This window comes from Rhizobium sp. BR 315 (assembly GCF_050577975.1).
Lineage (GTDB): Bacteria > Pseudomonadota > Alphaproteobacteria > Rhizobiales > Rhizobiaceae > Rhizobium > Rhizobium miluonense.
This window is the reverse complement of sequence record NZ_JARWKZ010000006.1, coordinates 1-113,829: the sequence shown is the minus strand read 5'-3', so window position 1 is coordinate 113,829 and position 113,829 is coordinate 1. Positions and strand designations below refer to the sequence as shown.

116 protein-coding genes (1 of these 116 only partly in view) are annotated in these 113,829 nt (G+C 61.1%); 42 read left to right on the top strand and 74 right to left on the bottom strand.

Going from position 1 to position 113,829, the window contains the following annotated elements:
• The 7 genes from fdhD to QD409_RS09585 form a co-directional block, all read right to left on the bottom strand.
• Positions 1-674, bottom strand: the 5' portion of a protein-coding gene (fdhD, locus tag QD409_RS09615; RefSeq protein ID WP_092849921.1) for a formate dehydrogenase accessory sulfurtransferase FdhD. Its footprint begins 154 nt before the window's first position; the window shows 674 of its 828 coding nt (coding positions 1-674); its start codon is at positions 672-674; the stop codon falls past the left edge of the window.
• Positions 675-903: 229 nt separating this feature from the next.
• Positions 904-3,783 (bottom strand): formate dehydrogenase subunit alpha, encoded by a 2,880-nt coding sequence (gene fdhF, locus QD409_RS09610; protein WP_092849912.1) that lies wholly within the window; start codon positions 3,781-3,783, stop codon positions 904-906.
• A 5-nt stretch (positions 3,784-3,788) separates the two neighbouring features.
• Complete coding sequence (locus QD409_RS09605) at positions 3,789-5,345, bottom strand: formate dehydrogenase beta subunit (protein WP_430762540.1); 1,557 nt, start codon at positions 5,343-5,345, stop codon at positions 3,789-3,791.
• Positions 5,342-5,761, bottom strand: a complete 420-nt coding sequence (locus QD409_RS09600) for a formate dehydrogenase subunit gamma (RefSeq protein WP_430762595.1) — start codon at positions 5,759-5,761, stop codon at positions 5,342-5,344. The genes QD409_RS09605 and QD409_RS09600 overlap by 4 nt, the downstream gene beginning before the upstream one ends.
• Positions 5,762-5,983: 222 nt before the next feature.
• Positions 5,984-6,877, bottom strand: coding sequence for a LysR family transcriptional regulator (locus QD409_RS09595; protein ID WP_092849890.1), 894 nt, complete (start codon positions 6,875-6,877; stop codon positions 5,984-5,986).
• Positions 6,878-6,940: 63 nt separating this feature from the next.
• On the bottom strand, positions 6,941-7,285 hold the full coding sequence (locus tag QD409_RS09590; RefSeq protein WP_092849882.1) for an ArsR/SmtB family transcription factor: 345 nt from the start codon (positions 7,283-7,285) through the stop codon (positions 6,941-6,943).
• Between the two features lie 102 nt (positions 7,286-7,387).
• Positions 7,388-8,158, bottom strand: coding sequence for an SDR family NAD(P)-dependent oxidoreductase (locus QD409_RS09585; protein ID WP_092849876.1), 771 nt, complete (start codon positions 8,156-8,158; stop codon positions 7,388-7,390).
• 97 nt (positions 8,159-8,255) lie between these two features.
• Between QD409_RS09585 and QD409_RS09580 the strand changes: the two genes are divergently transcribed.
• Together QD409_RS09580 and glpD are read left to right on the top strand one after the other, a co-directional pair.
• Positions 8,256-9,029 (top strand): DeoR/GlpR family DNA-binding transcription regulator, encoded by a 774-nt coding sequence (locus tag QD409_RS09580; protein ID WP_430762539.1) that lies wholly within the window; start codon positions 8,256-8,258, stop codon positions 9,027-9,029.
• Between the two features lie 115 nt (positions 9,030-9,144).
• On the top strand, positions 9,145-10,656 hold the full coding sequence (gene glpD, locus QD409_RS09575) for a glycerol-3-phosphate dehydrogenase (RefSeq protein ID WP_430762538.1): 1,512 nt from the start codon (positions 9,145-9,147) through the stop codon (positions 10,654-10,656).
• 10 nt (positions 10,657-10,666) lie between these two features.
• Here glpD and soxR read toward each other — a convergent pair whose 3' ends face one another.
• Entirely contained in the window at positions 10,667-11,131 is a 465-nt protein-coding gene (soxR, locus tag QD409_RS09570; protein WP_430762537.1) for a redox-sensitive transcriptional activator SoxR, read from the bottom strand.
• 73 nt (positions 11,132-11,204) lie between these two features.
• Between soxR and QD409_RS09565 the strand changes: the two genes are divergently transcribed.
• Positions 11,205-11,780, top strand: a complete 576-nt coding sequence (locus tag QD409_RS09565; RefSeq protein WP_430762536.1) for an NADPH-dependent FMN reductase — start codon at positions 11,205-11,207, stop codon at positions 11,778-11,780.
• Between the two features lie 170 nt (positions 11,781-11,950).
• Positions 11,951-13,162: an acyltransferase family protein gene (locus QD409_RS09560; RefSeq protein WP_430762535.1), complete on the top strand. Its 1,212-nt coding sequence runs from the start codon at positions 11,951-11,953 to the stop codon at positions 13,160-13,162.
• 35 nt (positions 13,163-13,197) lie between these two features.
• Here the strand turns inward: QD409_RS09560 and QD409_RS09555 are convergent, their stop codons facing one another.
• From QD409_RS09555 to QD409_RS09545, 3 genes are all read right to left on the bottom strand, one after another.
• Positions 13,198-14,319, bottom strand: a complete 1,122-nt coding sequence (locus QD409_RS09555; RefSeq protein WP_430762534.1) for a mandelate racemase/muconate lactonizing enzyme family protein — start codon at positions 14,317-14,319, stop codon at positions 13,198-13,200.
• Between the two features lie 61 nt (positions 14,320-14,380).
• Complete coding sequence (locus QD409_RS09550; RefSeq protein ID WP_430762533.1) at positions 14,381-15,880, bottom strand: aldehyde dehydrogenase; 1,500 nt, start codon at positions 15,878-15,880, stop codon at positions 14,381-14,383.
• Between the two features lies 1 nt (position 15,881).
• The gene (locus QD409_RS09545) at positions 15,882-17,027 is read right to left on the bottom strand and encodes an iron-containing alcohol dehydrogenase (RefSeq protein ID WP_430762532.1); all 1,146 of its coding nucleotides are present in this window, start codon (positions 17,025-17,027) and stop codon (positions 15,882-15,884) included.
• Between the two features lie 117 nt (positions 17,028-17,144).
• Here QD409_RS09545 and QD409_RS09540 point away from each other — a divergent pair, with 117 nt between their 5' ends.
• A complete protein-coding gene (locus tag QD409_RS09540; RefSeq protein ID WP_430762531.1) occupies positions 17,145-18,050 on the top strand; it encodes a LysR substrate-binding domain-containing protein in 906 nt (301 codons plus the stop codon).
• Positions 18,051-18,301: 251 nt separating this feature from the next.
• Here the strand turns inward: QD409_RS09540 and QD409_RS09535 are convergent, their stop codons facing one another.
• From QD409_RS09535 to QD409_RS09490, 10 genes are all read right to left on the bottom strand, one after another.
• Positions 18,302-18,709: a F0F1 ATP synthase subunit epsilon gene (locus QD409_RS09535; RefSeq protein WP_092849805.1), complete on the bottom strand. Its 408-nt coding sequence runs from the start codon at positions 18,707-18,709 to the stop codon at positions 18,302-18,304.
• 77 nt (positions 18,710-18,786) lie between these two features.
• On the bottom strand, positions 18,787-20,217 hold the full coding sequence (gene atpD / locus QD409_RS09530) for a F0F1 ATP synthase subunit beta (protein ID WP_092849798.1): 1,431 nt from the start codon (positions 20,215-20,217) through the stop codon (positions 18,787-18,789).
• 23 nt (positions 20,218-20,240) lie between these two features.
• Entirely contained in the window at positions 20,241-21,125 is an 885-nt protein-coding gene (locus QD409_RS09525; RefSeq protein WP_430762530.1) for a F0F1 ATP synthase subunit gamma, read from the bottom strand.
• A 28-nt stretch (positions 21,126-21,153) separates the two neighbouring features.
• The gene (atpA, locus tag QD409_RS09520) at positions 21,154-22,683 is read right to left on the bottom strand and encodes a F0F1 ATP synthase subunit alpha (RefSeq protein ID WP_092849793.1); all 1,530 of its coding nucleotides are present in this window, start codon (positions 22,681-22,683) and stop codon (positions 21,154-21,156) included.
• Positions 22,683-23,249: a F0F1 ATP synthase subunit delta gene (locus QD409_RS09515; protein ID WP_430762529.1), complete on the bottom strand. Its 567-nt coding sequence runs from the start codon at positions 23,247-23,249 to the stop codon at positions 22,683-22,685. Before QD409_RS09515 ends, atpA begins: the two co-directional genes overlap by 1 nt.
• Positions 23,250-23,510: 261 nt before the next feature.
• On the bottom strand, positions 23,511-23,894 hold the full coding sequence (locus QD409_RS09510; RefSeq protein WP_430762528.1) for a DUF4345 family protein: 384 nt from the start codon (positions 23,892-23,894) through the stop codon (positions 23,511-23,513).
• A gap of 68 nt (positions 23,895-23,962) precedes the next feature.
• Complete coding sequence (locus QD409_RS09505) at positions 23,963-24,415, bottom strand: hypothetical protein (protein WP_430762527.1); 453 nt, start codon at positions 24,413-24,415, stop codon at positions 23,963-23,965.
• Positions 24,416-24,472: 57 nt separating this feature from the next.
• A complete protein-coding gene (locus QD409_RS09500) occupies positions 24,473-26,704 on the bottom strand; it encodes a primosomal protein N' (RefSeq protein ID WP_430762526.1) in 2,232 nt (743 codons plus the stop codon).
• A 57-nt stretch (positions 26,705-26,761) separates the two neighbouring features.
• Positions 26,762-27,898 (bottom strand): AAA family ATPase, encoded by a 1,137-nt coding sequence (locus tag QD409_RS09495; protein WP_430762525.1) that lies wholly within the window; start codon positions 27,896-27,898, stop codon positions 26,762-26,764.
• Between the two features lie 26 nt (positions 27,899-27,924).
• Positions 27,925-28,869 carry a GNAT family N-acetyltransferase gene (locus QD409_RS09490; protein ID WP_092849771.1) on the bottom strand — a complete coding sequence of 315 codons (945 nt, stop codon included), beginning with the start codon at positions 28,867-28,869 and terminating at the stop codon, positions 27,925-27,927.
• Between the two features lie 243 nt (positions 28,870-29,112).
• Between QD409_RS09490 and QD409_RS09485 the strand changes: the two genes are divergently transcribed.
• Both QD409_RS09485 and QD409_RS09480 read left to right on the top strand, forming a co-directional pair.
• Positions 29,113-30,048 (top strand): tyrosine recombinase XerC, encoded by a 936-nt coding sequence (locus QD409_RS09485; RefSeq protein ID WP_430762594.1) that lies wholly within the window; start codon positions 29,113-29,115, stop codon positions 30,046-30,048.
• Positions 30,049-30,178: 130 nt separating this feature from the next.
• Positions 30,179-31,360: a TraB/GumN family protein gene (locus QD409_RS09480; protein ID WP_430762524.1), complete on the top strand. Its 1,182-nt coding sequence runs from the start codon at positions 30,179-30,181 to the stop codon at positions 31,358-31,360.
• Here QD409_RS09480 and QD409_RS09475 read toward each other — a convergent pair.
• From QD409_RS09475 to sdhC, 19 genes are all read right to left on the bottom strand, one after another.
• The gene (locus tag QD409_RS09475; protein WP_430762523.1) at positions 31,338-31,850 is read right to left on the bottom strand and encodes a DUF2867 domain-containing protein; all 513 of its coding nucleotides are present in this window, start codon (positions 31,848-31,850) and stop codon (positions 31,338-31,340) included. The two genes, QD409_RS09480 and QD409_RS09475, sit on opposite strands and share 23 nt — an antisense overlap.
• Before the next feature lie 99 nt (positions 31,851-31,949).
• Complete coding sequence (locus QD409_RS09470; protein WP_430762522.1) at positions 31,950-34,811, bottom strand: M16 family metallopeptidase; 2,862 nt, start codon at positions 34,809-34,811, stop codon at positions 31,950-31,952.
• 115 nt (positions 34,812-34,926) lie between these two features.
• Positions 34,927-36,333, bottom strand: coding sequence for a dihydrolipoyl dehydrogenase (gene lpdA, locus QD409_RS09465; RefSeq protein ID WP_430762521.1), 1,407 nt, complete (start codon positions 36,331-36,333; stop codon positions 34,927-34,929).
• A gap of 28 nt (positions 36,334-36,361) precedes the next feature.
• Positions 36,362-37,000, bottom strand: a complete 639-nt coding sequence (locus QD409_RS09460) for a LysE family translocator (protein ID WP_430762520.1) — start codon at positions 36,998-37,000, stop codon at positions 36,362-36,364.
• An 18-nt stretch (positions 37,001-37,018) separates the two neighbouring features.
• Positions 37,019-37,774, bottom strand: a complete 756-nt coding sequence (locus tag QD409_RS09455; RefSeq protein WP_430762519.1) for an SDR family oxidoreductase — start codon at positions 37,772-37,774, stop codon at positions 37,019-37,021.
• Complete coding sequence (locus QD409_RS09450) at positions 37,771-38,292, bottom strand: hypothetical protein (protein WP_430762518.1); 522 nt, start codon at positions 38,290-38,292, stop codon at positions 37,771-37,773. Before QD409_RS09450 ends, QD409_RS09455 begins: the two co-directional genes overlap by 4 nt.
• 2 nt (positions 38,293-38,294) lie before the next feature.
• Positions 38,295-39,044, bottom strand: a complete 750-nt coding sequence (locus QD409_RS09445; protein WP_430762517.1) for a DUF4241 domain-containing protein — start codon at positions 39,042-39,044, stop codon at positions 38,295-38,297.
• Positions 39,045-39,059: 15 nt separating this feature from the next.
• Complete coding sequence (odhB, locus tag QD409_RS09440) at positions 39,060-40,295, bottom strand: 2-oxoglutarate dehydrogenase complex dihydrolipoyllysine-residue succinyltransferase (RefSeq protein WP_430762516.1); 1,236 nt, start codon at positions 40,293-40,295, stop codon at positions 39,060-39,062.
• A 243-nt stretch (positions 40,296-40,538) separates the two neighbouring features.
• Positions 40,539-43,523 carry a 2-oxoglutarate dehydrogenase E1 component gene (locus tag QD409_RS09435; protein WP_430762515.1) on the bottom strand — a complete coding sequence of 995 codons (2,985 nt, stop codon included), beginning with the start codon at positions 43,521-43,523 and terminating at the stop codon, positions 40,539-40,541.
• 173 nt (positions 43,524-43,696) lie between these two features.
• The gene (gene sucD / locus QD409_RS09430; RefSeq protein ID WP_075853675.1) at positions 43,697-44,599 is read right to left on the bottom strand and encodes a succinate--CoA ligase subunit alpha; all 903 of its coding nucleotides are present in this window, start codon (positions 44,597-44,599) and stop codon (positions 43,697-43,699) included.
• A 12-nt stretch (positions 44,600-44,611) separates the two neighbouring features.
• On the bottom strand, positions 44,612-45,103 hold the full coding sequence (locus QD409_RS09425; protein WP_430762514.1) for a DUF1579 family protein: 492 nt from the start codon (positions 45,101-45,103) through the stop codon (positions 44,612-44,614).
• Positions 45,104-45,108: 5 nt separating this feature from the next.
• Entirely contained in the window at positions 45,109-46,302 is a 1,194-nt protein-coding gene (sucC, locus tag QD409_RS09420) for an ADP-forming succinate--CoA ligase subunit beta (protein WP_092849724.1), read from the bottom strand.
• 27 nt (positions 46,303-46,329) lie between these two features.
• The gene (mdh, locus tag QD409_RS09415; RefSeq protein ID WP_092849721.1) at positions 46,330-47,292 is read right to left on the bottom strand and encodes a malate dehydrogenase; all 963 of its coding nucleotides are present in this window, start codon (positions 47,290-47,292) and stop codon (positions 46,330-46,332) included.
• 180 nt (positions 47,293-47,472) lie between these two features.
• Positions 47,473-48,636, bottom strand: a complete 1,164-nt coding sequence (gene zapE, locus QD409_RS09410; RefSeq protein ID WP_430762513.1) for a cell division protein ZapE — start codon at positions 48,634-48,636, stop codon at positions 47,473-47,475.
• Between the two features lie 63 nt (positions 48,637-48,699).
• Positions 48,700-49,221: a protease inhibitor Inh/omp19 family protein gene (locus tag QD409_RS09405; RefSeq protein ID WP_092849983.1), complete on the bottom strand. Its 522-nt coding sequence runs from the start codon at positions 49,219-49,221 to the stop codon at positions 48,700-48,702.
• 290 nt (positions 49,222-49,511) lie between these two features.
• Positions 49,512-50,291: a succinate dehydrogenase iron-sulfur subunit gene (locus QD409_RS09400; protein WP_092849717.1), complete on the bottom strand. Its 780-nt coding sequence runs from the start codon at positions 50,289-50,291 to the stop codon at positions 49,512-49,514.
• 17 nt (positions 50,292-50,308) lie between these two features.
• Positions 50,309-52,165, bottom strand: coding sequence for a succinate dehydrogenase flavoprotein subunit (gene sdhA / locus QD409_RS09395; RefSeq protein WP_430762512.1), 1,857 nt, complete (start codon positions 52,163-52,165; stop codon positions 50,309-50,311).
• A 7-nt stretch (positions 52,166-52,172) separates the two neighbouring features.
• Positions 52,173-52,553: a succinate dehydrogenase, hydrophobic membrane anchor protein gene (gene sdhD / locus QD409_RS09390; protein ID WP_092849709.1), complete on the bottom strand. Its 381-nt coding sequence runs from the start codon at positions 52,551-52,553 to the stop codon at positions 52,173-52,175.
• A gap of 66 nt (positions 52,554-52,619) precedes the next feature.
• Positions 52,620-53,018 (bottom strand): succinate dehydrogenase, cytochrome b556 subunit, encoded by a 399-nt coding sequence (gene sdhC, locus QD409_RS09385; protein ID WP_092849701.1) that lies wholly within the window; start codon positions 53,016-53,018, stop codon positions 52,620-52,622.
• A 302-nt stretch (positions 53,019-53,320) separates the two neighbouring features.
• On the opposite strand from sdhC, the gene QD409_RS09380 reads away from it, so the two are divergent.
• Positions 53,321-53,722: a hypothetical protein gene (locus tag QD409_RS09380; protein WP_092849698.1), complete on the top strand. Its 402-nt coding sequence runs from the start codon at positions 53,321-53,323 to the stop codon at positions 53,720-53,722.
• A gap of 84 nt (positions 53,723-53,806) precedes the next feature.
• Here the strand turns inward: QD409_RS09380 and QD409_RS09375 are convergent, their stop codons facing one another.
• From QD409_RS09375 to tsaD, 7 genes are all read right to left on the bottom strand, one after another.
• Positions 53,807-54,457 (bottom strand): class I SAM-dependent methyltransferase, encoded by a 651-nt coding sequence (locus QD409_RS09375; RefSeq protein ID WP_092849695.1) that lies wholly within the window; start codon positions 54,455-54,457, stop codon positions 53,807-53,809.
• Between the two features lie 17 nt (positions 54,458-54,474).
• Positions 54,475-54,906, bottom strand: a complete 432-nt coding sequence (locus QD409_RS09370; protein WP_092849691.1) for an EVE domain-containing protein — start codon at positions 54,904-54,906, stop codon at positions 54,475-54,477.
• 3 nt (positions 54,907-54,909) lie between these two features.
• Positions 54,910-55,203 carry a YciI-like protein gene (locus tag QD409_RS09365; protein ID WP_092849682.1) on the bottom strand — a complete coding sequence of 98 codons (294 nt, stop codon included), beginning with the start codon at positions 55,201-55,203 and terminating at the stop codon, positions 54,910-54,912.
• Positions 55,204-55,272: 69 nt separating this feature from the next.
• Positions 55,273-55,704 (bottom strand): PIN domain-containing protein, encoded by a 432-nt coding sequence (locus tag QD409_RS09360; RefSeq protein WP_092849676.1) that lies wholly within the window; start codon positions 55,702-55,704, stop codon positions 55,273-55,275.
• Entirely contained in the window at positions 55,701-56,000 is a 300-nt protein-coding gene (locus QD409_RS09355) for a hypothetical protein (protein WP_092849974.1), read from the bottom strand. Before QD409_RS09355 ends, QD409_RS09360 begins: the two co-directional genes overlap by 4 nt.
• Before the next feature lie 52 nt (positions 56,001-56,052).
• Positions 56,053-57,042, bottom strand: a complete 990-nt coding sequence (locus tag QD409_RS09350; RefSeq protein WP_092849667.1) for an NAD(P)H-dependent glycerol-3-phosphate dehydrogenase — start codon at positions 57,040-57,042, stop codon at positions 56,053-56,055.
• Positions 57,039-58,136 (bottom strand): tRNA (adenosine(37)-N6)-threonylcarbamoyltransferase complex transferase subunit TsaD, encoded by a 1,098-nt coding sequence (gene tsaD, locus QD409_RS09345; RefSeq protein ID WP_092849658.1) that lies wholly within the window; start codon positions 58,134-58,136, stop codon positions 57,039-57,041. The genes QD409_RS09350 and tsaD overlap by 4 nt, the downstream gene beginning before the upstream one ends.
• An 84-nt stretch (positions 58,137-58,220) precedes the next feature.
• Between tsaD and hemC the strand changes: the two genes are divergently transcribed.
• The 6 genes from hemC to QD409_RS09315 all read left to right on the top strand — a co-directional run bounded on the left by hemC (position 58,221) and on the right by QD409_RS09315 (position 64,113).
• Complete coding sequence (gene hemC, locus QD409_RS09340; RefSeq protein WP_092849655.1) at positions 58,221-59,150, top strand: hydroxymethylbilane synthase; 930 nt, start codon at positions 58,221-58,223, stop codon at positions 59,148-59,150.
• 6 nt (positions 59,151-59,156) lie between these two features.
• Positions 59,157-59,885 (top strand): uroporphyrinogen-III synthase, encoded by a 729-nt coding sequence (locus QD409_RS09335; protein WP_092849649.1) that lies wholly within the window; start codon positions 59,157-59,159, stop codon positions 59,883-59,885.
• A gap of 79 nt (positions 59,886-59,964) precedes the next feature.
• Entirely contained in the window at positions 59,965-61,242 is a 1,278-nt protein-coding gene (locus QD409_RS09330; RefSeq protein WP_430762511.1) for a COG4223 family protein, read from the top strand.
• 15 nt (positions 61,243-61,257) lie between these two features.
• The gene (locus QD409_RS09325) at positions 61,258-62,859 is read left to right on the top strand and encodes a heme biosynthesis protein HemY (protein ID WP_430762510.1); all 1,602 of its coding nucleotides are present in this window, start codon (positions 61,258-61,260) and stop codon (positions 62,857-62,859) included.
• Between the two features lie 50 nt (positions 62,860-62,909).
• A complete protein-coding gene (locus tag QD409_RS09320) occupies positions 62,910-63,395 on the top strand; it encodes a TerB family tellurite resistance protein (RefSeq protein WP_092849640.1) in 486 nt (161 codons plus the stop codon).
• Complete coding sequence (locus QD409_RS09315; protein WP_092849966.1) at positions 63,388-64,113, top strand: glutamine amidotransferase; 726 nt, start codon at positions 63,388-63,390, stop codon at positions 64,111-64,113. The genes QD409_RS09320 and QD409_RS09315 overlap by 8 nt, the downstream gene beginning before the upstream one ends.
• A 42-nt stretch (positions 64,114-64,155) precedes the next feature.
• Here QD409_RS09315 and QD409_RS09310 read toward each other — a convergent pair whose 3' ends face one another.
• The gene (locus tag QD409_RS09310) at positions 64,156-65,412 is read right to left on the bottom strand and encodes an MFS transporter (protein ID WP_092849632.1); all 1,257 of its coding nucleotides are present in this window, start codon (positions 65,410-65,412) and stop codon (positions 64,156-64,158) included.
• A 112-nt stretch (positions 65,413-65,524) separates the two neighbouring features.
• Here QD409_RS09310 and QD409_RS09305 point away from each other — a divergent pair, with 112 nt between their 5' ends.
• The gene (locus tag QD409_RS09305) at positions 65,525-65,848 is read left to right on the top strand and encodes a YggT family protein (RefSeq protein WP_092849629.1); all 324 of its coding nucleotides are present in this window, start codon (positions 65,525-65,527) and stop codon (positions 65,846-65,848) included.
• Entirely contained in the window at positions 65,845-66,159 is a 315-nt protein-coding gene (locus QD409_RS09300; RefSeq protein WP_092849626.1) for a DUF167 domain-containing protein, read from the top strand. Before QD409_RS09305 ends, QD409_RS09300 begins: the two co-directional genes overlap by 4 nt.
• Here the strand turns inward: QD409_RS09300 and ppa are convergent, their stop codons facing one another.
• The 5 genes from ppa to QD409_RS09275 all read right to left on the bottom strand — a co-directional run bounded on the left by ppa (position 66,160) and on the right by QD409_RS09275 (position 72,297).
• A complete protein-coding gene (gene ppa, locus QD409_RS09295; RefSeq protein ID WP_092849624.1) occupies positions 66,160-66,696 on the bottom strand; it encodes an inorganic diphosphatase in 537 nt (178 codons plus the stop codon).
• A gap of 97 nt (positions 66,697-66,793) precedes the next feature.
• Positions 66,794-67,300 carry a GNAT family N-acetyltransferase gene (locus QD409_RS09290; RefSeq protein ID WP_092849621.1) on the bottom strand — a complete coding sequence of 169 codons (507 nt, stop codon included), beginning with the start codon at positions 67,298-67,300 and terminating at the stop codon, positions 66,794-66,796.
• Positions 67,301-67,501: 201 nt separating this feature from the next.
• Positions 67,502-69,319, bottom strand: a complete 1,818-nt coding sequence (gene typA / locus QD409_RS09285; protein ID WP_092849619.1) for a translational GTPase TypA — start codon at positions 69,317-69,319, stop codon at positions 67,502-67,504.
• A 173-nt stretch (positions 69,320-69,492) separates the two neighbouring features.
• Positions 69,493-71,556, bottom strand: a complete 2,064-nt coding sequence (locus QD409_RS09280; RefSeq protein ID WP_092849611.1) for a M3 family metallopeptidase — start codon at positions 71,554-71,556, stop codon at positions 69,493-69,495.
• A 99-nt stretch (positions 71,557-71,655) separates the two neighbouring features.
• Positions 71,656-72,297: a LysE family translocator gene (locus QD409_RS09275; protein ID WP_092849604.1), complete on the bottom strand. Its 642-nt coding sequence runs from the start codon at positions 72,295-72,297 to the stop codon at positions 71,656-71,658.
• Positions 72,298-72,458: 161 nt separating this feature from the next.
• Between QD409_RS09275 and QD409_RS09270 the strand changes: the two genes are divergently transcribed.
• Entirely contained in the window at positions 72,459-72,941 is a 483-nt protein-coding gene (locus QD409_RS09270) for a MarR family winged helix-turn-helix transcriptional regulator (RefSeq protein WP_092849601.1), read from the top strand.
• A gap of 79 nt (positions 72,942-73,020) precedes the next feature.
• Here QD409_RS09270 and QD409_RS09265 read toward each other — a convergent pair whose 3' ends face one another.
• Positions 73,021-74,244, bottom strand: a complete 1,224-nt coding sequence (locus QD409_RS09265) for an argininosuccinate synthase (protein ID WP_092849592.1) — start codon at positions 74,242-74,244, stop codon at positions 73,021-73,023.
• A 180-nt stretch (positions 74,245-74,424) separates the two neighbouring features.
• On the opposite strand from QD409_RS09265, the gene QD409_RS09260 reads away from it, so the two are divergent.
• Together QD409_RS09260 and QD409_RS09255 are read left to right on the top strand one after the other, a co-directional pair.
• The gene (locus QD409_RS09260; protein WP_092849587.1) at positions 74,425-75,279 is read left to right on the top strand and encodes an SDR family NAD(P)-dependent oxidoreductase; all 855 of its coding nucleotides are present in this window, start codon (positions 74,425-74,427) and stop codon (positions 75,277-75,279) included.
• A 63-nt stretch (positions 75,280-75,342) separates the two neighbouring features.
• Positions 75,343-75,984 (top strand): LysE family translocator, encoded by a 642-nt coding sequence (locus tag QD409_RS09255; protein ID WP_430762509.1) that lies wholly within the window; start codon positions 75,343-75,345, stop codon positions 75,982-75,984.
• Here the strand turns inward: QD409_RS09255 and QD409_RS09250 are convergent.
• The 5 genes from QD409_RS09250 to QD409_RS09230 all read right to left on the bottom strand — a co-directional run bounded on the left by QD409_RS09250 (position 75,968) and on the right by QD409_RS09230 (position 79,576).
• Positions 75,968-76,396: a hypothetical protein gene (locus QD409_RS09250; RefSeq protein ID WP_092849581.1), complete on the bottom strand. Its 429-nt coding sequence runs from the start codon at positions 76,394-76,396 to the stop codon at positions 75,968-75,970. The genes QD409_RS09255 and QD409_RS09250 overlap by 17 nt on opposite strands.
• Before the next feature lie 5 nt (positions 76,397-76,401).
• Complete coding sequence (rlmN, locus tag QD409_RS09245) at positions 76,402-77,637, bottom strand: 23S rRNA (adenine(2503)-C(2))-methyltransferase RlmN (RefSeq protein ID WP_430762508.1); 1,236 nt, start codon at positions 77,635-77,637, stop codon at positions 76,402-76,404.
• A gap of 289 nt (positions 77,638-77,926) precedes the next feature.
• A complete protein-coding gene (locus QD409_RS09240; RefSeq protein ID WP_092849472.1) occupies positions 77,927-78,481 on the bottom strand; it encodes an invasion associated locus B family protein in 555 nt (184 codons plus the stop codon).
• A 333-nt stretch (positions 78,482-78,814) separates the two neighbouring features.
• Positions 78,815-79,204: a YkvA family protein gene (locus QD409_RS09235; protein ID WP_092849469.1), complete on the bottom strand. Its 390-nt coding sequence runs from the start codon at positions 79,202-79,204 to the stop codon at positions 78,815-78,817.
• Positions 79,205-79,270: 66 nt separating this feature from the next.
• The gene (locus tag QD409_RS09230) at positions 79,271-79,576 is read right to left on the bottom strand and encodes a 4a-hydroxytetrahydrobiopterin dehydratase (RefSeq protein WP_092849467.1); all 306 of its coding nucleotides are present in this window, start codon (positions 79,574-79,576) and stop codon (positions 79,271-79,273) included.
• Positions 79,577-79,611: 35 nt separating this feature from the next.
• Here QD409_RS09230 and QD409_RS09225 point away from each other — a divergent pair, with 35 nt between their 5' ends.
• A complete protein-coding gene (locus tag QD409_RS09225) occupies positions 79,612-80,094 on the top strand; it encodes a low molecular weight protein-tyrosine-phosphatase (RefSeq protein WP_092849464.1) in 483 nt (160 codons plus the stop codon).
• On the opposite strand, the gene thpR is transcribed toward QD409_RS09225, so the two are convergent.
• The gene (gene thpR / locus QD409_RS09220) at positions 80,025-80,621 is read right to left on the bottom strand and encodes an RNA 2',3'-cyclic phosphodiesterase (RefSeq protein WP_092849461.1); all 597 of its coding nucleotides are present in this window, start codon (positions 80,619-80,621) and stop codon (positions 80,025-80,027) included. The genes QD409_RS09225 and thpR overlap by 70 nt on opposite strands.
• A 68-nt stretch (positions 80,622-80,689) precedes the next feature.
• Positions 80,690-81,340 (bottom strand): arylesterase, encoded by a 651-nt coding sequence (locus tag QD409_RS09215; RefSeq protein WP_092849458.1) that lies wholly within the window; start codon positions 81,338-81,340, stop codon positions 80,690-80,692.
• A gap of 81 nt (positions 81,341-81,421) precedes the next feature.
• On the opposite strand from QD409_RS09215, the gene QD409_RS09210 reads away from it, so the two are divergent.
• The 4 genes from QD409_RS09210 (at position 81,422) to QD409_RS09195 (ending at position 86,290) form a co-directional block, all read left to right on the top strand.
• Positions 81,422-82,132, top strand: coding sequence for an ABC transporter ATP-binding protein (locus QD409_RS09210; RefSeq protein WP_092849455.1), 711 nt, complete (start codon positions 81,422-81,424; stop codon positions 82,130-82,132).
• On the top strand, positions 82,129-84,678 hold the full coding sequence (locus QD409_RS09205) for an ABC transporter permease (RefSeq protein WP_092849453.1): 2,550 nt from the start codon (positions 82,129-82,131) through the stop codon (positions 84,676-84,678). The genes QD409_RS09210 and QD409_RS09205 overlap by 4 nt, the downstream gene beginning before the upstream one ends.
• A 195-nt stretch (positions 84,679-84,873) precedes the next feature.
• Positions 84,874-85,614: a Bax inhibitor-1/YccA family protein gene (locus QD409_RS09200; protein ID WP_092849450.1), complete on the top strand. Its 741-nt coding sequence runs from the start codon at positions 84,874-84,876 to the stop codon at positions 85,612-85,614.
• Positions 85,615-85,732: 118 nt separating this feature from the next.
• The gene (locus QD409_RS09195; RefSeq protein WP_092849447.1) at positions 85,733-86,290 is read left to right on the top strand and encodes a GNAT family N-acetyltransferase; all 558 of its coding nucleotides are present in this window, start codon (positions 85,733-85,735) and stop codon (positions 86,288-86,290) included.
• Positions 86,291-86,356: 66 nt separating this feature from the next.
• On the opposite strand, the gene QD409_RS09190 is transcribed toward QD409_RS09195, so the two are convergent.
• From QD409_RS09190 to acnA, 3 genes are all read right to left on the bottom strand, one after another.
• Positions 86,357-86,758, bottom strand: a complete 402-nt coding sequence (locus QD409_RS09190) for a DUF2794 domain-containing protein (RefSeq protein ID WP_092849444.1) — start codon at positions 86,756-86,758, stop codon at positions 86,357-86,359.
• Between the two features lie 358 nt (positions 86,759-87,116).
• Positions 87,117-87,860 (bottom strand): DUF1223 domain-containing protein, encoded by a 744-nt coding sequence (locus QD409_RS09185; RefSeq protein ID WP_092849441.1) that lies wholly within the window; start codon positions 87,858-87,860, stop codon positions 87,117-87,119.
• A gap of 255 nt (positions 87,861-88,115) precedes the next feature.
• On the bottom strand, positions 88,116-90,806 hold the full coding sequence (acnA, locus tag QD409_RS09180; RefSeq protein ID WP_092849438.1) for an aconitate hydratase AcnA: 2,691 nt from the start codon (positions 90,804-90,806) through the stop codon (positions 88,116-88,118).
• Between the two features lie 263 nt (positions 90,807-91,069).
• Between acnA and ccmA the strand changes: the two genes are divergently transcribed.
• The 5 genes from ccmA (at position 91,070) to QD409_RS09155 (ending at position 94,362) form a co-directional block, all read left to right on the top strand.
• The gene (gene ccmA, locus QD409_RS09175) at positions 91,070-91,717 is read left to right on the top strand and encodes a heme ABC exporter ATP-binding protein CcmA (protein ID WP_092849434.1); all 648 of its coding nucleotides are present in this window, start codon (positions 91,070-91,072) and stop codon (positions 91,715-91,717) included.
• Positions 91,718-92,078: 361 nt separating this feature from the next.
• The gene (gene ccmB, locus QD409_RS09170; RefSeq protein WP_092849431.1) at positions 92,079-92,738 is read left to right on the top strand and encodes a heme exporter protein CcmB; all 660 of its coding nucleotides are present in this window, start codon (positions 92,079-92,081) and stop codon (positions 92,736-92,738) included.
• A 79-nt stretch (positions 92,739-92,817) separates the two neighbouring features.
• Positions 92,818-93,579, top strand: a complete 762-nt coding sequence (locus QD409_RS09165) for a heme ABC transporter permease (RefSeq protein ID WP_092849429.1) — start codon at positions 92,818-92,820, stop codon at positions 93,577-93,579.
• Between the two features lies 1 nt (position 93,580).
• On the top strand, positions 93,581-93,754 hold the full coding sequence (ccmD, locus tag QD409_RS09160; RefSeq protein WP_092849426.1) for a heme exporter protein CcmD: 174 nt from the start codon (positions 93,581-93,583) through the stop codon (positions 93,752-93,754).
• A complete protein-coding gene (locus QD409_RS09155; protein WP_092849423.1) occupies positions 93,751-94,362 on the top strand; it encodes a DsbE family thiol:disulfide interchange protein in 612 nt (203 codons plus the stop codon). Before ccmD ends, QD409_RS09155 begins: the two co-directional genes overlap by 4 nt.
• A 40-nt stretch (positions 94,363-94,402) precedes the next feature.
• On the opposite strand, the gene QD409_RS09150 is transcribed toward QD409_RS09155, so the two are convergent.
• The 7 genes from QD409_RS09150 to QD409_RS09120 form a co-directional block, all read right to left on the bottom strand.
• Positions 94,403-94,798, bottom strand: a complete 396-nt coding sequence (locus QD409_RS09150) for a Rap1a/Tai family immunity protein (protein ID WP_092849420.1) — start codon at positions 94,796-94,798, stop codon at positions 94,403-94,405.
• Positions 94,799-94,923: 125 nt separating this feature from the next.
• A complete protein-coding gene (locus QD409_RS09145; protein WP_092849417.1) occupies positions 94,924-95,514 on the bottom strand; it encodes a DUF2585 domain-containing protein in 591 nt (196 codons plus the stop codon).
• Complete coding sequence (locus tag QD409_RS09140) at positions 95,511-96,230, bottom strand: septation protein A (RefSeq protein WP_092849414.1); 720 nt, start codon at positions 96,228-96,230, stop codon at positions 95,511-95,513. Before QD409_RS09140 ends, QD409_RS09145 begins: the two co-directional genes overlap by 4 nt.
• Positions 96,227-97,711, bottom strand: a complete 1,485-nt coding sequence (gene ftsY, locus QD409_RS09135) for a signal recognition particle-docking protein FtsY (protein WP_092849411.1) — start codon at positions 97,709-97,711, stop codon at positions 96,227-96,229. Before ftsY ends, QD409_RS09140 begins: the two co-directional genes overlap by 4 nt.
• 18 nt (positions 97,712-97,729) lie before the next feature.
• Complete coding sequence (gene mtaB, locus QD409_RS09130; protein ID WP_092849408.1) at positions 97,730-99,004, bottom strand: tRNA (N(6)-L-threonylcarbamoyladenosine(37)-C(2))-methylthiotransferase MtaB; 1,275 nt, start codon at positions 99,002-99,004, stop codon at positions 97,730-97,732.
• Positions 99,001-99,906, bottom strand: coding sequence for a diaminopimelate epimerase (dapF, locus tag QD409_RS09125; RefSeq protein WP_092849405.1), 906 nt, complete (start codon positions 99,904-99,906; stop codon positions 99,001-99,003). The genes mtaB and dapF overlap by 4 nt, the downstream gene beginning before the upstream one ends.
• 216 nt (positions 99,907-100,122) lie before the next feature.
• Positions 100,123-100,575, bottom strand: a complete 453-nt coding sequence (locus QD409_RS09120; RefSeq protein WP_092849402.1) for a PACE efflux transporter — start codon at positions 100,573-100,575, stop codon at positions 100,123-100,125.
• Positions 100,576-100,662: 87 nt separating this feature from the next.
• Here QD409_RS09120 and QD409_RS09115 point away from each other — a divergent pair, with 87 nt between their 5' ends.
• Both QD409_RS09115 and QD409_RS09110 read left to right on the top strand, forming a co-directional pair.
• Positions 100,663-101,577 carry a LysR family transcriptional regulator gene (locus QD409_RS09115; RefSeq protein WP_430762507.1) on the top strand — a complete coding sequence of 305 codons (915 nt, stop codon included), beginning with the start codon at positions 100,663-100,665 and terminating at the stop codon, positions 101,575-101,577.
• A gap of 202 nt (positions 101,578-101,779) precedes the next feature.
• Positions 101,780-102,223, top strand: coding sequence for an SRPBCC family protein (locus QD409_RS09110; RefSeq protein ID WP_430762506.1), 444 nt, complete (start codon positions 101,780-101,782; stop codon positions 102,221-102,223).
• A gap of 87 nt (positions 102,224-102,310) precedes the next feature.
• Here QD409_RS09110 and QD409_RS09105 read toward each other — a convergent pair whose 3' ends face one another.
• Positions 102,311-103,318: an MBL fold metallo-hydrolase gene (locus QD409_RS09105; protein WP_430762505.1), complete on the bottom strand. Its 1,008-nt coding sequence runs from the start codon at positions 103,316-103,318 to the stop codon at positions 102,311-102,313.
• A complete protein-coding gene (locus QD409_RS09100) occupies positions 103,315-104,292 on the bottom strand; it encodes a hypothetical protein (protein WP_430762504.1) in 978 nt (325 codons plus the stop codon). Before QD409_RS09100 ends, QD409_RS09105 begins: the two co-directional genes overlap by 4 nt.
• A 375-nt stretch (positions 104,293-104,667) precedes the next feature.
• Between QD409_RS09100 and ffh the strand changes: the two genes are divergently transcribed.
• The 11 genes from ffh (at position 104,668) to leuC (ending at position 113,542) form a co-directional block, all read left to right on the top strand.
• A complete protein-coding gene (gene ffh, locus QD409_RS09095) occupies positions 104,668-106,236 on the top strand; it encodes a signal recognition particle protein (RefSeq protein WP_430762503.1) in 1,569 nt (522 codons plus the stop codon).
• 19 nt (positions 106,237-106,255) lie between these two features.
• Entirely contained in the window at positions 106,256-106,558 is a 303-nt protein-coding gene (locus QD409_RS09090; protein ID WP_004107967.1) for a chorismate mutase, read from the top strand.
• A gap of 108 nt (positions 106,559-106,666) precedes the next feature.
• The gene (rpsP, locus tag QD409_RS09085; protein ID WP_092849387.1) at positions 106,667-107,026 is read left to right on the top strand and encodes a 30S ribosomal protein S16; all 360 of its coding nucleotides are present in this window, start codon (positions 106,667-106,669) and stop codon (positions 107,024-107,026) included.
• Positions 107,027-107,248: 222 nt separating this feature from the next.
• Positions 107,249-107,830 (top strand): ribosome maturation factor RimM, encoded by a 582-nt coding sequence (rimM, locus tag QD409_RS09080; protein WP_430762593.1) that lies wholly within the window; start codon positions 107,249-107,251, stop codon positions 107,828-107,830.
• 24 nt (positions 107,831-107,854) lie between these two features.
• Positions 107,855-108,547: a tRNA (guanosine(37)-N1)-methyltransferase TrmD gene (trmD, locus tag QD409_RS09075; RefSeq protein WP_092849384.1), complete on the top strand. Its 693-nt coding sequence runs from the start codon at positions 107,855-107,857 to the stop codon at positions 108,545-108,547.
• Between the two features lie 159 nt (positions 108,548-108,706).
• Complete coding sequence (locus tag QD409_RS09070; RefSeq protein WP_092849380.1) at positions 108,707-109,126, top strand: DUF1801 domain-containing protein; 420 nt, start codon at positions 108,707-108,709, stop codon at positions 109,124-109,126.
• A gap of 275 nt (positions 109,127-109,401) precedes the next feature.
• Positions 109,402-109,935 (top strand): 50S ribosomal protein L19, encoded by a 534-nt coding sequence (gene rplS / locus QD409_RS09065; RefSeq protein ID WP_430762502.1) that lies wholly within the window; start codon positions 109,402-109,404, stop codon positions 109,933-109,935.
• A 211-nt stretch (positions 109,936-110,146) separates the two neighbouring features.
• A complete protein-coding gene (locus tag QD409_RS09060; protein WP_092849363.1) occupies positions 110,147-110,944 on the top strand; it encodes a basic amino acid ABC transporter substrate-binding protein in 798 nt (265 codons plus the stop codon).
• Positions 110,945-110,978: 34 nt separating this feature from the next.
• The gene (locus QD409_RS09055; protein WP_430762501.1) at positions 110,979-111,857 is read left to right on the top strand and encodes an amino acid ABC transporter permease; all 879 of its coding nucleotides are present in this window, start codon (positions 110,979-110,981) and stop codon (positions 111,855-111,857) included.
• 83 nt (positions 111,858-111,940) lie between these two features.
• Complete coding sequence (locus QD409_RS09050; protein ID WP_280949825.1) at positions 111,941-112,063, top strand: hypothetical protein; 123 nt, start codon at positions 111,941-111,943, stop codon at positions 112,061-112,063.
• 69 nt (positions 112,064-112,132) lie between these two features.
• Positions 112,133-113,542 (top strand): 3-isopropylmalate dehydratase large subunit, encoded by a 1,410-nt coding sequence (gene leuC / locus QD409_RS09045; protein WP_092849344.1) that lies wholly within the window; start codon positions 112,133-112,135, stop codon positions 113,540-113,542.
• Between the two features lie 99 nt (positions 113,543-113,641).
• On the opposite strand, the gene QD409_RS09040 is transcribed toward leuC, so the two are convergent.
• On the bottom strand, positions 113,642-113,829 hold a 188-nt coding region (locus QD409_RS09040; RefSeq protein WP_430762500.1), incomplete at its 5' end, for a transposase.

The window sequence follows — 113,829 nt, the reverse complement described above, 5'->3', positions numbered from 1 at the left end:
GAACTGCCGAGGATCGCCGCCTTCTGGACCATCTCGACCGATAGCCGGCTGGTGACGGCTACAACGCCTTCCGCCCCCTTATGGCCGGAACGGATGACCGCGCCGCAGAGCTTGTCCAGCGCGTTATGCCGGCCGACATCCTCGCGCACGGCAAGCAATCCCTCGGACGGAATATAGAAGCCCGCGCCATGAACTGCGCGTGTCTCGCGATGCAGCGGCTGAGCGTCGTTCAGAAGAGCGATTGCGCGGACGATATCCTTCTGCGTCAGAGAGAACGTGACCTTGGAAACGTCCGGCACTTTGCGCACGGCCTGTTCGATCGATTCGATGCCGCACAGGCCGCAGCCGACAGGACCTGCCATGTGGCGGCGGCGCAGCCGCAGCGCATCCGCGGCATCGTCGACCAAGGCGATCTGCACATCGATCCCCTGCTCGTCCTCGATCGGCTCGACCGCTGCAATCTGATCTATATCGGTAATGATGCCTTCCGTCAGGCTGAAGCCGACGGCGAAGTCCTCGATATCGGCTGGCGTTCCCATCATGACCGCATGCGACGAGCCGCCATAGGAAAAGGCGATCGGCACTTCCTCGGGGACGATGCGGAAACCGGAGTGAACTAGGCCGTTGCGGCGTGCGGTTTCGGGGACCGTGGTGGTGGGGGTGAATTTGGTCATTGTCCGGCGGGGTGTGGAATACCCCCTTCTGTCACTTCGTGACATCTCCCCCACAAGGGGGGAGATTGGTAACGCGCAGCACTCTCTTGCCTCAAGCGAACATCCAGTCTGCTGAAATCGCTGCCTATTGTCTTGCGAGTGACAACCGGCAAACTCCCAACAATCTCCCCCTTTGTGGGGGAGATGTCGCGAAAGCGACAGAGGGGGGTATGTTTCCCCACGCTCAGCCTCACTCAGCAGCCTCCATTTTCCCGACGATACGGCGCGACTGCCGCGCCTGCTCATCATAATCGACCTGCCACTGCGACGGACCGTTCGACGGTGACACCTGTACGGCCGTTACCTTGTATTCCGGGCAGTTCGTCGCCCAGTCAGTGTAATCCGTCGTGATGACATTTGCCTGCGTATCCGGATGATGGAAGGTCGTGTAGACGACGCCGGGGGCGACGCGATCGGTAATCAATGCTCTGAGCGTCGTGTCGCCGGAGCGGCTGCTGAGACGGATCCAGTCACCGTCGCGGATTCCCCGCTGCTCTGCATCGTGCGGATGGATCTCGAGACGATCCTCCGCATGCCAGACGACATTCTCCGTACGGCGCGTCTGGGCGCCGACATTGTACTGGCTGAGAATGCGCCCGGTGGTGAGCAGCAGCGGGAAGCGCGGGCCTGTGCGTTCGTCGGTCGGGACATATTCCGTACGGATGAACTTGCCCTTGCCGCGCACGAAACCGTCGACATGCATGATCGGCGAACCGAGCGGCGTCTTCTCGTTGCAGGGCCACTGCACGGAGCCCATCTTCTCCAGATAGTCGTAGGAGACCAGAGCGAAGCTCGGCGTCGTCGCAGCGATCTCGTCCATAATCTCGGAGGGATGCGCGTAGTCCCAGCCGAGCCCCATGGCCTGCGCCATCTTCTGCGTCACTTCCCAGTCGGCATAGCCGTTGCGCGGGGTCATGACCCTGCGCACGCGGTTGATACGGCGCTCGGCATTGGTGAAGGTGCCGTCCTTTTCCAGGAAGGTCGAGCCGGGCAGGAAGACATGGGCGTAATTGGCCGTCTCGTTCAGGAAGAGATCGTGGACAACGACGCATTCCATCGCGGCAAGGCCGGCTGCGACATGCTTGGTATCCGGGTCGGACTGGAGTATATCCTCGCCCTGGATATAGAGACCCTTGAAGCTGCCGTCGACGGCAGCATCGAGCATGTTCGGGATGCGCAGACCCGGCTCGTTGTTGAGCTTCACGCCCCAGAGCTTTTCGAAGATATCGCGGGTCGCATCGTCGGAGATGTGGCGATAGCCCGGCAGCTCGTGCGGGAAGGAACCCATGTCGCAGGAGCCCTGCACGTTGTTCTGGCCGCGCAGCGGGTTCACGCCGACACCCGGACGGCCGATATTGCCCGTGACCATGGCGAGGTTGGCGATCGCCATGACGGTGGTCGAACCCTGGCTGTGTTCGGTAACGCCAAGACCGTAATAGATGGCGCCATTGCCGCCCTTGGCAAAGAGACGAGCGGCACCCCGTACGAGCTCCGGAGAAACACCGGTATATTTCTCGGTTTCTTCCGGGCTGTGCTGCGGCTCGGCGACGAAGGCTGCCCAATCCTCGAACTCGGACCAGTCGCAGCGCTCGCGGATGAACTTTTCGTCGAACAGGCCTTCGGTGACGATGACATGGGCGAGCGCCGTCATCATAGCGACGTTGGTGCCCGGCTTCAGCGGCAGATGATAGCTGGCCTCGACATGCGGCGTGCGCACCAGATCGATGCGGCGCGGATCGATGACAATGAGCTTGGCGCCCTGGCGCAACCGCTTCTTCAGGCGCGAACCGAAGACCGGGTGTCCATCCGTCGGATTGGCGCCGATGACGATGACGACATCGGAATGCTCGATGCTATCGAAATTCTGCGTGCCGGCCGAGGTGCCAAAGGCCTGGCCGAGCCCGTAGCCGGTGGGCGAATGGCAGACGCGGGCACAGGTATCGACATTGTTGTTGCCGAAGCCGGCGCGCACCAGCTTCTGCACCAGGTAGGTCTCTTCATTGGTGCAACGCGACGAGGTGATGCCGCCAACGGAATCGCGACCATATTGGTACTGCAGCCGCTTGAACTCGGTGGCGATATGGGCAAAGGCCTCGTCCCAGGTCACTTCGCGCCAGGGGTCGCTGATCTTCTCGCGGATCATCGGATTGAGGATGCGGTCCTTATGGGTCGAATAGCCATAGGCGAAGCGACCCTTGACGCAGGAATGACCGCGATTGGCCTGGCCGTCCTTCCAGGGCACCATGCGTACCAGCTCCTCGCCGCGCATCTCCGCCTTGAAGGAACAGCCGACGCCGCAATAGGCACAGGTGGTGACGACCGAATGTTCCGGCTGGCCGATCGAGATCACCGATTTTTCGGTCAGCGTCGCGGTCGGGCAAGCCTGCACGCAAGCGCCACAGGAGACGCACTCGCTATCGATGAAATTCTCGTGCATGCCGGCCGACACGCGCGAGTCGAAGCCGCGACCTTCAATGGTCAGCGCGAAGGTGCCCTGCACTTCCTCGCAGGCGCGCACGCAGCGCGAGCAGACGATGCACTTCGAGGAATCAAACGTGAAATAGGGATTGGACTCGTCTTTCGGCGTCCATTTCAGATTGATGTCGCCGTTGTTGCGCGCCTTGACGTGATTGTCGCCCTCATAGCCGTAGCGCACGTCACGCAGGCCGACCGCGCCGGCCATGTCCTGCAATTCGCAATCGCCATTGGCCGCGCAGGTCAGACAGTCGAGCGGATGGTCGGAGATATAGAGCTCCATCACGCCGCGGCGGATGTCCTTCAGCCGGCCCGTCTGCGTGTGCACGACGATGCCGGGCGCGACGGGCGTCGTGCACGAGGCCGGCGTGCCGTTGCGGCCTTCGATTTCGACGAGGCAGAGCCGGCAGGAGCCGAAGGCATCGATCATGTCGGTGGCGCAGAGCTTCGGCACTTCAATGCCTGCTTCCATTGAGGCACGCATAATCGACGTGCCTTCCGGCACAGTAATCTGCTGCCCGTCGATGGTCAGCGTCACCATTGTTTCGGACTGGGAGGCCGGCGTACCGTAATCGATTTCTGGAACGAGGAACATGGCTCTTACTCCGCCGCTTCAATCAAGGGAGCCGGAGAAAAGTCCTCCGGGAAATGGGTCATTGTGCTCATGACGGGATAGGGCGTGAAGCCGCCGAGCGCGCAGAGCGAACCGAACTTCATCGTATTGCAGAGATCGGCTAGCAGCTCTCTGTTTTTCTCCGGCTCGATGCCGCGCGCGATCTTGTCGGCCGTCTCGACGCCGCGCGTCGAGCCGATGCGGCAGGGCGTGCACTTGCCGCAGCTTTCGACCGCACAGAATTCCATCGCGAAACGCGCTTGTTTCAGCATGTCGGCAGTATCATCGAAGACGACCAGGCCGGCATGGCCGATCAGGCCGTCCTTGGCCGCGAAGGCTTCATAGTCGAATGGAGTGTCGAACAAGGCGCGTGGGAAATAGGCGCCGAGCGGCCCACCCACCTGCACCGCCTTGACCGGCCGCCCGGTCGCCGTGCCGCCGCCGATCTTGTCGACGATATCGCCGAGCGACAGGCCGAAGGCCGTCTCATAAAGACCGGCATGTTTGACATTGCCGGCGATCTGCAGCGGGATCGTGCCCCGCGAACGGCCCATGCCGAAATCGCGGTAGAAGGCAGCGCCCTTGTCCATGATGACGGGAACGGAGGCGAGCGAAATCACGTTGTTGATGACGGTCGGACGGTCGAACAGGCCCTTATGCGCCGGCAGCGGCGGCTTGGCGCGCACGACGCCGCGCTTGCCCTCGAGGCTGTTCAGGAGCGCCGTTTCCTCGCCGCAGACATAGGCGCCGGCGCCGGTGCGGATCTCCATATCGAAAGCCTTGCCGGAACCGAGCACCGAGGCTCCGAGAATGCCGGCCTTGCGCGCGATTTCGACCGCTTCGGTCATCGCCGCGATCGCATGCGGATATTCCGAGCGTGTATAGACGAAACCCTTGGTCGCCCCCGTCGCAAGGCCGGCAATCACCATGCCTTCGATCAGCACGAAGGGATCGCCTTCCATGATCATCCGGTCGGCGAAAGTGCCACTGTCGCCCTCGTCGGCATTGCAAACGATGTATTTGCGGTCACCCGGCGCATCGAGCACCGTCTTCCATTTGATGCCGGTCGGAAAGCCCGCACCACCACGGCCGCGAAGGCCGGAATCGGTGACTTCCTTGACGATATCGCTGGCCGCTATGCCAATGGCACGGCGCAGCCCCTTGAGGCCTCCATGCGCTTCATAATCGTGCAGCGAAAGAGGATCGGTAATGCCGCAGCGGGCAAAGGTCAGGCGCGTCTGTTCCTTGAGGAAGGGGAGGTTTTCGACCTCCCCAAGACAGAGCGGATGCCCGCCGCCTTCAGCGAGCCCGGCATCGAACAAAGCCGACACATCCTTTGCCTTCACCGGCCCATAGCCGATGCGCTTGCCTTCGATCTCGACTTCGACCAGGGGCTCGAGCCAGAACATGCCGCGCGAGCCGTTGCGCACGATGCGCGCATCGAGACCGCGTTTGACAATTTCCTGCGCGACTGATTTCGCCACCTTCTCCGCACCCAGCGAAAGGGCGGCAGCATCGCGGGGGATATAGATGGTCAGGGTCATTGGCGCGCCTCCTTCACGAGGTCTTCGGCGCTCTCAGCATCCAGCCGGCCATGAAGCTCTCCATCCAGCATCGCGGCCGGAGAGCAAGCACAGAGGCCGAGGCAGTAGACAGGCTCGAGCGTAACGCTGCCATCGAGCGTCGTCTGATGAAAATCGATGCCCAGCAGCTGCTTGACGCGCTCTGCTATCGCATCGCCGCCCATCGACTGACAGGCCTCGGCGCGACAGAGCTTCAGGACATGGCGACCGGCGGGGTGGTCGCGATAGTCATGATAGAAGGTCATGACGCCATGCACTTCGGCGCGCGACAGATTCAGAGCCTTGGCGATCAGCGGCAGCGCGTCCGGCGGCACATAGCCGAATTCCTCCTGAATCCCGTGCAGGATCGGCAAAAGCGGCCCTTCCATCGATTTCATGCTATCGATGATGGTGCCGGCACGGGCTGCAATCTCGCCCGCACCCAGATTCAAACTCATATACAGCCTCCCACGCATAATCCGACAATCGCTGCAGCAATCCCGGAAAGGCTTATGCGGCATCTCCACTGGGTGCGCGATCGGCGCACACCTGGAACAAGCGTCGCAGGCGAGAGGCAAAGGATCAATAAGGCAGTCCCGTCGCTTGATAGAAAATTTCTATCAAGCATGAGCGCCTTCCGCAAGCAATCGTGCCTCATGCAGCAGGGCGGAGACGAGCGGCGTGAAGGGCTCGCGGTGCGTGGCAACCAGCCCGACCAGATGCTCGGCATCCGGCTCCGTAATGGGAATCTTGCGGATATCTGCCGGAAAACCGAAGGAATCGGCAATATTCTTCGGCATAATGCTCGCCCAGCGGCCGGTCTGGACGTGAGAAAACAGCACGATCATCGAATTGGATTCGAGCGTCGGCTTTGCGACGACCTCGGCTTCGGCCAGATGCCGGTTGATGATTCGGCGATTTTGCATGTCCGCCGTTAATAGGCAAAGCCGAAGAGCGCCGACTTCCTTCCAGGTCACGCTCGCACGCTCCGAGAGCGGGCTGCCTGCTGCGGTGATGAGGTGGTAGCGTTCGGCATAGAGCGGTACGCTGGTGACGCGGCCGAGCGGCTCGTTTTCCAGATAGGTAATGCCGGCATCGATCTCGAGATTTTCGAGCAGGCTCAGAACCTGGAGCGAGTTGCGTGATAAAATGGAAAAGGTGACGTCCGGATGCCGTTCCTGGAAAGGCGTGGTGATCTTCTGCACCATGGCAAGCGCCGTCGGAATGGCAGCGATCCGGATGTGGCCGGCAAGGCCCTTGCGGGCCGCCCGCATCTCCTCGCGCATCGTCCGGCTGTCGCCAACGATGCGCCTGGCCCATTCCAGCACGCGCTGCCCTTCCGGCGTCAGCCCCTGGAAGCGCGAACCGCGGCTGACGAGCATGACGCCGAGCTGATCTTCCAATTGCCTGATGGCGGCCGACAATGTCGGCTGCGTCACGCCACATTCCTCGGCGGCGCGGCCAAAATGCTTCTGATTCGCAAGCGCGATGAAGAATTCCAGCTTATCGATCATGCTACTCTCCCGACACGAAAGAGTTAGACCGGCAACTTTGCGAGCGCAACATGCAAACCTGCTTCAAGCCTCAACAATCGCCGGACAGAAAGCCTCCCGCAGCGCATCGACCACAGAACAGATTTCCGAGCTTGCAACCGCATAGTGAATGAGCCGCCCCTCGCGACGCGTATCGACGAGCTTGTCCAGGCGAAGACGCGCCAGATGCTGTGAAACCACCGCCTGCGGCAGGTCGAGAAGCGCTTCGAGCTCCATCACGGTCTTTTCACGCTTGGCCAGCATGAAAAGAATAGCCAGCCGGGTTTCATGCGAGAGAGCCTTCAGCAAAGCGCTCGCCTTGCGCGCCTTCTCTGTCATTTCCTCGACATTGTGCTCCGCAGCACCACCTTGCAGTGGAGACGACGACATATCACTGCCTCTAGTGAGAACTCACATAGAGATATGCTTATAATATCATCAAACCCTACGTTGATTTAAAAAAGACCCGAAAACCAAAAAAGGTCCGACTTTTCAGCATATAAGCTGGCCGCCATTGATCTCGATCACTTGCCCGGTAATGTAACCGGAGAGCGTCGGCGCGGCGAGAAAAAGGTAGGCTGGAGCGCAGTCTCCGGGCGTTCCCAGGCGCTGAAGCGGGATGGATTTGCGCGTCTGCTCCAGCTTTTCCCTGGACGAATAGCGCTCGTGGAAGTCGGTCGATATCGTGCCGGGCGAAACACAATTCACCCGAATGCCGTCGGGCGCCAGCTCCCGCGCCAGTGCTTTCGAATAGGTTGCGACGAAGGCCTTCGATGCGGAATAGATGGCGGAGCCGGGGCTGCCGCCGGTCAGCGCGGAAATCGACACGGTATTGACGATCGCGGCCTCTCCCGCTGCCCGCAGCAGCGGCAACAATCCCCGTGTTACTTCCATGACGGACGTCTGGTTGAGATGAACGATCTTCTCATACTGCTCGTCCGTCAACTCGCCGGCAGGAAAGCGGCCAACCATGGTGCCGGCATTGTTGACCAGCACATCGACTCGATCGAAGCGTTCGCCCGCGGCAGTGACGAAATTGCGTACACCATGGCCGGCGGAGAAATCACCCGCGATGAGGAAGGCGCGGCGATCCGCCGCCGCTTCCATCAGATAATCCGGCAGCTCGCGATCTGAGTCGCGACCGATATGGACGAGAACATGGGCACCGCAATCGAGAAACTGCCTCGCGACTTCCAGTCCGATGCCTCGGCCGGCGCCGGTGACCACGACGTTGCGATTTTCGAATAGCTTCGGATGAAACACGATAACCTCCCCAATCGCACTATTCGCGCGCCGGTAATTGCGGAATTTTCACTTTACCATATGATGACAAAAAAACGAAAGAAGGGGAGCGAAAGCCATGTTCCTGTCCGGACGCCAGACCGAAATCCTCGAAATCGCCAAGGCGGAAGGGCGCGTGCTGGTTGAAGAATTGGCGGCGCGCTTTTCGGTCACGCCGCAGACCATCCGCAAGGATCTGAACGACCTCTGCGACGGCCGCGTGCTGTCGCGCGTGCATGGCGGCGCGATTTTCCCCGGCGGCACCGAGAATGTGAAGTATGAGGCGCGCCGGTCGATCGCCGCACCCGAAAAGCAGGCAATCGGCCGGGCTGCTGCCGGCCTGATCCCCAACAACAGCTCGCTCTTCATCAATATCGGCACGACGACGGAAGCCGTCGGCGAGGCGCTGCTCGGGCACCACGAATTGATGGTGATTACCAATAATATCAACGTCGCCAATAAGTTGCGCATTTTCCCGTCGATCGAGGTCGTCATTGCCGGCGGTGTCGTGCGCGGCTCCGATGGCGGTATCGTCGGCGAAGCGGCCGTCGATTTCATCCGGCAGTTCAAGGTTGACTATGCCGTGATCGGCGCATCGGCAATCGATACCGATGGCGCGCTTCTCGATTTCGATTTTCGCGAAGTGAAAGTGGCGCAAGCCATCATCGCCAATGCCCGGCATGTCATCCTCGTCGCCGACGGTACCAAGTTCGAACGCACCGCCCCGGTGCGGATCGGCCATCTCTCGCAGGTTCACACCTTCGTCACAGACGAATGCAACATCGAATCCGTGCGCGCCATCGCAGCCGAACATGGTGTGCGCCTCGTGGAAACCTCCCGCCGGCCAATCTGATTGGCGCGGTTTCGGTCACGAAACCTTCGTTTGACATTCGTATCTGTTTCGTTTTAGATGGATTATCTTTCGATTTTCCATCTTCAAGAGATGGCTGGCCTTTGCGGAGGGGCGAGTGAGCGAACAGGTCTACGACATTTTCGTGATCGGCGGCGGCATCAATGGATGCGGCATCGCCCGTGACGCCACCGGGCGTGGCTATAAGGTCGCACTTGCCGAAATGAACGACTTCGCCTCCGGCACGTCATCCGGCGCCACCAAACTCATTCATGGCGGCTTGCGCTATCTCGAACACTACGAATTCCGCCTCGTGCGCGAATCCCTGATGGAGCGCGAAGTGCTATGGGCCATGGCGCCGCACATCATCTGGCCGATGCGCTTTGTGTTGCCCTACCACAAGGGCGGCATCCGGCCGGCCTGGCTCATCCGTCTCGGCCTCTTCCTCTACGATCACCTCGGCGGGCGAAAGCTGCTACCGCCGACGGCGACGCTGGACATGAAAAGGGATCCAGCCGGCAAGCCGCTGAAGGCGCTTTTCACCAAAGCGTTCGAATACTCCGACGGCTGGGTCGACGACGCCCGCATGGTGGTGCTGAACGCGCGCGACGCCGCCGATCGTGGCGCGACGATCATGCCGCGAACGAAAGTGATTTCCGCTCGGCGTGAAGGCACCGTCTGGGCAATCGAAACGGAAAACACCATTAGCGGCGAGAAGCGCCTGTTCCGGTCGCGCATGCTGGTCAACGCCGCAGGCCCCTGGGTGGATCACGTTCTCTCCGACGCCTTCGGCAAGAACCAGGTGCACAATGTCCGCCTGGTCCAGGGCAGCCACATCATCGTACGCAAGAAGTTCGACGACCCCCGCGCCTATTTCTTCCAGAACCCGGACAACCGCATCATCTTCGCCATTCCCTATGAGCAGGATTTTACCCTCATCGGTACCACGGATCGCGACTACAACGACGATCCGAAGGATGTGAAGATCAGCGACGAGGAAACCACCTATCTCTGCAACGCCGCCAGCGAATATTTCAAGGAGCCGGTGCGGCCGGAGGATATCGTTTGGACCTATTCGGCCGTGCGCCCGCTTTATGACGACGGCGCCTCGAAGGCGCAGGAGGCAACGCGCGATTACGTATTGAAGGTCGAAGGCGAAGAGGGCCAGGCGCCGCTGCTCAATGTCTTCGGCGGCAAGCTCACCACCTATCGCCGCCTGGGCGAACACGCGCTGGAGAAGATCGGCGAAGCCATCGGCCTGAAAGGCACGCCCTGGACGGCCAAGAGTTCGCTGCCGGGCGGCGACTTTCCGGTTCGCGGCTATGAGGCGGAAGTCTCGAAGCTGAAATCACGCTGTCCGTTCCTGACCGATTCGCATGCCCGCCGCCTCGTTCGCCGCTACGGGACACGGGCAGCAATGATCCTTGGCGATGCGAAGGCGATTGCCGATCTCGGCCGCTGCTTCGGAAGCGACCTCTACGAGGCAGAGGTGCGATATCTGATCGAACACGAATGGGCCTACACCGCCGCTGACATTCTCTGGCGCCGCTCCAAGAAGGGCCTCTATCTGTCGAAAGAAGAAGCCGCCGCGCTTGACGATTACATGGCCGGCAGCCGCGTTCACGCATAAAGCTTTCGGCTCAATCTTCGGGATCGAGCAAGCGGGGGCCTGCACCTTCTTCGGAAAGCCTGTCCCAGGGGTTTCGCAACGGGCAGCTGTCCATCGAGAGGCAGCCGCAACCGATGCAGCCGTCGAGCTGATCGCGCAGCCCCTGCAGGCGTCGGATCCGGGCATCAAGATCGTCCTTCCAGCGGGCTGACAGCACTTTCCAATCAGCAGCCGACGGCGTGCGCCCCTGCGGCAGCGATTGCAGAGCCGCTTGAACCTCCGCAAGCGGAATGCCAACTCTTTGCGCCACCTTGATGATCGCCACACGGCGCAGCACCTCACGGGGATAGCGCCGTTGGTTGCCACGGCTGCGCTGGCTCTCGATCAGCCCTTTCGCCTCGTAAAAATGCAGCGCCGAAACGGCCATACCGCTTCGCGCCGCCACCTCACCGACCGTCAGCAGTTTGGAAAACTGACCGGACTCGATTTTTGCCATTTGCTCTATTGACCTCAACCACACTTGAGGTTCTATAAACCCAGCTCCAAACCACGTAAAGCAGGAGCAAGGCATGACAGAATCGACCCGGCTGGCAATCGTTTATGGCAGTACCCGCCCAGGCCGCTTATGCGATCGGGTTGTCAATTGGGTCGCCCGAGAGCTGGTGCACTACCCCCTCATCGAGATCGACGTGATCGATCCCCTCGCATTCGATCTGCCATTCCAGCATGATCGCGAGCACGCTGGCGTCACCGCCCTTTCCGCTCGGCTTTCGGACGCAGATGCCTTCATCATCGTCACGCCAGAATATAATCACAGCTTCACGGCCTCGCTGAAATTCGTGCTCGATCTCGTCTATGAGCCGTGGCACGGCAAACCGGTCGCTTTCGTTTCCTATGGCGGCATCTCCGGCGGCTTGCGCGCCGTCGAGCAATTGCGGCTGGTCTTTTCCGAGCTGCACGCCGTGACGGTGCGCGACACGGTCAGTTTCGCCAATCCCTGGGGCAGGTTTGCCGAAGACGGCACGCTTGCAAATCCGATCGAGGCGCGTCAGTCGCTGGTTCGATTGATCGCGCGACTGAATTGGTGGAGCGCCGCGCTGAAACCGGCCCGCGCCATGCGCCCTTATCGCTCGATCGCGGCCTGACCCTTTTCCGCAAGATAAGAATCCGGTCTTTCGTTTCTGGCAGGTGCGAAAGACCGGCTTGACGCCCGGACCTCGCACAAAGGTTCGGGCGTCATGCTTTCAAGGATCTGTCTTGCCGAAATCGCCGCGATGACCTAACCCAATAGAGAGGCAGTTGCAGCGGTGCAGGGATGGACAACGACAAGCGCCTGGGAGGAGCGGATTTCATGCGCGCCGTCGCATGTCTGATGGTGCTTGTGCATCATCTCGTTCTTCGAATGAATTTCTACAAAATTCCCCCAGCTCTGGACATGACCTTCATAATCGCGCGCTTCGGTAATCACGGCGTCTCGGTCTTCTTCGTTCTCAGCGGCTTTCTTCTCTCGCGCCCCTTCTGGCAGGCGCTGGATAGAGCCCAGCCGTTACCGTCACTGAGGATCTACGCCATGCGCCGCGCGGCACGTATCCTGCCGGGCTTCTGGTTCGCCCTGACAGTCGGTTTCGCGATCAGCTTCACGGTCTATGGCTTTCCGCTCGACGCAGAACTGGTCGGCCGCTACATCGCCGGCTTCTTCCTGATGAGCCAATGGCATTGGCGCACCTTTTTCCCGGTGCAGGGCGATGGTCCCCTATGGTCGATCCCCCTCGAGACGACTTGCTATGTTCTCTTGCCGGTCGGTTTCATGGTGCTGTTCAATGCCAAAGTGAGATCACGCTCCGTCTTCGTCAACCGCCTGCTCTGGATCGGTATCATCGCAATATCGCTGGTTGGCCACTGGCTGGTCGTTACCTATCTCCCGACAGACAGCGCCGGGCGGGGATGGCAATATAGCTTCCAGGGCGGTGCCAAGGAATGGATGCCACGCTACAACCCGATTGGCTTCTTCGCGATTTTCGCGATCGGCGTATTGGCCGCCGGAGTCCAGACCATAGTTCCCGCGCGCCGCTCCGTGATCTACGACATCATTGGGGCGCTCGCGATCGTCATGGGAGCATGGCAGTTGCCGCAATCCATCGGCGGTCCGGGAGAAGGCTATGCGTGGCTCGGCATTCCCTATCAATTTCCGCTGTTGCCTCTGGCCGTCGCCGCCGCCCTCTGCACACTCCCGCAGTCGCGACTACTGGCAAGGCTGCTGGACAACAGCCTCAGCCGTTATATCGCCACCGTCTCCTTCGGTGTCTATGTCTGGCAGGACATCGTTCTGACAATGATGCAGAAGCTCATGCCCTGGACCTTCGGCACCGGCTCGGATGACGTGCTGGGTGGCTGGATCACCTCGAGCCTCGTCGCGACCGCCATCATCTTTGCCATCGGCACACTGAGCTATGTGCTGCTCGAACGCCCCGTCATGCGATGGGCTCGCACCAGGGAAAACAGAATGACACGACCCGCCATCGCATGACGGGCCGGTAAAGGATAACGCGGGCGCAGGTTCCCTTAAATGCGCGTCGCCTTCAAGCGCTCCTCGTCGAGAACGATGCCGAGCCCCGGGGCAATGCCCAGATCCAGCCAGCCGGCATCGTGCTTGAGCGGGGACGCCATCGGATAGTCGCGGCGGGCCTCGCTCCACTCCGGATTGTCGTAGGGGTATTCGAGCCATGCGGCATCGCCGACGCCGGCAGTCAGATGCGCATTGGCCAACACACCGATGCCGTTCGTCCAGGAATGCGGCGTGAACTGCACGCCCGCCTCGCGGGCCTGATAGACCAATCGCCGGCAACCCGTAATACCGCCGACAAGCGCAACATCAGGCTGGATGACATCCAAGGCACGCTCTTCGATGATGTCGCGAAACTCGTAGAGTTCGCGCGTCATCTCACCGCCGGCGATCCTGACCGACGTTGCCTGCTTCAATTCCTTCATGCCCTTGCGGTCGGAGCGATAAAGCGGCTCTTCCATCCAGTAGACGCCGAGCCGTTCCAACTCCTTGGCAACGGCCAGCGCGTCCTTGAAGGTCCAGGGCAAGGTCGTATCCCAGGGCATGCGCCAACCCTGATTGCAGTCGACCATGAGCTCAAGCCGGTCGCCGACGCGGGCCCTAATCGCTTCCAGCGCCTTGACGTCCTCGCGCCAGCCGCCACGGCCGCCCGAAGACGAGGAGAAGCGCACCTTCATGGCCGGGAAGCCTTCGTCGATATAGCGTTCGGCCTGATCGGCCATGGCCGAGGGTTCGCGCAGCACACCGGAAGACGCGTAGAGCCGCACGCGGCTGGCACGCCCGCCGAGCATCCGCCACACCGGTTCGCCGGTAATCTTGCCGGAGAGGTCCCACAGCGCCAGGTCCATGGGCCAGCAGCGGCCATAGTGGAAGTTGATATGCGACAGGACTTCATAATGGCGCTCGAGGTGCCGTGGGTCCTGCCCGATGAACAGGTCTTCATGGCCCTCGAAGCCCTTCATGAGATCGCCGGAGCCGATGCCTTCCCGGCCCTCATCATCCCTGACGCGCACGATGGTCGCATCGAAATGCCGGCGCGGACGGCCATCCCAGCTCGCCTTGAACGCCGGATCGAGCGGCAGGCGGTGATGGGTGATTTCGATGGAAACGATCTTGCTCATTATGGCTCCCCTTTATCCTCCGGGCATGATCCCTCGAAAGAGATCATGCCGATTTCAATCCTCAACCGAACTGCTGCCAGATCGTCTTGTAATCGCAATATTTATCGATCGCATGCACCGAACGGTCGCGGCCGAAACCGGACTGCTTGAAGCCGCCGAACGGTGTCGCGAAGTTCGACATGTCGTAGGTATTGATCCACACCGTACCCGCATGGATCTCTTCGGAAAAGCGGTGAGCACGGTCCATATCCTTGGTGAAGACGGCACCGGCAAGGCCGTAAATCGTGTCGTTGGCGATCCTCAGCGCATCATCCTCCGTATCGAAGGGAATGGCAGCCAGTACGGGCCCGAAAATCTCCTGCCGCGCTAGGCTCATGTCGTTGGTCATGTCGACGAAGACGCCCGGCGAGACGTAGTAGCCGCCGGTTTCGCTCAAGACGCGCTCGGCTCCGAAGGCACGGCGCGCGCCTTCCTTCTCGCCGGCTGCGATCATCGCTAGCACCTTGTTCATGTGCTCTTCCTCGATCAGGGCGCCGATCTGCGCCGAGGGGTCGAGCGGATGCTTGAGCGCGATATCGGAGCGGGTGACCGCCTCGATTTTCTCGATCAGCTTGTCCTGTACCGAACGCTGCACGATCAGACGGGTCGAAGCGTGGCATGTCTCGCCGGAATTATAGAAGCAGCCCCAGGCCGCAGCGACGGCAGCTGCATCGAGATCGGCATCTTCGAAGACGACGAGCGGCGACTTGCCGCCGAGCTCCAGTGCCACGCGCTTGACGTTCGATTGCGCCGCATAGCCCATGATCAGCTTGCCGACTTCGGTCGAGCCTGTGAAGGCGATCATGTCGACATCCATGTGCAGTGCCAGCGGCTTGCCTGTCTCTTCGCCATAGCCCGTCACCACGTTGAAGACGCCAGCGGGCAAGCCCGCTTCGACTGCAAGTTCGGCAAGGCGGATCGCCGAAAGCGAGGACTGCTCGGCCGGCTTCAGCACCACGGAATTGCCCGCGGCGATTGCCGGTCCTAGCTTCCACGCATCGATGATCATCGGATAGTTCCACGGCGTGATCGCGCCAATCACTCCGAGCGGCACCTTGCGCACCAGTGCCCGAGCGTTCGGGCCGGTCGGCGCAATCTCGTCATACATCTTGTCGATCATTTCGCCGTAAAACTGGATGCCGTCGGCGCAGAGGCGCACGTCGACCGTCAGCGACGCCATGACCGGCTTGCCGACATCGATCGTCTCGAGCATGGCCAGTTCATCGCCATGGGCACGAATGAGCTCGGCCCATTTCAGCATGATCTTCTTCTTTTCCAGCGGCTCCTTCCGGCGCCAGACACCACTTTCGAACGCGGCGCGGGCGGAAGCAACGGCTGCGTCGATATCGGCAGCATTGCCGCGAGCGAGCTCGGCGCCAGGCTTGCCATCCATTGGCCGGATGCGGGTGAAGGTCTCGCCCGAAGTGGCGGCGCGATGAGCGCCGTTTATGAAGTGACGCCCTTCGGGCTTCAGGCAGGAGAGAACGCTTTCCCAATAGTCGCGCGTATAGTTCTTGGTCATCTCAGATTCCTTTCGGCAACGCCATGATGGCGGCGGCAAAGCGGTCGATGTCGGCATCCGTCACATCGCGGATCGTCGAGCGCCGCATGGGCTGGTTTTCAGTTGCGCGCATCTCGCGAGCAAGATCGGTATCATCGAAGGGCTTGAAAGCAGCGGGAAGTGAGCGCGTGATACCGCAGCGATCCATCCAGCCGGAGACGAACGCAGGAAGTTCAGCAGCACTCTCGACGCCGCATGCCTTCGCGGCCGCATTAAGGTCGACGGTATCCGCCTCGACCAGCCAGGCAAGTGTCGCTTCGAAGCCAAGCGCCGTCGCGAGGCCATGATGGACTGGGCCAAGGCCCGCCAATGCGTGGCTGACATTGTGCGCGATCGCCGTGCCGCAATTGTCGATGGCAATGCCGGCGAAACAGGAGCCCAGTAGCACATCGCCGCGTGCCGCCATATCATCGGGCTGCTTGACGGCCGTCTCCAGGGCGTCGGTAATCAACCGCAACGCCTGATGCGCATAGAATTGCGCGCCGCGATGCGTGTTGCGGTTCGTGGCTGCCTCGAAGGCATGGATGAAGGCATCGAGGCCGCACCATGCAGTCAGGTTGGCAGGCAAGGTTTTCGTCAGAGCCGGATCGAGAATGACGAGATCGGCCTTCGTCTCCGGTCCCCAGATCCAGAGCTTCTTGGCTTCGGGCCCGGCGAAGATATTCGTTGCCGATGTCTCCGAACCCGTGCCGGCCGTGGTAGGCACCATGATCTTCTTCAGCGGATTCTTGGGCAGCGGATTGGCCGCCAGTGCGTAATGCATCGGATCCTCGCCGGAAGCGATGCAGCAGGCGACGATCTTGCCGATGTCGAGCGCTGAGCCGCCGCCGACGCCGATCACCATATCGGCGCCCTGCCCCGCAGCTATCGCCGCATGCAGATGCGCAAGCTTCGGCTCACCGGCAAAATCGGAAAAAACCTGCGTCTTCACGCCCGCTTCGGCGAGCTCGCCACTGATCCTGGCCGCAAGGCCCGACTGTGCCAGGAAGGCATCGATCACGAGCAGAACCGTGCCAACGCCATCGAAGGATTTGACGGCCGCGGGAAGGCCGGAGAGCGCATTCTCACCGAAGCGAATGTCAGGAATGGCGGAAATGGAAAAGGACACGAGGGATCCCCTTGGAAAAGCGGCTGAAAATGATGTCACAATCCTGCATCACAATTTCAGATCTTCAAATCCGGGCAATTATCGGGAATATTGATGATCTGAAGTTATGGAGAGCCGATGCTAGAGAAAATACCGCTGGAGGCCTTCCGCGTTTTCGACGCGGCCGCGCGCGCAATGAACTTTTCCCGTGCCGGCCGGGAGCTGAATATCACCCAGGCCGCCGTCAGCCGCCGCATCAAGGGGCTTGAGGATCATCTCGGCGCAACGCTCTTTACCCGGCGCGGCCGAAATCTGGCGCTGACGCCGGATGGCGAGCGGCTGTTCCAGCGCGTGCGCGCTACACTCGAATATCTCGAGGAGAGCCTGGAGCCTTTTCGCACAGGCACGGGCGAAATCATCTCGATCGCGGCGAGCGGTTCGATCTCGCATCTCTGGCTTGGGCAAAGGCTCAGGGATTTCGGCAAGGAGAGCCCGGGCATCTCCGTGCGCCTGCTGACGACGGACGTCCATTCCGAACTTGCCTCGGAGAACAACGATCTCATCATCATCTATTCCACAGGCGAACATCCGCGCTGGAGCCTGACGCCGCTGATGAAAGAGGTGCTGGTGCCGATCGCCTCGCCGGACTACCTGGCGGTCCGCGGCCTCGACCCGCAGGCACTGACGGCAGTCGATATCGCCGCGCTCGATCTCATTGATTACGAACGCGCTAACGCCCACTGGATCAGCTTCCGCCAATGGTTCGGCCGCATCGGCGATCCTTTGAAGGGCAAGCTGCCGAGACCGCGGCTTTCCTTTTCGACCTACATCATGGCGGTGGAAGCCGCACTCAGGAGCGAAGGCATAGCGCTCGGCAGCCTTGGCCTCATTGAGGAATATCTGCAGTCTGGCGCGCTCGTCACGATCGGCAACGACCGCGTGGAAAGCGGCTTCGGATACTATCTCGGCGCGCCGCGCTTCCGCTCGCTCTCTGCCGAAGCGGTCCAGTTGCACCGGTTCCTGCTGCGGGGCCAACAGGTCTGATACGAATTCGGGAGGAATATCCTTGCCGACTCCGCCGTGAGAGTCGGCGATTCGAACGAGGTGCGGCCGCGCCACCTCACCTTGAGGGCTGCTCTTCTCACACTGCCGCCAAAGAGCGGCAAGCCGTGTTGAGGACCGGATCCGCTCCATCCTCATCCTGAGCCTATCGAAAGACGAGGATGGCCCGGGTCTTCTAACAAAAAAGCGGCCCATAGGACCGCTTCTATTTCATTCGGTGATTTTGGATCGCATCAATCCTGCGGGATCGAGCCGCGCAGATGCGAGAGTTCCATGATGAAATGCTCCAGGCGCGACTTGTGCTCGTGATGCAGCGCATCTTCGAGTTCGGCCTTGGCGGCATTGATGCGGCGATCCAGCTCGTCGCGGCTCATGTCCTCAACCGGAACGGCGGATTCGGCAAGCAGCGTGCAGCCGGTCGGCAGGATATCGGCAAAGCCGCCGAAAACGACGTAATCCTGTTTGCTGCCCGAAGCCGAATGCACCTTGACGAGGCCCGGCTTGATGGTGGTCATGGTCGGCGCGTGATGTGCCATGATGGTCATCTCGCCTTCGGTCGCGGGGATGACGACATCGATGACCTGTTCCGACAGCAACAGACGCTCCGGAGAAACCAGTTCGAAATTGAAATTGTCAGCCATGGCCCGTCACTTCTCGATTGTCTTATTCGCAAGGCAAGGGCGCGCGGGCAATGCCGCGCGCCGATGGATTGGCCTGATTAGGCAGCCAGCTTCTTGGCCTTTTCGATCGCTTCGTCGATCGAGCCAACCATGTAGAAGGCAGCTTCCGGCAGGTGATCGTATTCGCCGTTGACGAGGCCCTTGAAGCCCTTGATCGTGTCTTCGAGCGCAACAAGCTTGCCCGGCGAGCCGGTGAAGACTTCGGCGACGAAGAACGGCTGCGACAGGAAGCGCTCGATCTTGCGGGCGCGGGCAACAGCCAGCTTGTCGTCTTCGGAAAGTTCGTCCATGCCCAGGATGGCGATGATGTCCTGCAGGGCCTTGTAGCGCTGCAGCGTCGACTGAACCTTACGAGCAATTTCGTAGTGCTCTTCGCCAACGACCAGCGGGTCGAGCATGCGCGAGGTGGAGTCGAGCGGGTCGACAGCCGGGTAGATGCCCTTTTCAGCGATCGAGCGCGACAGAACCGTCGTTGCGTCCAGGTGGGCGAACGAGGTAGCCGGCGCCGGGTCGGTCAAGTCGTCGGCGGGAACGTAAATGGCCTGAACCGAAGTGATCGAGCCCGTCGTCGTCGTGGTGATGCGTTCCTGCATCTGACCCATGTCTGTGGCGAGCGTCGGCTGATAGCCCACGGCCGAAGGAATACGGCCGAGCAGAGCCGACACTTCCGAGCCTGCCTGCGTGAAGCGGAAGATGTTGTCGACGAAGAACAGAACGTCCTGGCCCTCATCGCGGAAGTTTTCAGCAACGGTCAGACCGGTCAGAGCGACACGAGCGCGAGCACCCGGCGGTTCGTTCATCTGGCCGTAAACAAGCGCAGCCTTGGAGCCTTCGCCGCCGCCATGCTTGTTGACGCCCGATTCGATCATTTCGTGGTAAAGGTCGTTGCCTTCGCGGGTACGTTCACCCACGCCTGCGAAGACCGAGTAACCACCGTGCGCCTTGGCGACGTTGTTGATCAGCTCCATGATGAGAACGGTCTTGCCGACGCCGGCGCCGCCGAACAGGCCGATCTTGCCGCCCTTTGCGTAAGGAGCGAGAAGGTCGACGACCTTGATGCCGGTGACGAGGATCTGCGCTTCCGTGGACTGCTCGACGTAGGACGGAGCATCCTGGTGGATCGCGCGCTTCTTTGCAGTGTTCAGCGGACCTGCTTCGTCGACCGGCTCGCCGATGACGTTCATGATACGACCCAGCGTCTCATGTCCGACCGGAACCGAGATCGGCGCGCCCGTGTCCTTGACGTGCTGTCCGCGAACCAGACCTTCGGTCGAGTCCATGGCGATCGTGCGAACGGAGTTTTCGCCGAGGTGCTGTGCGACTTCGAGAACCAGACGATTGCCGTTGTTGTCGGTTTCAAGCGCGTTCAGGATCGCCGGGAGTTCGCCGTCGAAAGCAACGTCCACAACGGCGCCGATAACCTGCGTAACCTTACCGACAGAACCTGCGGGGGTAGCTGCGTCAGCCATATTCTTACCCTCTTTCCCTAACCTCAGAGCGCTTCCGCGCCCGAAATGATTTCAATCAATTCCTTGGTGATCTGTGCCTGGCGCTGACGGTTGTAGCTCAACGTCAGCTTGTTGATCATCTCACCAGCGTTGCGCGTCGCATTGTCCATCGCGCTCATCTTGGCACCCATCTCGCCGGCGACGTTTTCGAGCAACGCGCGGAAGATCTGGACGGAGATGTTGCGCGGGATCAGGTCCGCGAGGATCGAAGCCGCATCCGGCTCGTATTCGTAGACGGCGCCCTTGTGGGCCGCATCTTCTTCGACGACGGCGGGAGCCGAAGCCGGAATGAGCTGCTGCGCCGTCGGCACCTGGCTGATCACCGACTTGAATTCGGAATAGAACAGCGTGCAGACGTCGAATTCGCCAGCTTCGAACATTTCGATGACGCGCTTACCGATGGCGTCGGCATTGTCGAAGCCGATGCGCTTGACGTCGCGTAGTTCCTTGCGCTCGACGATCAGCGATGCGTATTCGCGGCGAAGCACGTCATAGCCCTTCTTGCCGACGGTGAAGATCTTCACCGTCTTGCCTTCGGCCAGAAGCTTACGGGCATGATCACGAGCGAAACGCGAGATCTGCGAATTGAAGCCGCCGCAAAGGCCGCGTTCGGCCGTGCAGACGACGAGCAGATGCACATCGCTCTTGCCGCTTCCGGTCATCAGCAACGGCGCACCGTCAGCRWYGCTGACGGCAGCCGAGATGTTGGCCAGAACAGCGGCCATGCGCTGCGAGTAAGGCCGGGCGGCCTCGGCCGCCTCCTGCGCACGCCGAAGCTTCGCCGCGGCGACCATTTTCATCGCCTTGGTGATCTTCTGCGTCGCCTTGACGGAGGCGATCCGGTTTTTCAGATCCTTTAGTGAAGGCATCCTTGGTCCGTCCTAGAGCTTAGCCCGATTACGTGAAAGACTTGACGAAGCTGTCGAGAGCAGCGGTGAGCTTGCTCTTCGTCGCGTCGCTGATAGCCTTTTCGGTGCGGATGGTGTCGAGGATTTCCTTACCTTCCGAGCGGAGGTACGACAGGAAGCCTTGCTCGAACTTACCGACCTGGTTGACGGGCAGCTTGTCGAGGTAGCCATTGACGCCAGCGAAGATCACAGCAACCTGCTCTTCCGTCTTCAGCGGCGAGAACTGCGGCTGCTTCAGGAGTTCCGTCAGGCGCGAACCGCGGTTCAGCAGACGCTGCGTTGCGGCATCGAGGTCGGAACCGAACTGGGCGAAGGCGGCCATTTCACGATACTGGGCGAGCTCGCCCTTGATCGAACCGGCAACCTGCTTCATCGCCTTGATCTGCGCGGACGAACCGACGCGCGAAACCGACAGACCGACGTTAACGGCCGGACGGATGCCCTGGTAGAACAGGTCGGTTTCGAGGAAGATCTGGCCGTCGGTGATCGAGATCACGTTGGTCGGAATGAAGGCCGAAACGTCGTTGCCCTGCGTTTCGATGACCGGAAGAGCCGTCAGCGAACCGGCGCCCTTATCGTCGTTCATCTTTGCAGCGCGCTCGAGGAGACGCGAATGCAGGTAGAAAACGTCGCCCGGGTAAGCTTCGCGGCCCGGCGGGCGGCGCAGCAGAAGTGACATCTGGCGATAGGAAACAGCCTGCTTCGAAAGGTCGTCGTAACCGATCAGGGCGTGCATGGCGTTGTCACGGAAGTATTCGCCCATGGCGCAACCGGCAAACGGTGCCAGGAACTGCATCGGAGCCGGATCGGAAGCGGTCGCGGCGACGATGATCGAGTACTTCAATGCGCCGCGCTCTTCGAGCACCTTGACGAACTGGGCGACGGTCGAACGCTTCTGGCCGACGGCGACGTAGACGCAGTACAGCTTTTCACTGTCCGGGCCGGCATCGTGGATGGCCTTCTGGTTCAGGATCGTGTCGAGAATGATGGCGGTTTTGCCGGTCTGACGGTCGCCGATGACGAGCTCGCGCTGGCCGCGTCCAACCGGGATCAGGGCGTCGATGGCCTTGAGGCCGGTCGACATCGGCTCATGAACCGACTTGCGCGGGATGATACCCGGAGCCTTGACGTCGACGCGCGAACGGCGGGTCGCATTGATCGGGCCCTTGCCATCGATCGGGTTGCCGAGCGCGTCGACGACGCGGCCGAGCAGTTCCGGACCGACCGGAACGTCGACGATGGCGCCGGTGCGCTTGACGGTGTCGCCTTCCTTGATGTCGCGGTCAGAGCCGAAGATAACCACACCGACGTTGTCGGCTTCAAGGTTCAGGGCCATACCGCGAATGCCGCCGGGGAATTCGACCATTTCGCCGGCCTGGACGTTGTCCAGACCGTAGACGCGGGCGATACCGTCACCGACGGAGAGAACCTGGCCGACTTCGGAGACTTCAGCTTCCTTGCCGAAGTTTTTGATCTGATCTTTCAGAATTGCGGAAATTTCCGCGGCGCGGATATCCATCAGCCGACCTCTTTCAATGCAAGCTTAAGGGTGGAGAGTTTGGTGCGAAGGGACGTATCGATCTGACGCGAACCGACCTTGACGATCAAACCGCCGAGGATCGACGGATCGACCGTGACGGCAATTGCCACGTCCTTGCCGGTGACGCCCTTCAGCGCCGCCTTCAATTCATCTTCCTGCGCCTGAGTGAGCGCATGCGCCGAGGTGACCTCGGCGGAAATCTCGCCGCGATGCTGAGCGGCGATGATATGGAAAGCCTTGATCATGCCCGGCAGCGCAAAGAGGCGCCGATTGCTGGCCACAAGCTTCAAGAAATTGGTGACGTAGGCGCCGAAGCCTGCCTTCGTTGCCAGCGCCTGGATCGCGCCGACCTGCTCATCGGCCGAAAAGACCGGGCTGAGAACGAAACGCTTCAGATCGTCGCTCTCGTCGAGCATGGCTTGAAACCGATCGAGATCGGCGGTCACTGCCGGCACGACGCCTTCTTCAAGGGCCAACTCGAACAGCGACGAGGCATATCGTTCTGCAACGCCAGAAACATGCTGGGATGTGTCTGCCACGGGCACAAAATTCCCTGATTTCAACCCAAGAACTCGACTCCCGGATAACGGAAGCCATATGCCCTTGAATTCGTTTTGATTTCCCCCAGAAATCAGCAGGAGTGCGCTCCCGCTTCATCCGAAATTCGGGGTTCGTCTAACATAGGATATTGAGACTCGCAACACGCGTATTCGCCGAATGCGCCATTCGGGCGAATTTATGATGGCAAAAATTCAAAAGCATGGGGATAGCGCGGGCAAATAAGGCTCGCCAAAGCTGTTTTCAGCTCAAATATAGCCAAGCCCATAGAGAAAAGGTAGCGCAGCGAGAACCGCCTGCACAACCAGAAGGAGAAGGCTCAAAAATATACTGCCACGATCAGACATAAGCGACAGGATGCGGCCGAAAGCCGCGACGCCGAAGGAGGCGCCGAGGGCAAGGTAGATCATCGGCTGCGCCAAAAGGATCGCCATCAACCCGAAACCGAGCATAAAGCCGCCCGCTGAGCGAGCCTCGCCATAGGCCTCGGTTTGGCCTTCGCGCACCTGAAGCTTGAGGATGCGATAAGTATAGCCCGGCGCGAACATCAGGAAGAGGCCGATCAACGCTGAGACGGCGGCCGAACAGTAGGCAAGCCGTTCGCCGAATTCGGTCGGAAAATAAAGCTCCATCGGTCGCCCCTAAAATCGTCAATGATTTGGCGTCTTATGACACGATGCTTTAAGGAATGAAAAGCGCCCTATTTACCATCTGCACTCAAATCAACAGCGTCGTGTACTTTTAAGAGCGTTGAACATCCCCCTAAATCCTTTGCCATCGCTGCTGCGCGCTGACGGACGGCTTTGGATGATAAGGTTGGATTGGCTCTGCCATCGTTTACGATTCGCGGCAAATCCATACCCTCGGCATCTGCGATTGCTCTCTCAACGCTGGCGTATATCTCAGTGTCTGGACCACAGCCCCCTTTCCGAATGGTACGGAGAACCTTTTCTTTCATAGAGATATGGGCAGCTCCACAATACTTCTCCGCAAGGGTGTGCATCATGATGACGTAGGGGATGCCCATGAAGCGCCCGTCGATCGGCTCGCCCGGCTTGTAGATAGGACTATTTTTGCAGAAGTTAGGAATTTCCGCTTGAGCTGACGATGCTGCCAAACAGACGGATGCGACGACGCATAAAAGCTTCGACAATAATGCCCCCTGCAACGAGAACTGTTCAGATTACTGTCTATGTATCCTGATAGTTTCTCACAGAAAGCTTTGCGGATCTATATCGAGCTGCACCTGCACGGAGCCGCGCTCCTTCGGTGACTGCGCCAGCATGGCCCGAAGGAAGCCCTGCATGTCGGAATTGCGCCGGCCGTGCACGAGCAAGCGGAAACGATGCCGCCCGCGTACAAGCGCGATCGGCGCTTCTGCCGGGCCGAGCACCGATATGCCCGAAACTTGCGGCGCGGCGTTGCGCAAGCCGCGCGCGTGGGTCTCCGCATCCTGCCTGCTATCGGCCGAGACGATGATCGAGGCGAGCCGGCCGAAGGGCGGCAATATGGCTCTTTCACGCTCCAAAATCTCGCGTTCGTAAAAAGCACTGGCATCGCCGGAGACGATCGCCTGCATCACGGGATGCTGCGGCTGGTACGTCTGCAGCAACCCGTGGCTCTTCAATCCGGTTCGCCCGGCGCGTCCCGTCACCTGTGACAGAAGCTGGAACGTCCGCTCGGCGGCACGCGGATCGCCATTGGCAAGGCCGAGATCGGCGTCGACGATGCCGACCAGCGTCATCAGCGGAAAATTGTGTCCTTTGGCGACGAGCTGCGTGCCGATGACGATGTCGGCCTCGCCCTTGGCGATGGCATCGAGCTCCAGTCTCAGCCGCTTGACGCCGCCCATGATGTCGGAAGACAGCATGATGGTCCGCGCTTCGGGGAAATGACGCTCCACCTCCTCGGCGATGCGCTCGACGCCCGGTCCGCAGGCAACGAGATGATCGAGCGTGCCGCATTCCGGGCACGCTTCCGGCGTGCGCTCGGCATAACCGCATTGATGGCACTGGATCTGGCCGCGAAACCGGTGCTCCACCAGCCAGCTCGAACATTGCGGGCACTGGAACCGGTGGCCGCAAACCCGGCAAAGCGTCAGCGGAGCATAGCCGCGCCTGTTGAGGAACAATAGCGCCTGCTCGCCCTTGGCAACCGTCTTGCCGATCGCGCGGATCAGCACCGGCGAGAGAAAGCCGCCGCGCTCCGGCGCGTGCCGTCGCATGTCGATCAGATGCAGGTCGGGAAGTGCCGCATCGCCAAAGCGCGTCGGCAGGTGGATGGTGGTGTAGCGCCCGCTTTGGCCGTTGACCTGGCTTTCGACCGAAGGCGTGGCTGACACCAGCACGACGGGGAAATCGCCGATGCGGCCGCGCACCACGGCCATATCGCGCGCATTATAATAGACGCGGTCTTCCTGCTTATAGGCAGGATCATGCTCTTCATCGACGATGATCAGGCCGAGATCCTCGAAAGGAAGGAAGAGAGCCGAACGCGCGCCGGCGACGACTCGCACCTCGCCCGTCACGGCCTGACGCCAAACCTTCTCGCGCATGCGCGGCGGGAGATCCGAATGCCATTCGGCCGGTTTGGCACCGAAACGATCCTGAAAGCGTTCGAGAAAGCTTGCCGTCAGCGCGATCTCCGGCAAGAGGATCAGCACCTGCTTGCCGCGCCGCAAAGTTTCGGCGATGGCCTCGAAATAGACTTCCGTCTTGCCGGAGCCGGTGACGCCATCAATCAGCGAAACGGCGAACTCGCCCTTGCGCACGTCCACCAATATCTCGTCGGCCGCATCCTTTTGCGGGCCTTCCAGCCGGGAGGGAATGAATTCGGGATCGGGCTTGGCGACAACGGGGGGCGGCGGCAGGAAGATGGTCTCGAAAATGCCTTGTGAGATCAGCCCGTCGACGACGCTGGTGGACACACCGGCTGCATGCGCCAAGCCGATGCGCGTCCACGACAGCCCGTCTGCGGCAATCTCCATCACCTTGGCGCGCGCTGGCGTCAACCGCTCCGGCTGCCCGCCGATGAAGCGCAATCCCTCGATCATCGGTTCGGGATCGAAAGCAGCCGGCGCCCTGAGCGCCATGCGCGCCACAAGCCCTGGCGGCGACAGCGTATAGCCGGCAACCCAGTCGATGAAATCGCGCATATGCTTGCCGAGCGGCGGGCAATCGAAGACATGGCTGATCGGCCGAAGCTTCTTCGGATCGACACCGCCATCATCGTCGCCATCCCAGACGACGCCGATAACCTGCCTTGGCCCAAGCGGTACCTGCACGACCGACCCCGGCTCCACCGCCATGCCTTCAGGCACGGCATAGGAATAGGCCCTCGGCGCCGGCATCGGCACGAGAACAGGAACCGTACGGCTCATCACAGGTTTTGCGGGCGCCGCCTCGAAAAGCGCACCGAACAGATCGGAAGAATCTTTGCTCATTGCGCCAGACCATGCCCCGGACGAGCGCAAAAGAAAACCCGCATTGCCGGATTGTCGCTATTCATCGTCATCGTCGATCACGCCGGTCAGCCGCATGCCGTCGATCCAGGTGGAGCCGTCTTCGCGGATCACGCGGCGTGGCTTTGCGCCGCAGCGTTCACGCACCGCCTGCGCCAGAACCTCCGAATGGGTAACGATCCAGATCTGGCTGGACTTTGCCGCCTGCGCGATCATATCGGCAAGTGGCGGCAACATGTCCGGATGCAGGCTCGCCTCCGGCTCGTTAAGCGCGATCAGCGGCGGCAGGCGATAGGACATCAGCGCTGCGGCAAGACCAAGAAAGCGAATCTGGCCATCGGACAGCTCGCGCGGCTGGAAGACGCGGTTGGGAAATTCCGGCAGCATCAGACCGAAATCCGCCGTTTCCTGCGGCTCCGGCACGACAAGCCGCGCCCCGCCGAGCGCTGCGGCAAGAACCCGATCAAGCTCGACGGTATCTTCCCGCGTATGCACGAGAGTGGCGAAGACGGCGGCGATATTGGCGCCGTCTTCGTCCAGCATGGGAGAAGTCACCGCAAGGCACGGCGCGCGCAACGGTGAGCCGCGATCGGTACGGAAGCCATGATAGAAGCGCCAGGCATCGACGGCGCGCCGGAAGGTGCCGACCTCAGGATAATACCCGGCATCACCCAGCAGAGCGATCGCCGTTTCAGACGTCAAAGCCTGCTCGCGGTGCTGCTCCATGCGGCCGCTCTCTCCCCGCACCGAAATACCGGAGCCGTCGCGCTTCATCATCGTCACCGGCCGACGGCCAGCCTCGACGGAAAGCTCCTCGGTCTTGATCTGCGGCTCCAGCGGAAAGCCCGCTGCAGGAGGCGGCGGCCGCATACCCGCCTCGATCGAGTAACGGAAGGTCGCCGCCCGCTCCATGTCGAGCAGCTCGACGTCGAAGCGGATGCGCGCCGACTCATGCGAGCGCCGCTTGCCCGACCACATGGCTGAGAACATACCGCCCTCGCTGGAAATCTCATGCGCCAGCCTGCCGCGAACGGCAGCCTGCACGAGCTGCAGCGAGCGATAGAGGTTGGACTTGCCGACACCGTTCTCGCCGATGAACAGATTGACGCTGGCGAGATCCATGCGGATCGAGCGCAGGGAACGATAATTCCGGGCAAACATGGAGCGTAGCTGCATGCCACGCGGTTTAGCCGATTCCCGTATCAAAGAGAATGCGAAACCAGGGTTTCGTCCCGTCTGGGTAGAACAAGCGGCGAGAAGGTTGCATTGCTGTCGGCCGCAAGATCGAAGACCGTATGCTTCTCCAGCGCTTTCGTCACTTCGTTGACATCGCCGTCCAGATGCTCGACGGGAATGAGGTTGCCGACAAGGAAATCGAACTGGTCGCCGCGCTTGTTGAGCAGCTCGTGAAAGACGGTCATGTCGCGCAGCTCGGTCGACCATTTTGCGAACCAGTAGAACAGGCCGGAATTGCGCGCCGTCAGATGCACGGGCAGGATCGGCAGATTGTATTTTCGCGCCAGCCCAACGGCCGATGTCTTCCAGGGACGCTCGTTCAGCTTGCCGTTCGCCCAATAGGCGATGCGGCCGGACGGAAACAACACGGTGACCTTACCGTCGGCAACTGCGCGATTGGTCAGCTGCAGCGTCTCGCGCGTCTTCGGCTTGCTCTTGTGCTCCTCGCGCCACTCCACCGGAATGATCATCTCGGCGAAACGCGGATTGACCCGCACTGCATCCCGGTTGGCAAAGATCATCATATCGGGCCGGCGCGACTTCAGGAGATCGAAGACGGCGACGCCATCGGCGATGCCTGTGGGATGATTGCTGACGAGAATGAAGCCGCCAGCAGCCGGTATGCGGTCGGCATGGGTAACGCCGATGTCGAGCCGCAGCAGATCGCTCATATATTCGAAGCACTGGAAGCCCGAAAGCTTGGCGACATCATCGGCAAATTCGATCGCCTTGTTATAGCGCAGCAGCGTGTAGAGAAACGGGCGCATCAACGGCCAGAGCGGATTGCGAACGATCTTCTGACCGCGCTCGGCGATCAAAGTATCGACTATATGTCCCGGTTGCCCCTGGGACACCAAAGCGATCGCCTCTGCCAACTGTCCCAGTGCAGTTATCGAACCGCGACGCGCCATGAAGTGTCCTGAATGGTTGGGATATATTCTATCGCAATCGAATATGATCGAAGCATGACGAACGCCTCGCACATGACAACCGAACCGCTGAAGATCCCGGATCGGCCCATATGCTGTTTTTAAATGTAGCAATACCCGCAGCACGAGGGGGAAACGCGCCGGAAGCAGCGGGAAAGTTAGTGATTCCATAACCTTCCTTCCCTCAAAGTGGCAGAAGGAATCCGAATTTCAAGGGGGTTTCCACTGAACGATTTGTTGATCATCGCCGACTCAGGGTTGATGGCGGAACGCAACCGCTGGCTCGAAGCGCTTGGCCAGGAACGGCGGCTTGCTGCTCACACTCTGAATGCCTATGAACGCGATACCAGGCAGTTTCTGATGTTCCTGACCGGCCATCTCGGTGGTCCGGCGACCATCAAGGATATCCAGGCTCTGCGCCCCGCGGACTTTCGCGCCTTTCTCGCTGCGCGTCGCAAGGATGGCGCAGGAGCGCGTTCGCTTGGCCGCAATCTTGCCGGCCTTCGTTCACTGTTGCGTTACCTCGAAAAGAAAGGCCTGGTGAATGCTGCCGGTGCAGCCGCGGTGCGTTCGCCGAAACAGCCGAAATCGCTGCCCAAGCCGCTCTCGGACACCCAGGCGATCACCGTCGTCAGCGACGAGGCGCAGCTGCATGAGGAGCCCTGGATCGCCGCACGCGACGCGGCCGTGCTGACCCTGCTCTATGGCTGCGGCTTGCGCATTTCCGAAGCGCTGGATCTAAAGCCGCAGGACATGCCGCAAGGCGCAACCTCCCTGCGCATCACCGGCAAGGGCAACAAGACACGGCTGGTGCCGCTGCTGCCGATCGTCGTCGAGGCGGTCGATCATTACCGGGCGATTTGCCCCTACCACCTCGATGCGGACGGTCCGCTCTTTCGCGGTGCCCGCGGCGGCAAGCTGCAACCGGGCATCATCCAGCACGGCATGCAGAAACTGCGCGGCGCCTTCGGCCTGCCGGATACCGCGACGCCGCATGCGCTTCGCCATTCCTTCGCGACCCATTTGCTGGCAGGCGGCGGCGACCTGCGCACCATTCAGGAGCTGCTCGGCCATGCCAGCCTGTCGACGACCCAAGTCTATACCGGCGTCGATTCCTCGCGGCTTCTCGAAGTCTACGACCGCGCCCATCCCCGCGCGTAAGGAAAGATTAACCCCTTGCGTTAAGGGAATCTCCGTCTGGTGCGCATAAAGCAGAATCTAGTCCCGGCATGCCTCCCGAAAGCCGCTTTCGAGCGCTAAGGATCATGCCCTCTGCGAACGGAAGGTTTTGATGATTTCTACCCTCGGATCCAAGACGATGCGGTCGATAAAGCCGACGCTCGGCGACATCCTGCTGTGGCTTGCCACAGCCTTTCCGTTCGTGCTGGCGATCCTGCTGATCGCGACCATGCTGACGCTTCGGCCGGCCCAAGCCGACCAGACGACATCCGATAGCCGCAGCGACAAAAATCCGTTGGCAAGTCTCAAGAAAGACGACGTAGCCAAAATCGCAACCTTACTTGCCAGTGAGACAGCGTCCGACAGCTGCGGCGGCAAGGATCTGATGGCGGAGCTGCAGAAGAGCGATCCCACCAAATACGCCTCCATCATCGCCGCCGGTGACAAAGTGGAAAACGGCAAGGGCATCTTCTGGAAGATCGAAAAGCCGGGCCTGAAGCCCTCATGGCTGCTCGGCACCATGCACGTCTCCGATTCGCGGGTGCTCACCATGCCGAAGGGCGCGGCGGAGGCTGTGGCCTCAACCGACACGATCGTCGTCGAATCCGATGAAATTCTCGATGACAAAAAGGCGGCTGCCACCCTTTTCGCCAATCCGTCCCTGACCATGCTCACCGATGGCTCGACCATCAGCCAGCATCTGTCCCCCGAGGACAATGCGCGTCTCGAAGCAGGGCTGAAGGAACGCGGCATTGTCCTTGCCGCCGTTTCCCGCATGCAGCCCTGGCTGATCGCGAGCTCTTTCGAAATGACCGGCTGCGAAATTCGTCGCAAGACCGCCGGCGCGAAATTCCTCGATCAGAAGCTGGCAAGCGACGCCGCAGCCCAAGGCAAGCAAGTCAAGGGCCTCGAGACACTGGCCGAACAAGCCAAAGCCATGAGCGACCTGCCGACCGAACTGCATCTGAAGTCGCTGATCCAGACGCTCGAGCTCGGCAACAAGATCAACGACGTCAATGAAACGATGACCGAGCTTTATCTCGCCGGCAATATCGGCGCGATGGTGCCGATGCTGAAGGTCATCGAGCCGAACCAGAAGATCACGGACGGCGACAGCGCCGCGTTCGAGCAGCGCATCATCCTCGACCGCAACAAAGTGATGGCTGATCGCTCCGCCCCGATCCTCGACAAGGGCAACGCCTTCATCGCCGTCGGCGCGCTTCATCTCGTCGGCGACCAGGGCCTGATCGCGCTGCTGCGCAAGCAGGGCTTTACGGTGACGTCCGTAAACTGACCGTACTCATACGCTTGCCGAAGCTGGCGAGCATGTTTGCAACGATCAGCCGGTGGAACGGCGCAATCACCGCGATATAGATCCGCCCGAGCAGTATCTTGCGTCTCACGAGCGTCGTCGCATCGACCAGCCGGTGGCCCTGGGCATCATCCCGCACGTCGATGATGACGCGGAAATCGAGATGACGATCGTCAAATCCGAGCACGACCTGATTGTCCGATTTGCTGACGACGGGAAAGAAGCCGATCGTTTCCACGCCATCCCCAGCCGCGCTGCCGGACGACTTCAATCCGAACATGGACGTCACCGAATCGCGCAACTTCAGCAATAGCCGCACCCAGAGCGGAAAGCGAACGAGCATCGCGCGCGCCGCGGCAATTGCCGTAAAATCCGATTTCGGAACCTGCAACTCGTAACAATCCGCCCAGTCCGCGCCCGGCAGCGCCGGGTGCGGCATAAGCGGTTTCACCATCAAGGGTCTTGCAGACATCATCTCACCTGTCACTTCGATGTCTGCAAGCTACCACATCGGCAAATCTACCAGAACGCGCAAATGCCAGCTGCGACAATTTACCAGAGGTGCGGCCGGCTAGCGAACCGCCGCTCCATTCGCCGGCAAAATCTTCAGGCGCCATGCCGTCTCCCGCTTCAGGTATTTCGTCGCGATCGTGCGGACGTCCTGCGCGGTCAGGGACTGGTAGTTGTCGACGCTGCCGCGAATCCGTTCCAGACGCCGTGGGTCGGTCTGGGCATTGCTGAGGCTCTCCAGCCAATAATTATTGGTCTGTTGCGAGCGCTTGATCTCCTCAACGATCGGAGCCCTTGCCCGCGTGAGTTCGTCCGGCGAAACATCCTTGTCCCGCAAATCGGCGGCAATCCTGTCCACAAGATCGAAGAAATGGTCGACCTTGGCCGGAGTCGTCTCGACATAATAATAGGTAAAACCATAGCCCGGTATCGCTCTGGACAGATCGACATCGCCCTGGGGACTATAGGTCGCGCCCTCGGCAACGCGGAACTGATCGATCAGACGATTGCGGAAGATCGCTCCGGCGATGTTGGCCGCAGCAGCGCGCGGCAGGTCGGAGAGAAAATCGCCGATCGGCATGGCGACCAGCGCGCCGGCATTGTCGCTTCGCCCGTCTTGAAGCCGCACGACCGGTTCTGCGGTCGGCGCCGGAAAGAGCCGGTCGCCATTGCCGGCCTGTCCCTGCGCATCAGGCCGGGCCGGCAGCGCGCCAAAGGTCTCGGCCGTCATGCGGATGGCATCATCCACCTCAACATCGCCGGCGATGATGACTTCGATCTGCCCCTTGGAAAGATAGGGCCGCAAAAACGCCTCGAAATCCTCCGGCTTGGCATCGAGCAGTTGCGCCCGCTCCGGGAAGGTCCAACGCGGATCGCCGGAATGCAGAAGGCCGGGAAGATCGCGGCCAACCACGCTGCCCGGCGTCGCCTGAAGCTGCGGAAGACTGTTCAGATAGGCCTGCTGCACCCGCTTGAAGACGTCGGGGCGATAGACCGGATCGGACACATAGGCCGTCAGAAGCTGCAATTGCGTCGCCAGGTCGCTCGGTCGCGTGGTCCCTTCAAACCTGAAGGCGTTATCCCGGATGGAGAAATCACTGCCGACGACCTTTCCGGCCAAAGCCTTCTGCATGTCCTCGTAGCCGATGGCCTTCAGGCCGGAGAGCGGAACCGACGACGACGCCCAGATCGGCAGCGGCCGGTCATGCGGCAGATCGAGCCGACCACCGCCGATATTGGCGCGAACCAGTATTTCGTCGGCGCGAAGCTTGGTCGGCTTGACGGTCAAGCGCACGCCATTGCCAAAGCGCACCATCGTGACGCCGAGGTCGTCGACCACACGCCGCTCGACGACAGCTCCCGCCTTTCCGAAATCGGTGTAGGGCCATTCGACGGCTGCCGTTTGCGACGGCGCCGTAACCGGCGTAGCGCGAGAGTCCGCATAGGTCTTTTCGACGGCAGCGAGGCCGCCTTCGGGCATTTGCGGAATCTGCAGCACCAGTTGCGGACCATTGCCTGCAAAGGCGCGCCGGAGACTTTCGTTGACCTCGGTCGCAGTCAGCCCTTTTGTTGCGGCATCGAACAGCGAAAGGTCGTCCGCCGGCGAAGTGAAGACGACACTCTCGCCGACGCTCCAGACCAGGGATCCCGCGATATCGGGGCTTGTACGCGTCGCCGCACCGCCAGCAGCAGCCTGCAGCATCGACCGGTATTCGGTAATTTCGCGGTCGATCTCGCTTTGCGCTGCACCGAACTCTGCAATCCGTCGCTGCTCCCGATCGATGGCTGCAAGGGCCGCCTGCCATTTGTCCGGATTGGTATCAGCAGCAATCATCATGACGCGAGCGGATTTCAGGACATCCTGAGCGCCGGCCTGCGCGGTGACGAAGGGCGCATCGGGCTGCTGCGCCAAAACGGAGATACGTCTGTTGAGGACCGCAAGACCGATCCCCTCGATCACCTGCTGGCGGCGCTTGGCAACCGTATCCTGGGACGCATCGTATGGTCGAGTCCAGGCGATCTGCACACGGGTGGCGCTGCCGGGCACGACGACGGTTCCGACGCGCTCACCGTGTTTTTCGAGAACGCCCAGATCGGTTGCGGCCGGCGCTGGTGTGTTCGATGTCCAATTGCCGAAACGGTTGCGGATGTCTGCTTCGATAGCCGCGGCATCGATATCGCCGACCACGATCAGCGTGGCGCGCTCCGGCCGATAGTTGGTGCGATAATAGTCCCGAACCAGATCGACCGGGGCATTGCTGATGATATCGGTCTTGCCGATGGGCGGCCGCTGCGTCACCAATTGGCCCGGCAGCAGCTGATTGAGGAAGCCGATCCCGCCGCGATATTGTGGCGTGTCGCGCAGCTTCTCTTCGGAAAGGATGACGCCACGCTCGCGGTCGAAGGCGCCGGCATTGAGCGTCAGTTCGCTCGCCGTCTCGCGCATCAGCATCAGGCCGGTGGACACCGTCCCGACATCGGCTTCGGGCAGATCCAGCGAATATACGGTTTCGCCATAGCTCGTCGAGGCATTGGTATCCGCACCAAAGGCCAGACCGAGGCGCTGGAGCGTGCGGATCATCTCGCCTTCCGGAACGTGCGTCGAGCCCTTGAACGCCATATGCTCGAGGAAATGCGCCAGGCCCTGCTGGTCATCGCGTTCCTGCAGCGAGCCAGCGCCAATGCGGAAGCGGATCGCCACCTGACCTGCCGGCGTCGCATTGTGCATGATCGCAAAGCGCATGCCGTTGGGCAGCATGCCGAAGCGGACACCGGATTCCGCGGGCAGATCGCTGGCGGCCTGCGGCCAGCCGACGAAGGGTGTTTCGGCATGAGCCGGAAGCACACCATTCAGCAGGATTGTGAAGGCCGCGACAATGAAAAGTTGTAGGAATGCGGAAATAGCTGGGATTTGGCGTGACATGCTTACTTCGGTGAGTGGGAGAGCTTCGATGATGCGATGCACAAGAGCCCCTGTTCATCGCATCATCAAGCTTGCATTGCAATCCCAGCACCCTGCTCGGCTGGGATGCCGGTTCTTACATGTGGATCGGCTTGAAGAAGGTCGCGAGCGCGGCCTCCTTGACGGCTTCCGACATGGTCGGATGCGCATGGCAGGTACGGCCGAGATCTTCGGACGAGCCGCCGAACTCCATCAGAACGGTAATCTCGTGGATCATCTCGCCAGCGCCGAAGCCGACAATATGGCCGCCGAGAACGCGATCCGTTTCCCTATCGGCGAGAATCTTGACGAAACCGTCCGTTGCCAGCATGGCGCGGGCGCGGCCGTTAGCGGTGAACGGAAACTTGCCGACCTTGTAGGCGATGCCTGCGGCCTTCAGCTCTTCCTCGGTCTTGCCGACGGAAGCGACTTCCGGCTGCGTATAGACCACGCTCGGGATGACGCCGTAGTTCACATGGCCTGCCTGGCCAGCGAGGATCTCGGCAAGGGCAACGCCCTCGTCTTCCGCCTTGTGCGCCAGCATCGGGCCCTTCACGACATCGCCGATGGCATAGATGCCGGCGACATTGGTCTTGAAGTGACCGTCGATCTCGACGCGGCCGCGATTGTCGAGCACAACGCCGGCTTCTTCCAGCCCAAGGCCTGCCGTGTAGGGCTTGCGGCCGGTGGCGACGAGAACGACATCCGCATCGAGTACGACCTTGTCGCCGCCCTTGACGGGCTCGAAGGTAACCTTCGCCCCGTTGCCCGACTTTTCGACGCCGACCACCTTGGCGCCGAGATGGAATTCCATGCCCTGCTTGGCGAGCATGCGCTGGAACTGCTTGGAGACTTCGCCGTCCATGCCGCCGAGGATGTTGTCGAGATATTCGACGACGGTGACCTTGGCGCCGAGGCGCGACCAGACCGAGCCGAGTTCGAGACCGATGACGCCGCCGCCGACCACGATCATCTTGCCCGGCACCTTGTCGAGCGCGATGCCGCCGGTGGAGGAGATGATGATCTTCTCGTCGATTTCGAGCGGAACGCCCGGAATGCCGGCAACGTCGGAGCCGGTGGCGATGACGATGTTCTTGCCTTCAAGCTCGGTCACCTTGCCGTCTTCGGCCGTGACGGAAACCTTGCCGGCGGCAACGATCTTGCCGGTGCCCTGGAAGGCATCGATCTTGTTCTTCTTGAACAGGAAGGCGACGCCGTCGACGTTCGACTTCACGGTCGCATCCTTATGCGCCAGCATCTTGCCGAGGTTTAGCTTCGGTGCGGCAACCTCGACGCCGAGCGCATCCATGCCATGGCCGGCCTGATGAAACATTTCGGAAGCGTGCAGCAGCGCCTTGGACGGAATGCAGCCTATGTTGAGGCAGGTGCCGCCATAGGTCGCGCGCTTTTCGACGACCGCGACCTTAAGGCCGAGCTGCGCCGCCTTGACTGCGCAGACATAGCCGCCGGGGCCGGTTCCGATAATGATCACATCGTAGGACATGTCTTAATTTCCTTGTTTTGTATCTCTGTTAGTCGGCCGCCCGCGCCAGGGCGAGGCGGATGCCGAAGCCGACGAGCGCCGCTCCGGTGATGCGGTTGAACCATTTGCCTGACGCGATGAAGCGATCGCGAACCGGCTTGACGGTGAAGAAGGTGGAGACGCCTGCAAACCAGGCGACGAGCGCCGTCGCCATGCCGATGCCGTAGCTGAACTGGATCAGCCCCGGCGTGTCGTGATGAACGAGTGTCGAGAATAGCGACAGGAAGAACAGCACCGGCTTCGGATTGAGCACATTGGTGATGAAACCCGTCGCCAGGCAGCGCCAGACGGAGACCGGCTTGCGATCCGCATCGGTGATCTCGATTTCATTGACCTTGAAGCCCGGCTCGCGGAAGGACTTGATGCCGAGATAGACGAGATAGAGCACACCGGCCCACTTGATCATGCTGAACAGCATGAGCGACTGCGACACGATCAGGCCGAGACCGAGGATGGTGTAGCTGATGTGAAACAGCAGCGAGAAGCCCATGCCGAGCCCGGTCATGACAGCGGCGCGGCGGCCATGCACGATGCTTTGGCGCAGAATGACGGCAAAATCAGCGCCGGGAACGACGATGAAAATCGAGAACACCGCCATCAGGCCGAGGAATTCGAAAATATACTGCATGTCACCTACCCATTCTGATCAACGGCCGCCGCTCACATCGAGCAGGGCACCCGTTATATAGGATGCATGCGGGCTGAGCAGGTAGAGGACCGCGTCGGCCACCTCGTCGGAGGTTCCCGCACGCTTCATCGGCAATTGCGGCGCGATGTCCCGAGCCCGGTCCGGCAAGCCGGCGGCGGCATGGATATCCGTATCGATGATGCCGGGCCGAACGGCATTGACGCGGATGCTTTCGGCCGCCACCTCGCGCGCCAAGCCGACAGTGAAGGTGTCGATCGCCCCTTTGGAGGCGGCATAATCGACATATTGCCCGCCGCCGCCGAGCGTGGCAGCCATGGACGAGACATTGATGATCACCCCGCCCTTGCCGCCATGCCGGGTCGACATGCGGCGCACGGCTTCCGCCGCCGCCAGCATCGAGCCGGTGATATTGATGCGGAACATGCGGTCGATCCGCTCCGGCGTCATCTCATCCAGGCGTTGTATGGCGTCGACGATGCCGGCATTGTTGACGAGCCCGTCGATGCGGCCGAAATGCGCGTCGATTTTGGCGAAAATGGATTTGATATCCTCGGGCTTGCCGACATCGCCTTCGATCGCAATTGCCTTTCCGCCAGCATCGTGGATCGTCCCCACCACAGCCTCGGCGGCTTCCTTGCTGGACGCGTAATTGACCGCCACGGCCCAGCCATGCTGGGCGGCGGCCAGGCAAATCGCAGCACCGATGCCGCGGCCGCCGCCGGTTACAAGGAGAACAGGCGCATCATCGGTCATTGATTGCATCCTTTCAAACTGAGGACATCCCAGGGCGCGACGGTCGCCTTGCCTTTGCCCCAGAGGGACGACTTCTTAATGGAGGGGCCGAGCGCCGGCAGAAAGAGCCGATCCGCCGCGCTTTCGCCTTCGGCTGGCAGCGCGCGAATATGGCCCTTCAGATCGGAGGCGTAAACCATGCCCTGCCAGACGGTGCAGGCCCTGAGATCCGCCCCGGTCACATCGCCCTCGGGGCACTCGAACATGATCCGGCCATCGGCGCGCAGCTGATCGTCGGTGCGCATGACGACGCCCTCGGCTACGACGGCGGTATTGCGCACGGCAAGCTTGAATCTGTTGCTGACGGATGATTCCGACCCCATGGGCTCGAAGCGCAACTCATAGGCATTGTCCATGTCGACATAGACGGCCTTTTCCTGCGCACATTCAGCCGCAAAAGCAGACAGCGGATTGACCGCAAAAACGAATAGCGCCCCGCACAGAGTCGTCTGTCTTATGGTCGTCGATATCGCCGGCATGATCATTCGCCTCCCGGCTCGCGTCGGCCATCGGCACTCTCGGTTACGCCGAAATCAGTAAACAGAACCAGGGGCCGACCGTCGGCGTCGAGCCCCCAGAAAACCGGATAGAAACCATCGCCCCAGCCACTCCAGAAAATCGCGACATTGCCGCGCTTGCCTGCTACCGGCCGGTGCATGGCATATTTGTCGCCGTTTATCTGCAACTCCGACGCCAGAACATCGTCATAGTAATTGATATCGAACGACGCCTTCTCCGCCTGAACCTGCTCTTCGCGCTCCTGGATCAGTGCGTAAGTGTCAGCATCCATGTAGCAGCCGAGACCGGCATCGACGGGATAGCCGAAGAACTCGTCGCCCTTCAGCGAATTGATATCCTGGCCCGGGATCAGGGCCAGTTCCCAACGCACCGGCTTGCCTTCGGCAAAGCGCAGGCCGGCCGCAGCAATGCGGCCGAAGGCTTCATAAAGCGTCACAGGATAGTCGCCGGGGTCAACCGTGCGGACGAGCGCTGCCCGGTCAGGCCCGACAAGCGGATCGCTGGCGACGATACGCCCGGAGGTCAGCTCCACCTTGCCGATGCGAAGGACCTTGATCGAGCGGGCGGTAAGATCGGCGTCGCTGAGCGACGCCAGATCGAGATTGCTGCTGAGCTTGGAAATGTCGAACTCACCCGCATTGGCGGAGGATGGCACCCATGCGGTGACGGCGCACAACAATCCGCGCAGCGTCCGCATGGGCCATGTCGACATGATCCAACGCTCCCCTTAGAGATCGAGAACGAGACGTTCCGGATCTTCCAGGCTTTCCTTGACGCGCACGAGGAAGGTAACCGCTTCCTTGCCGTCCACCATACGGTGGTCGTAGGAGAGCGCCAGATACATCATCGGACGGATGACGACCTGGCCGCCGATGGCGACCGGACGCTCCTGGATCTTGTGCATGCCGAGAATGCCCGACTGCGGTGCATTCAGGATCGGCGAGGACATCAGCGAACCGTAAACGCCACCATTGGTGATGGTGAAGGTGCCGCCCTGCATGTCGGCCATCGACAGCGTGCCGTCGCGGGCAGCCTTCGCCAGACGGCCAAGCTCCTTCTCCACTTCGGCGATCGACATCTGGTCGGCATCGCGAATAACCGGAACTACGAGGCCCTTGTCGGTACCGACAGCCATGCCGATGTGGCAGTAGTTTTTGTAGATGATGTCGGTGCCGTCGATCTCGGCGTTGACAGCAGGCAGTTCCTTCAGCGCGTGGGTGACGGCCTTGGTGAAGAAGCCCATGAAGCCGAGCTTCACGCCATGCTTCTTCTCGAAGATGTCCTTGTACTTGTTGCGCAGGTCCATGACGGCCTTCATGTCCACCTCGTTATAGGTGGTGAGCATGGCGGCGGTGTTCTGCGCATCCTTGAGGCGGCGGGCAATCGTCTGGCGCAGGCGGGTCATCTTGACGCGCTCTTCGCGGCTGACGTCCTCGACGGCGGTCGGGGCACGGGCGGCAACGGGTGCAGCCGGTGCGGCGGCAGGCGCCGAAGCAGCCTTGGCTACAGCCGCGATAACATCGCCCTTCAGGACCTGGCCGCGCTTGCCGCTGCCGTCGACCTGATCGGCGGAGAGATTGTTTTCAGCAAGCAGCTTTCCAGCAGCCGGGGCCGGCGGCATGGAAGAAGCCGGGGCAGAGACGGCGGGAGCTGCAACCGGAGCAGCAGCGGCCGGGGCCGGAGCGGCGGGTGCAGCAGCCTGTGCCGGAGCAGCCACAGCGCCGTTGCCGGCGGAGATCTGGCCGAGCAGCGCGCCGAGGCCTACGGTTTCGCCGGCCTGGGCAACGATTTCGGACAAGGTGCCGGCCGACGGTGCGGGGACTTCGATCGTCACCTTGTCGGTTTCAAGTTCGAGAAGCGGCTCATCGGCCTTGATGGCATCGCCGACCTTCTTGAACCAGGTGCCGACAGTCGCTTCGCTGACGGATTCGCCGAGGGTAGGAACGCGGATTTCAGTGGCCATTGTTCAAATCCTGATTTTCGTCATTATGAGTTGGATGGAATTCCGGCGACAGACGGCCGGGGGACGGGTGATACGCCTCGACGCGAGTGCCCGGACGACGACAGCGGTCGACCGGGCATTTGCTTGATCCTGGCGATAGGCTGCTTGCTGCATGGCGGCCAATCTTCTCCCCCGTCGCATCATGCGGAAGGCTGGGGCGCGACGACGCGATCTTCAAACGAAAACCGGTCATCGCGCAACCCCTCAACCGCCGAGCGCGTCCTCGAGGAACGCCGCAAGCTGCGACAGATGCTTGGACATCAGGCCTGTCGCCGGAGAGGCGGCAGCCGGACGGCCGGTGTAGCGAACACGCTGGTACTTGGCATCGATATGGGCGAGCACCCATTCCAGATAAGGATCGATGAAGGACCATGCGCCCATGTTCTTCGGCTCTTCCTGGCACCAGACCATCTCCGCATTGCGGAAGCGGCTGAGCTCGTTGATGAGCGCCTTGGCCGGGAATGGATAGAGCTGTTCGATACGCAGCAGGTAGACATCGTCGACGCCGCGCTTCTCGCGTTCTTCCAGCAGATCGTAATAGACCTTGCCCGAGCAGATGACGACGCGACGGATCTTGTTGTCCTTCTGCAGCTTGATCGGGCCGTCCTTGATCACTTCCGCATCGTCCCACAGCAGTCGATGGAACGAGCTTTCGCCGGCCATCTCCGCAAGGGTCGACACGGCGCGCTTGTGGCGCAGCAGCGACTTCGGGGTCATCAGGATCAGCGGCTTGCGGAAGTCGCGCTTCAGCTGACGGCGCAGGATGTGGAAATAGTTCGCCGGCGTCGTGACGTTGGCGACCTGCATGTTGTCTTCAGCGCAGAGCTGCAGATAGCGCTCGAGGCGGGCGGAAGAATGTTCCGGACCCTGGCCTTCATAGCCATGCGGCAGCAGGCAGACGAGGCCGGACATGCGCAGCCACTTGCGTTCGCCCGACGAGATGAACTGGTCGAACACGACCTGTGCACCGTTGGCGAAGTCGCCGAACTGAGCTTCCCAGAGCGTGAGCGCATTCGGGCGGGCCAGCGAGTATCCGTATTCGAAGCCAAGAACCGCTTCTTCCGACAGCATCGAGTTGATGACTTCGTAGCGGGCCTGGGTCGGCGACAGGTTGGCGAGCGGGATGTAGCGCTCTTCGGTTTCCTGATCGTAGAGAACCGAATGACGCTGCGAGAAGGTGCCGCGTTCGCAATCCTGGCCGGACAGGCGGATCTTGTGGCCTTCGACGACGAGCGAACCGAATGCCAGAGCTTCCGCCATGGCCCAGTCGATGCCCTCGCCCGTCTGCACCATGTTGGCGCGATTTTCCATGAAGCGCTGGATGGTGCGGTGCGCATGGAAGCCAGCCGGGATTTCAGACAGCTTGCGGCCGATTTCCTTCAGCGACTTCATCGGCATGGCGGTCTTGCCGCGGCGCTGCTCGTCGGCATTATCTGCCGTGTGCAGACCGGACCACTCGCCGTCAAGCCAGTCGGCCTTGTTCGGCTTGTAGGACTGGCCGGCCTCGAACTCCTGCTCGAGATGCGCACGCCAGTCGGCCTTCATCTTTTCGACTTCGCCTTCGGTCAGCACGCCTTCGTTGATCAGCCGCTGCGAATAGAGCTGCAGCACCGTCTTGTGAGCGCGGATGACCTTGTACATGTTCGGCTGCGTGAAGGACGGCTCGTCGCCTTCATTGTGGCCGTAGCGGCGGTAGCAGAACAGGTCGACCACAACGGGCTTGTGGAACTTCATGCGGAATTCGGTCGCGATCTTCGCGGCATAGACGACCGCTTCCGGATCGTCGCCGTTGACGTGGAAGATCGGCGCCTCGATCATCTTGGCGACGTCGGACGGATAGGGCGACGAACGCGAGAAGGCCGGATTGGTGGTGAAACCGATCTGGTTGTTGATGATGACGTGCATCGTACCGGCAACGCGGTGGCCGCGCAGACCGGAGAGGCCGAGAATTTCGGCAACGACGCCCTGGCCTGCGAAGGCCGCGTCGCCGTGGATCAGCAGCGGCACGACCTTGGAGCGCTCGGACAGCGGAATGATGTCGCCATCCCAGACGGTGGCACCCATGTCCTGCTTGGCGCGGGCCTTGCCCATGACCACCGGGTTGACGATTTCGAGATGCGACGGGTTTGCCGTCAGCGACACGTGCACCTTGGCGCCATCGAAATCGCGGTCCGAGGAGGCACCGAGATGGTACTTCACGTCGCCCGAACCTTCGACTTCGTCCGGCGCATAGGAGCCGCCCTTGAACTCATGGAAGATGGCGCGATGCGGCTTGCCCATGACCTGGGACAGCACGTTCAGACGGCCGCGATGGGCCATGCCGAACACGGCTTCTCTCAGGCCAAGCTGGCTGCCGCTCTTCAGGATCTGCTCAAGCGCCGGGATCAGCGATTCACCGCCGTCGAGGCCGAAGCGCTTGGTGCCCTTGAACTTGACGTCGAGGAACTGCTCGTAGCCCTCGGCTTCGATGACCTTCTGCAGAATGGCCTTCTTGCGTTCGGGATTGAACGCGATGCCCTTGTCCGGCCCTTCGATGCGTTCCTGAATCCAGGCCTTTTCCTCCGGGTTGGAGATGTGCATGAATTCGACGCCGAGCGTGGAGCAATAGGTGCGCTCGAGGATCTCGATCATCTCGCGAATGGTTGCGAATTCGAGGCCAAGCACGTTGTCGATGAAGATCTTTCGGTCGAGGTCCGCCTCGGTGAAGCCATAGGCTTCCGGCGACAGTTCCTTGTAGTCTTCGACCGGTACGGCGATGCCGAGCGGGTCGAGCTTGGCATGCAGATGGCCGCGCATGCGATAGGCGCGGATCATCATGATAGCGCGGACGGAATCGCGCGTTGCCCGCAGGACGTCGGTCGTGTCGGCCGAGGCGCCGGAGACTTCGGCCTTCGCCTTCAGCTTGGTCTCGATGACCTTTTCGACAATGCCCCAGTCGCCGTCGAGCGCGGAAACCAGATCGCCCTTTGCCGGGATCGGCCAGTTCTTGCGCTGCCAGGAGGCGCCCTTGGCTGCCTTCTTCACATCGTCGGGGTTATCCTCGAGCGCCTTGAAGAAAGACCGCCACTCGTCGGAAACCGATGAAGGATCGTCCTCATAACGCGCATAAAGCTGCTCGATATAGGCAGCGTTGGCGCCATCCAGGAACGAGGTGATCTGAAATTGCTCGTTGGCTTCTTGCCTTGCCATGGTGAATCTGCGGACGCTTTCGCCCGTCTCCCAACTTGTTTGCATTGCCGGTTTTCGGATCCCCGGCGACCGTATTTCGTTCGCGGCCGTTAAGCCGCAGGTCTGCACTTGCGAATGTCGAAGCCGGACGGGAGAAGCGAATGCCGTCCCGTCCGGCCTTGCTATAGGTAGGCTCAGCCCTTCAGGACTTCCACCAGCGTCTTGCCGAGACGTGCCGGCGACGGCGACACGCGGATGCCTGCCGATTCCATCGCTGCGATCTTGTCTTCCGCGCCGCCCTTGCCGCCGGAGATGACGGCACCAGCATGGCCCATGGTGCGGCCGGGAGGTGCCGTACGGCCAGCGATGAAGCCGACCATCGGCTTCTTGCGGCCCTTCTTGGCTTCGTCCTTGAGGAACTGTGCGGCGTCTTCTTCTGCCGAACCGCCGATTTCGCCGATCATGATGATCGACTTGGTTTCGTCGTCGGCGAGGAACATCTCGAGAATGTCAATGAATTCGGTGCCCTTGACCGGGTCGCCGCCGATGCCGACAGCCGTCGTCTGGCCGAGACCTTCATTGGTGGTCTGGAACACGGCTTCGTAGGTGAGCGTGCCGGAACGCGAGAGAACGCCGACCGAACCCTTCTTGAAGATGGAGCCCGGCATGATGCCGATCTTGCATTCGTTCGGGGTCAGAACGCCCGGGCAGTTCGGTCCGATCAGGCGCGACTTCGACTTGATCAGGCGATCCTTGACCTTGACCATGTCGGCAACCGGAATGCCTTCCGTGATGCAGACGATGAGCGGGATCTCGGCTTCGATCGCTTCGAGGATCGCAGCTGCGGCACCTGCCGGCGGCACGTAGATGACCGAGGCGTTGGCGCCCGTGGCATCCTTGCCTTCAGCGACGGACTTGAAGATCGGCAGCTTTTCGCCGTCCTTGCCGGTCCAGGTTTCACCGCCCTTGGAGGGGTGGATACCGCCGACCATCTTCGTGCCGTGATAGGCAAGCGCCTGTTCGGTGTGGAAGGTACCGGTCTTGCCGGTCAGGCCCTGAACCAGAACCTTGGTGTCTTTGTTGATGAGAATAGACATGCGAGGCCTTTGTTACGAGAGGTTGGAAGACGCGGAGGCAACGCGACGATAGACGCCGCTGACGACCTCCTGCCATGTATCGCTGCCGGTGGGCGAGAAAGTGACGCCCATGCGGTAGCAGTCTTCATTTTCGAACTGGAAGAGAGTGCGCTGCGCACCGCGCGGCGAGACCTTGGTCAGGACAAGCTTGTCGTCGATCCACTCGCCGGAAGCCGGTAAGGCGGGCACGAAGCCCACGGTATCGAACTGATAGAGCTTGTAAGCCTGGTCCGCCGCATCGAAGCCGAGAATGTTCCGGGCTTCGAACGATGTGCTGCCGTCCCGCGTCTGCACGTAGCGCTGTTCGACGAAAAATCCGCCGAACAGACACTCGGCCGTGAGCTGCGCGGTTGCCGTTCCTTCCTTCGTCCAGGCCGAAGCCGCGACACGCTCTTCCCCTTCCCAGGCGCCTGCAAAGGCACCGAGGCGAAGATGAGCAGTCGTTGGAGCGAAGGAAGAAGCCATCCCGATCAGCCCTTGACTGCCTTCACGATCTTCTGGGCGGCATCGTCCAGGTCATCGGCGGAGATGACGTTGAGACCGGATTCGTTGATGATCTTCTTGCCAAGCTCGACATTGGTGCCTTCAAGGCGAACGACGAGCGGAACCTTCAGACCGACTTCCTTGACGGCTGCAAGCACGCCTTCGGCAATGACGTCGCACTTCATGATACCGCCGAAGATGTTGACCAGAATGCCCTGGACAGCCGGATCGGCAGTGATGATCTTGAAGGCGGCCGTAACCTTTTCCTTGGTAGCGCCACCGCCGACATCGAGGAAGTTCGCCGGCTCAGCGCCGTAGAGCTTGATGATGTCCATGGTTGCCATGGCAAGACCGGCGCCGTTGACCATGCAGCCGATGTTGCCGTCGAGGGCGACGTAGGCGAGGTCATATTCGTGAGCCTGGATTTCCTTTTCGTCTTCTTCCGACGTGTCGCGGAGGGCGCGGACGTCTTCATGACGGAAGAGGGCATTGCCGTCGAAGGAAACCTTGGCGTCGAGGACACGCAGGTGGCCGTTGGTCATGACGATCAGCGGGTTGACTTCGAGCAGCGCCATGTCCTTCTCGACGAAGGCCTTGTAGAGGATCGGGAAGAGCTTTGCAGCGTCTTCGCGAGCAGCCCCTTCGAGCTTCAGCGCGTCGGAAAGGGCGGCGGTGTTCGCAGCCGTAACGCCCGTCGCCGGGTCGATGGCAACGGTGATGATCTTTTCCGGCGTATCGTGTGCGACGGTCTCGATGTCCATGCCGCCTTCGGTCGAAACGACGAAAGCAACCTGACCGACCGAGCGATCGACGAGGATGGAGAGATACAGCTCGCGGTCGATGTCGGCGCCGTCTTCGATGTAGAGGCGGTTGACCTGCTTGCCGGCCGGGCCGGTCTGCTTTGTCACCAGCGTGTTGCCGAGCATGTCCTTGGCGTTGGCGACGACGTCGTCAACCGACTTGGCGAGACGAACGCCGCCCTTGGCGTCCGGGCCGAGTTCCTTGAACTTGCCCTTGCCGCGGCCGCCAGCATGGATCTGGCTCTTGACGACGTAAAGCGGGCCTGGAAGCTGCTTGGCAGCGGCGGCGGCCTCGTCGGCGGAGAAGATGGCAACGCCGTCCGCGACGGGTGCGCCATAGCTCTTCAACAGCGCCTTGGCCTGGTATTCATGAATGTTCATGGACTTATCCCTGTTGGAACGCGGAAATTACTTCAGCGACGGCGCGATCGTGGCGCAAGCTTCGCAGAGGCCGGCGACGGCCGCGACCGACTTGTCGAAGGCTTCCTTCTCGGCCTTGTTCAGGTCGATCTCGATGACACGCTCGATACCGCCGGCACCGATGACGGTGGGAACACCGACATACATGTCCTTGACGCCGTACTGGCCGTCGAGGTGAGCGGCGCAAGGCAGAACGCGCTTCTTGTCCTTGAGGTAGGATTCGGCCATCGCGATGGCCGAAGCGGCCGGAGCGTAATAAGCGGAACCGGTCTTGAGCAGGCCGACGATTTCGGCGCCGCCGTCACGGGTGCGCTGGATGATTTCTTCGAGGCGCTCGCTGGTGAGCCAGCCCATGGTGACGAGGTCCGTCAGCGGGATGCCGGCAACGGTGGAGTAGCGAGCGAGCGGAACCATCGAGTCGCCATGGCCACCGAGAACGAAAGCGGTGACGTCTTCGACGGAAACGTTGAATTCCTTGGCGAGGAAGAGACGGAAGCGCGACGAGTCGAGCACGCCGGCCATGCCGACGACTTTGTTGGCCGGGAGGCCCGAGAACTTCTGCAGCGCCCAGACCATGGCGTCGAGCGGGTTGGTGATGCAGATCACGAAAGCATTCGGGGCATACTTCTTGATGCCGGCGCCGACCTGCTCCATGACCTTGAGGTTGATACCGAGAAGATCGTCGCGGCTCATGCCCGGCTTGCGGGGAACGCCGGCGGTGACGATGCAGACGTCAGCGCCTTCGATCGCGGAATAGTCACTGGCACCGGTGAGGTTGGCGTCGAAGCCTTCGACCGGAGAAGACTGGGCGATGTCGAGACCCTTGCCCTGGGGAATGCCGTCCGCGATGTCGAACAGGACGATGTCGCCCAGTTCCTTCAGGCCGGCGAGATGCGCCAGCGTGCCACCAATCATGCCAGAACCAATAAGTGCGATCTTGTTGCGCGCCATTTCGGTGTATCCTTTGCGATCAAAATCCGTGGCGGGACGCCGAGCAAGGCATCCACAATAGCCGTCAATCGCATAGACCCAAAGGCGGAAATTGGCAATTGATTATTTTGGGAGCAGCGATTTCAATCGGTTAGATCGAAAAATTCTTACGTAAACGTAAGTCATCGTGTCACCGAAATGTTATTCGGCGGCCCGTCTTGCCGGAGTCTGGGCAAGATACTCGGCGCTGCGCATCTCGAAAAGCCGCGACGCCGTGCGGTCGAATTCGAAACCTTCCGTCCCTCGCCGCACCTCCAAGAGATGCTCCGGCATGGCAGCCGCAGAGACATAAAGGCGGATGCTGTGATCGTAGAGCGTGTCGACGAGGATGATGAAACGCTTCGTCTGATTGCGCTTTTCCGGCCCCAGCATCGGCACCCGATCGAGGAAGATCGTGTCGAAGCGTTCGGCGATGGCGAGGAAATCGGCAGGCCCCAGCGGTGCCTCGCAGAGATCGGCGAAGGAGAACCGCGCCATGCGGTCGACCGCGAGCGGCACATGGATGGAGCGCCCCTTCATCGGGATCTCCATCGGCTGCGCCTTGCGCCCATGCAGCGCCTGCACCCAGGACGCATCCATCGCCATATCGGTGCGCTGGTCGAGCGGCGTCAGATAGACGGGCTGGCTGTTCAGCTTCTCCATGCGGTAATCGGTCGGCGAATCCAGCGTCACCACATCGACATGGCGCTTCAGCAGATCGATGAAGGGCAGAAACAGGCTGCGATTGAGCCCGTCGCGATAGAGATTGTCCGGCTCGACATTCGAGGTCGCGACCAGCACGCAGCCGAGCGAGAACAGCTCGGCAAACAGCCGCGACAGGATCATCGCATCGGCAATATCTGTGACGGTGAACTCGTCGAAACAAAGCAGTTCGGCTTCGGCGTAGAGGTCGGCGGCAACGGGCGGCAGAGGATCGGTCTGCTTGGTCTCGCCGTTCTTGAATTTCCGCCGCTGCGCCGCGATGCGATTATGCACATCGGTCATGAACTCGTGAAAATGCGCCCGACGCTTCTTCTCGCAGGGCGCCATAGAGAAGAACATGTCCATCAACATGGTCTTACCGCGTCCGACGCTGCCGTGAATGTAGAGACCTTTGGTCGCCTCGACCGACTTTCTGCGGGCAGCAAACATCCAGCCGAGCGCGCTGGATTTGGCGGCGGGCCGCTTCCGCTTGAGATCGGCAAGCACGCGATCGAGCATTTTCGCCACATCCATCTGCGCCGAATCCACCTGCAAGGATCCGGATGCCGTCAGCGCCTTCAGATGTTCGCAGACGCTGATCGAGTAGTCTGGCATGGGCTGCATGGGGAAATATCCGCCTGTGCAAATTGGGGGCGCACGCAAGCGGTGCAGCCCCTTAAGATAAGCTTATCGGCTGAGGCTGAGCGGCTGACCGGACGCGGTCGAGCCATCAAAGCGCGAATCGGCCGTCTTGTAGATCGTGCCGATCGTGGAGCCGTCGCGATTTTTCAGGAGAACCTGCTTGCCGGAAACTTCCCACGAACCCATCGCAGTGAGTTCGCCCGAGCAACCGCGCGTACCACCGCGCGAACCGCTGCCGAGATTGGTAAGCGTCAGGAACATGTCGCAGCTCGATCCGCCGTTGCTCACCTTCCAGCTGCCGACCATCGATTCCTTGGTGACGTCCATGGCGGAAGCGGCCATCGCCTGCTGCTGCTGCGGATTGCCTGCATTCGGGGCGCCCGTCGGTGCGGCCGGGAATTGCGAACCGTTCGCACCGCCTGCGGGAGGAAGCTGGCTGGATTGCACGGGATTAACAGGCTGGGCCTGCAGTGGCGGGGCTGAATAACTGTCGTTGTATGCCGTGCGCTGGCAACCGGCAAGCGACAGGCCTATCGCCGCAGCCGTCACTGCATATCTGAACTGCATCATCACACTCCTAGTTATTTGTCCACCGCTGACATTCGCAAAGTGATGCTCAATGACGTGGGAATTATCGTATTTCACTTTGGTTAATCAAGTCGATACCGCGATAAATTGCCGTGAGGCCATAGCCGGACAAGAATCGGGTGGTTTCAAGGCTTGATCCGGCAAACCTTACGCAAACAAAATCGGAAGACGAATTCAGCATCTCGTGGTCATCCCAGCCAATCTAGCAGGACTGCGATCCGGCCTCGCCTCGCAGACGGATCCGAATGCGAGGCAAACCAAACGGCGGATTAGATCCGCCGCTCGACCATCATCTTCTTGATTTCGGCGATTGCCTTTGCCGGGTTCAGACCCTTCGGGCAGGTCTGCGCGCAGTTCATGATCGTGTGGCAGCGATAGAGGCGGAAGGGATCCTCGAGATTGTCGAGGCGCTCGCCCTTGGCTTCGTCTCTGGAGTCGATCAGCCAGCGGTAGGCCTGCAGCAGGACGGCCGGACCGAGATAGCGGTCGCCGTTCCACCAATAGCTCGGACAGGAGGTCGAGCAGCAGGCGCACAGGATGCACTCGTAGAGACCGTCGAGCTTCAGGCGGTCTTCATGGCTCTGCTTCCATTCCTTGGCCGGCGGCGGCGATACCGTCTTCAGCCAGGGCTCGATCGAGCGATGCTGCGCGTAGAAGTTCGTCAGATCCGGCACGAGATCCTTGACGACTGGCATATGCGGCAGCGGGTAGATCTTCACCGTGCCCTTGATCTCATCCAGACCCTTGGTGCAGGCGAGCGTGTTCGTGCCGTCGATGTTCATCGCGCAGGAGCCGCAAATGCCTTCGCGACAGGAGCGGCGCAGCGTCAGCGTCGGATCGATCTTGTTCTTGATGTAGAGCAGTCCGTCGAGCACCATCGGACCGCAATCGTCGATATCGATATAGTAGGTATCGATGCTCGGGTTCTGGCCGTCATCCGGGCTCCAGCGATAGACGCGGAATTCGCGCGTATTCTTGGCGCCGACCGGCTTTGGCCAGACCTTGCCTTCGCGCATCTGAGAGTTCTTGGGGAGAGCGAGTTCAACCATGGTCAGTTCCTCTCAGATCAGTACACGCGCGCCTTCGGCTCGATCTTGTGCGGATCGATGCCTTCGGCGATCAGGTCGGTGTGAACGGGACGATAGTCGAGCTTCACGTCGCCGGCGTCGTTGACCCAGGCAAGCGTGTGCTTGCGCCAGTTCTCGTCGTCGCGGCCGGCGAACTTGCCCTCGGTGTAATCCTCGCGAGCATGCGAGCCGCGGCTTTCCTTGCGGGCCTCGGCGCCGTAGATCGTCGTGATGGCGTTGGCCATCAGATTGTGCAGTTCGAGCGTCTCGACGAGGTCCGAGTTCCAGATCAGCGAACGGTCGGTGACCTTGATGTCGGGCAGGTCCTTCCAGATCTCCGAAAGGCGGCGGCAGCCGGACTCCAGCGATTCCTGGGTGCGGAACACGGCGGCGTCTTCCTGCATGGCGCGCTGCATCTTCTCGCGCAGCGCCGCCGTCGGCGTCGAGCCGCTGGCGTGACGCAGGCGATCGAAGCGATCCATGATCTTGTCGCAGGCTGCAACGTTGACCGCCGGCACTGGACCATCGCGGTCGATGACCTGACCGGCGCGGATGGCGGCGGCGCGGCCGAAGACGACAAGGTCGATCAGCGAGTTGGAGCCGAGGCGGTTGGCGCCGTGCACCGAAGCGCAGCCGGCTTCGCCGACTGCCATCAGGCCCGGGAGCACACGCTCCGGATTGTTGCTGTCAGCATTCAGCACTTCGCCCCAATAGTTCGTGGGAATGCCGCCCATATTATAGTGAACGGTCGGCAGGACCGGGATCGGATCGCGGGTCACGTCGACACCGGCGAAGATGCGGGCGCTCTCGGAAATGCCCGGCAGGCGCTCGTGCAGCACGGCCGGATCGAGATGGTCGAGATGCAGGAAGATGTGGTCCTTGTTCTTGCCGACGCCGCGACCCTCGCGGATTTCCAGCGTCATGCAGCGCGAAACGACGTCACGCGAGGCAAGGTCCTTGGCCGAAGGAGCGTAGCGCTCCATGAAACGCTCGCCCTCGGAATTGACGAGATAGCCGCCTTCGCCGCGCGCGCCTTCGGTGATCAGGCAGCCCGAACCGTAGATGCCGGTCGGATGGAACTGAACGAATTCCATGTCCTGCAGCGGCAGGCCGGCGCGGGCCACCATGCCGCCGCCGTCGCCGGTGCAGGTATGGGCAGACGTTGCCGAGAAATAGGCGCGGCCGTAGCCGCCGGTCGCCAGCACCACCATCTTGGCGGCGAAGCGATGGATCGTGCCGTCATCGAGGCACCAGGCGACGACGCCGGTGCAACGGCTGCCATCGTCGGACATGATGAGGTCGAGCGCGAAATATTCGATGAAGAATTCGGCATTGTTGCGCAGCGACTGGCCGTAGAGCGTGTGCAGGATGGCGTGGCCGGTACGGTCGGCCGCCGCGCAGGTGCGCTGCACCGGCGGTCCTTCGCCGTAGTTCTGCATGTGGCCGCCGAACGGGCGCTGGTAGATCTTGCCTTCTTCGTTACGCGAGAAGGGCACGCCGTAATGCTCGAGTTCGTAGACGGCCTTCGGCGCTTCCATGACCATGTACTGCATGGCGTCGACGTCGCCGAGCCAGTCGGAGCCCTTGACGGTGTCGTAGAGATGCCACTGCCAGCTGTCGGGCGTCATGTTGCGCAGCGAAGCGGCAATACCGCCCTGGGCGGCGACGGTATGCGAACGGGTCGGGAAGACCTTGGTGATGCAGGCGGTGCGGAAGCCCTGTTCGGCCATGCCGAGCGTGGCGCGCAGGCCGGCGCCGCCGGCGCCGACGACGATCACGTCATAGGAGTGATCGACGTACTTATAGGCTTTCCCATTTTGAGCAGGCCCATTCTGAGCGGATGAGTTCGGTGCCATGATGCATTTATCCTACGAACGCGATCTTCAGAATGGCGAAAAGACAGAGCCCCGCCAGAATGACCGAGAAAAACGTGTTGAGCATGAGAAGGACGATCTTGCCGAATTCGCCGTGCACATAGTCCTCGATGATGACCTGCATACCGAGCTTCATGTGAATGATGCCGGAGATCACCATCAGGCCCATGATGACCGCGACGATCGGGTTCGACAGCGCGTGCACGACTTCCGCGTAGGGCGCGCCGGCATAGATCAACAGGAAGATGACGAAGAAAATGAAGAGCGGAACGTTGGCGACGGCGGTCAGGCGCTGGCGCCAGAAATGATCGGTGCCTTCCTTGGCGGAACCGAGACCGCGGACTTTGCCCAAAGGGGTGCGCATATCCATGAGAAATATCCTCTAAAGCATAATCCCGAAAGGCATCCCTGCGCTTTCGGAAACGATCATGCCAGTTCAACCCAGCCGGATGGCGATGCCGATGACCCAGACCAGTACGGTCAGACAGATCGAGGCGATGATCGTGATCTTGGCCATCTTCGTCGAAACGGCAGGGTCGAAACCATAGCCGAGATCCCAGACGAAATGGCGCATCCCGCCGAGCATGTGATGCAGCAGCGCCCAAGTATAGCCAAACAGGATGATCCGGCCGACGATCGTGCCCATGATCCAGTTGACCAGGTCGAAATAGCCCTGACCGGTCGCAGCGGCAATCAGCCACCAGGCAACCAGCACCGTGCCGAAGTAGAGCGCGCCGCCGGTAATACGGTGGACGATCGACATGACCATGGTGGGAATGGGTTTGTAGATTTGCAGGTGCGGCGACAGGGGCCGGTTTTGTGTGACGTTCGCCATCAGAACCTCGCGGCGTTACGATACGCTGAGAACCCGGATCTCCGGGGCAACGCGCGCACAGGGACGTGCAGTGTGCGTTGCATCATTGCGACCATTAATCGCCGAAATGCCTATCGACAAGCACTATTGATGCCTGCATCGAATTTAATCGATTCGGATCGCGCTGCACTTTAGCGAGCATGCAGCGACGGACTCCTCATTCCGGGCTATTTACCATTTCATCAACCCTGACGTGGACTTCGAGCCGTTCTTGGGGCAATCTGCCGTTAAGATTTCATTAACGGATGGAAACGGGACGAATCATGAGGCCGCATCTTTTCAAGGCAGCAGCGCTCGTTTTGACGGCAGCCGCCGCTTTTTCCTCGACATCGGCGCTCGCAGGCGAATTTCGCCACTGGCGTCACCACGATCGTTCAGGCCTCGTGCGCCTGGCGCAGATATCGTCTCCGCAGGGCTTCGGGCAACAGCAACCGGCCAGAATCATCCTTATGGAGCGGCATGAGGCCGCAAGCGCCGGCACCTATGCCGGCACTGCGGACGTCTATCAGGCCAATGGCGGCACCTATATTGTCGGCTACGGTGGCTACAATCCCTATGCGCGTCCTGTCGCAGTACAGCCAAGGCCGCGCGCCAAGGTCATCAATGTCCGCTACGCCGCCGATCCCTGCTCGCATGAAGCCGGCGTCTGCGTGATTCGGCCCTAACGCCGTCCGATCCAAGCCAGGAAAGTTGCGTCGCGGTTTTCCGCCCAGAATGCTGCGAAAGCGATTGCACGACGCTTGACCGCTCTACCCGGCGAGAAATCGCCAGACGGTCGTCTTCTTGACCTCGCTATCCTCCAGTGCCCGCGTGACCGGCACCTGATAGGTCGCCTTTGCCTCGAGGCGATCCTTGGGAAGATAGGCCCGGCCGGGATCGCCGACCAGAGCGGTCCTCCCTTCGCCCGCCAACCGGCGCAGCCAGGGAACGAGGCTTGCAGCAAAATCGCGATCGTAGAAGACGTCACCGGCGAGAATGACATCCGTCTCCACAGCACGGCCGATAATATCGTCGCCGGAAAACTCCAGATCGACGCCATTTTCAACGGCATTGAGCTGGATTGCCGTGCCCGCCCACGGATCGATATCGACGGCAAGCACATGGCTTGCCCCTGCACGCCTGGCCGCGATGGCGACAAGCCCGGAGCCGCTGGCAAAATCCAGCACGGTTTTGCCCGTCACGGTCTCCGGATGATCGAGGATGTAGCGCGCCAAACCCTGGCCACCCGCCCAGGCAAAGGCCCAGAAGGGCGGCGGCAGACCGATCTCTTCCAGCTCCTCCTCGGTCTTCAGCCAGAGTTCATGGGCTTCGCTCGCGAGATGCAACCGGATTTCCGGCACATGCGGCGGCGCCATCAGGCTGGTGTTAGCACGGATAAAGCTTTCCGGATCGGTTTTCACAACGTCCTTCAGCCGGGTTAGACCGGCGGGTTGTCCAGACCGCCCATGCGGCAGACTTCGAGCCATTCCTCATCCGTCACCGGCTGCACCGAAAGCCGCATGGAGGTGACCAGCGCCATTTGCGAAAGCTTCGGATTGGCTTTGACGTCCTTCAGGGACACGGGCTTGGGCATGTCGCGGACGGCGCGGATGTCGACGCATTCCCAGCGAAGATCGTCCTTGGCGGTCGAATCCGGATGCGCCAGCGCGCAGACTTCGACGATGCCGACGACCTCGAGCCCATCATTGGAATGATAGAAGAAGCCCTTGTCGCCGATCTGCATGGCCCGCATGTTGTTGCGGGCGAGATAGTTGCGCACGCCGGTCCACTCGGTCCCCTTGTCGCCGGCATCCTTTTGCTGCTGCCAGGACCAGGAGGCCGGTTCGGATTTATAAAGCCAGTGCGCCATTCCTCATGCCTCCGGATTGTTGAAGACCCAGTTGAACGGCTTGATTTCGACGCTCTCGAACAAGCCGGCCTTGGTATAAGGGTCGGCATCCGCGATCGCGACCGCCGCTTCGACGCTATCGACCTTGACGACCACCAGACTGCCGTTCGGCTTGCCTTCGGCATCGAGGAACGGACCTGCCATCTTCAGCGTGCCTTCGGCATTGAGCTTGTTCAGATACTCCAGATGCGCCGGGCGCGTCTCCATGCGGACGTTCAGGTAACCGGGCTTGTCCTTGCAGACAAAGGCGAACAGCATGACTTAATTCTCCCAAGGAAATCGAAATCTATCGACGATGACGGATAAAGGTTCAATCGCCCCAGGTCATCACATTTCTGCGCGAAGGGGATTGATGATATCGAGGCCCCAGAAGTCGGCTTCATTACCCGTGGCGATAGTGCATTCGTTCGCGATTGCGGCAGAAGCGATCAACATGTCCATCGGGTCACGCTGCCTTCCCACCGCCCTGCCTTCGGCCATAAGCTGCGCCCAAATCAAAGCGGCATTCTCATCAAAGGGAAGAATGCGGCCTGCAAAATACGCTTGAGGTCCCTGACCGCCGAGAAACCATGCCTCAAGATCATCACGCTTGCGTCCCACCGGCATGATCAGGATGCCACGCTGAATTTCAGCGATCGTGGACGCTGCGATGAAAAGATCGTCATCCAGTTGAGCCTCGAACCATCGCACGAGGTTAGGCGACGGTTCGGGTTTGATCGTGTTGCTGATGATATTGGTATCGAGCAAATAGCGGGTCAAAGATCGATCTCGCGCACCTTGCCCTTAACCCTTTCAAGATCGATATCGGTCCCGACAAGGGGCGAGCTGCGTAGCCAGGCGTAAACGCCGCCTTTTTTCGGCGGGTCTCCTGAAACGGTCTTGGTCAGTACATCGCGAAGTCGGGCCGATTCAGTTCCGCCTTCTGCCAATCGCCGTGCCATCTCTCTAATAAGAGTACGGTCGGCATCAAGCCCGAGCACCTCGAAGCGAGCGAGACCGCGCTCTCCGAGACGAGAACGGTAGTTCTGAATTGCGCGCTTTTGCGAGTTACTCATAGCCGCTCCCTGTATATCCAGTAATATATCCAGGGCGACGCCGACATTCAAGCTATTCCGTGGTAATCGGCCGCGTCATCAATTGCCCGATGGCGGCTGTTATGTCGAGCTTGCCATCGATGATGGCCGAAACTGCGTCGGTAATCGGCATGTCGACGCCGAGTTCGCCGGCGAGCCGCGCGGCGATGGAAGCAGCATAAGCGCCCTCGACCAAGGTGCCATGCGCCGGATCGACGGTGTCTCCCTGGCCAAGCGCGATACCGAATCTGAGATTGCGGGATTGATGGCTGGTCGCCGTCAGCACGAGGTCTCCGAGGCCCGAAAGCCCGCGCACCGTTTCCGCCTTGCCGCCCTTGGCCGCGACGAAGCGCGACATTTCGGCAAGCCCGCGGCTGATCAGTGCGGCGCGCGCAGAATCGCCGATGCCCCGCCCCTCGACGATGCCGCAGGCAATGGCCAGCACATTCTTCAGCGCGCCGCCGAGCTGCACGCCGATACGGTCATCCGATGCATAGAGACGGAAGGTCGGGCCGGAAATTGCCTGGGCAAGCCTTTCGGCCACGGCCATGTCGGCAGCGGCGATCGCCATGGCCGTCGGCAGGCCCTTGGCGATATCGGCGGCAAAGCCCGGCCCGGAGAGCACGGCGATCGCATGCTGCGGCAGCTCGCGCTCCAGCATGTCAGTCAGAAGATCGCCGGAAAGCTTGTCGATACCCTTGGCGCAGGTAACGACGATGGCATCCTTGGCGAGATAAGGTCCATAATGCCGGGCAGCATCGGCCTGCGCCTGCGAGGGCATGGCGAAAAGGACGATACCGGCATTGGAAACGGCATCCGCATCGGCCGAGAACTGCAGCGAATCCGGAAGCTCGATCCCGGGCAGAACGGCATCATGCATGCGATCGGCGGCAAGATCCGTCATCAGCCCCGCATTGCGCCCGACGAGCGTCACGTCGCTGCGGCCGGTCAGCGCGATGACGGCCGCGAGCGCCGTGCCGAAGGCACCTGCACCGATGACTGCGATCCTCTCATTGCCGCTCATGCCTTCGCTCCTCGTTTGCCATGGCCCAGTAGGGTTTCAGCCTTCTGATCCAGCGGCCAGCGCGAGCGCGGCTGCACATCGAGATCGTCAGGAGCAACACCCGTCGCCATGCGCTCGAGCCCCGCCCAGGCGATCATGACGGCATTGTCAGTACACAATCTCAATGGCGGCGCGATGAAACGAAAGCCATTAGCATCGCAAAGCTCCTGCAGCGTGCGGCGCAGTTCGAGATTGGCGGCAACGCCGCCGGCCACGACAAGCGACGGCTTTTCCGCCGTCTTGGGAAACTCCGTCTTGAAGCGCTGCAAGCCGCGGCCGATCCGGTCCTTCAACGTGCGCGAGATCGCCTTCTGGAAGGAGGCGCAGATATCGGCGATGTCCTGCTCCGTCACCGGCGCGATTGCCGTAGCCGCCTGTCGCACGGCCGTCTTCAGGCCGGAAAAGGAAAAATCGAGGCGCGTTTCGCCGACCAGCGGTCGCGGCAGATCGAAGCGGTCCGGATTGCCGTTCTTGGCGGCTGCCTCGACCGCCGGGCCACCAGGATAGGGCAATCCCAGAAGCTTGGCCGTCTTGTCGAAGGCTTCACCAAGGGCGTCGTCGATGGTCGTGCCCCAACGCTCATATTGGCCGACGCCGCGCACGAGGATAAGCTGGGTATGGCCGCCGGAAACGAGCAGCATGAGATAGGGAAAGGCTAGCCCGTCCGTCAGCCGCGCCGTCAAGGCATGGCCTTCCAGATGGTTGATGGCGTATAATGGTTTGCCTGTCGCACGCGAGATCGCCTTGCCGGTCATCAAGCCGACGAGCAGCCCACCGATGAGACCGGGACCGGAGGTGGCGGCAATGGCATCGACGTCCGAGAGCGACACATTGGCGCGTTTCAATGCTTCGTCGATCAGCGTATCCAGCGCCTCGACATGCGCCCGCGCAGCGATTTCCGGCACGACGCCGCCATAGGCGCTATGTTCGTCCAGCTGGCTGAGGACGACATCGGAACAAACCGTGGGCGTGCCGTCATCCCGGCGTTCGACAATGGCTGCAGCGGTTTCGTCACAGCTTGTTTCGATGCCGAGAATACGAAGAATGGACGCCATGGAGAAAGTTCGTTGCCTACAGGTCGATTGCGATAAAGCGGAAATATGGTTACGGGAACTGTCGGTAACAACGGATCAAAGCGGATGCAAACAAAACCTTTCCGGATCGGCACGCGGGGCAGCCCGCTGGCGCTCGCCCAGGCGCACGAGGCGCGTGACCGCCTGATGGCAGCGCATGGCCTTCCGGAGGAGATGTTCGAAATCGTCGTTCTCACCACCAAGGGCGACCGCATCACCGACCGGTCGCTGGCGGCAATCGGTGGCAAGGGCCTGTTCACGGAGGAGCTCGAAGAAAAGCTGACCTCCGGCGAACTCGACTTTGCCGTGCACTCGGCCAAGGACATGGCGACGAAGCTGCCCGACGGGCTGGCGCTTAACGCCTACCTACCCCGCGAAGACATTCGCGATTCCGTCATTGGCCGCACAGCACCGAAATTGATCGACCTGCCGCACGGCGCAACCGTCGGCTCGGCCTCGCTGCGCCGCCAGGCGCTGGTCCGCCGCCTGCGCCCGGATATCAACGTCATCACCTTCCGCGGCTCGGTCCAGACCCGCCTTCGCAAGCTGGAAGAGGGACAGGCGGATGCGACGCTGCTCGCCGTTGCCGGCCTGAAGCGGCTCGGCAATGTCGAGGTCATCACCGAAATCCTCGATCCAGACGAATTCCCGCCGGCGCCGGCACAAGGCGCGATCACCATCGAAAGCCGCATCGACGACAAGAGGACGAGCGACCTGCTGGTCGCCATCAATGATGCACAGACCTTCGATGCTGTATCCTGCGAGCGCGCCTTCCTGGCGGCACTCGACGGTTCCTGTCGCACGCCGATTGCCGGCTACGCGATCTGCGAGGGGGATCATCTGCGGTTCTTTGGCATGATCCTGACGCCGGATGGCAAGCAGGTGCACACCACCACTATCGAGGGCCATCGCCGCGATGCCGAGGCGCTCGGCGTCAATGCCGGCCAGGCGATTCGTACCGAAGCGGGCAGCACCTTCTTCGAAGACTGGGTCTGACATCCAATGCGCGTCGTCGTCACCCGCCCGCTACTTTCGGGTGAACGCACCATCGGACGACTGGCGCGGATGGGCCACGAAGCATTGTTGCTGCCATTGGCAGAGCCGATCCATCATGTCGACGATGCGAGACGCGCACTCCTGGAAACCCGGGGCGCCATCGCCGTCACCAGCGCCGAAGCGGTTCGGGTTCTGGCCGCGTTGGGGGCCGATGTCGCACAGCACCTCGGCCGCCCGGTCTTTGCCGTCGGCAAGGTAACGGCCAAGGAGGCAGCCGCCCTCGGCTTCATCGATATTGCCGCATCGGAAGGCGGCGGCACCGAGCTGGCGGCTCTGATTTCCGGTCATGCGGCCAACCCTGCCGAAAGCCCCCTCCTCTATCTCGCGGGCCACCCCCGCGCTGCCGGTTTCGAAGCCGGATTGACTAAGCTGAAGCGACCTTTCCGCACGGTGGAATGCTATAGGATGCGCGATGTCATCCCCGAGGATGGTGCCCTTCGCCGACTTTTCGTCGACCCGCAGGCAGACGCGGTATTGTTTTATTCCCAGCAGACGGCGCAGCGCTTTTTCAGCTTGCCCTTCGTGCAGGAAAACCCAGCGATCTTCGCGGGGACACGTTTCCTCTGCCTGAGCGAAGCCATTGCCGAAGCGGTTCCGGCCGGCATGCGTCCACACATCGCCATCGCCGACACGCCGGATGAAGACCGACTTCTGGCGCTGCTTGTCGCAGGGTAAGGCCGCAATTTTGATCTAAGCTCTTTCCATAATCGCGTTGTCTGTCTAACTTCGTTGCAGCGCATGAAAAGAGGACCTCATGGTACCGGGAAAACCGCCTAACCATTCGAAGCCCAACAACGAGCCGGTCACGATCGATCTGGAAGCCGAAAAAACTGCGCAGAGCGCAGCCTCCGAGGATATCACGGAGCGCAGCCACGGCGAATTCGGCTCATCCTCCGCCAATGAAGTGGAAATGCCGCTCGAAACGGACAAGGAGCCGCTTCGCGAGGAAGCTCGGGGGTCGATCTTCGCCTCCGCCCCGGAAGAACAGCAAACGACGGCACAGCAAGCAAAGCAGGCGGAGCCTGCGCCTTCCGTTGCCGAGCGGCCACAGCAGCAGCTACGGCGTGAAGGTTCAACCTCCGGCCTGATCGCCGCCGGTATCGTCGGCGGCCTGATCGCACTCGTCGGCGCCGGAGCCCTGCAATATGCCTGTTTCCTGCCCGGCGGCCGCGCCGGCAAGGACGCATCTGCCGATATCACGGCATTGAATGCAGAAATCGACGGTCTCAAACACAGCATCGCCAATCTCGCCGCAGCACCTGCAGCAAAGCCGGACGAGGCGCTTGTCGCCCGCGTATCGGCGCTCGAGACGCGTGCTGCCGGCGCCTCTTCGGCAGGCGGATCAAGCGGAGCCGCAAATCCGGCTTCCGATCAGAAGATCGCTTCGCTGAGCGGCGAAGTTGAGCAGCTGAAAGCCGATCTCAGCAAGGCCACCCAGAGCCAGGCCACCTCCGATGCCGAAGTCAGCAAGCGTCTCGACAACGCCGAAAAGAAGCTGAGCGGGCCAAGCCAGGAAAGCGCCGTTGCCCGCGCTATCGCGGCGGCCGCCCTGAAGGCTGCGATCGATCGCGGCGGCCCCTTCCGGCCAGAACTCGATACCTTCGCCAATGTCGCGTCTGACGACCCTGCCGTCGCCGATCTCAAGAATTTCGCCCAGACCGGCGTTCCCTCGCGCGCCGATTTGATCCGCCAGGTCACCGATGTCGCGACCGCCATCGTCGCCACCGCGCAGAACGACAATCCGAACCAGAGCTGGAGCGATCGGCTGATGTCGAGCGCCAAGTCCCTGGTGCAGGTGCGCCCTGTCGGCAACGTCCCGGGCGACAGCGTCGATGCGATCGCCGCGCGTTTCGAAGACAAGGTGAAGAATGGCGATCTGCCGGGCGCGGTCAACGAGTGGAACAGCCTGCCCGATGCCGCCAAGTCGGCCTCCGCCGCCTTCAAGCAGTCGCTGGAAGCCCGCATCCGAGTTGAGGATCTGGTAAGCGATGCGCTGTCGAAGGCAATCGCCAATACCGGAAAGCAGAACTAGGGACGGAGCGCAGCAATGATCAGACTGCTTATCTTCGCCATTCTCGTCCTCGCTCTCGGCTATGGTTTTTCCTGGCTGGCGGATCGGCCCGGCGACCTCTCGCTGGTTTGGGAAGGCCAGCTTTACCGGACCAGATTGATCGTTGCCGCAGCGATCTTGATCGCATTGGTCGCGGCCGTCATGATCCTCTGGTGGTTCGTGCGGCTGATCTGGACTTCGCCACATTCCGTCACCCGCTATTTCCGCGCCCGCAAGCGCGATCGCGGCTACCAGGCGCTGTCCACGGGGCTAATTGCCGCCGGCGCCGGCAATGCCCTGCTCGCCCGAAAAATGGCGGCGCGCACGCGCGGCCTGATCCGCGCCGATCAGGAGCCGCTCATCAATCTGCTTGAGGCCCAGGCGGCATTGATCGAAGGCAAACATGACGAGGCTCGTCAGAAGTTCGAGCTGATGGCGAACGATCCCGAAACGCGCGAGCTCGGTCTGCGCGGCCTCTACCTCGAAGCCAGGCGTCTCGGCGCGCATGAAGCCGCGCGGCAATATGCCGAGAAGGCGGCCGACCAGGCCCCCTACCTGCCCTGGGCGGCACAAGCGACGCTGGAATATCGCAGCCAGTCCGGTCGCTGGGATGATGCCATCAAGCTTCTCGACCAGCAGAAGGTTGCCCACGTCGTCGACAAGACCACGGCCAATCGCCAACGCGCCGTGCTTTTGACGGCACGCGCCAACGACAGACTGGAGAGCGATCCGGCCGGCGCGCGCGACGATGCGCTGGCTGCACTGAAGCTTGTGACCGATTTCGTGCCTGCGGCGCTGATCGCGGCCAGGGCCTTGTTTCGCGAGGACAAGGTGCGCAAGGCGGCGTCCATGCTCGAACAGGTCTGGAAGGCGGATCCAAATCCCGAGATCGGCAAGGCCTATGTGCGTGCCCGCAGCGGCGATTCCGTCACCGACCGCCTGAAGCGTGCCGAGCGGCTGGAAGCCATCCGCCCGAACAATGTCGAGGCGCTGCTGCTGACCGGAAAGGCGGCGCTGGATGCTCGCGACTTCAGCAAGGCCCGCGCCAAGGCCGAAGCAGCAGCCAGGATCGATGCCCGCGAGGGCGCCTTCCTGCTTCTGGCCGATATCGAAGAGGCCGAAACCGGCGATCAGGGGCGTATGCGCCACTGGATGGCGCAGGCGCTGCGAGCTCCGCGCGATCCGGCCTGGGTCGCCGATGGCTTCGTCTCCGAAAAATGGCTGCCGCTGTCGCCGGTCACGGGCCGCCTCGACGCCTTCGAATGGAAGGCGCCTTTCGACCAGATCGAGGGCCCGGTGGAAGAAGGTTCGGCCGTATCCGTCGATGCGGCGCTGAAATCGCTGCCGCCGGTACGCGAGACCGCAACCGTGGCCGAGACGGCGGCTTCACCGAAAGTTGCATCGCCAGCAACTAATACCTATGTCATGGGATTGGAACCGACGGCGGCGAAGTCCGCGCCGAGCGCGTCCGCTGCGTCGCGGCAGCAGATACAAAGGGAGCCGGAACCACGGCCCTTTTTCGGCGGTGCTCCCGACGACCCGGGCGTGAAAGATCGAAAACTTGAACCGGAACCCAAGACGCGGCTCAAGTTGTTCTAGAGTGCGGTACCCCAAGAACCCTACTCGGCTTGCTTTGAGAATGGATACGGATGTTCGAACGCTTTCAGGAATTCCTTCATAACCTGACCCAGGACCACCCCAAATCCGGCTTTGCACCCGACGACCCGCGCGTCGCAGTGGCAGCGCTCTGTATCCAGGTCATGGAGGCGGACGGCAAGATCGAGAACAGCGAGAAGAAGAGGCTGCGCAAGCTGCTGAAGAGCCAATATGGCCTCGAAGGCCGCCAGCTCGATGCACTGATCGCCGCCGGCCAAGAAGCCGAAAGCGAAGCCGTCGATTACTATCGTTTCACATCGGATCTGAAGCGCCATCTCGACAGTGCTCAGCGGCTCGAGCTGCTCGGCATACTCTGGGATATCGTCTATGCCGACGGCGAGCGTAGCGAGATGGAAGACCATGCGATCTGGCGCATTGCCGACCTCATGGGCATTTCCGATCGCGAGCGCATCATGAAGCGCCAGGAAGCAGCCGCACGCGTGCCCGGTTCCAGGGTGGAGACAGGCAATGATGATTGAAGCACCGAGGAGCGCCGGCCGACCGATATTGATCGTCCTGCACCAGGAGCGCTCCAGCCCCGGCCGTGTGGGCCAAATGCTGCTGGAGAAGGGCTACGATCTCGATATCCGCCGCCCGGTTCTCGGCGATCACCTGCCTTCGACGCTTTCGGCTCATGCCGGCGCCGTCATCTTCGGTGGCCCGATGAGCGCCAACGACCCGGAGGAGTTCATCAAGAGGGAGACCGACTGGCTGAAGGTTCCCCTCAAGGAGAACCGGCCCTATCTCGGCATCTGCCTCGGGGCGCAGTTGCTCGCCCGCCATCTCGGCGCCAAGGTGAAGGCGCGCGATGACGGCAAGACCGAGATCGGCTGGTATGCGCTTCAGCCGACGGAAAAGGGCCGGCTGCTGATGCGCTGGCCGCAGATGGTCTATCATTTCCATCGCGAGGGCTTCGAGCTGCCGCACGGCGCAGATCTGCTTGCCACGGCCGAGACCTACCCGAACCAGGCCTATCGCTATGGTGCCAACGCCTGGGGCCTGCAGTTTCACGCCGAACTCACGCGCGCCATGATGCAGCGCTGGGTCGTGCATGGCGAACATCGCTTCTGCATGCCGAACGCCCAGCAGGGCCGCGAGCATCTGGAAGGTCGGATGATCTTCGACGCCGCGCTCAGGGCCTGGCTGTCGGAATTCCTCGATCTCGTCTTCGAGGGCAAGCAGGCGATGGCTGCCTGAGGCGACGAAAACCTTAAATCGAAAGGGCCGCTTCCGGCAGCCTCAAGCCGGTTGCGGCTCGCCCTTGCGATCCGGCGCGTTCAAGCTGTCGATCTGGCGAAGCTGCGGGAACCCGGCCGCCCAGAGAATAGCGACCGTCAGCGTGCCGAGACCTCCGATGACGACGGCGGGGATCGCGCCGAAATAATGCGCCATGATGCCGGCTCGAAACTCGCCAAGCTCATTCGACGCCCCGACGAAGACCATGTTGACGGCATTGACGCGGCCGCGGACGTGATCCGGCGTCCAGAGCGTGATTAGGGTTTCGCGGACATAGACCGAGATCAGGTCGGATGCCCCCATGACTGCAAGAGCTGCTATCGACAGCCACGGCGTATGCGAGATGCCGAAGACCAGCGTGCCCACACCGAACAGGGCGACACCGACGAACATATAGAGGCCGGCACGGTGCCGGATGGGATAGGTCGCCAGAAACAGGCCCATGGCGATCGCGCCGAAGCTGGGGGCAGCGCGCAGGAGGCCGAGCCCCCAAGGCCCAAGCGTCAGGACATCGCGCGCATAGACCGGCATCAGCGCCACCGCACCACCGAGCAGCACGGCGAAGAGATCGAGCGAAACAGCGCCAAGCACCACTTTCTCCGACCAGATGAAGCGGAAGCCTGCGAGGATCTCGTTCATGCTTTTCGATTGCTGCGCGGCACGCTGATGCGGCTTCGGGATCAGGAAAGTCAGGATAGAGCCGGCGGCCAGGAACATCACGGCCACCGTGTAGGATGCGCTGGCACTGACGCCATAGAGCAAACCACCGGCGACAGGGCCGAGAACGGCGGCGGCATCCCAGGACATCGAGTTCCACGTCACCGCATTGGACAGATCCTGCGGCGGAATGAGGTTGGGCGCCAGCGACTGCATCGACGGTGTCATGAAGGCACGCTCGACGCCGAAAACGGCGAGGATCATGAAAACCGGCAGGGGCGCAAATGTGCCGCTGACGGTGAGGAAGAGAAGTGCCGCCGTGCACAGCATGCCGACGAAGATGCAGATCGCCGCAACCCTGCGCCTGTTATAGCGGTCGGCCACCGTACCGGTGACCAGGATCAGCAACAGGGAGGGGAGGAACTGCACAAGGCCGATCAAGCCAAGATAGGCGGGATTTCCGGTGTGGTCATACATCTGCCAGCCGACCGAGACGCTGACGATCTGGGTGGCAAAAGCTGTCAAAAACCGAGCGAAGAAGAAATAGGTATAGGCAATGTGCCTGAAGGCGGCAAACCGGTCTCCGCTGGCAGCGAACGACATGGGACGAGACTTTCCGGCGCGACAGCCGGCGCAAATGCAGACACCGGCCTTTTAAACATGATTCAACATGCTTCGGAGCATGGGACTTGCCCGTTTAGTCGTCAATGTCTACATGTCTGTCAACCGCGAAATGGAGACGGACATGCTCGCTTTATTTCAAACCATTGATCTGGCTTTGAATCTTTACACCTGGGTGCTGATCGGCAGCGCTATCTTTTCCTGGCTCTATGCTTTCAACGTCATCAATTCGAGCAATCAGTTCGTCAGCTCCATCGGCAGCTTCCTTTATGCGGTCACCGAGCCGGCATTGCGCCCGATCCGCCGCATCCTGCCCGATCTCGGCGGCATCGACATCTCGCCGGTCATCCTGCTGCTCATCATCTTCTTCATTAGGTCGCTGATGTGGAACTCGCTGGTTCCGCTGTTCCTGCGGTGAACAGGCCCTGGCAGGCGTCCTCGGATCACCTGCGACTATCCGTGCGTCTCACGCCCAATGGCGGGCGCGACGCGATTGATGGCGTTGAGACCGGCAGCGATGGCGAATGCTATCTGAAGGCGCGCGTCTCGGTCGCGCCGGAGAAGGGCAAGGCCAACAAGGCGCTGATCGCGCTGCTTGCCAAGAGCCTCGGCATCCCCAAATCCTCGCTCGAGCTGCTCAGCGGCGATACCGCTCGTAAAAAAATCCTCCGGATCGATGGCGACCCGGAGGATTTGGCAGAAAGATTAAACGCTATCGCGAAGGGCTGATCAGGCCTTTGCCTTCTTGGCGCGCTCGATAGCTTCGATGATGAGTTCGCCAGCTTCCTTGGAACCGCCCCAGCCGAAGATCTTGACCCACTTGCCGGGTTCCAGATCCTTGTAGTGCTCGAAGAAGTGCTCGATCTGCTTCACCGTGATTTCCGGAAGATCGGTATATTCCTTGACCTTCTCGTAGCGCAGCGTCAGCTTCGGCGACGGAACGGCGATGATCTTCTCGTCCTTGCCGGAATTGTCTTCCATCTTCAGCACGCCGATCGGGCGAACATTGATGACGCAGCCGGGAACCAGCGGACGGGTGCTGGCGATCAGCACGTCGATCGGGTCGCCATCTTCGGAGAGGGTGTGAGGAACGAAGCCGTAATTGCCCGGGTAGGTCATCGGCGTATAGAGGAAACGGTCAACGACCAGCGTGCCGGCCTCCTTGTCCATTTCGTACTTGATCGGATGACCGCCGACCGGCACTTCAACGATGACGTTGACGTCTTCGGGCGGGTTCTTGCCAATGGAAATCGCGTCGATACGCATACATGTCCCCTAATAAGGATGGTTGCCGCCCGCCAAATAATAGGATTCATGCCGCAACGCAACAACGCATCGGAAAAGCGGCGGATTTAGTTGGCGCTTACGGCCAGACGAAACCGATCTTCTTAAGCCGTCTGTGATCGAAGGTCTCGATGCCTTCGCAGAAATCGACACCGCCCTGGCCGCGATAGAAGCGATCGGCATTTTCATTTTCTTCTAGGCACCAGACCACCAGCCCCTTGCAGCCGAGCGACTTCAACAGCCGGCGGGCCTCGCCGAAAAGCATGCGCCCCATGCCCAGACCCTGATATTGCGGACGCAGATAAAGCTCGTAGATCTCGCCTTCCTGCGGAAGGGCGCGGGCACGGTTGAGCCCGAGCGTGGCATAACCGGCAATTTCGCCGGCAACGTCCAGAACCAGCAGCGTAGCCGGCCCGCTGGTCGCCTTGCGCCACCAGCCTTCGCCGCGGCGCTCGATCATCTGGCCAAGAGCGCGATGCGGAATGATGCCGGCATAGGTGTACTGCCACGACTGGCGGTGCACCTCCGAAATGGCTCGGGCATCATGGGGTTCTGCCCGCCGAACATCAATCGACAACGTCTTCATAACGTCTACTCTGGTCTCGCGAACGCGAATTAACCATCCTCATTCATAAAGATGGCAAACTTGCCCACAGGCTTTATCCGTGGATCGTCCCTAAAAATTAACGACTTTTTAACCTTTAGGACAAGGGCTCAAAAACCGAACACACAAAATAAAAACCCCGGCACAATGGCCGGGGTCGTACGATTCCAGGCAGTTTGGCTATCAGGCCAGACGGGCCTTCTCGAAGCGCTTACGCTCGTTCGGATCGAGATACATCTTGCGCAGGCGGATCGACTTCGGCGTGACTTCGACCAGTTCGTCGTCCTGAATCCAGGAGAGAGCGCGGTCGAGCGTCATGCGGATGGGCGGCGTCAGCTTCACGGCTTCATCCTTGCCGGCGGCGCGGATGTTGGTGAGCTTCTTGCCCTTCAGCACGTTGACTTCGAGGTCGTTGTCGCGGGTGTGGATGCCGATGATCATGCCGGCATAGACCTTCTCGCCGGCGTCGATGATCATCGGGCCGCGGTCTTCCAGGTTGAACAGGGCATAGGCCACGGCTTCGCCGGACTCGTTGGCGAGCAGAACGCCGTTGACGCGGCCGACGATATCACCCTTGTAGGGCTGGTAGTCGTGGAACAGGCGGTTCATGACGGCGGTGCCGCGCGTGTCGGTCAGAAGTTCCGACTGGTAGCCGATGAGACCACGGGTCGGCGCCCAGAACACGAGACGGACGCGATTGCCGCCGGACGGACGCAGCTCGGCCATTTCGGCCTTACGCTCCGACATCTTCTGCACGACGATACCCGAATGCTCTTCATCGACGTCGATGACGACTTCTTCGATCGGCTCAAGAAGCTGGCCGCTCTCGTCCTTGTGCATGACGACGCGCGGACGCGACACGGCAAGCTCGAAGCCTTCGCGGCGCATGGTTTCGATCAGAACTGCGAGCTGCAATTCGCCGCGGCCGGAGACGTAGAACGAATCCTTGCCTTCGGCTTCTTCGATCTTCAGCGCGACGTTGCCTTCGGCTTCCTTGAACAAACGGTCGCGGATGACGCGCGAGGTAACCTTGTCACCCTCGGTGCCGGCATAGGGGCTGTCGTTGACGATGAACGACATGGTGACGGTCGGCGGGTCGATCGGCTGCGCGATCAGTGGCTCGGTGACCTGCGGATCGCAGAAGGTGTCGGCGACGGTGCCCTTGGAAAGGCCGGCGATGGCGACGATGTCGCCTGCCTGCGCTTCTTCGATCGGCTGACGCTCGATACCACGGAAGGCGAGGATCTTCGAGATACGGCCGGTTTCGATGAGGTTGCCGTCGGCACCCAGAACCTTGACGGCCTGGTTCGGCTTGATCGAGCCGGAATGGATGCGGCCGGTGATGATGCGGCCGAGGAAGGGGTTGGCTTCGAGGATGGTGCCGATCATGCGGAACGGACCTTCGCCGACGGTCGGCTGCGGAACGTGCTTGACGACAAGATCGAGAAGCGGGCCGAGGCCTTCTTCCTTCGGACCCTCGGGCGAATAGTTCATCCAGCCGTTACGGCCGGAACCGTAGAGGATCGGGAAGTCCAGCTGCTCGTCGGTGGCGTCGAGATTGGCGAAGAGGTCGAAGACTTCGTTGATGACTTCGTCGGCGCGGGCATCCGGACGGTCGATCTTGTTGATCGCAACGATCGGGCGCAGGCCAACCTTCAGAGCCTTGCCGACGACGAACTTTGTCTGCGGCATCGGGCCTTCAGCGGCGTCGACGAGAACGATCGCGCCATCCACCATCGAGAGAATACGCTCGACTTCACCGCCGAAGTCGGCGTGGCCGGGTGTGTCGACGATGTTGATGCGGGTATCCTTCCAGACGACCGAGGTCGCCTTGGCGAGAATGGTGATGCCGCGTTCCTTTTCGAGGTCGTTCGAATCCATGACGCGTTCGGCAACGCGCTGGTTCTCGCGGAAGGAGCCGGACTGCTTCAGGAGCTCGTCGACGAGGGTGGTTTTCCCATGGTCAACGTGCGCGATGATCGCGATGTTGCGAAGTGCCATATGTCTTTATCTCTGAGGCTGGGGCGCAGTGTGTAGTAAACACGCCAATTGCATTTGGCGCGCTCATACCCTTTTTTTCGCGAATGCGAAAGGGGGGAGGCGCGAAAGCTCGTTCGCAAGCCTCTTTACATGACGCAAGGCAATGCCGAAACCCCAAACTCCAGGGGCGAAGATCAGGCCGCCAGCCCCTTCTTCTTCAGCATCGCATCCGGGCTCGGCAGCTTGCCGCGGAAGGCCTTGTAGGTTTCTTCCGGGTCGATCGAGCCGCCGACGGAATAGATATTGGCCTTCAGCTTTTCGGCCATATCCGGATTGAAGGCATCGCCGGTATCCTCGAAGGCGGCGAAGGCATCAGCGTCAAGCACTTCCGACCACATGTAGGAATAATAGCCCGCCGAATAGCCGTCGCCGGAAAACACATGCTGGAAGTGCGGCGTCGCATGGCGCATGACGATCGACTTCGGCATACCGATCTCCGAAAGCACCTGCCCTTGCACCGCCATCGGATCCTCGACCGCGCCGCGGGTATGGAAGGCCATGTCGACCAGAGCCGAAGAGGTGAACTCGACGGTATTGAAGCCGGCATTGAAGGTGCGGGCCGCCAGAACCTTGTCGAGCAGCGCCTGCGGGATCGGCGCGCCGGTCTCATAGTGGACGGCATATTCCTTGAGGATGGCGGGCACCGTCAGCCAATGTTCATAGAGCTGCGACGGCAGTTCGACGAAGTCGCGGGAAACGCCGGTTCCGGAAACCGAAGGATAGGTAACGTTGGAAAGCATGCCGTGCAGCGCATGGCCGAATTCATGGAATAGCGTACGCGCATCATCGAGCGACAGCAGCGCTGGCTTGCCTTCGGCCGGCTTGGCGAAATTGCAGACATTGTAGATGATCGGCAGCTCGCCGACATGACCGTTCTTCAGCGGCAGCTTATGCTGCGACTGGAACGAACTCATCCAGGCGCCGGAGCGCTTGGAGCCGCGGGCAAAGTAATCGCCGAGGAACAAAGCGACGAGCTTGCCTGAGCGATCGCGGATCTCGAAGACGCGCACGTCGGGATGATAGGCGGGAATGCCCTTCTGCTCGACGGCCTTGATGCCGAACAGCCGGCCGGCGACGTCGAAGCAGGCGACGATGATCTTCTCGAGCTGCAGATAGGGCTTCAGCTCAGTTTCGGAGAAATCGAATTTCCGTGTGCGGATCTTCTCGGCATAGTGCCGCCAGTCCCAGGGCATGACCTCGTGATTGCGACCCTCTTCGGCGATCAGGGCGGCAATATCCCTTTCTTCCTCACCGGCACGAGCCGCCGCCTTGGACCATACGGCCACCAGCAGATCGTTCACCGCCGTCGGCGTCTTCGCCATGGTGTTGTCGAGCTTCAGCTCCGCGAAGTTGGCATAGCCGAGCAGCTTGGCCTTCTCCGCCCGCAGCGCCAGCGTCTCGCGGATAATCTCGCGATTGTCGGTCTTGCCGCCATTGGCACCGCGCGCAACCCAGGCGTTGAAGGCCTGCTCGCGCAGATCACGGCGCTCTGATGATGTCAGGAACGGCTCGATGATCGAGCGCGACAGCGTAACGGCATATTTGCCCTCTTCGCCGCGTTCACGCGCAGCTGCCGCCATCGCATCGCGCAAATAGTCTGGGAGACCGGCGAGATCCGCTTCCTCCGACAGCAGAAGTGCCCAGCTCTTTTCATCGGCAAGCACGTTCTGACCAAATTGCGCACCGAGGCCGGCGAGCGTCTCGTTGATCGCGGAAAGCCGCTCCTGCTCAGCTTTCGGCAGCTTGGCGCCTGCCTTGACGAAGCCCTTCCAGTGCCGCTCCAGCACGCGGGTCTCTTCCAGCGTCAAGGCAAGTTTGTCACGGCCGTCCCAAAGGGTGTCGATGCGCGCAAAGAGCGCCGCATTCGTGCCGATCTTCGAATAGTGCCGCGCCATCTTCGGCGCGATCTCGCGCTCCAGCGCCTGGATGGTCTCGTTGGTATGAGCGCCGGCCTTGTTCCAGAAGAGCGCCGAAATGCGCGACAGCTCGTCGCCCGCGAGTTCGAGCGCGATCACGGTATTGGCGAAGGTCGGCGCCGCGCTGTCACCGGCGATGGCATCGATCTCTGCTTCATGCGCCGCGAGCGCCGCATCGAAGGCCGCGGCAAAATCCGTATCCTTCACCGCATCGAAACGCGGCAGCCCCTGATGTCCGGTCCATTCGATAAGAGCGGGATTGACGGCGGCAAGTGAAGACATTCAGGGCATCCTTTCGACAGACATCTGATCGAAGCACGATATAAGACGACCCCCGCCGAATTGGTATGGCGCAAGCCGAACAAATTCAAAGAGGAGCGATCAAGCCCTGCGCCAGCCGAGCAGGCCCGGAGTGGCGTGCCAAAGAGCCTGCACCGCAAAACCCATGAAGAGCACGCCCGAGCAACGCACGATCAGCCGCTCATGGGCGCGGTAGAAGCGCCGCACGGCACTCGCTCCGATGATGCTGATCAGGATGAGATCGGCAGTTATGAAACCAATGAAAGAAACGATGAGCAGCAGCGGCAAGGCGCTGAAAGTGAGCGCACTGGCGGAGCCCGCCACCAAGGCGGTAAACGTTGCCAACGCGACAGGGTATCCCTTGGGATTGGTCACGCCGAAGATCAGGCCGCGGCGGAAAGGGCGGTCGACGGTGACGAGCGACTTGCCATCGCCCTTCGGCTTGGCTGTTACTGCGCTCCAGCCGATCCAGGCAAGATAGAAGCCACACAGCAATCCAAGGAGATCGAAAACGAAGGTTCCGATGGTTTTGGCGCCGACGATGGCGACCAGGGCAAGCGTCGACCAGACGAGATCGCCCAGAAGGTGGCCGCTGACGAAAAACGCACCCGCCTTGCGCCCCTGCCCGGCGCCGATGCCGAGCAGCGCCAGGAAGGCAGGGCCGGGAATCAGCACATAGAACAGCGCCGCCAGAAAAGCGCCGACAACAAGCGATTGCGTCATGATTGGGGGTCCCTACTGCTGATCGCGCGAGAGTAGCAATATCCTGAATCCGGTCAAGCCGCCGCTCATTTATGGCCCAAGAAGGCGTTGTGTTCATAGGTCTAAACCAATAAGAACGTGGGTGGGGCCTAAAACTGAAAAGCGTAGGTAGGGAAACGCTTATGAACAGCAGGATTAATACGGATTCGCTCGCTTTTCTTGTGAGCGACTGCGCCCGCTTGATCAGAACGGCCTTTGAGCGACGCATTCTTGTCGCAGGGCTCGGCCTGACGGCGGGCGAAGCGAGAACTCTGATGCAGGTTGCCGCCATCAACGGAAGTCGCCAGCTTGACATCGCCTCCAGGATGGGGTTGGAGCCGATGACAGTCAGCGCCTTTTTGGACAAGTTGCAAGCACGAGGTCTGATCGAACGTCAACCGGATCCGCTCGACCGCCGTGCCAAGCGGATCGTGCTTTCGGAATCGGCGGAAGCCAAGCTGACGCAGATCGACAGAGAAGTCTGCGAAGTCGAGCGAAATGCGACGCAGGGCTTCGGCAAGGATCTGCAAATTCAGTTGCACGACGCGCTCTGCGCCTTTCGCAGCAATCTTCAGAAGGCCGAAGCGCCTGCAGAGGTCGAACGCGAATTGAGGCCGGTGGACTAATTCCAGCAGCAGCGCCTTCTACAAAAGAAAAGCCCGCTTCCGACGACCGGAAGCGGGCTTTTCTGCATCTGGATATCAGTTACTTCGACAGGTTGCGCTTGGCGAGCGTGCGCAGGCGCAGTGCGTTGAGCTTGATGAAGCCGGCTGCGTCCTTCTGGTCGTAGGCGCCCTGGTCGTCCTCGAAGGTGACCAGCTTGTCGGAATAGAGCGACTTCGGGCTCTCGCGGCCGATGGTCATGACATTGCCCTTGTAGAGCTTCAGCGTCACTTCGCCTTCGACATGCTCCTGGCTCTTGTCGATCAGCGCCTGCAGCATTTCGCGCTCCGGCGAGAACCAGAAGCCGTAATAGATCAGCTCGGCATAGCGCGGCATCAGCTCGTCCTTGAGGTGCGCGGCACCGCGGTCGAGCGTGATGGATTCGATGGCGCGGTGCGCTGCGAGCAGGATCGTGCCGCCGGGGGTCTCGTAGACGCCACGCGACTTCATGCCGACGAAACGGTTCTCGACAAGGTCGAGGCGGCCGATACCGTTGTCGCGTCCGTATTCGTTCAGCTTCGCAAGCAGCGTTGCCGGGCTCAGGCGCTGACCGTTGATCGAAACGGCATCACCCTTTTCGAAGCCGACCTTGATGATCGTTGCCTTGTCGGGCGCAGCTTCCGGGGAAATGGTGCGCATGTGCACATATTCCGGGGCTTCCTGGGCGGGATCTTCCAGAACCTTGCCTTCAGAGGAGGAGTGCAGCAGATTGGCGTCGACGGAGAACGGCGCTTCGCCCTTCTTGTCCTTGGCAACTGGAATCTGGTGCTTCTCGGCGAATTCGAGCAGGTCGGTACGGCTCTTGAACGACCAGTCGCGCCAGGGAGCGATGATCTTGATGTCCGGGTTCAGCGCGTAGGCCGAAAGCTCGAAGCGGACCTGGTCGTTGCCCTTGCCGGTGGCGCCATGCGCGATGGCATCGGCGCCGGTCTTCTTGGCAATCTCGATGAGGTGCTTGGAGATCAGCGGACGGGCGATCGACGTGCCGAGCAGGTAGACGCCTTCATAGACGGCATTGGCGCGGAACATCGGGAAGACGAAATCGCGCACGAATTCTTCGCGCACGTCCTCGATGTAGATTTCCTTGATGCCGAGCAGTTCGGCCTTCTTGCGCGCCGGCTCCAGCTCTTCGCCCTGACCGAGATCGGCGGTGAAGGTCACGACTTCGGCGCCCAGCTCCGTCTGGAGCCACTTCAGGATAATCGAGGTGTCGAGGCCGCCGGAATAGGCGAGAACGACTTTCTTCACGTCTTTATGTGATGCCATGGTGAGTTCCGTTTCAAGGCGAGCCAGGGGAGAGGCCCGCAAACCTGTATCGCGGAACTTTTAGCGAGATTATCGTGAGGCGCAAGGGGAAGCGCTGCATCGCCGCCTCCGGCGGGTTTGACACGCCTTCGGAAAGCTCCATATTCGGCGGCGAGCAAGCATTGCCTGGAGGGCACGCCTTTGACCGATATTCAAGACATTTTCAAGAAATCCAATGTTGCCGTCGTCACCGGCGGCGCATCCGGCATCGGCTTTGCCGCAGCGAAATATTTCGCCTCGCTCGGCATGAGCGTCGCCATTGCCGACCTCGGCGGCGATCGGCTGGCACAAGCGGCCGCCGAACTCAAGGCGATCACGGGGGAAGAGCACGTCCTGGCCATCGAGACCGACGTTGCGAGCAGGGAAGCGCTGGAAGCGTTGGAGCGCACGGTCCTGCAGCGTTTCGGCCGCGTGCATGTGCTGATGAACAATGCGGGCATCGGCCCGGAAACCTCGATCTTCAGCGCCCAGGCCGGCTGGGACGCCATCCTCGGTGTCAATCTGCTCGGCGTCATCAACGGCACCCGCGTCTTTGGACCGGGCATGCTCGCGCATGGCGAACCGGGCCTGATCATCAACACCGGCTCGAAGCAGGGCATCACCACGCCTCCCGGCAATCCCGCCTACAATGTCTCGAAGGCCGGCGTGAAGGTGTTCACCGAAGCGCTGCAGCACGAGCTGCGCAATACGGAAGGCGCAAAGATATCCGCGCACCTGCTGATCCCCGGCTTCGTCTTCACCGGCCTGACTAAGGGCGAACGCAAGGAAAAACCCGCCGGCGCCTGGACGCCGGAGCAGACGGTCGATTTCATGGTGGAAAGCCTTAAGCGCGGCGATTTCTACATTCTCTGCCCGGACAACGACGTCGCCCGACCTGTCGATGAACGCCGCATGTTGTGGGCAGCCGGCGATATCGTCGAGAACCGCCCGCCGCTGTCGCGCTGGCACCCCGACTATGCTGATCAATTCAAGGCATTCCTCGAAAAGAAGGATTGATTTGCAATCCCTCCAAAGCCGGATAGAAACACGCATCCCCTATCCGGTTTTCGGAGCAGCCCCGTGGACTTCATACCTAGCCTGCCGACCCTTCTTGCCTTTTCCGCAGCAAGCCTGCTGCTGGCGATGACGCCTGGCCCCGACATGACGCTGTCGATCAGCCGCGCGCTGGCGCAGGGCAAAAAGGCGGCGCTTTTCGTCGTGCTCGGCACCACGCTCGGCGTTGTCGTTCACACCTGCCTTGTGGCCTTTGGCATTTCCGCGCTGATTACGGCCTCGCCCATTGCCTTTACCGTCCTGAAGACCGGTGGCGCTGCCTATCTGCTGTGGCTGGCGATCCAGGCGATCCGCTTCGGCTCCAGCCTGTCGGTCAAGAAGGTCGATGCGGTCGGCGGAACGCCACTCGCCAACATCTCCAACGGCTTCTGGGTCAATCTGCTGAACCCGAAGGTCATCATCTTCTTCATGACCTTCCTGCCGCAGTTCGTCACGGCGGGCGATCCGGCCGTCACGCATAAGCTGCTCTTCCTCGGCTTCTTCTTTATCGTGATCGGCATGCCGGTGAACATGCTTGTCGTTCTTGCCGCCGATGGCCTGTCGTCCTGGCTGCAGAGAAACCGCGGCGTGATGCGCGGCCTGGATTACACCTTTGCCAGCGTTTTCTCGATCTTCGCGGTGAAGATCTTCTTCACTCAGGCTCGCTGAGAACAGCGCGACGCCCGGCAAACCGACCGGCGATCCACCAGTAGACGGTGGCACTGACGGCACCCAGGAAGGCGAAGCAGACTACGATAGTGATTAGATTGAGGGTCTGCGGCCGCTCCACGCTGCCTGAAATCAAAATGGAGGCGACGGCCGACAGGACGGCGCCGTAGATCGCGTAACCGTACCAGCGGCGCATACCGAGCCATTCCAGGATCAGGATGATCACGATGGATGGCAGGATGCTGACGATCATGGCGAGCTTGGTCAGCGCGATCGTCAGTGCGAAAAGCTCGGGCGCCGCCGTATCCGGCATCGTCCATGCGGCAACGCAGGCAAGCACGAAGCCCATCATAGCGCAAGCAGCGACATAGCCCCATAAGAGGCGTATCGGCTTGCGCAGTCCGACGAGCATAGAGCTCAATCCTCGCCGTGATTGGCGATCATCATTGCTTCGAAAGCCAATCTCTCCGTCTTGCGCATGCGTTCCGACTCCGACTTCAACTGGCCGCAGGCGGCGAGAATGTCACGCCCGCGCGGCGTACGGATCGGCGAGGCATAACCGGCCGAATTGATGAAATCGGCGAACTTCTCGATCTGCTCCCAGTCCGAACACTGATAGTTCGTGCCGGGCCAGGGGTTGAAGGGGATCAGGTTGATCTTGGCCGGAACGCCCTTCAAGAGCTGGATCAGCCCCTTCGCGTCCTCGAGGCTGTCGTTGACGCCCTTCAGCATCACATATTCGAAGGTGATGCGACGCGCATTCGACAGGCCCGGATAGGCGCGGCAGGCGTCCATCAGCTCCTTCAGCGGATATTTCTTGTTGATCGGCACCAGCATGTCACGCAGATCGTCGCGCACGGCATGCAGCGAGATCGCCAGCATGACGCCGATCTCGTCGCCGGTGCGGTAGATTTCCGGTACGACGCCAGAGGTCGAAAGCGTGATGCGCCGCTTCGAGAGGGACAGGCCGTCGCCGTCGGAGGCAATCAACAGCGCCGTCTTGACGCTGTCGAAATTATAAAGCGGCTCGCCCATGCCCATCATGACGATGTTGCTGACCTTGCGGCCTTCCGCCGGCATGATCGTGCCCTGCGGCGCTTCACGATCCGGAAAATCGCCAAGCCGGTCGCGCGCCAGCAGCAGCTGCGACAGGATCTCTTCCGCCGTCAGGTTGCGCACCAGCCGCTGCGTGCCGGTATGACAGAAGGAACAGGTCAGCGAGCAGCCGACCTGGCTGGAAATGCAAAGCGTGCCGCGGCCCTCTTCCGGAATATAGACGGCCTCGATCTCGACCGGGCGGCCGGCGCCGCGCGGCGGGAAGCGGAGCAGCCACTTGCGGGTGCCGTCATTGGAGACCTGCTCCTCGACGATCTCAGGACGAGCGATAGTGAAATGCGTCTTCAGCATCTCTCGCATGTCTTTTGAGACATTCACCATGGCATCGAAATCGGAGACGCCGCGCACATAGATCCAGTTCCAGAGCTGGCTGACGCGCATCTTGATCTGCTTGTCGGCGACGCCCTTTTCCTTGAGAGCGGCACCCATTTCCTCGCGCGTCAGGCCGATCAGCGACGGTTTCGGCGAAAGCTCGACCGGCTGCGATACGGGCATCGGCTTGAGCTTGGAGGGGGTCATGACATCGGTGGCAGACATAGGATCATTCCAACGGTTCACATCGGCAATGCCGCAAAAGCTGACGAAAGCTGCGGATGCGGGCAAGGCACGGAAATCTGAAGATTCGCGCGGTGGCGGGACACACGGTCTGCCGGACACCTGCTGTTGGCGCGGCCTTTAGCATTAATTTCCGCCCGCGTCATCCCTTTCCCTCAAAAGCAAAGGCTGGGCCTTCAAAAGCAAAAGGCCGGTCGTCTTGACCGGCCTTGTTCATTGCGGTCGCGGCAACGGGAGGATCACATTAGCGTGATCCCTCGGCCCCTCGATCTTACTTGCAGTTCTCGATCTGCTTCAGCGCAGCGCTGACGCCCTTCAGCGAATAGGTATAGGACGTCGCCGTACCCTTCTTCGAAGTCGCCGTAACCTTCAGCGAGTGACCGGACTTCAGGGCGGCAACCAGCGCAGGCTCCTGCGCGGCATTCTCGACCCAGGCGGCCTTGTCCTTGGTGAACATCACGAAGGTCTTGTTGTCGATGACGACGTTGACCTTGGAGCTCTCCTTGAGCGGATAGCCCATCATCGCCTGCGGTTCATAGGAAATGTTCTGGCCCGGACGCTGGGACACGATGAAGAAGTTCTCGCCATGGTCGATACCCGATGGCGGCGCCTTGGCCGTCGGCACCGAGAGAACGTAGCAGACCTTGCCACCGGCGGACTGGTAGGAGTAGGCGCCCCAGGCGTCAAACTGCTGGATGCGCGAAGGAGAGGCCGGCGCCGCCGCTACAGGTGCCTGCGGCTGCTTCTGCTTTTTGGTCTGCGCGGACGCGATGCCGGTTCCGGCCAGAACGAGCGAGAGGGCGATTGCGAAGCTTTTTACAAACATGGTTTCCTGCCGATTTCTTGCGGTCCAGAGCTCATGGCGATTCGATTAACGCACGCCTATGCTCGTGAGCTGCCCTATTTTGACTTTATTCAGGTTACCAAACCGTCAACGGAGCGCTGACCACTCTTGGCTCCGTTCCATTTCAATCAAGGTATCGAACGGAGCTTGAAACGCGTCAGAAGGAGTTGGAAAACCCGGATGGTGAAATACCACCCTACGGATTCGATTTAAGACAGAAAGATTCAGGCAAGAATTTGACCTCGCTAAAATCAGGGGAGCCTCATAAAGCTCTGGAAACCCGAGAGGATTCGGACCAGCCCCATAAAGCGGGCATCAGGCCGTCTTCATGGCCTCGGGTTCGCTCTCCAAAGCCCGATCGGCAGCATCGTAATGTTCCTGGCGGATATGGCCCCTGATCATGCTGAAGGCGAGCGTCAGCACGGCGATGTCGTCCGTATAGCCGATGACGGCAAAGAAATCGGGGATGATGTCGACAGGCATGACGAAATAGCCGAGCGCCGCCAGCAGGATGCCGCGAACGCGGGTCGGCGTTTGCGGATCGAGCGCACAATAGAAAGCGGCTACGACATCGCGCGAAAACGGAATATGACGAGCCGCTTTCCGTAAAGTCGGCCAGAATTTCCGGCGCACCGATTTCTCCTGCTCTTTTTGGGTCTCTTCATCACCAGGCATCAGGATTTCCCCGTACTTGATGTCATCCATTCCGTTCACCTCTATTCGCGCCCGTCGCCCGGACCGTGTAAACATATGGTGATCGCCTGACGCGATTCAATCGAGCCGGCGCGCGGCCGCCTTTTCCATCGCTTTTGCCAGCTTGACGTCGTAATCGGTCAGGCCGCCGGCGTCGTGCGTCGTCAGCTTCACCTCGACGCGGGAATAGACATTGAACCACTCCGGGTGATGGTTGAATTTTTCGGCGGCAAGTGCTGCTTCCGTCATGAAGCCGAAGGCCTCGACGAAATTGCGGAACTTGAAAGTCTTCGAAATCGAAAGTCCGTCGGACGCGAGTGCCCAACCGCCGAGTTCCGACAGGTTTTGATCGATTGCCGCGCGGTCCAGCTTCTCGTATTTCATGACACGTCACTCCTCTCTAGCGGTTGAACGATAGCATGGATCGTCACAGGGTTCTTTTCGTCTGCGCCGGCAATATCTGCCGGTCGCCCCTTGCCGAAGGCATCTTCAGGCACCTGGTTGCGCAGGCCGGTCGCACTTCAGAGTTTGAAATCGATTCGGCCGGCACCGGCGGCTGGCATCAGGGCGAGCAGCCGGATCGCCGCTCGATCGCCGCCGCGGCCGGACATGAAATCGACATTTCAGGCCAGCGAGCCCGCCGCATCGAACCAGCCGATTTCGGCCGGTTCGATCTGATCCTGGCGATGGATCAAGACAATTTGAAGAACTTGCGCAAGGCCGCGCCTGCCGATGCTCTCGGCAGGCTGCACCTCTTCAATGCCCTTGCGCTCGGCAGCAACAGGGACATTCCCGACCCCTATTATGGCGACCGCGAGGATTTCGAGGCTGTCTACACCATGCTCTTGGCTGGCTGCATCGCGCTTTTGCCCAAGGCCGGGAAGGCGCTGCGGGCTTCGTGAAGCGGGAATATCTCTTCGGTGAGATAGGGACCGCCGCCGACCGATTCGCGCGAGGACAGAAGCACGAAACGCCCCACCGTAAACGGTGACGTATAGAAGTTGCCGCGGCCGGAGAGATAGTGCACGACATCGTCGACCCGCGAGGATTTCAGCCTGGCGAGCGTGACATGCGGCGTGAACTTGCGGGGATCGGGCTGCAGACCGATGCGCTGGCAGATGCGCTCAATCTCGCCTTGCAGCGCGTGCATTTCCGGCGTCTGCGAGACTCCGGCCCAAACCGAATGCGGTTTCTTGGAGCCGAAGGAACCGATGCCCTCCAGCCGAAGCTGGAACTCAGGGCGATCTATCCGGTCCAGCCGGTCGACGATCTCATCCGCCGTGCGGCCATCGACATCGCCGATGAAGCGCAAAGTGATGTGATAGTTTTCAACGTCGATCCACCTGGCTCCCGGGAGACCACCGCGCAACAATGACAGGCTCATCGCCGCGTTGCGCGGAATTTCGAGGGCGGTAAAAAGTCTCGGCATCACGAGCACTCCCCGAATCTCTTGCAGGTATAAGTAGGGAATCACGCATTTGCAGTCGGTGCAAGCACCTATTTCGCACCTGCGTCAATCATCCCTACAAAACTTATAACGGCCGGTAAGATGCGCTCGACCACCACATCGACCCCCTTGGGGTTCGGATGCATGCCGTCCGAGAGTTGCAAATCCGCATGCGTGGCGACGCCATCGAGGAAGAACGGATAGAGCGCAAGCTGGTATTTGTCGGCCAGGCGCTTGTAGATCGGGTTGAACTTCTCGGCATAGTCCGAACCCATGTTCGGTGGCGCCAGCATGCCGACAAAGAAGATCGGGATCTTTCTGCCCTTCAACCGCTCGATCATCGTCTCGAGGTTCTTTTCCGTCTGCTCCGGCGGAATACCGCGAAGCGCGTCGTTGGCGCCCAGTTCCAGGATCACGCCGTCGGTGCCGTCGGGCACCGACCAGTCTATGCGCGAGAGCCCGCCGGAGGTCGTATCCCCGGAAACGCCGGCATCGGCGACGGCGGCATCCAGCCCCTTGGCCTTCAACGCCGCTTCCAGCTTGGCAGGAAAGCCGTCGCCGGGAGGGAGTTGATAGCCCGCCATCAGGCTGTCGCCGAGGCCGACCAGCTGGATCGCCCGCGCATTCGCAGCACCCGCCGCGCCAAACAAAAGACCGAAAGTGATGACAGCGAATTGAAGCGCAGCAACTTTAAAACCCATGATCCATTCCCTAAATTCGCTGTTCGGGCTCATCGCGCCCGCCATTGTCTCTAATGTTCTCTGATATATAGGGCGTTCGCATTGGCAAAAACCATCATCGAGCTGAAGAAGGCGGATTTGACCCTCGGCAACGCTGCCGCCTCAGTCCATGTGCTGAAGAGCATCGACCTCACCGTCATCGAGGGTGAGGCCGTCGGCATCGTCGGCCCGTCCGGCTCCGGCAAGTCCACCCTGCTGATGGTCTTGGCCGGCCTCGAAAAGCTCGACAGCGGCGAGCTTCTGATCCGCGACACGCCGCTGCATAACCTGAGCGAGGATCGCATCGCCGATTTCCGCGGCCGCAATATCGGTATCGTCTTTCAATCCTTCCATCTAATCGCCAATATGACGGCGCTCGAGAATGTCGCAGTGCCGCTGGAACTCGCCAATGTGCGTGACGCCTTCGATATCGCCCGACGGGAGCTGGAAGCAGTGGGGCTGGGCGAGAGGCTCAATCATTATCCCGGCCAGCTTTCCGGCGGCGAACAGCAGCGCGTGGCGATCGCCCGCGCGCTGGCGCCCTCCCCGGCGGTGCTGATCGCCGACGAGCCCACCGGCAATCTGGATACGGATACTGGACGGCAGATCGCCGACCTGCTCTTTACCCAGCAGGCCGAGCGTGGCACCACCATGCTGCTCGTGACCCATGATCCGGCGCTTGCCGCCCGTTGCTCGCGGCAGATCCGCGTTCGCTCCGGCGAGATCGAGAACGACAGTGCCCGGACGCGCGTCAATCAGGCGGCAATAGCATGACAGGCGCGGTGCGAACGCGCCTGACGCTCGCCTTCCGCCTTGCCCTGCGCGAGCTGCGCGGCGGCCTTGGCGGCTTCTACATCTTTCTCGCCTGTATTGCGCTCGGCACCGGCGCGATCGCCGCCGTCAATTCCGTTTCCCGCTCGATCACCGACGCCATCTCGACACAGGGCCAGTCGCTGCTTGCCAGCGACGCCCGTTTCGTGTTGCGCAATCGCGAGGCCACTCCCGAGGAGCTGGCCTATCTCCAGGGCCTCGGCAAACTCTCCCGCTCGACGAGCCTGCGCTCCATGGCCCGCCTGCCCGACGGCTCCGACCAGGCGCTGGTCGAGGTCAAGGCGGTCGATGGCGCCTACCCGCTCTACGGCGCCTTCGAAGCCGAGCCCAATCAGCCGCTGTCGACTCTGCTGGCCGCTAAGGATGGCAGCTTTGGCGCCGTTGTCGCGCCGCTGCTGCTCGAACGCCTCAACCTCAAGGTCGGCGGCGAGTTGCTGCTGGGCAATACGAAGCTGCGCATCACCGGCACCATACAGAGCGAGCCGGATGCCGTCTCCGAAGGCTTCGGTTTTGCGCCCCGCCTGTTTACCAGCCGCGATGCACTCTCCGCCTCGGGCCTGATTGCAACAGGCAGCCTCGTCGAACAGGCCTATCGGCTCCGCATGGATGATCCCGCAATCGGCCTGCGCAACATCGGTGATCGGGCCAATGCAGCTTTCCCGCAGGCGGGTTGGTCGATCCGCACCAGCGCGCGTGCCGCCCCCGAACTCGCCGACAACGTTACCCGCTTCTCGCAGTTCCTGACGCTCGTCGGCCTTGCGGCACTCATCGTCGGCGGCGTCGGCGTCGCCAATGCTGTGCGGGCCTTCCTCGATTCGAAACGCACCACCATCGCCACCTTCAAATGCCTGGGCGCGCCAGCCTTCGTCGTGGTGCTGATCTATCTCATTCAGATCGCCGTCATCGCGCTGGCAGGCATTGTGATCGGCCTTGGTCTCGGCGCCATTGCGCCGATCATCGCTTCACAATTCATGGCCGAATTCCTGCCGATTTCGACCGCGCCGCGGCTCTATCCCGGCGCGCTGACACTGGCTGCGCTCTTCGGCCTGCTGACGACGCTTGCCTTTGCCATTCCGCCGCTCGGCCATGCCCGCGAGGTGCCGGCGACGGCATTGTTCCGGGAACAGGGCTTCGAAGCACGCCGCCTGCCCGGCTGGCCCTATCTGCTTGCCGCCGGCTTGCTGATGATGGCACTTGCGGCTCTGGCGATCGTCACCGCTTATGATCGCTTCATCGCCATCGTCTTCGTCGTCTCGATCGCCGGAGCTTTCGTCGTGCTGCGCGCCGTTGCCGCTTTGCTCTCCTGGCTGGCCCGCCGCAGCCCGCGGGTACGCTCGCCGGCGCTAAGGCTGGCGATCGGCAATATCCACCGGCCGGGTGCGCTCACCTCGTCCGTCGTGCTGTCGCTTGGCCTCGGTCTCGCGCTGCTGGTCACCCTGACGCTGATCGACGGCAATATGCGCCGCGAACTGATGGGGCGCATGAGCGAGCAGGCACCAAACTTCTTCTTCGTCGACATTCAGGGACCGGAGCTGGAAGGCTTCCGCAAGATCGTGCTTGCCGAAGACCCGAAGGGCAAGCTCGTCGAAGCGCCGATGCTGCGGGGCCGTATCGTCGCCTTCAACGGCGAGGATGTCACCAAGATGAAGGTGCCTGCCGCCGGACAATGGGTCCTGCGCGGCGACCGCGGCATCACCTATGCCGAAACCCTGCCCGAGAATGCCGCGCTCACCGAAGGCCAATGGTGGGACAAGGATTATAGCGGCGAGCCGCTGGTGTCCTTTTCGGATGAGGAAGGCAAGGCGCTCGGTCTGAAGCTCGGCGACAAGGTCACCGTCAATGTGCTTGGCCGCAACGTCACCGCCAAGATCGCCAGCTTCCGCAAGGTGCAATGGCAATCGCTGTCGATCAATTTCGTAATGATTTTCTCGCCCAATACCTTCAAGGGCGCGCCGCATGCCTGGCTCGCGACCCTGACGGATGCTTCCGCCTCCTCGGAGCAGGAGGCCGCGATCCTGCGGAAGGTCAGCAATGCCTACCCGACCATCACCAGCGTCCGCGTCAAGGATGCGCTCGATGTCGTCAACACGCTTGTGGGACAGCTCGCCGCCGCTATCCGCGCGGCAGCCTCGGTCGCGCTCATCGCCTCGGTGCTGGTGCTGGCGGGGGCATTGGCGGCCGGCAATCGAGCCCGCACGCATGATGCCGTCATCCTCAAGACGCTCGGCGCGACGCGGGCGACGTTGATTCGCGCCTTCAGCTACGAATATCTGATCCTGGGGGCGGCAACCGCCGTCTTCGCGCTGATCGCCGGCTCCGCCTCCGCCTGGTACATCGTCAGCCGCATCATGCACCTGCCATCGGCCTTCCTGCCCGACGTCGCCATCTCCACCCTCATCATCGCCCTGGTACTGACGGTCGGGATAGGCCTCATCGGCACCTGGCGCATTCTCGGCCAGAAGGCGGCTCCCGTTCTGCGCGAGCTGTGAGCCCTTAGGCGCATTAACCGAACGCCGCGAAAACGACCCGATATTACATCGATTTAACATGGGTCCGCCCGCTGGACCCTTGTGTACAAGGCTCGAAAGCCTCATATTCTCTGCAGGCATGCTGGAGCTCCGCAGCGGCGCCTGGGCCTGAACGGCCCGACACCGTATTCACATCGGAGCTTAAAAGAGGAAAACATGGCTGACTTTCGCAACTACCAAAACCGGGCGCAGAGCGGCGCGCAATCCGGTGCGATAATAGACGAGGGCCTTCGAGCCTACATGCTCAAGGTCTATAACCTGATGGCGCTGGGTCTGGCGATCACGGGTGTTGCCGCCTATCTCTCCTTCTCGCTCGCTTTCGCTAACGGACATCTGACGGCCTTCGGCCAGGCGATCTATCTGAGCCCGCTGAAGTGGGTGGTCATCTTCGCTCCGCTCGCAATGGTCTTCTTCCTGAGCTTCAGGATCAACCGCATGAGCGTGGCTGCCGCGACGACGACCTTCTGGGTCTACGCTGCGCTGGTGGGGCTGTCGCTGTCGTCGGTCTTCATCATCTACACCGGCCAGAGCGTCGTGCAGACCTTCTTCGTGACCGCCGCTTCGTTCGGCGCGCTGTCGCTTTACGGCTACGTCACGAAGCGTGATCTCTCCGCGATGGGCTCGTTCATGATGATGGGTCTCTTCGGTTTGATCATCGCGTCGCTGGTCAACATCTTCCTGGCTTCGTCCGCCGTGCAGTTCGCGATCTCCGTGATCGGCGTCCTGATCTTCGCAGGCCTCACCGCCTACGATACGCAGCGGATCAAGGAAATGTACTTTGATGCTGACGACGTGACTGTAGCCGGCCGCAAGGCGATCATGGGCGCCCTGTCGCTCTACCTGGACTTCATCAACATGTTCATGTTCCTGCTGCAATTCCTCGGCGATCGCCGTTAACAGCACGGTTTGAACGAGATATCGGAAGGCGGCTTCGGCCGCCTTTTTCGTTTGCCTGGTGGCCAACCCTGCTATTTGATAGCGACGTTCGCAAACCGCATATCAGGCAATGAAAACAATGTCCGTCAGCCTTCGCAGCGCTACTCTAAACGACCTTCCCCACATCACCGCCATCTACCGCGATTCCGTGCTGAACGGCACGGCAAGCTACGAGATCACGCCTCCGAACGAGGAGGAGATGGCTGGCCGCTTCCAGGCGATCCAGGAAAAAGCCTATCCCTATATCGTCGCCGAGGACCGGGACGGAACGTTTCTCGGCTATGCCTATGCCTCGGCATTTCGCACGCGGCCGGCCTATCGCTGGATGGTGGAGGATTCGATCTATCTTGCGCCGGAGGCACGGGGGCGCGGCGTCGGCAGGCTGCTGCTCGATGCCTTGGTCGAAAGCTGCGAGACGCTCGGCTTTCGCCAGATGATCGCCGTTATCGGCGGCGCCCATCCGGCCTCCGTCGCCGTACACCGCGCCGCAGGCTTTACCGAAGCCGGCCTGCTGAAAGGCACCGGCTACAAGCATGGCCGATGGCTGGATACCATGCTGATGCAGAAGGCGCTGGGCGAGGGCGCTGAAACCGATCCGGATCCGTCGGTCTATCCGGGGACGTTGTTTGAGAGGTAGATCTGCGCTCGTGTTGAGCCTCTGATACCCCCCTCTATCCTCATCCCCCACCATCAATGAAGAGAACTACTTCTCCACCAGCTTCAGCTGCTTGTCGAAGACCTTCAGCACTTGCTGCAGGTCATGTCCGCGCTTCAAGGTCATCCCGTTGGTATTGATGACGGAGAAGGCGCCCTGCTTGACTGAAAGTTTCGGGTTCTTTTCGATGCGAAAGAGCGGCATCTCGCCGGAGCGCTTGAAGACGGAGAAAACCGCCTTGTCCTTGAGATGGTCGATGGCGTAGTCGCGCCACTCGCCCTCGCCCACCATGCGGCCGTAGATCCAGAGAATCGCATCCAGTTCGCGGCGATGGAAAGTGACCGGTAGCGGGTCCTTACTCTGCTTGTACTCCCTGAGATCGACGACAACGGAAGAATTCGTATCGACGGAACGGCTTTCGCCGTGTCGCAAATCCGGCTGATCAGTCATCAATCCCCCAGGGGTTATCTCATGACAGGAGAATGACAGTTTGCCTCAGCCACACCAAATTGCAAGACGGCTGACGGCTCACAATTTTTTTCCCATGCCTGAAAGCATCTCGGCAGCGCCGCATTTCAGTCAAAACGACGCCCAATTTACAGGAAGTATAGGGGGCCGTTTGGCGCCGCCGCGCCAAACGGCCCGGCCGGGGCGCATCGACTAAACCCCAGCCCCGAATGCGTCCTCGCCGGGCACCCTCTCTTTTTGGCGTTAGCCAAAATAGAGATATTTTTGGCTTACGCCAAAATAAGGAATCTTTTCAGCATTAATTGAAACAGTGAGCTTTCCGGCCAGCTGGACAAGCCGCTCAGCCGTCAGAACCGACCGTCAGAACCGTCGCGCCGATGATCGCGGCAGGATCGCCTGATGTCGACGACGACTGCAGAAGGACTGCAAGCCCCCGCCGCCCGGCCTTGCTTAACACATTGGCAGGCAACACGATATTCATCGCCTTGCCATCCCACATCCCGACGGTTTCGACATCGGAAACCGCATGCATGTAGGCGATCTGCTGGCCGTTGTTTTCGCCGCCCTTCGGAGCCACCATCTGCTCCTTGTCGAAATAGACGACGACCACATTGGCCTTGCCCTGACCGGCGCCGATCTTGATCGAAAGCTCGTCATCCTTCATGGCGGCATTCACCTGAACCGTCAGTCCTTCGCCATCGTGCTGGAAGGAATCGAGCTTGACGTTGATCGCGTTGAGGTCCGAGCCATTCATGTGAACCCGGCCGTTGACGATGGCCTGCGGCGTATAGACCCCGCTGCGGCCGAATGTGCGGGCATAGGCATATTGGCGCGCCGTATTTTCCTTGGTCGCCATAGTGTCGTTCCAGCCGAGATAGTTCCAATAGTCGACATGATAGGCAAGTGCGACGACATCGCCCTGGCGAATCAGCTTGCGGAAAGCCGCATCGGCCGGCGGACAGGAGGCGCAGCCCTGCGCGGTGAAAAGCTCGACCACGCCCTTGATCTTCGCAGCCTCCTGCGCATGCAGCGAACTTGCGAGCGCGATGCCTGCCAGAAGTGGAACCGAAAATCGAAGGCACATTTCTATCTTACCTTTGCATCAAATCCTAAGAGCCGCCTGCCCCACAGACTCCAAACGCTCACGCCTTGGATGATCATATCCACATCAAGCCGGAAAAATCTGAAACAAGAGATAATAGTTTAGTGCGATGACGCAAAGTCACGATGGGGTGAGGCCAAGGTCCGGTACCGGGCGCGCAGTACACATCACCGTGAAAAAGAAGAGGCCGCCGGGAGACTTTCCCCCGGCGGCGCACAAAATTAGCTCAGACGTCCGTTAGGCAGCGAGATCGCGCAGAACGGTCTGCAGGATGCCACCATTATTGACGTAGACGACCTCATCCAGCGTATCGATACGGCAGATGATCGGAACATCCTTAACCGTGCCATCGCCATAAGTGATCTTGGCGATCTTGCGCTCGCGCGGCTTGATGTGTTCCAGGCCTTCGATCGAGACCAGTTCGTCGCCCTTCAGGCCGAGGCTCGCCCAGGTGGTGCCTTCCTCGAAAACGAAGGGGATGACGCCCATTCCCACAAGGTTCGAGCGGTGGATACGCTCGAAGGACTGGGCGATCACGGCGCGCACGCCGAGCAGGTTCGTGCCCTTGGCAGCCCAGTCACGCGACGAGCCGTTGCCGTATTCGACGCCTGCGAAGATGACGAGCGGAACGCCCTCGGCCTTGTACTGCATGGCCGCATCGTAGATCGACGTCTCTTCCTTGGACGGATAGTGGATGGTGTAGCCACCTTCCTTGCCGTTCGGGCCGAGCATGTGATTGCGGATGCGGATGTTGGCGAAGGTGCCGCGCATCATGACTTCATGATTGCCGCGGCGCGTGCCGTACTGGTTGAAGTCGGCAACGCCGACACCATGGCCGATGAGGTAGGAGCCGGCCGGCGAGGCAGCCTTGATCGAACCGGCCGGGGAAATGTGGTCGGTGGTGATCTTGTCGCCGAAGAGGCCGAGAACGCGGGCGCCCTTGATGTCGGAAATACCGGCGCCGGTCTTGCCCATGCCCACGAAGTAAGGCGGGTTCTGCACGTAGGTCGAGTTGTCGTCCCAGGCATAGGTCTGGCCCGGAGGAACCTGCACAGCCTGCCAGTTGGCATCGCCCTTGAAGACGTCGGCGTACTTGGATTCGTAGAGCTCGCGGGTGACGTATTTCAGGATGAATTCCTGGATCTCGTGCGAGGTCGGCCAGATATCCTTCAGATAGACCGGCTTGCCGTTCTGGTCTTCGCCGATCGGCTCCTTGGTCAGGTCCATCTGCACCGAGCCGGCCAACGCATAGGCGACGACGAGCGGCGGCGAGGCCAGGTAGTTTGCCTGGACGTCAGGAGAAATACGGCCTTCGAAGTTGCGGTTGCCCGAAAGAACGCCTGATACGATCAGGCCCTTGTCGTTGATCGTCTTCGAGATCGGCGCCGGCAGCGGGCCGGAATTGCCGATGCAGGTGGTGCAGCCGAAGCCGACCAGATTGAAGCCGAGCTTATCGAGATCGGCCTGCAGACCGGACTTGGCGAGGTATTCGCCGACGACCTGCGATCCGGGAGCCAGAGACGTCTTGACCCAAGGCTTGCTCTTCAGTCCCTTGGCAACAGCGTTGCGGGCCAGCAGGCCGGCGGCGATCAGCACCGAGGGGTTCGAGGTGTTGGTGCAGGACGTGATGGCGGCGATTGCAACGTCGCCATGGCCGAGATCGAAGTCCGTGCCTTCGACCGCATAGCGGTTGGAAAGCTGGCCCGGCTTCTTGTATTCGGTTTCCAGCGAGGTGGCGAAACCGGAGGCGATGTTTTCCAGAGGAATACGGCCTTCCGGACGCTTCGGGCCTGCCATGGCCGGTACTACGTCGCCAAGGTCGAGTTCGAGCGTATCGGTGAAGACGAGGTCGGAACCGTCATTGTCACGCCACATGCCCTGTGCCCTGGAATAGGCTTCGACGAGCGCGATACGATCCTTCGCGCGGCCGGACATGTTGAGATAGTTCAGCGTTTCCTTGTCGACCGGGAAGAAGCCGCAGGTCGCGCCGTATTCCGGACCCATGTTGCCGATGGTGGCACGGTCAGCGAGCGGCAGCGCGTCGAGGCCAGGGCCGAAGAATTCGACGAACTTCGAGACGACGCCTTTCTTGCGCAGCATCTGCACGACGGTCAGCACAAGGTCGGTCGCGGTGACGCCTTCCTTGAGCTTGCCGGTCAGCTTGAAGCCGATGACTTCCGGCAGCAGCATGGAAACCGGCTGGCCGAGCATTGCAGCTTCAGCTTCGATACCTCCCACGCCCCAGCCGAGAACGCCGAGACCGTTGATCATGGTCGTGTGCGAATCGGTGCCGACGCAGGTGTCTGGATAGGCGATCGTTTCGCCGTCCTCTTCCTTCGTCCAGACGGTCTGGCCGAGATATTCGAGATTCACCTGATGACAGATGCCGGTGCCGGGGGGAACGACGCGGAAGTTCTTGAACGCCTGCTGGCCCCACTTCAGGAAGCGGTAACGCTCGCCGTTGCGCTGGTACTCCAGCTCGACGTTGCGGGCAAAAGCCTGCGGCGTACCGAATTCGTCGACGATGACGGAATGGTCGATGACGAGGTCGACGGGAACGAGCGGGTTGATCTTTTCCGGATCGCCGCCGAGGGACACCATCGCGTCGCGCATGGCAGCAAGGTCAACCACGGCCGGAACGCCGGTGAAGTCCTGCATCAGCACGCGCGCCGGGCGATAGGCGATTTCGTTCTCGACGGTACCCTTGTTGGTCAGCCATTCGGCGACGGCGAGGATGTGTTCCTTGGTCACCGACTGCCCGTCTTCAAAACGCAGCAGGTTTTCCAGAAGCACCTTCATGGAATAAGGCAGCTTGGAAACGCCGGGCAGACCATTCGCTTCAGCCTTCGGCAGGCTGAAATAGACATAATCTTTCCCGCCCACGGTCAGCGTGGAACGACAATTAAAACTGTCAAGAGATTTAGACACGAGATACCCCGTTTCTGATAGCCAACACAGTCGTGCGAACGCCTATGCACTTTATGCACATCAGGATGCGGGTGCGGCCATTTCCGCTGTCCGCACGTAAGGCAGAAAACCTTAAGTTCGGCGCAAGGATGAAATTCACGCCGACCGCTGGCGTGGTTGCAGGTCTTATAGATAATTTCGTAAAGACTTGCCAGAGTGAGAAAGCGCAAAATTGGACAATTTTTTGCGCACTGCGGCAACGAAAACGGGGAAAGCCTAAGCGAATGCATCTATGCGCTGAAAATCTGGCGGCAAGGCGGGGCGAAGACCTGATTTTCTCGAATGTTTCCTTTGACTTGCGGGATGGTGACGCCCTCGTTTTGACCGGTCGCAACGGGTCGGGAAAGTCAACACTTCTGCGCGTCATAGCAGGCCTTCTCAGACAGGAAAAAGGCCGCGTCACATTGAGGGGTAAGGACGACGAATCGAACCGTCCGCCAGGCGAAGCCAGCCATTATCTCGGCCATCGCAACGCGATGAAATCCGAGCTGACCGTGACAGAAAATCTGACCTTCTGGAAAACCTTCTTCGGCGACATGGCGGGCGGCTTCGGCTTGGATGTCGATGAAGCCGCTGACGCCGTCGGGCTCGCCGGCATCATCCATCTGCCCTTCGGCTACCTTTCCGCCGGCCAGCAGCGGCGAATCGCTTTCGCGAAACTTCTCGTCGCCTACCGCCCGATCTGGATCCTCGACGAACCGACGGCAGCGCTGGACAGCTCGGCAGACCAACTCTTCGCACAACTGATCACGGCGCATCAGAAGAGTGGCGGCATTGTCCTTGCTGCAACACACCAGCCGTTGGGGTTGGAGAATGTGCAGGAAATGCGGATGACAGGGTTTGCCGGGGTGAGCGAAGGGGTTTGGGGATGAGGCCGACAATGCGGAGTTTGCCGAGCCTGCGATACCCCCCTCGCGCTGCACGCCTTCATGACATGTCCCTCCGAAAAAGCTCATCGCTAGGCGATGAGTTACCCCCCTCTGTCACTATCGTGACATCTCCCCCGCAAGGGGGGAGATCGTGGGTGGCGGCACCCTGCCTCAAGCGACTTCGATATGATCTGCAAATGCCGGAAGCCGTTACTTGGTCTCTAGTGAGCGACAAGTTACCGATCTCCCCCCTTGTGGGGGAGATGCCCCGAAGGGGCAGAGGGGGGTGGCGAGAAGCAAAGGCTTCTCGCGCCCTGAGCCAAGCGAAAGGCAATCTCTCCCCGCAGTTTGAAAGTCATCACCTATGACCGCCCTCTTCCTCCGCGACCTGAAACTCTCGGTCCGCGCCGGCGGCGGGGCGTTGATCGGTATCCTCTTCTTCCTCACCGTCGTCGCCATCATTCCCTTCGGCGTCGGTCCCGACCTCAAGCTTCTCTCGCGCATCGGCCCGGCCATCGTCTGGATCGGCGCGCTGCTTGCGAGCCTCCTCGGCCTCGACCGGCTATTTCAAGCCGAGCGTGACGATGGCTCGCTCGATCTGCTGGTCATGCAAGAAACGCCATTGGTGCTGACGGTCTTCATCAAATGTGCGGCACATTGGGTGGCGACCGGCCTGCCCCTCGTCATCGCCTCACCGCTTCTCGGCCTCTTTATGAATATGAACGAGACCGCGATCGGCGCGACGGCGCTCACCCTGCTCGTCGGTTCGCCGGCGATCACTTTCATCGGCGCAGTCGGCGCGGCCGTGGCCGTAGCGCTGCCGCGCGGCGGCCTGCTCGTCTCCATTCTGGTGCTGCCGCTGACCATCCCGGTGCTGATCTTCGGCGTCAGCGCCACCTATGCCGCCGTCGCCGGGCCGCAGCCCTTCCTGCCGCCGTTCCTGATCCTGATCGCGCTCACCTTGTTCTTCGCCGTCCTCGGCCCGGCTACCGCCGCCCTCGCCTTGCGAAACACGACTGATTGATCGCGATGAGATACTGTTTCGTCGATCTGAGACAATGCGGTCGATTGCCGGAAAAGCCATATCGGGTTAAACAAGCCGCATGAGCGATATCAGCCCTGCGATCAGCCGATTTTCCGACCTCGCCAACCCCACGCGGTTCTTGGCGTTTTCGTCGCGTCTCATTCCCTGGCTGGCTGTTATCTCGGCTGTGCTTTTCGCGATCGGCCTTTATCTATCGTTTACGACCCAGGGCGACTACCAGCAGGGCGATACCGTCCGCATCATGTATATTCATGTGCCCGCCGCCTGGCTTTCGATGATGTGCTACACGATCATGAGCATGTCGGCGATCGGCACGCTTGTCTGGCGCCATCCGCTGGCCGATGTCGCCGGCAAGACCGCCGCTCCGCTCGGCGCCGCCTTCACGCTGATCGCACTGGTCACCGGCTCGCTTTGGGGCAAGCCGATGTGGGGCACCTATTGGGTCTGGGATGCGCGCCTGACCTCGGTCTTCATCCTGTTCCTTATGTATCTCGGCCTGATCGCGCTGAACCGCGCCATGGACGATCCGTCCAAAGCGGCCCGCGTCGCCTCCATCCTGACGCTGGTCGGCTTCATCAATATTCCGATCATCAAGTTCTCCGTGGACTGGTGGAACACGCTGCATCAGTCGGAAAGCATCATGCGCATGGATGGCCCTGCCATCGACGCGGAATTCCTCCGGCCGCTCTTCATTATGGCGCTGGCCTTCACGCTGCTGTTCTTTACGCTGCACCTGATGGCGATCCGCAACGAGATCTGGCGACGCCGAATTGCCGCACAGCGCCGCATCGCCGCACGCATGGCAGCCCGGGAGGAGTAAGATGAGCCATCCCTTTTACGTCTTCGGCTCCTACGGCTTTGCTGCGTTTATCATCCTCGCCGTCATCGCCTGGGTATGGATCGACGGACGCCTGCGCCGTCGCGAACTCGCCGCATTGGAAGCCTCTGGCATCCGCCGCCGCTCCCAGCGCGCGCCCGAAGGCGAAACGAAGTGACTGCCGATGCCGACAATAAGGACCAGCCGAAATCGGGCGGCACCGCACGCTATCTGCTGGCGCTGATCCCGCTGATCGTCTTTGGCTGTATCGCCCTTGCCGTTGGCAAGGTCATGTACGACCAGGAAGTCCACGGCACCGACATATCGGCCATTCCCTCGGCCCTGATCGGCACGAAGGCGCCCAAGCTTGCAATGGCGCCGCTCGAAGGTTCCAACCTGCCAGCGTTGACTGATGACGCCATCAAGGGCAAGCTGACGCTCGTCAATGTCTTTGCCTCCTGGTGCATTCCCTGCCGCGACGAACATCCGGTGCTGAAGGAACTCGCAAAGAGCGGCCAGCTCAACATCGTGGCCATCAATTATAAGGACACGAGCGAAAACGCCTTGCGCTTCCTCGGCGAGCTCGGCAACCCCTACAATGCGATCGGCATCGACCCGAACGGCTCTGCCGCCATCGACTGGGGTGTCTACGGCATTCCGGAATCCTATCTCGTCTCCCCGGACGGCACGATCCTCTACAAGCAGGTCGGCCCCTTCACGCCCACCAGCCTGAAGGAAGGGCTCTATCCGGCCATAGCGAAAGCTCAGGGAAAGCCCGTATCCTAGACCGAGTCTCTCTCCTCGCTCCTTCTGGGTGATGAAGAAGCTATTTTGGATCGCACGGGAAATTCAATCCGGCGAACGTGCTCATAACTTCCTCTGCCGGAACATCCTTAAGTGTTGGGTTGCGATTCAGAAAACTACAGAGCATGTCGCTGATCTTTGCGGCATCGACCTGGGTCGGAATACACATATCGACGCCGACGGAGTCGCCGAAATATGCCCAATTCGTCATCGCTCTGGCGTTGGGAATTGACTCGGCTATCCCGCGACGAGCAACAAGGTCATCGCGATTCCACTTATCCAGCCAGCCGATAACGTAACCGGAGACAAATTGCCGAGAACCGCCGCAATCGGCAAGTAGCCGACCGGCATCTGAAAAACCTGCCGGCGATTTGGATGCGATGACAGCCAATAGAGTCGCAACTGCAATGCTCGACATATGCCCTCGCAAGATCATAGGCGTCAGAGTAATTCCGCGCCGACGCAATACTGACGAGTGTAGATGCAATTTTATGGCGATTTTTGGCAGCGACCAGAACCGGCGCCACTAAATTCAGAGACCCGTTAAATCCCACTCTGCCAGGTCTTGATCGCCTCGACCGGCCAGACCAGCATCAGAACATTCAGCGTGAGATTGTCACGGATCAGCCAGCCGGTGAGCAGCTCGAAGAAAATGGCAATGGCAATCGTGACGGCCACCGGCGCGCGCCAGGCAAACAGGAAGCCGACCACCATGAACACGGCGTCCATCGCCGAGTTGAGAATACTGTCGCCGACATAGTCGAGCGAGATCGTCGCGGCGCGGTAGCGGTTGATGATAATGGGCGAGTTTTCCAAGAGTTCCCAGCCGGATTCGATCAGCATGGCAACGAACAGGCGCATCGACAGCGGCTTGCGGCGCATGATCAGATGCGTCAGCCCGAAGAACAGGAAGCCGTGGATGATGTGCGACGGCGTGTACCAATCGGCGATATGCTGCGAATTGCCGCTGGATTTCACGACGGGCTCGAACAGCTTCACGTAGCCGCATGTGCAGATCGGCACGCGGCCCATCATATATTCGGTAACGATCTGCACGAGCAGAACGAGGGCGCAAGCGATGAACCAGAAGCTCTGCTGCTGGTAGCGGCTTCGGCTATCGACTGCTTCGATCATTTGCCGTTTTCCGCCGGCTGCTCGATCGTGTGCTTCATGATCAGCGGCAACTGCGACAGGGTGAAGAGGAAGGTGATCGGCATCGTTCCCCAGACCTTGAAGTTCACCCAGAGATTGTCGGCAGCCTTGACGTCAGGCAGGTAGTACCAGTTCGACAGGCGCCAGACGACCTCATTGAGCACGGCAAGGACCAGAAAAAAGATACCCCAACGTAGCGTCAGCTTACGCCAACCTTCGGCATCGAGCTGAAAGGCGGCATTGAAGACATAGCCGAGCAGCGACTTGCCGAAGGCAAGGCCGCCGAGCAGCACGACGCCAAGGAGGGCGTTGATGATGGTCGGCTTCATCTTAATGAAGGTTTCGTTCTGCAGATAGATGCCGATAGCACCGAAGACCAGCACAACGATACCGGAAACGAAGGGCATCAGCGGCAGGTGGCCGAGCATGACTTTCGAAACGATGAGCGAGATCACCGTTGCGGCCATGAACAGGCCGGTGGCGACGAAAAGCGGGCCGCCGAGCGCCGCCAGCTGCGGAAAATGCTGCACCAGCCACTCGCCGCGCAAATTGCCGAAGAAGAACACCAGCAGCGGCCCAAGTTCCAGCACCAGCTTTAGCATGGGATGATGCTTGTCTGCTGCACTTGGGGTGAGTTCATTGTCGCTGGTCGTCATCGCGGCACTTTCACTATCGTCGAGTTTGTTCTTGTCGTTCATTGGCTGCTTCCGGCGCCAGTGCCTGCGATGGCGTTGGCGAAATCCTCAGCCTCGAAAGGCTCAAGATCGTCTACACCTTCGCCGACGCCGATGAAATAGACCGGCAGCTTATGCTTGGCCGAGATGGCCACAAGGATGCCGCCGCGCGCCGTACCGTCGAGCTTGGTCATGATCAGCCCGTTGACGCCGGCGACGTTGCGGAAGATCTCGACCTGGTTCAAGGCGTTCTGGCCTGTGGTCGCATCGAGCGTCTGTAGCACGGTATGCGGCGCGTCCGGATCGAGCTTGCCAAGCACACGCACGATCTTCTCGAGCTCGGCCATCAACTCCGCCTTGTTCTGCAGGCGGCCGGCGGTGTCGATGATCAGCACGTCACTCTTGCTGGCCTTGGCCTGCTGGAAGGCATCGAAGGCAAGACCGGCGGCATCGGCGCCGATCTTGGTGCCGATGAATTCCGACTTGGTGCGGTCGGCCCAGATCTTCAATTGTTCGATGGCGGCGGCGCGGAAGGTATCGCCGGCGGCAACCATGACCTTCAGACCGGCGCCCGACAGTTTCGCCGCCAGCTTGCCGATCGTCGTCGTCTTGCCGGTGCCGTTGACGCCGACGACGAGAATGACATGCGGCTTGTGGCTGAGATCGAGCTGCAAGGGCTTGGCGACCGGCTTCAGCACCTTGGCGATTTCCTGCGCCATGATGCGGCCGACGTCTTCGCTCGTCACATCCTTGCCATAGCGCTCCGAGGCCAGCGTATCGGTGACCCGCATCGCCGTCTCGACGCCAAGATCGGCCTGGATCAGCAGATCCTCCAGATCCTGTAGCGTCTGATCATCAAGCTTGCGCTTGGTGAAGAGCGCGGCGATCTGCCCGGTCAGCTGCGACGAGGTCCGCGCAAGGCCGGCGCGCAGGCGCTGGAACCAGGAGAGTTTCTGCTTGGGCGCTTCCGGAGCCGGCGCCGGAGCGGAGGCGGCGGTGGAGAAGCCCTTGGGGAGGATGGGGGCGGTATCGGCATCTTTCGACGCTACGTCCGTATCTGCCGCACCTTCGCCACCCCCCTCTGTCCTCTCGGACATCTCCCCCACAAGGGGGGAGATCGGTTCAGGGGCTGACTCTTCCGAAACGACATCGGCTTCAGCGTCTTTGGCTTGCTCCGGCTCAACAATTTCACTCTCGTCGGTCCGCTCCAGAGCAACCGACTCGTGCGACGCAGCCACCTCTACTGCCTCTTCAGCCAACCGTTCTTGCTCAGCCGGCGCGGCATCCTCAAACTGATCTCCCCCCTTGTGGGGGAGATGTCCCAAAGGGACAGAGGGGGGTGACGCATGCTCGCCAGGTTCGGAAGCCGGAGAAACATCCGCGACAGGCGCTTCCTGCTCCGGGGCAATTACCTCAACCTGCTGCGAAACCTCTGCAGGCGCCTGCTCCTCGGCCTGCTTTTCGCGGCCGAAGGTGAAGACTTTTTTGATGAAACCGAGCGCCATGAAGTATCCGTTGAAGCATTAAGCCGCGTCGGCGGCCAGAAGTTGCATGTCGAGGTGCTTGCCATTGTGGCCGGTGATTGCGACCTGCACAAGGTCGCGGGGGCGAAGGCCGGGTGTAGCGACAAGCGTGAAGTTTTCCGTATGGGCCAGCCCGTTATTCTCCACAAGCAGCCATTGCCGCGTGCCGACCATCTTGTCCAGATGGGCCTGGTGCAATCGTTGTCCAGCCGCGCGCAGGCGGGCAGCACGGTCTTTGATCAGGCCGCGATCGAGCTGCGGCATCCGGGCGGCCGGCGTGCCGGGGCGCGGGCTGTAGGGAAAGACGTGCAGATGCGCGATACCAGCCTCCTCGGCCAGCCCGACGGCATTGGCGAACATCTCTTCCGTCTCCGTGGGAAAGCCAGCGATCATGTCGGCGCCGAAGCTCGTCTCGGGCCGCAAGCGGCGCACATCCTCGATGAAGCCGATGGCATCGGCGCGCGAGTGCCGCCGCTTCATCCGCTTCAGGATCATGTCGTCGCCATGCTGCAGCGACAGATGCAGATGCGGCATGAAGCGCGGCTCGTCGGCGATGAGATCCATCAGATGCCGGTCGGCCTCGATACTGTCGATCGAGGAAAGCCGCAGCCGGCGGATCTCCGGGATCTGGTTCAGCAGCGTCTTGGCAAGCAAGCCGAGCGTCGGCGTTCCCGGCAGGTCGGCACCGTAGCTCGTAGCATCGACGCCGGTCAGTACGATCTCGCAATAGCCGCTTTCGACCAAGTTACGCGCCTGATCGACCACTGCGCCCATCGGCACCGAGCGGGAATTGCCGCGACCATAGGGAATGATGCAAAAGGTGCAGCGATGGTCGCAGCCGTTCTGCACCTGGATGAAGGCGCGCACATGGCCGTCAATATGGCGGATCATCTGCGGCGCCGTCGCCCGCACGCTCATGATGTCGTTGACGCGCAGCTTCTCTTCCGCCGAAACGCCGAAATCCGGCAGCGCCCGGTAGGAGGAACTCTTCAGCTTTTCCTCGTTGCCGAGCACGGCGTCCACTTCGGCCATCTCGGCAAAGGTCTGCTTCTCCGTCTGCGCGGCGCAGCCTGTGACGATGATGCGTGCATGCGGATTGTCGCGTCGCGCCCGGCGGATTGCCTGCCGCGCCTGGCGCACGGCCTCGCCCGTCACGGCGCAGGTATTGACCAGGATGGCATTGTTGAGCCCGGCTTTCTCTGCCTCGGCCCTCATCACTTCGGATTCATAGGTATTGAGGCGACAGCCGAAGGTAATGACCTCGACCCCGCTCACCGCGCCTGAGCCCCCTGCTCTGCATCGCGCGTCCAAAGCCCCGTGACTGGGTCGACCATGCCAGACCATTCCCACTCGGCTGGTCCAGTCATGACCACGTGGTCGTTGCTCTCAAGCCATTCGATGGTGAGCTTGCCAGGAGCAGGCGCGGAGGCGACGTCGATAGTCACCTTGCGGCCGGTACGGCCGGTGCGGGCGGCACTGACGGCCGTCGCGCAAGCCGCCGAACCGCAGGCAAGCGTCAAGCCGGCGCCGCGCTCCCAGGTGCGGGTGCGGACAAACGTCGGAGAAAGCACCTGCGCCAGCGTGATATTGGCGCGTTCGGGAAACATCGGATGGTTTTCCAGCAGCGGGCCGAAACGATCAAGATCGAAGGACATCGGGTCCTTGTCTACCCAGAAGATCGCATGCGGATTGCCCATCGAGGCGACCGAAGGCGAATGCAGGATCGGATTGTCGATCGGCCCGATCTGCAGCTCGATGCGGCTGGTATCGGCAAATTCCTCGGCAAGCGGGATCTTGTCCCATGCAAAGACCGGCTTGCCCATATCGACCGATATCGTGCCGTCTTCGTGCTCTCTCGCATTCAGAATGCCGGCGACGGTCTGGAAGGTGAAAACCTTCTTGCCGGTTTCGGCCGCCAGCGCCTGCACAACGCAGCGCGTGCCGTTGCCGCAAGCCTGCGCCTTCGTGCCATCGCAGTTCAGAATATCGATCCAGGCATCGGTGCCCTCTGCCTTCGGATCGTGGATCGCCATGATCTGATCGAACTGGGTGGCCGGATCGGCATTGAGCGCAATCGCCGCCGCCGCCGTCACCACATCCTTGCGGCCGCGCATGTCGACAACCAGGATCTTGTTTCCAAGCCCGTTCATCCTCGCGAATTCGACCGTATTGCTCATGGGATCATTCCTATTGTCGAGCTGTATATGGCGGAAACGCGGGGGAATTACCAGTGGGATGATCGTCTCTCGACGTCACGCGACAAGAGACAGTAAGCGATAGCGGAGGGATCGTCATCGGCGTATCCGCCCGAGCGCGATCATTGCCCGACACGGTACACGGCGCTGTCGAGCACTTGAACACGACAGCACCGGGATCTTAGTTGTTGGACCCAGTTACCGGGCAGCGGCCGCTATGGCGCGCTCGTCTTGAGACGTTGCCTTGATCGGAAACACCCAGTCATAGGCGATGTTGAAGACGAAGGCGTAGACCAGATAGAAGGTGACCACGGCAATATCCATCAGAAGCGCCGCGACGAGCGTTATCTCGAGATACCAGGCGATGAACGGGATCAGGATCACGACAAGGCCCGCTTCGAAAAGCACCGCATGGACGATCCGGATACCGATGGTTTTCTGGACCCTGCCGCGCAAGCGCATCAGCGCACGGTCGAAGCCGAGATTGTAGATGAAGTTCCATAGTGTCGCCACGGTCGCCCCGACCACGCCGATGACGCCCATATGGGCGATGGGCTGATTGAAGACGATTGCCGCAAGCGGCGTGAATGTGGCCAGGCCGATAAGTTCAAACAGGACGGCGTGCCGAACACGATCTCCGAAACTGCGCATTTTTCAAGTTCCTACATTTGTTGTCGGCCGTCCTTCTATCAGATAGATTGAGGTAACAAAGTTAGAAACTATCTGGAATTACGATAGATGGGTGTTTCCCTTGAGCAGTTGGAAGCCTTCGTGTCGGCAGCCGAAAACGGATCCTTCTCGGCCGCCGCACGCCGCCTTCGCAAAGCGCAGTCCGCGGTCAGCCTCTTGATCTCTTCGCTGGAAGACGATCTGGGGATCAAGCTGTTCAGCCGGATGACACGAAACCCGACCCTCACCGAAGCAGGAACAAGGCTGCTGCCCGAAGCCAAGCTGCTGCTGGATCGCCGCGAACATCTGATCGGCGTTGCCAGAAGCTTTGACGAACACATCGAGACCCGGCTCGTCGTCGCGATCGACGAGCTCTATCCGGAGCCTGCGATCGGAAACCTGTTTGCCGCCTTTGCAGACCGATTTCCGCATGTCGAGCTGGAACTGCTATCGCCGCATTCACAAGCCATCACCGGAATGGTCCTCGAAGGAGAAGCCGATATTGGCGTGATGTGGCGGGAAGAACAGCTCCCGCCCGAACTGGATTTCGTCACGATTGGCTGGGTTCCGCTCGTCATGGTCTGCGGTCGAGATCACCCTCTGGCGGAAAGCCCGGTGAGCTGGGACGACCTGAAGCGCTATCGCCAGATCATGGTCACCAAGCGGCGCGATGTTGCCAGAAGGCACCAGGTGAGAGTTGCCGCCGAAGTCTGGTGGGTCGAAAGCCATTGGGTTATTCTTCAGATATTGCGACAAGGCATCGGCTGGGCGCTCATTCCCGCCCATATCCTGGCAAACTCCCCACTGGCATCAGAGCTGGCGACGCCCTCGCTTCAATTCGATAGCGGCGCGCATCCAGTCGCGCTTGAACTTGTCTGGCACAAACAGCGGCCGGCCGGCCCGGCAGCAAAATGGCTGCGGGAACATTTCGTCGCAAACGGAAACAAGCATGGAATACTGGAGGCGCGCGCCGCTCGATTATAGGTACGCCAAGGTTAGGATCGCCTCTTCGGGAGATTGATGATCGTCGAGGCATGGCAACTGCCGGCTTCCGACATATGTCATGCCAATGCATGCATGGCGCGGGCAGAATATTTTTCGAAAAAATAATCATTCCCGTGTCGGATTGCCGAATGCACGCTCGTCCTAGGCTCGTCCACTCCGTCCATTCAGAAGGAACATAGCCATGCCGAATACCATACGTCTGCACCGCGTCCTGGCCACCAGCCCGCAGAAGGTCTATCGCGCATTCATCGAGGCGGACGCGCTCGCCAAGTGGCTCCCGCCGAACGGCTTCGCCTGCACAGTGCATCACCTCGAGCCGAGCGTCGGCGGCACGTTCAAAATGTCCTTCCGCAATTTCACGACCAACGAAAGCCACTCCTTCGGCGGCGATTTCCGCGAGCTTGTCCCGGGCGAGCTGGTGCGCTACACCGACAAGTTCGACGACCCGAACCTGCCGGGCGAAATGGAAGTGACAGTGACGTTGAAGAAGGTCATGGTCGGGACCGAAGTGAACATCACCCAGGCGGGCGTGCCCGACGTCATTCCGCCGGAAGCCTGCTATCTCGGCTGGCAGGAATCGCTACGCAATCTGGCAAAGCTCGTCGAGCCCGAGATCAATCAGTAAGCCACCAAGACCCACTCAAATTCGCATTTGATCGACAGCCGCCCTGTCTTGCAGGGCGGCTTCTTTACGTCTCTCATGCATCCTCGTTCAAACGACAGGCACGTCGAAGACTTCGCCTGCCCGGAGCGGGCGAAACCGGCCCGGCTGGATACCCTCCGCTTTCAGCGCCGCATCCAGGGCATGAACGGGCGCATCGATCCCCTCGTCCGTCAGCTGGAACGTCGCAAAGTGATGCCCGGCGACATAGGCGGCGTTGCAGAGCTTCATGCCTTTGACCGCCTCTTCGGGATTTTGGTGCTGGCCTTTCATGAACCAGCGCGGCTCGTAGGCACCGAAAGGCAGGATCGCGAGGCGGAAGCCGCCATGCTTGCGGGCGGCGGCCTCATAGTTGATGCCATCGTGAAAGCCGGTGTCGCCGACATGATAGATCTTGCCCGATGGGGTGGTCAGCGCGAATGCCGCCCAGAGCGCCATACGCCGGTCGCCCATCCCCCGCGCCGACCAATGATGGCAGGGCTCGACATCGATGGTCACTCCCGCCTTGAAGGCGATGCGATCGCCCCAGTCGACGACGGTGATCTCGGCGTCGGGAACTGTGCGGCGGATGATCGTGTCGTTGCCGAGCGGCGTCACGATTTTCGGCCGATGCGCCTGATGCAGGCGCGAAAGTGTTTCGAGATCGAGATGGTCATAGTGATTATGCGTCACCAGCACGAGGTCGATATGCGGCAGGTCCTCGAAATGGATGCCGGGCGGCACCACGCGCTTCGGCCCGACGGAACGGAAGGGGCTGACCCGTTCCGACCAGACCGGATCTGTCAAAATGCTCAGCCCGGCAATCTGCACCAGCATCGAGGCATGCCCGACCATAGTCACCCGCATTTGCTCGCCGAAGACGTGCCGGTCGGGCCTTGCCGGAGGAAAGGCGCTGATGACAGGATTGGGCCAGCGGACCCGGCCGCCACTGAGCTGCCATCTCAGCAGATCGAATGCATTGCCCGGCGCGACGCCGCCAGGATTGAAGAAACGCTGGCCGTCGAAATGGTCCGAAGCCGGGCCCTGATAATAGGGATTCTTCTTGCCGGAGCCGGTCATGGCGTATCGGTTTCCTGCGATCCCGTTTGCACGCCGACTTTAGCGAGCCATTCCTCCACTTCTTGCGCCGTCAGCGTCTCCTCAAGCACGACATTCGCCGGCATGGCGAAAAGCTGCGGCGTGAAGAAGCTCGTATCCCAGAGCGCTGCACCTTCGATCGGAGCCGAAAGCAGAATGACCTGCCGGCCATCGATGCGGGCAATCGTCTCGACGGACGCCTCGCCGGAAATCTCCGCGAGGCCCGAGCGGTCGGGCTGCACCGTCTCATAGCGCCACCAGGGTTCGTCATAGCCCTCCTCGGCCACGGTCACGCAGCGCGCCATGTCGACAATGAACCTGTTGGGCGCATGGCCGCCGGGCAATGTCTCGCCGAATGCCGCCTGGATCAGCGTAAACAGATGAAAGCAGTTGACGACATTGTCGTAGCGGAGACGAAAGCCCTGCCTGCTCGGCAGATGCAGCACGAGAAGAGCGTCGCTGCGGCTCAAGAGCACGTGGCGAACCCAGGCCGCACCCGGCGTATAATCCTGCAGCTCGGCAAGCTGCGCCATCAGCTCCTTGTTGCCGGCTGCGAGCTTGCGTTCCTGCGGCATGGCGGAAAGATGCGAAACGGCCGACTGGCCGAGCAGCTGAAAAGCATCGAGCAACTGCCTTTGCCGCGGGCTCAGCTCTTTGCGGCCGGCAAAACCGCGATGGATCTGCGGCAGCCAAGACATATAAAGCTCCCACACGGCTACACCGCTGCGCTCCACCGCCCCGCCCTTTTCGACGATAGTACCGAGCATGTTGGCAAGGATCGCAGCGCCCGGCGGCGGCAGGCGGCTAAGCTCGCGCGCCGCCCGCGCTGCGATCTTCGGCTGCGCCTTGGCGCTCGCATAGAAGGCTTGCGCCGCCGCATTGAAACTTGGGTCGACGCGGCCGCCGACGTAAGCGCGGCAGGCGGCAAGAAGATCGGTCAGGGCTGCATCATTCATTCGGAACTATCTCGGGGAATCGCGTCGTGGTGAGGATCGATACAACAGTTGGAGGGCGGCATTGCCGCTAAAACGACATTCATATAGCGATCTAAGCTGGACATCCCAGGCATTTCCGCCGCGTTGGGTTGACTTTGTCAGGCTTTTCCTGTTTATCGCCCGCAATCTGCGACGAGCACAAGCCTCCGAGCCACCGACCGGGACCCGTAAAGGTATAAAGAGATCCCGGAGGTCAACACCCGACAGCGCGATGCGCCCTCGGGTGCTTTTTGGCTTTGCGTCTTGTTTTCGTCATGGAAAAGCACGACGTTTTTGGGCAATGACCTGCGCATATGCGCAAATCCAAATCCCCGAGCGATCGATAAGGAAGAATTGATGTTTGAAAACCTCCAGGACCGTCTTGGTTCCATTCTGAATGGACTGACAGGCCGCGGCGCGCTTTCGGAAGCCGATGTTTCCGCAGCACTTCGCGAGGTTCGCCGCGCGCTCCTCGAAGCCGACGTGGCGCTGGATGTCGTTCGCTCCTTTACTGACCGCGTTCGCGAAAAGGCCGTCGGCGCCGAGATCCTGAAGTCGATCAAGCCCGGCCAGATGGTCGTCAAGATCGTCCATGACGAGCTGATCGAGATGCTCGGCGGCGAAGGCGTGGGCATCGACCTCAACGCTCCGGCCCCGGTCGTCGTCATGATGGTCGGTCTGCAGGGTTCTGGTAAGACCACGACGACGGCGAAGATCGCCAGCCGCATGACGAGCCGCGACCGCAAGAAGGTCCTTATGGCCTCGCTCGATACGCGCCGCCCGGCCGCTCAGGAGCAGCTGCGCCAGCTCGGCGTGCAGACGGGCGTCGACACGCTTCCGATCATTGCCGGTCAGTCCCCGACCGATATCGCCGCCCGCGCCGTGCAGGCCGCCAAGCTCGGCGGCCACGACATCGTCATTCTCGACACCGCCGGCCGCACGCATATCGATGAGCCGCTCATGGTCGAGATGGCGGATATCAAGAAGAAGTCCAATCCGCACGAAATCCTGCTGGTCGCCGATAGCTTGACCGGTCAGGACGCCGTCAATCTCGCCCGCAATTTCGACGAGCGCGTCGGGATCACCGGCCTCGTGCTGACCCGCATGGACGGCGACGGCCGCGGCGGTGCCGCCCTTTCGATGCGCGCCGTCACAGGCAAGCCGATCAAGCTGATCGGTGTCGGCGAAAAGATGGGCGAGCTGGAGGAATTCCATCCCCGCCGCATCGCCGACCGCATCCTCGGCATGGGCGACATCGTTTCGCTGGTCGAGAGGGCCGCCGAGAATATCGACGCCGAAAAGGCGGCTGCCATGGCCGCCAAGATGGCCAAGGGCAAGTTCGACCTCAACGATCTCGCCGACCAGCTCGGCCAGATGCAGAAGATGGGCGGCATGGGCGGCATCATGGGCATGATGCCCGGTATGTCCGGCATGAAGGACAAGATGGCCGCCGCCGGCCTCAACGACAAGCTTTTCGGCCGCCAGATCGCCATCATCTCCTCGATGACCAAGGCAGAGCGCGCCAACCCGGATCTTCTCAAACATTCCCGCAAGAAGCGCATCGCCGCCGGCTCCGGCACCGACGCCTCCGACATCAACAAGCTTCTGAAGATGCACCGTCAGATGGCGGACATGATGAAGATGATGGGCGGCAAGGGCAAAGGCGGCATGATGAAGCAGCTGATGGGCGGCCTCGCCGGCAAGATGGGCCTCGGCGGTGGGATGGGCGGCATGCCCGACCTGTCGAACATGGACCCCAAGCAGCTCGAAGCCCTGCAGAAGCAGGCCGAAACCGCCGGCCTCGGCCGTCCCGGTGGACTGCCGGGCCTGGGCGGCGGCGGTGGATTGCCAGGTCTCGGTGGCGCCAAGCTGCCAGGCCTCGGCGGTGGTTTCCCGGGGCTTCCCGGTTTGCCGAAGAAGAAGTGAGAAGGGATCGTTGACCCCCATGATAGATCCAGACGTCAAAGCCCAATTGGGCAACTATCGCCAGTCGATCGACAATATCGATGCCGCACTGGTGCACATGCTGGCCGAACGCTTCCGCTGCACCAAGGAAGTCGGTGTGCTGAAGGCCAAGTACGACCTGCCGCCGGCTGATCCGGCGCGCGAAGAATACCAGATCGAACGCCTGCGCCGTCTGGCAAAGGACGCAAATCTGGACCCGGATTTCGCCGAGAAGTTCCTGAACTTCGTCATCAAGGAAGTCATCCGGCATCACGAACAGATCGCTGCCGATCTGAAGGCGTGATCCCGAAATGCGTGCAGCGGCTTATCGAGAGAGCGCCTGCGACACGTACGATAGAAACGAACATACCGCCCAAACGAAGCGGTCAAGAAAAGCCTAAGGAGATTTAACATGGCACTGAAAATTCGTCTCGCCCGCGGTGGCTCCAAGAAGCGCCCGTACTACCACGTTGTTGTTGCCGACGCACGCTCGCCGCGCGACGGCCGCTTCCTGGAGACCCTCGGCTCCTGGAACCCGATGCTCGCCAAGGACGACGCCAAGCGCGTTGAACTCAAGGCCGAGCGCATCAAGCATTGGCTCGACCACGGCGCGCAGCCGACCGACCGCGTTCTGCGCTTCCTCGCCGAAGCCGGCATCACAACGCGCGAAGCCAAGAACAACCCGGAAAAGGCAAAGCCGGGCAAGCGCGCTCAGGAACGCGCTGCTGAAAAGGCACAGAAGGCCGCTGACGCAGCTGCTGCTGCCGAGTAATCGGACCTCGCATTCATTGAAAACGGGTGGCATGGCGACATGCCGCCCGTTTTTCATTTCCCATCGGCAGACGTTCAGCCTATGAGAGAACGCAACTACAGCGCCGCGCGTCACATGTGACGCGCAAAGGTCGCTGTAGCACTTTAGATCTGCTGCATAATTCCTTAAATCGATTCCGATTTAAGGAATTATGCAGTGATCCCGGCAATCGGCGAAGAGACCATGACGAAACTGCAAAACCCGGTATTGATGGCCACCATCGGCGCAGCACAGGGCCTGAGAGGCGAGGTGCGCGCGCGCGCCTACACTTCGGACCCGGCCGCACTCGGCGACTATGGTCACCTGCACAGCACGGACGGCCGCAGCTTTGAAGTTCTCGAAATCCGCGAAGCCAAGAACGTGGTCGTGGTGCGCTTTCGCGGCGTCAACGACCGCAATGCCGCCGAGGCGCTGAACGGGCTGGAGCTCTATATCGAGCGCGACAACCTGCCGGATGACGAACTCGACGACGACGAATTCTTCTACACCGATCTCGAAGGGCTGGAAGCCGTCGACGACGAGGGCACTGGCTACGGCACGGTCAGCGGCGTCTATGACTTCGGCGCCGGCGACCTCCTCGAGTTAAAGGGGCCGGGCAAGCGCCCCGTGCTGATCCCCTTCTCTGAAGCCGCCGTACTCGAAATCGATCTCGAGGGCGGCAAGATCCTGATCGATCCGCTGGCCGCCGGTCTGGTCGACAACCCCGACGACCTCATCGGCAAGCCGGAGAAGCCGGAGAAGCCGCAGGGCAAGCCGAAGAAGTGATCCTCGTTTGGAAGTGACCGCGCCATGAGTTTCCGGGCGACCATTCTGACGCTTTACCCCGAGATGTTTCCCGGCCATCTCAGCACGTCCCTTGCCGGCAAGGCGATGGAGCGCGGGCAATGGGCGCTCGATACCCTGCAGATCCGCGATTTTACCACCGACAAGCACCGCACCGTCGACGACACGCCGGCCGGCGGCGGGGCTGGCATGGTGCTGAAGCCTGACGTGCTTGCCCGCGCCATCGACCATGCCAGCGAAAACGACAACCGCCCGCGCCTGCTGATGAGCCCGCGCGGCAAGCCGCTGACGCAGAAGCGCGTGCGCGAACTCGCTGATGGCGACGGCGTCATCATCGTCTGCGGCCGCTTCGAAGGCGTAGACCAGCGCGTCATCGACGGCCGCGACCTCGAGGAAGTCTCGATCGGCGACTACATCCTTTCGGGCGGCGAGCCGGCCGCTCTGATCCTGCTCGATGCCATCGTGCGCATCCTGCCAGGCGTCATGGGCAATGACCTCTCGGGCCTGCACGAAAGCTTCGAAGGCGGCATGCTGGAGCATCCACACTATACCCGCCCGCAGCTATGGGAAGGCCGCGAGATCCCGGCCATACTCACCTCGGGCAACCACGCGGCGATCGCCAAATGGCAGAGGGAGCAGGCCGAACAGCTGACGCGAGCGCGCCGGCCGGATCTGCTCGACAAAAAGGCTGAAAAATAGCTGCGCCGGCCAGCGCGGCGGCACTTGATCGGCAAGATTGCGTGAGAACCACCTGTTTCAGCCAAATGGATTTCCTCGCCGCCGAAGCGGTATGGCGCCCAACACTCTCAAGCGCTAAAGAGGCAAGGCGGGTATGGAAGAGCGAGGAGGCTCCGGAGGATGGCAAAGGACAACGCAACGGAAGCCGAACAGGCGGGTTCCGCTTCTCGGCTGATCGACGACGGAATCCGGGAACTGGGCGACTGGCGCGGTGAGACGTTGGCCAAGGTCCGGGCTCTCATCAAGCAGGCCGACCCGGATGTGGTCGAGGAACTAAAATGGCGTGGGGTGCCGGTGTGGTCGCATGACGGCATCATCTGCACCGGCGAGACCTACAAGAGCGTCGTGAAGCTGACCTTTGCGAAGGGCGCCGCGCTGGAGGATCCCGCTCATCTCTTCAATTCGAGCCTTGAGGGCAACACGCGGCGTGCCATCGATATCCACGAGAAGGAGGATATCGATGAAGAGGCGCTGAAGGCGCTTATTCGTGCAGCCGCGGCCTTGAACGCCTCGACACGAAAAAAGCCGAAGAAAGTCTGAACGGCATCCAGGCGATGGGATTCATGATAAATTGCCGTTCCAGGCCGCTTGCGGGCCAATAAAGACCACTTAATTCGGCCGCAAGGGGTGACAAAGACGCGACAATAGGGTATGTGCGCGCCCGGCATGGGAAATTTCCCATCAACCACCAAAGAAGAGCAGACGTATCCGCCCCTGCCGTAACAGGCATATATCGCGCGGCGAGACCTTCGGGTCCGACCAAGGATAGATCGTTCGGGCGCTCTGGCTGTTGAAGCAACAACGAGGTTGATACTATGAACATCATTCAGCAGTTGGAAGCCGAACAGGCTGCCAAGATCGAAGCCAAGCGCACGCTTCCCGAATTCTCCGCTGGCGACACCGTTCGCGTCAACGTGAAGGTCACGGAAGGCAACCGTACCCGCGTTCAGGCCTATGAAGGCGTTTGCATCGCTCGCTCCGGCGGCGGTCTGCAGGAAAACTTCACGGTCCGCAAGATCTCCTACGGCGAAGGCGTCGAGCGCGTATTCCCGGTTTACTCGCCGATGATCGAAAGCGTCGAAGTCGTTCGCCGCGGTAAGGTCCGTCGCGCTAAGCTCTACTACCTGCGCGACCTGCGCGGTAAGGCTGCCCGTATCGTCGAAAACACCGGCACCCGCGCCCGCAAGCTCAACGACGCCGAGCGTCAGGCTCTGGCCGAAGAGAAGGCACGCATCGAAGCCGAGAAGGTTGCAGCTGCTCAGGCGCTCGCAGCTGAAAAGGCAGCAGCCGAAGCCGCAGAAGCAAAGGCAGCGGCCGAAGCTGCTGCAGCGGAGCCGGCAGCGGAATAATTTTCGATCCACACGGATCGCGAAGCTTGAAGGCGGCCCTTGGGTCGCCTTTTTGCTGCCTGCCGCAGGCATTGGGCGAAAAGAATATTTCTCAATTCGCTGCCCACTTTAGAGTTGCTTTTCCATTTTTATGATCGCGGCCGTGGCAATAGCCTTGCCATCCCCTTCACAAATATGACACTTTTCCGCCGCGCTAATCGGGGAGATTTCCATGGCATTCCGTCGTTCGTTCCTTTTGGGCCTCAGCGCCCTCGTGCTTGCACCCTTCGCCTCCTTCGCCGCCGATCTTCCGAACCTCAGCGGCAAGACCGTCGTCGTCGTCACCGAGAATGCCTATCCGCCGCTGCAGTTCATCGACCCGAAGACGAGCAAGGCGATCGGCTGGGAATATGACGCGATGAACGAGATCGCCAAGCGCCTGAACTTCAAGGTCGAGTACCAGAACACCAGCTGGGATGCGATGATCCAGGCCGTCTCGGAAGGCCAGTACAACATCGGCATGACCGGCATCACCATCAAGGATGAGCGCAAGCAGAAGGTCGACTTTTCCGATCCCTACATGCGCTCCGAGCAGTTCATGCTCGTGCGCGGCGACGAGAAGCGCTTCACCGATGCCAAGAGCTTCGCAGCCCTCAAGGAAGGCCTGATCGGCGCGCAGCCCGGCACGACGCCCTTCTACACTGCCGTGTACTCCGTACTCGACGGCAACGAGCAGAATCCGCGCATCAAGACCTTCGAAACCTTCGGCGCCACCGTGCAGGCGCTGAAGACCGGCGACGTCGACATGGTGCTGACGGACGGTACGGCCGGCAAGGGCTATGTCGACGCCTCCAATGGCGGCCTGAAGCTGATCGGCGGTCCGCTCGGCTCCGAAGATTTCGGCTTCATCTTCCAGAAGGGCTCCGATCTTGTCGCCCCGGTCAATGCGGCGATTGCCAGCCTCAAGGCCGACGGCACGCTCGAAGCACTGAACAAGAAGTGGTTCCTCGACTATAAGATGGGCCAATGAGCCCTGCAGATCGACATACTGGAAGCCCGCTCTGATGGCACTCTTGGCAGGCCCGGGCGGGCACCGCGGCAAGGATGACTTTCCCTGGTGGTTGGTCGCCCTTGCTATTGTCGGCGTCGTCGCCTCGCTCGCAATCGCGGCGAATGGCCTCTACGCTCAGATCTTCTCTCTTCTGCTTAACGGCATCGGCGTCACGATCTTCGTGACGCTGGTGGCTTTTACGGTTGCCATGCTGCTTGGCCTTGGGCTCGCACTGCTCGGCCTGTCGGACTTCCTCGTGCTGCGGCAGGTCGCGCGCTTCTATATCGAGATCGTGCGCGGCATTCCGATGCTCGTGCTGCTTTCCTACGTCGCCTTCGTCGGCACGCCGGCCTTCGTAGCGGCCTATAACTTCGTCACTTCCCCGCTGGCCTCCACCGGCTGGACAAGCCCGCTCGTCGTCCGCGACGTGCCGTTCGTCTGGCGCACGATCATCGCGCTGACGATCGGCTACTCGTCCTTCATCGCCGAAATTTTCCGCGCCGGCATCCAGGCGGTCGACCAGGGCCAGATCGAAGCGGCAAAGGCATTAGGGCTCAGCCGCTTCCAGCGCTTCCGGCTTGTCGTCTTTCCGCAGGCGATCCGCGTGATCCTGCCGCCGCTGTCCAACGACTTTATCGCGATGGTCAAGGACAGCTCGCTGGTTTCCGTGCTCGGCGTCGCCGATATCAGCCAGCTCGCCAAGCTCTACTACTCGGCCAATTTCCGCTACTTCGAAACACTATCGATCCTCGCCTTCATCTACCTGCTGCTGACGATCGGCCTGTCACTGTTGCTGCGGCAGCTCGAAGCCTGGATGCGCCGCCGCTCCGGCAGCGACCGCTCCGCCTTCCCCCGCATGGCAGCGGCCCAGCCGCCGGGCGCGCAAGTGTGATCGGTGCGGCCAAATGTCGGGCGTACCGACACGCCCTATCGTCGCCATTGCCGAAGGTTTTGAAAATTGATATGAGCATGCCCATGAGTAAGATCATGAGCAAAGACGGACAATACGTCACGGCTTTCGTGCTGCAGGACCACAAGCGCCTGCCGGCACGTTTCTTTGCCATGATTTCGGGCGCGCTCAACAGCCGACTTCGCTGATCACACCCGAGGCCGGCGGTCCTGATCCGTCACCCCCACTTTCGACAATGCCAATATGGATCTGTAGCCATGAGCGCTCCACGCACACTTTACGATAAAATCTGGGATGACCATCTGGTCGACGCGCAAGACGACGGCACCTGTCTTCTCTATATCGACCGCCACCTCGTTCACGAAGTGACGTCGCCGCAGGCATTCGAAGGCCTGCGGATGACCGGTCGCAAGGTTCACGCGCCGCAGAAGACGCTGGCTGTCGTCGACCATAACGTTCCGACCTCGGCCGATCGCCACCTCGGCATCAAGAACGAGGAAAGCCGTATCCAGGTCGAGCAGCTCGCCAAGAACGCTGCCGAATTCGGCGTGGAGTACTACTCCGAAAACGACAAGCGTCAGGGCATCGTCCACATCATCGGCCCCGAGCAGGGCTTCACCCTGCCCGGCATGACCATCGTCTGCGGTGATAGCCACACGTCTACCCACGGCGCCTTCGGCTCGCTGGCCCATGGTATCGGCACCTCCGAGGTCGAGCATGTGCTCGCCACGCAGACGCTGATCCAGAAGAAGGCGAAGAACATGCTGGTGCAGGTCGACGGCCAGCTGCCGCCGGGCGTCACCGCCAAGGACATCATCCTCGCGATCATCGGTGAAATCGGCACCGCCGGCGGCACCGGCTACGTCATCGAATATGCCGGCGAAGCCATTCGCTCGCTGTCGATGGAAGGCCGCATGACCATCTGCAACATGTCGATCGAAGGCGGCGCCCGCGCCGGCCTGATCGCTCCGGATGAGATCACCTTCGAATACATCAAGGGCAAGCCTCGTGCGCCGAAGGGCGAAGCGCTGGAACAGGCGATCGCCTACTGGAAGACGCTGCAGTCGGACGAAGGCGCGCATTACGACCGCATCGTCAAGCTCGATGCCGCAAGCCTGCCGCCGATCGTTTCCTGGGGCTCCTCGCCGGAAGACGTCATCTCCATCCAGGGCATCGTTCCTAATCCGGATGAAATCCAGGACGAGACCAAGCGTACCTCCAAGTGGCGCGCCCTTGACTATATGGGCCTGAAGCCGGGCACGCCGATGACCGAGATCAGCATCGATCGCGTCTTCATCGGCTCCTGCACCAACGGCCGCATCGAAGACCTGCGGGCCGTCGCCAAGGTCGTCGAAGGCAAGACCGTGGCTTCCACGGTCGACGCCATGATCGTTCCGGGCTCCGGCCTCGTGAAGGAACAGGCGGAAGCCGAAGGCCTCGACAAGATCTTCAAGGCTGCCGGGTTCGATTGGCGCGAGCCTGGCTGTTCCATGTGCCTCGCCATGAACGACGACCGCCTGAAGCCGGGCGAACGCTGCGCTTCGACCTCGAACCGCAACTTCGAAGGCCGCCAGGGCTTCAAGGGCCGCACGCATCTGGTTTCCCCGGCCATGGCCGCAGCCGCCGCGATCGCCGGTCACTTCGTCGATATCCGCGAGTGGAACTGATCTGCCTAAAGGCATGAATGACGAAGGGCGGCCCGATGCAGCCTGTGTGGAAACGTTTGGAGGCTCCGGTTTGACCGGGGCCTCTTTTGGTTTCTGGGTCTATGCGGGTTTTGATGTTATGTTTATGGTGCGCCTGATGTTGTAGGCGAGCACCGAGAGGGCCATTTCGGTTCTGGTGCCCTTGAGGTTTCTGGTCAGGAAACGTCCGCCTGCCATCATCCGTTTGATGGTGCCGAACGGATGTTCTGCGGTGCATCGACGCTTTCGCATCATGTCGGGCGTTGCCC

Coding starts and splice junctions, on each gene's coding strand:
- tsaD (WP_092849658.1), bottom strand. CDS start 58,136: ATGGCGTCCATTCTTCGTATTCTCGGCATCGAAACAAGCTGTGACGAA.
- QD409_RS09150 (WP_092849420.1), bottom strand. CDS start 94,798: ATGTCGAGCATTGCAGTTGCGACTCTATTGGCTGTCATCGCATCCAAA.
- ftsY (WP_092849411.1), bottom strand. CDS start 97,711: ATGGCGCTCGGTTTCATCAAAAAAGTCTTCACCTTCGGCCGCGAAAAG.
- sdhA (WP_430762512.1), bottom strand. CDS start 52,165: ATGGCACCGAACTCATCCGCTCAGAATGGGCCTGCTCAAAATGGGAAA.
- QD409_RS09435 (WP_430762515.1), bottom strand. CDS start 43,523: ATGGCAAGGCAAGAAGCCAACGAGCAATTTCAGATCACCTCGTTCCTG.
- rlmN (WP_430762508.1), bottom strand. CDS start 77,637: ATGTCTGCCACCGATGTCATGACCCCCTCCAAGCTCAAGCCGATGCCC.
- QD409_RS09495 (WP_430762525.1), bottom strand. CDS start 27,898: ATGCAGCTACGCTCCATGTTTGCCCGGAATTATCGTTCCCTGCGCTCG.
- ccmB (WP_092849431.1), top strand. CDS start 92,079: ATGACCGCCCTCTTCCTCCGCGACCTGAAACTCTCGGTCCGCGCCGGC.
- atpA (WP_092849793.1), bottom strand. CDS start 22,683: ATGGATATCCGCGCCGCGGAAATTTCCGCAATTCTGAAAGATCAGATC.
- ffh (WP_430762503.1), top strand. CDS start 104,668: ATGTTTGAAAACCTCCAGGACCGTCTTGGTTCCATTCTGAATGGACTG.
- QD409_RS09050 (WP_280949825.1), top strand. CDS start 111,941: ATGAGTAAGATCATGAGCAAAGACGGACAATACGTCACGGCTTTCGTG.
- hemC (WP_092849655.1), top strand. CDS start 58,221: ATGCAAACAAAACCTTTCCGGATCGGCACGCGGGGCAGCCCGCTGGCG.
- QD409_RS09315 (WP_092849966.1), top strand. CDS start 63,388: ATGATTGAAGCACCGAGGAGCGCCGGCCGACCGATATTGATCGTCCTG.
- QD409_RS09070 (WP_092849380.1), top strand. CDS start 108,707: ATGGCAAAGGACAACGCAACGGAAGCCGAACAGGCGGGTTCCGCTTCT.
- QD409_RS09550 (WP_430762533.1), bottom strand. CDS start 15,880: ATGACCAAGAACTATACGCGCGACTATTGGGAAAGCGTTCTCTCCTGC.
- QD409_RS09365 (WP_092849682.1), bottom strand. CDS start 55,203: ATGCTGTTCGCCTTTGTCTGCAAGGACAAGCCCGGTTACCTGAACGTC.
- ppa (WP_092849624.1), bottom strand. CDS start 66,696: ATGCGTATCGACGCGATTTCCATTGGCAAGAACCCGCCCGAAGACGTC.
- QD409_RS09185 (WP_092849441.1), bottom strand. CDS start 87,860: ATGTGCCTTCGATTTTCGGTTCCACTTCTGGCAGGCATCGCGCTCGCA.
- ccmA (WP_092849434.1), top strand. CDS start 91,070: ATGCATCTATGCGCTGAAAATCTGGCGGCAAGGCGGGGCGAAGACCTG.
- QD409_RS09555 (WP_430762534.1), bottom strand. CDS start 14,319: ATGAGCAAGATCGTTTCCATCGAAATCACCCATCACCGCCTGCCGCTC.
- trmD (WP_092849384.1), top strand. CDS start 107,855: ATGAGTTTCCGGGCGACCATTCTGACGCTTTACCCCGAGATGTTTCCC.
- QD409_RS09140 (WP_092849414.1), bottom strand. CDS start 96,230: ATGAACGACAAGAACAAACTCGACGATAGTGAAAGTGCCGCGATGACG.
- dapF (WP_092849405.1), bottom strand. CDS start 99,906: ATGAGCAATACGGTCGAATTCGCGAGGATGAACGGGCTTGGAAACAAG.
- QD409_RS09305 (WP_092849629.1), top strand. CDS start 65,525: ATGTCTGTCAACCGCGAAATGGAGACGGACATGCTCGCTTTATTTCAA.
- QD409_RS09250 (WP_092849581.1), bottom strand. CDS start 76,396: ATGCTCGTCGGACTGCGCAAGCCGATACGCCTCTTATGGGGCTATGTC.
- rpsP (WP_092849387.1), top strand. CDS start 106,667: ATGGCACTGAAAATTCGTCTCGCCCGCGGTGGCTCCAAGAAGCGCCCG.
- QD409_RS09100 (WP_430762504.1), bottom strand. CDS start 104,292: ATGAATGATGCAGCCCTGACCGATCTTCTTGCCGCCTGCCGCGCTTAC.
- QD409_RS09335 (WP_092849649.1), top strand. CDS start 59,157: ATGCGCGTCGTCGTCACCCGCCCGCTACTTTCGGGTGAACGCACCATC.
- sdhD (WP_092849709.1), bottom strand. CDS start 52,553: ATGGATATGCGCACCCCTTTGGGCAAAGTCCGCGGTCTCGGTTCCGCC.
- sdhC (WP_092849701.1), bottom strand. CDS start 53,018: ATGGCGAACGTCACACAAAACCGGCCCCTGTCGCCGCACCTGCAAATC.
- QD409_RS09290 (WP_092849621.1), bottom strand. CDS start 67,300: ATGAAGACGTTGTCGATTGATGTTCGGCGGGCAGAACCCCATGATGCC.
- QD409_RS09460 (WP_430762520.1), bottom strand. CDS start 37,000: ATGCAGTATATTTTCGAATTCCTCGGCCTGATGGCGGTGTTCTCGATT.
- zapE (WP_430762513.1), bottom strand. CDS start 48,636: ATGCAGCCCATGCCAGACTACTCGATCAGCGTCTGCGAACATCTGAAG.
- QD409_RS09195 (WP_092849447.1), top strand. CDS start 85,733: ATGTCCGTCAGCCTTCGCAGCGCTACTCTAAACGACCTTCCCCACATC.
- QD409_RS09275 (WP_092849604.1), bottom strand. CDS start 72,297: ATGACGCAATCGCTTGTTGTCGGCGCTTTTCTGGCGGCGCTGTTCTAT.
- QD409_RS09540 (WP_430762531.1), top strand. CDS start 17,145: ATGCTAGAGAAAATACCGCTGGAGGCCTTCCGCGTTTTCGACGCGGCC.
- QD409_RS09330 (WP_430762511.1), top strand. CDS start 59,965: ATGGTACCGGGAAAACCGCCTAACCATTCGAAGCCCAACAACGAGCCG.
- QD409_RS09320 (WP_092849640.1), top strand. CDS start 62,910: ATGTTCGAACGCTTTCAGGAATTCCTTCATAACCTGACCCAGGACCAC.
- QD409_RS09055 (WP_430762501.1), top strand. CDS start 110,979: ATGGCACTCTTGGCAGGCCCGGGCGGGCACCGCGGCAAGGATGACTTT.
- QD409_RS09235 (WP_092849469.1), bottom strand. CDS start 79,204: ATGGATGACATCAAGTACGGGGAAATCCTGATGCCTGGTGATGAAGAG.
- QD409_RS09595 (WP_092849890.1), bottom strand. CDS start 6,877: ATGATCGATAAGCTGGAATTCTTCATCGCGCTTGCGAATCAGAAGCAT.
- QD409_RS09500 (WP_430762526.1), bottom strand. CDS start 26,704: ATGAGCAAAGATTCTTCCGATCTGTTCGGTGCGCTTTTCGAGGCGGCG.
- QD409_RS09145 (WP_092849417.1), bottom strand. CDS start 95,514: ATGATCGAAGCAGTCGATAGCCGAAGCCGCTACCAGCAGCAGAGCTTC.
- QD409_RS09115 (WP_430762507.1), top strand. CDS start 100,663: ATGGGTGTTTCCCTTGAGCAGTTGGAAGCCTTCGTGTCGGCAGCCGAA.
- rimM (WP_430762593.1), top strand. CDS start 107,249: ATGACGAAACTGCAAAACCCGGTATTGATGGCCACCATCGGCGCAGCA.
- QD409_RS09280 (WP_092849611.1), bottom strand. CDS start 71,556: ATGTCTTCACTTGCCGCCGTCAATCCCGCTCTTATCGAATGGACCGGA.
- QD409_RS09105 (WP_430762505.1), bottom strand. CDS start 103,318: ATGACCGGCTCCGGCAAGAAGAATCCCTATTATCAGGGCCCGGCTTCG.
- QD409_RS09225 (WP_092849464.1), top strand. CDS start 79,612: ATGGATCGTCACAGGGTTCTTTTCGTCTGCGCCGGCAATATCTGCCGG.
- QD409_RS09240 (WP_092849472.1), bottom strand. CDS start 78,481: ATGTTTGTAAAAAGCTTCGCAATCGCCCTCTCGCTCGTTCTGGCCGGA.
- QD409_RS09265 (WP_092849592.1), bottom strand. CDS start 74,244: ATGGCATCACATAAAGACGTGAAGAAAGTCGTTCTCGCCTATTCCGGC.
- ccmD (WP_092849426.1), top strand. CDS start 93,581: ATGAGCCATCCCTTTTACGTCTTCGGCTCCTACGGCTTTGCTGCGTTT.
- QD409_RS09450 (WP_430762518.1), bottom strand. CDS start 38,292: ATGCCGGCGATATCGACGACCATAAGACAGACGACTCTGTGCGGGGCG.
- QD409_RS09405 (WP_092849983.1), bottom strand. CDS start 49,221: ATGCAGTTCAGATATGCAGTGACGGCTGCGGCGATAGGCCTGTCGCTT.
- QD409_RS09270 (WP_092849601.1), top strand. CDS start 72,459: ATGAACAGCAGGATTAATACGGATTCGCTCGCTTTTCTTGTGAGCGAC.
- QD409_RS09120 (WP_092849402.1), bottom strand. CDS start 100,575: ATGCGCAGTTTCGGAGATCGTGTTCGGCACGCCGTCCTGTTTGAACTT.
- mdh (WP_092849721.1), bottom strand. CDS start 47,292: ATGGCGCGCAACAAGATCGCACTTATTGGTTCTGGCATGATTGGTGGC.
- QD409_RS09205 (WP_092849453.1), top strand. CDS start 82,129: ATGACAGGCGCGGTGCGAACGCGCCTGACGCTCGCCTTCCGCCTTGCC.
- odhB (WP_430762516.1), bottom strand. CDS start 40,295: ATGGCCACTGAAATCCGCGTTCCTACCCTCGGCGAATCCGTCAGCGAA.
- QD409_RS09350 (WP_092849667.1), bottom strand. CDS start 57,042: ATGAGCGGCAATGAGAGGATCGCAGTCATCGGTGCAGGTGCCTTCGGC.
- QD409_RS09200 (WP_092849450.1), top strand. CDS start 84,874: ATGGCTGACTTTCGCAACTACCAAAACCGGGCGCAGAGCGGCGCGCAA.
- QD409_RS09215 (WP_092849458.1), bottom strand. CDS start 81,340: ATGGGTTTTAAAGTTGCTGCGCTTCAATTCGCTGTCATCACTTTCGGT.
- typA (WP_092849619.1), bottom strand. CDS start 69,319: ATGGCACTTCGCAACATCGCGATCATCGCGCACGTTGACCATGGGAAA.
- rplS (WP_430762502.1), top strand. CDS start 109,402: ATGAACATCATTCAGCAGTTGGAAGCCGAACAGGCTGCCAAGATCGAA.
- QD409_RS09455 (WP_430762519.1), bottom strand. CDS start 37,774: ATGACCGATGATGCGCCTGTTCTCCTTGTAACCGGCGGCGGCCGCGGC.
- QD409_RS09355 (WP_092849974.1), bottom strand. CDS start 56,000: ATGAGTAACTCGCAAAAGCGCGCAATTCAGAACTACCGTTCTCGTCTC.
- QD409_RS09230 (WP_092849467.1), bottom strand. CDS start 79,576: ATGAAATACGAGAAGCTGGACCGCGCGGCAATCGATCAAAACCTGTCG.
- QD409_RS09060 (WP_092849363.1), top strand. CDS start 110,147: ATGGCATTCCGTCGTTCGTTCCTTTTGGGCCTCAGCGCCCTCGTGCTT.
- QD409_RS09165 (WP_092849429.1), top strand. CDS start 92,818: ATGAGCGATATCAGCCCTGCGATCAGCCGATTTTCCGACCTCGCCAAC.
- atpD (WP_092849798.1), bottom strand. CDS start 20,217: ATGGCTGACGCAGCTACCCCCGCAGGTTCTGTCGGTAAGGTTACGCAG.
- QD409_RS09370 (WP_092849691.1), bottom strand. CDS start 54,906: ATGGCGCACTGGCTTTATAAATCCGAACCGGCCTCCTGGTCCTGGCAG.
- fdhF (WP_092849912.1), bottom strand. CDS start 3,783: ATGTTCCTCGTTCCAGAAATCGATTACGGTACGCCGGCCTCCCAGTCC.
- QD409_RS09090 (WP_004107967.1), top strand. CDS start 106,256: ATGATAGATCCAGACGTCAAAGCCCAATTGGGCAACTATCGCCAGTCG.
- QD409_RS09110 (WP_430762506.1), top strand. CDS start 101,780: ATGCCGAATACCATACGTCTGCACCGCGTCCTGGCCACCAGCCCGCAG.
- QD409_RS09605 (WP_430762540.1), bottom strand. CDS start 5,345: ATGACCCTGACCATCTATATCCCCCGCGATGCTGCCGCCCTTTCGCTG.
- QD409_RS09445 (WP_430762517.1), bottom strand. CDS start 39,044: ATGTCGACATGGCCCATGCGGACGCTGCGCGGATTGTTGTGCGCCGTC.
- thpR (WP_092849461.1), bottom strand. CDS start 80,621: ATGCCGAGACTTTTTACCGCCCTCGAAATTCCGCGCAACGCGGCGATG.
- QD409_RS09400 (WP_092849717.1), bottom strand. CDS start 50,291: ATGGTTGAACTCGCTCTCCCCAAGAACTCTCAGATGCGCGAAGGCAAG.
- QD409_RS09325 (WP_430762510.1), top strand. CDS start 61,258: ATGATCAGACTGCTTATCTTCGCCATTCTCGTCCTCGCTCTCGGCTAT.
- QD409_RS09565 (WP_430762536.1), top strand. CDS start 11,205: ATGACAGAATCGACCCGGCTGGCAATCGTTTATGGCAGTACCCGCCCA.
- sucD (WP_075853675.1), bottom strand. CDS start 44,599: ATGTCTATTCTCATCAACAAAGACACCAAGGTTCTGGTTCAGGGCCTG.
- QD409_RS09600 (WP_430762595.1), bottom strand. CDS start 5,761: ATGAAATCGATGGAAGGGCCGCTTTTGCCGATCCTGCACGGGATTCAG.
- soxR (WP_430762537.1), bottom strand. CDS start 11,131: ATGGCAAAAATCGAGTCCGGTCAGTTTTCCAAACTGCTGACGGTCGGT.
- QD409_RS09310 (WP_092849632.1), bottom strand. CDS start 65,412: ATGTCGTTCGCTGCCAGCGGAGACCGGTTTGCCGCCTTCAGGCACATT.
- QD409_RS09190 (WP_092849444.1), bottom strand. CDS start 86,758: ATGACTGATCAGCCGGATTTGCGACACGGCGAAAGCCGTTCCGTCGAT.
- QD409_RS09560 (WP_430762535.1), top strand. CDS start 11,951: ATGGACAACGACAAGCGCCTGGGAGGAGCGGATTTCATGCGCGCCGTC.
- QD409_RS09510 (WP_430762528.1), bottom strand. CDS start 23,894: ATGGAGCTTTATTTTCCGACCGAATTCGGCGAACGGCTTGCCTACTGT.
- QD409_RS09490 (WP_092849771.1), bottom strand. CDS start 28,869: ATGGCGCGTCGCGGTTCGATAACTGCACTGGGACAGTTGGCAGAGGCG.
- QD409_RS09470 (WP_430762522.1), bottom strand. CDS start 34,811: ATGTCACGCCAAATCCCAGCTATTTCCGCATTCCTACAACTTTTCATT.
- lpdA (WP_430762521.1), bottom strand. CDS start 36,333: ATGTCCTACGATGTGATCATTATCGGAACCGGCCCCGGCGGCTATGTC.
- leuC (WP_092849344.1), top strand. CDS start 112,133: ATGAGCGCTCCACGCACACTTTACGATAAAATCTGGGATGACCATCTG.
- QD409_RS09580 (WP_430762539.1), top strand. CDS start 8,256: ATGTTCCTGTCCGGACGCCAGACCGAAATCCTCGAAATCGCCAAGGCG.
- sucC (WP_092849724.1), bottom strand. CDS start 46,302: ATGAACATTCATGAATACCAGGCCAAGGCGCTGTTGAAGAGCTATGGC.
- QD409_RS09475 (WP_430762523.1), bottom strand. CDS start 31,850: ATGTCTGCAAGACCCTTGATGGTGAAACCGCTTATGCCGCACCCGGCG.
- QD409_RS09380 (WP_092849698.1), top strand. CDS start 53,321: ATGAGGCCGCATCTTTTCAAGGCAGCAGCGCTCGTTTTGACGGCAGCC.
- QD409_RS09425 (WP_430762514.1), bottom strand. CDS start 45,103: ATGGCTTCTTCCTTCGCTCCAACGACTGCTCATCTTCGCCTCGGTGCC.
- QD409_RS09480 (WP_430762524.1), top strand. CDS start 30,179: ATGATTTCTACCCTCGGATCCAAGACGATGCGGTCGATAAAGCCGACG.
- QD409_RS09590 (WP_092849882.1), bottom strand. CDS start 7,285: ATGTCGTCGTCTCCACTGCAAGGTGGTGCTGCGGAGCACAATGTCGAG.
- QD409_RS09535 (WP_092849805.1), bottom strand. CDS start 18,709: ATGGCTGACAATTTCAATTTCGAACTGGTTTCTCCGGAGCGTCTGTTG.